This is a genomic window from Bradyrhizobium sp. GCM10028915, assembly GCF_042666195.1.
Taxonomy (GTDB): Bacteria; Pseudomonadota; Alphaproteobacteria; order Rhizobiales; family Xanthobacteraceae; genus Bradyrhizobium; species Bradyrhizobium canariense_D.
On sequence record NZ_JBHTFN010000044.1, the window covers coordinates 937,098 to 1,046,399 of the forward strand.

Here is a 109,302-nt window from a genome sequence, read left to right on the forward strand (position 1 = left end):
ATCGACCACGTCCCGAAGTGATGGACTCACGAGTCCCAACTTCAGGTAGTTGAATCAACTGGGCTGCCGGGCGTCTCGGCGAACTTGCCGTTTGAGCCCTCGCCGCCCGAGCGCTAGGATGAGCCTTTTACGGAGGCTCATTTGAAACAGTTCATGATCATCACCGCCATTGCACTCGCCGTGACGGCTCCCGCCCGCTCGCAGGCTCTCGTCGATCCCAACAAGGTTGCTCCCGAATATCGCGAGGCGGCCGAGAAGCGGCGGGCCGAGCAGATGCGGCAGCGCGAATGCGCGCTGAAGGCGGATCTCGAGAAGGTGCTGCCCAGGGATCGCACCGTCTATCTCAACCATTGCCTGGACACGATGGCGGCCAAGCAATAGCGCCTGATCGAGCGGCTTGAAGTCGCCGACGCGTTCAAGCTTTCTTCAGACATTTGGGATCACCTGACGATCCATTTTCATCAGTCATTGTCGATCGACCGCGCATGAGTTTCGTCCAGATTCAGTGCACGCGCTGCAAGACCGTATTCCGCGACCGCGCGGGACGGTTGCAGGACGGCTATTCCAGGCAATGTCCGAGCTGCGAGGTGGTGCTGTTCTTCGCGGAGGATTCACCGAACCCTCAGGTCAAGCAGGCCATGAAGCGCGCGCGCAAGGCTCGCAAGGAGCAGCGCGAAGCCGAAATGGCCAGAATGTCCGCGCCGCAAGTGCGCGGCAATTTTTCGCGGGCCCACACCGGACGGATACAGCTCTCGTCGGAGGACGACGAGGAGGCCTAGCTCACCCGCGCTTCCGCGGAAACAGGCGGTCGCGGATATAGCGCGAGGTCGGCGTTAGGCGGATGCCGCGCGGCTTCTGCCAGACGGCGCGGTCGATCTCGTGCTTGTCGCCGATCGCGAGCCTGCCCTTGGCGCCCTTGGCGATGAAGATCGCGTCGCTCATCTTGCGGCCGGAACGCTTGTTCCTGGCCGTCACTTCCTTCCAGAGGCTGATCCGGCCGAGCTTCAGCTTGGGCAGCTCTTCCTTGATCTCCCGCCGCAGGCAGTCCTTGTCGGACTCGCGCGCGCGCTTGCGGCCGCCCGGAAACATCCACAGGCCGTCCGACCGGCGTCTGACCAACAATACCTTGCCGCGCTTGGCGGCAACCAGTTTGGAAGACTTCGCCATGTCCGCCGTAATCGAAAATAGAATCGAGCCCATGGTAACTTGTCTAGTCGGATAGACAAGTTCCGGATGGATCTTGATCACCCGGGCCAAGGCCGTCAGATCTGATTAAACCCGGCAGGCCGATCCCGCCGTTCGAGGCGCCAGATCAGCCCTCGCCCGCCGCTGTGCCCGCCCTTGCCCCCGCCTCTGCCCGGTCCTCCGTCCTGATCCAGGCCATCATCATCTCCCAGGCCACCGACAGGATGATCGGGCCGATGAACAGGCCGACGATGCCGTGGGCGAGCGTGCCACCGATCACGCCGACGAAGATGACGATGGTCGGCGTGGTCAGGCCGCGCCCCATCACCAGCGGCTTCAACATGGTGTCGAGGAAACCGACGAGGACGAGAAACACGGTGAGCAGCAGCGCGGTGGTGACGTCCTTGGCGGTCCAGATCCAGATGATCACCGGCAGCAGCACCAGGAAGGCGCCGATCTGCACGATCGAGAGCAGCAGCACAATGAAGGCGAGCAGGCCGGCGCTCGGCACCGCGGCAAGCTTGAAGCCGATGCCGGCGAGCAATGCCTGCACGATCGCGACGCCGATCACGCCTTGCGCCACGGCGCGGATGGTCGCGCCCGCGAGCCCCAGGAAATGCTCGCTCTGTTCGGGCACGATGCGAAACAGGAAACCGCGGCCGGCCGCAACCAGCCGCGGCCCGTGCGGAAACAGGAAGCCGGCCACGAACACCGAGACCAGGAACTGGAGCGTGCCGACGCCGGCATCGCCCGCGAGCGACAAGAGCGGTCCCGCCAGCGGCTGGAGATACGGCGCCACCTCGCGGAGCACTGCGCGGATGTTGTTGTAGGCCTGCTCCCAGAGGTCGAATAACCAGGGGCCAACGACCGGCCACGACTTGAGCTGCTCCGGCGCCGATTGAAGCGCGAGGTCGCCGGTGCCGAGCTGGTGCGCCAGCTCGCGCACGCCGTCCACTGCGCTGATACCGAGCCAGGTCGCAGGACCGATGACGATGCCGAGCGTGATCAGGGTCAGGATCGCCGCTGCGGTCTTGGGCCGGCCGCCGAGGATCTTGGCGACCCAGCTGAAGGCCGGGTAGAACGCGACCGCGAGCACGCCGCTCCAGGCAAGGATCGGCACGAAGGGGCGGATGATCAGCAAGGTCCAGATGATCAGCAGGCCGAGCAGGCCGACGCGGATCACGAGCTGGATGATGTCCTCGCCCGTCAGGAGCTGACGCAGACTTTTCACGGGCACGGCTTTCCTTGCGGCATTGACGCGGGTTCCGGCACTTGCGCGGCCCCGCGTTATTGCCAGCCGCGCACCCGGCGTCAAGACGACCGGGCCGGCACGAGCCGGCGATTAGGAACGCATCGGGCCATTCTGCATTCCGAGACGATGGCACGCCGCCCCAGAGAGCCCGTCGCACACGCGGGAATTCACCGCGGCATCCGCTTTTCGCTGAAGCCAAACGGCGCACCGGGCTATTGGCGCTACGCCTATGCCGTCGGCGACAGGGCCCGCACCGGGCGCGTGCAAGGCAGGCTGCCGTTGCTCGCCATCAGGCGCGTTCAGATGTGCATCGACCGGGACATGCGAAGCATCCGGACCGGCGATTGATCTTGCGGCGGCGCCGTGGGCGAGCGCCGGCAAGGTGCGCGACGTGATGCCGGCTTGGCTAACGGTGATTAACCGGATTTCGGCCGACCGGTTTACGTCGATGCAAAGGCGTGCACCTACGCTTCCATCGAGGTCCCTCAAACCACTTCGGTGCAATGGCCAATACCATCTGGACGATCGAAGAATTCACCTGCGCGGGTTGCAGCATGAACTACACGGCGACAAGGGAGGAGCACGCCGAAGCGCATTCCGGCACCTTCAAGTGCAGCATCTGCAGCGGCGTGGTGCACACATGGTCCGGCAAACATCATTTCTTCGGCTGGGAAGCGGTGAAAACCAAGCCACCCGTGTTCGGAAGGCGTTGGGCCGGAGCCGGCGGGTAGACTGCTTCCACCGGACCCAGACCAGCTACTCCCGTCAACGCCCCCTGCCCGAACTGCGGCTTCTGCTACTCTGCGGCAACGGTTAAACTCTCCGCCCCGCAACTGAAGCCGACACGCAATGACCTCACCCTTCGTTCCCCAGATCGCCCTTTACCGCACCTGGCTCGCCGAGAAGCGCGGCCTCAACTTCGACAGCTACGAGGAGATGCGGCAATGGTCGGTGCGCGATCTCGACGGGTTCTGGCACGCCATCTGGGACTATTACGATCTGCAATCGCCGACGCCGTTTGCCGCCGTGATCACCGAGCGCAAGATGCCCGGCGCGCTCTGGTTTCCCGGCGCGCAGGTCAACTATGCCCGGCAGGTGTTCCGCCACGTGGACGCGGCTGACGCCGCCGGCCTGCCCGCAATCGTCAGCTGTGGCGAGGACGGCAGGCTTTGCGAGACGAGCTGGCCGGAGCTGCGGCGCAAGGCGGCTGCGCTCGCGCTGCATCTGAAAGAAAAAGGCATCAAGCCCGGCGACCGCGTCGCCGCCTATCTGCCCAACATCCCCGAGACCATCATCGCATTCCTGGCGAGCGCCAGCATCGGCGCGATCTGGAGCCTGTGCGCGCCCGACATGGCCGCGCCCGCCGTGATCGACCGCTTCAAGCAGATCGAACCGAAAGTACTGATTGCCTGCGACGCCGTCACCTATGCCGGCCGCCGGCACGATCGCAAAGACGTCCTCGCCGAGCTGCGGCGGTCGCTGCCGACGGTCGAGCACGTCATCCTGCACAGCGAGGCCGCCGCGCCCGCAGCGGCCGACGCCCTGCTCTCCGAAATTATCGCAACAACCGGCGCGGAGATCGACGCGTTCGAGCCGGCCTGGCTGCCGTTCGATCATCCGCTCTGGATCGTCTATTCCAGCGGTACCACCGGCCTGCCGAAGCCAATCGTGCACGGCCATGGCGGTATCATCATCGTGGTGCTGGCGCTGCTCGGCCTGCACAACGATCTTGGCTGCTCCTACCACGAGAACTCGTTCGGCGAGCGCTATCACTGGTACTCTTCGACGGGCTGGATCATGTGGAACAGCCAGGTCGGCGGCCTGCTCAGCGGCACCACCTGCTGCATCTTCGACGGCAGCCCCGGCGGCGCCAGGGACAAACCAGACTGGACCACGCTGTGGCGCTTCGTCGCGCAGTCGAAAGCGACCTTCTTCGGCGCGGGCGCCGCGTTCTTCGCCAACTGCGCCAAGGCCGAGGTCGACCTCGTCGCCGCCGGTGATCTCTCACAGCTTCGATGTCTCGGCTCGACCGGCTCTCCGCTGAGCGCCGACACCCAAGCCTGGTTCAACAACCGCTTCGCTGGCTTGTCGAAGACCAACGGCAGCAAGGCGCAGGCCGATATCTGGTGGGCCAATATCTCCGGCGGCACCGATTTCGCCGGCGCGTTCATTGGCGGCAATCGCGAACTGCCGCAGACGCCGGGCGCGATGCAGTGCCGTCTGCTGGGTGCTGCCGTGGAAGCCTTTGACGAACAGGGCCGCGCCGTCATCGGCGAGGTCGGCGAGCTCGTCTGCACCGAGCCGATGCCGTCGATGCCGCTCTATTTCTGGAACGACAGGGGCGGTGCGCGCTATCGCGCGAGCTATTTCGAGACCTATCCGGACAATTTCGACGGCACCGGCCGTGGGCCGGTGTGGCGGCATGGCGACTGGCTCAAGGTCGACCCGGACGGCTCCTGCATCATCTATGGCCGCAGCGATGCCACCATCAACCGGCATGGCCTGCGCATGGGCACGAGCGAACTCTATTCCGCGATCGAGGCCTTGCCGGAGGTGCTGGATTCCCTCGTCGTCGATCTCGAATATCTCGGCCGTGACAGCTACATGCCCCTGTTCGTGGTGCTGCGCGAAGGCGTCGCCTTCGACGGCGCGATGCAGGCGAAGATCAACAAGGCGATCGAGGCCGGCCTCTCGCGCCGATTCCTGCCCAACGAGATTTTTGCGGTCGCCGAAATTCCCCGCACGCTCTCGGGCAAGAAGCAGGAGCTGCCGATCAAGAAGCTGCTGCTCGGCCAGCCCGTCGAGAAGGTCATCAACCGGGAGGCGATGGCCAATCCCGCCTGCCTCGACTGGTATCTCGCCTTCGCACGCGACTATCTGGCGCGGAGCGAGACTTGAGGGAGATCGCCGCAATTGCGCCGATGCCGTTTGGACTCCGTTCACCGATCGCCGCTAGAGCAGGATGCATCTTCCGCAACGAACGCGCGCCATGGCCGACCTCAACGCCGTCCTCTCCAGGCTGAACGACCGTCTGCTCCGCCTCGAGGGCGAGCTGTTCGTGCTGCGCTCGCTGGCCCGCGCGACGCTGACGGCGGGCGATGACCACGCGGCGCGAATGCGCAAGCTGGTCGAGGCCGCCAAGGTCGCGCTCGACGACGAGGCCACGCGTCCCCTCGACAAGCCGACGCGCAAATATGTCGATGCGGCGGCCGCGCTGGTGGAGGAATTGCTGGTCGAGCCGACCCAGGCGCGGCCGTTGTTCACCGTCATCGACGGTGGCCGGCGCGACTGAACGTCAAACTGGCCGTCCGTCGTCCGTCGCGGCGATATCGCCCGACTTGAGCCGGCTGAGGCCGGCTTCGATGATCGCGATCTCCTCGTCGATCTGGCCGATCGGCAGGCTGAAGTCGTAGCCGGACCTGCTCTTCAGATCGACTGCAAGCCGTTGCCTGTGCATCATCAGCTCGTCGAGGCCGCGCCGGTTCTTCAGCCGGACATAGACGTCGACGATCTGCTCAATCGCGCTCGGCATGAAATAGGTCCCGGCGAAAAAGCCCGCACGGCGCACCCGCGCCGGCGCGACAATCTCGGTGTCGCGGTACGCAATACAAATCCGCGACGGATTCGTCGATACGCCAAGCTGGTTGAGATCACGTTACCGTCAGATGATTTCGTGATGGCCGAGCATGAAAAAGCCGCTGGCGATCACGCCAGCGGCCAAATCCGGGTTCGAAAACGGATGCGGGTTGAAATGTCGCCAGCCCCGGTCGGTCCACGTTCTAACGGCAAATCCCTGGGTCTCTCTGTTAAAAACGAAACACAGGAACCGGCCGTCGGCACTCGCCGCACCACCGTGGCGGCGCGGCAACGCTAGTCTGTGACGCAGAAATATTTGCGCGGCAGCCTGCGGTAGGCGCTGTAGCGGTAATGCGGCCGGTACGCGTAGCCGCGATAGAGCGCCGGCGGCTCCTGGCCGTAATAGGCGCCGTGATAAAAATTGGTGACCGGCCCTTCCGCGCAGCGATAGGTGTCCCAGGTCGGGCCGATGAAGGGCGCCACCCCGACCTCGGGCGGAACCACGGGATAGGGCGGTCCGCCAGCGCGCGCCGAAGTGGTTGCAACCAAGGCCGCGAGAAGGACAAACCACGCGCTCCGCATGCGTTCACTCCGAGCCGATGCCATGCGCATGGAAGCACCGGACCGGCCGACACCGCAATCGCGGAATTCATCGCGCAGCCTCGCCCGGCGCGTTGTTGATAACCGGCGCAAACCCAGCGCGGGTGGTGACAGGACGTCCGGACGTGTTATCGGGAGATGACGCAGTTGCGAGACGGATCGGACACCCATGCGCATTACTCTTGTCGGCTCCCGCCATTTCGGCGTGACCACCCTGAACATGCTCCGGGAGCATGGTGTCTCGATCGTGCGCGTCGTGGTGGCCGACGCCGAGGATCGTCTCGCCGCAACAGCCAAGGCGGCGGGCATCGACGTCGTGGTCCAGGCCAATCCCAAACTGGTGGTGGCCTCCGAGATCGCCCCCGACACCGATCTGATCGTCACCGCGCACAGCCACGCCCGGATCGGCAAGGACGCGCTTGAGGCAGCGAAGCTGGGCGGGATCGGCTATCATCCCTCGCTGCTGCCGCGTCACCGCGGCAAGGCGGCCGTGGAATGGACCATCAAGGAAGGCGATCCGATCGCCGGCGGCACGATCTATCACCTCGCCGACCGCATGGACGCTGGCGCCATCGCGGCCCAGGAGTGGTGCTTCGTCAAGAAGGGCGAGGCGGCGCGGGAACTGTGGGAGCGCGCGCTCGCCCCGCTCGGGCTCAAATTGCTGGCCGACGTGATCGACTATGCCAAGGTCCACAAGGCGCTGCCGTCCAAGACTCAAGACGAGCAGTTCGCGACTTCAGCGCCAAGTCTTTCCTGAGGCCCTTTTCCTGAGTCGATCTCCTGACGTTTACCCTTAACGTGACGGCGCATTGATTTTGCTTCAAGAATCCCAGCCTGAAACCCAAATAAACCATTGTTCCCACAGGAACAATTTTCGATTTGGCACTGCACCAAATTTCCGTCACATTTGGCCCGAATAAGGGTCAGCATATCAGACGAATTCAAGGACGGATTTTATGCGTTTTGCTCGCATTGCGGCGTTCTGTGCCGCCTCAGTTACCACCCTCGCCGCGCCCGCCTTTGCCCAGACCCCCTATGACGGCAACTGGCACGTCACCATCGTCACCAAGAGCGGCACCTGCGAGCCGACCGCGAGCTCCTTGCTGACGGTCGCCGACGGCAAGATCACCGCGCCCGGCGCTAACGTTTCCGGCACCATCGGCAGCGGGGGACTTGTGAAAGTTTCGATCAATGGTGCATATGCCAACGGTCAACTCAGCGGCAACGCCGGATCGGGGAAGTGGAATGGAGCATCTGCAGGCATACCGTGCAGCGGGCGGTGGGAAGCATCGCGCCAATAGAAAAATCGTGACGAGCGGTGTGGGCCGGCGGCTGCTGATCGCGGCCGCCGTTATGTTTGCCGCCGGAATTGCCAACTCCGAGAGCAAGGCCCAGTCCGGCCCGTTCGCCCCGCTGGCCGGCAGCTGGAGCGGCTCAGGCACGGTCACCCTGGATGACGGCTCGACCGAACGGATCCGCTGCCGGGCGAAATACGCTCCGATCGGACCGACCATGGAGTTGTCTCTGACCTGCGCCAGCGACGCCTACAAGTTCAACCTCGGTGCCAACGTCAAGGCTGAAGGCAGCGCCATCGCGGGCAGCTGGTCCGAGGCCAGCCGCAATATCAGCGGCTCCCTTTCGGGTCGCGGCGCCGGCGGAAACTATGAACTGCTCGCCTCCACTGCCGGCTTCAACGCCAACATCTCGCTGAAGACGTCCGGCAACAAGCAGAACGTCACGATGCGCGCTGACAGCCAGTTCCGCGGCGCCAACATCTCGCTGTCGCGCTAAGCCGATACGAGTAGATTGACAATCGACCCGGCGATCTCGCCGGGTCGATTTTTATGTGCCCGGCACGAACGCCGTGACCTCGATCTCGACCTTGGCCCGGTCGTCCACGAGGCCGCCGATGTAGAGCAAGGTCGAGGGCGGGAAATTGCGCCCCAGCGTTTCCTTCCAGGCCGCGCCGATGCCGGCCCCGGCTGCCTCATATTCGCTGCGGCTGGTCAGGTACCAGGTCAGGCGGACGATATGCTCGGGGCTGGCGCCGGCCTCGCCCAGGAGCATGATGATCCGCTTCAGCGCGGTCCCGACCTGCGCTGCCATGTCAGGCGCGTAATTGCCGGTCTCGTCGCCGCCCGTCTGCCCGGCCAGCACCACCCAGCGGCCCGGCCCCTCGACCACGACACCATGGGAAAAGCCGCGCGGTTTTTTCCACTCGGCCGGCTGCAAGATGTGCATGAGCGAAGATCTCCCGATTGTTCTCGTTGTTCACTGATGCCTTAGCACGGCGCCCTGCATCGCTGCACCGGCAGATTTGACCGTTGCAAACGGCGAGGATGTCGCCGATACCGGCCTTTCCTCAAGACCTCGCCTCTCACACCCGCGCCGATGAACACGACACCGTCCAAAACGATGGCTGCCCTGTGGATGGCCGGCTGGCTGTCGCTGATGCTGGTCATGGCGGTCGCCGGACGCGAGACCACGCGCGAGCTGAATGTATTTCAGATCATGGAAGTGCGTTCGCTGCTAGGATTCCTGTTGCTTTCGCCGTTCATCTATCGGGCCGGCGGCTTCAAAGTGCTCAGGACGTCGCGCCTGCCGCAGCACATCGGGCGCAATTTGGTGCACTATGTTGCGCAGCTCGGCTGGTTCTTCGCGCTGACGCTGATCCCGATCGGCCAGGTGGTGGCAATCGAGTTCACCATGCCAATCTGGACGGCGCTGCTCGCAGCGAGCCTTCTCTCCGAGCGCATGACGCCGTGGAAGATCGCCGCCATCGCGCTTGGCCTTTTCGGTGTGATCGTCATCGTCCGACCCGCCACCGGCGAGATCAATCCCGGTCAACTCATCGCACTCGGCGCCGCCATGGGCTTTGGCGTGTCCATGGTGCTCGTCAAATCGCTGACCCGCACCGAAAGCGCGCTGTCGATCCTGTTCTGGATGCTGGTGGTGCAATCGGTCGCAGGCTTCATTCCGACGCTGTTCGTCTGGACGTGGCCCTCCGCCTACGTCTGGGCGTGGGTCGGCGTGATCGGCGTCTGCGGCACGTTTTCGCACTACTGCCTCGCCAGCGCGATGCGCTATGCGGATGCGACCATCGTTGTTCCCATGGACTTCCTGCGAGTTCCATTGACCGCGACCGCTGGCTGGCTGCTGTATTCGGAGCGGCTTGACACCTGGACGGTGGTCGGCGCCGCGCTGATCCTGTTCGGCAATCTCCTGAATCTAAAGCCAGCTCCGGCAGATCCTGCTCCCGCGCGCTGAACCTCGCGCCGCCTCGCGCGACAAAACCAAGTGGCCGTGTGATTTGGATCACGTTGGAAGGATATTCCATCGTGCACATTCTGCCACACAGCAGCGGGTTGAACGCGACGAACTGCCGTTTTGGTGGCGCCGAGGCGGGCACTTCATGTAAGTTCGTGCCAATTCGTTGCTGCCTGCAATTTCGATTCTGTTGGGGATTCCAGATGCGCACTCTCACCCTCCTCGCGTCGCTGATGTGCATGGCACTGTCGGTCAGTGCCGCGAAGGCCGACCGCCGCGTTGCTTTCGTCGTCGGCAACGGCACCTACAAGAACGTCGCACAATTGCCGAACCCGCCGATCGACGCCAAGGCGATGGCGGCAACGCTGCGCAATGTCGGCTTCGAGGTGATCGAAGGTTCGAACCTCTCGCGCGACCAGATGACGGAGAAGCTGCTGGACTTCGGCCGCAAGGCGCAGGGCTCCGACGTCGCAGTGTTCTATTATGCCGGTCACGGCATCGCGGTCGGCGGCTCCAATTATCTTCTGCCTGTCGACGCCGACATCAAGTCGGAGATGGACGTCAAGCTCGGTGCCGCCATCAACATCGATCTGACGCTCGAGCAGACCATGGGCGACGCCAAGGTCAAGCTGGTGTTCCTTGACGCCTGCCGCGACAATCCGTTTGCCGCCAAGATCAAATCGAACTCCGCGACCCGCAGCGTCAACGTGCAGAGCGGTCTTGCCGAGATGAAATCCGGCGAAGGCACGCTGATCGCGTTCGCCACCGGCCCGGGCCAGACCGCGCTCGACGGCCAAGAGGGCAACAACAGCCCGTTCACCCGTGCGCTCATCGACAACATCACCAAGCCTGGTGTCGAGATCCAGCAGGCGATGACGTCGGTCCGCGCCCAGGTCAACGAGGAGACCCACAAGGGGCAGCTGCCCTGGGGCCACACCAATTTGACCGGCGCGGTCTATCTCAACCAGGCTCCGACGACGCAGGTCGCCAATGCGGCACCGACGGCTGCTGGCAGCGTGCCAATGGCGACGGGCGGCAGCTCGGACCGTGTCGAGCTCGAATACTGGCGTTCGGTCAAGGAGAGCAATAAGTCGGAAGAGCTCAACGCTTACCTCTCCGCCTACCCGAACGGTCAGTTCAAGGCGCTTGCGCTGGCACGCCTCGCGGCCATCAAGAGCGGCCCCTCGACCGCGACGCGCACCCTCACCGCTGGCGTCGATCCCGCGACCTTCACCGAAGAGGCCACCCAGCTTACCGAGGACCAAATCGGCCTCGACAAGAACCAGCGCCGCGACGTTCAGCGTCGCCTGGGCGGGCTCGGCTTCGACAACAAACAGACAGGCGTCTTCGGCGACGAGACCCGGTCGGTGCTCAAGCGCTGGCAGGCGGCGCGCGGCTATCCCGCGTCTGGCTACCTGAACAAGCTCCAGCACAAGGCTCTGCTTTCGGAAGTCGTGGCCGGCCCGCCGACCGCGAGCGACAACAGCCAGAAGGCAGCCCGCCGGGCCGCCGCCCCCGCGGCCAGCAGCGCGCCCGCACCGGCTCCCCATCGCAGCAGCGGCGGCGATCCTGCCGGCGCAGCCTTCGTCGGCGGTGTCGTCGGCGGCATGATGGGCGGCATGTTCCGCCGCTGAGGCGAGGCCAATCGCAGATACAAAAGCCCGGCTCGCGCCGGGCTTTTTCGTTACGAATAACCAAAGCTTTGGCGTCTACTTCCCGGCGGCCTTTCGCAGCGCCTCGTTGATGCGGTCCTGCCAGCCGGGCCCGCCGGACTGGAAATGCTCCAGCACGTCCTGGTCGATCCGCAGCGTGACCTGCTCCTTGACCCCCGGCGCCACGTTCTGCTTTGGCGGCGCCGCAGCGACCTTCGCCGTCACCTTCTTGAACGCCGCCTCGGCCTCCGTCCTGGCGTCGCCCAACGTCCGCGGCCGCCTCGGTGGTTGATCCGCCATGTCCTAGATTCCCTCAAACAGAGCCGTCGAAAGATACCGCTCGGAGAAGGACGGCACTATAGCCAGGATGGTCTTTCCCGCAGCTTCGGGTCGCTTGCCGATCTCGACGGCCGCGGCAATCGCGGCGCCCGAGGAGATGCCGCCCGGAATGCCCTCATGCCGCGCCAGTGCCCGCGAGGTCTCGATCGCCGTCGTCGAGTTGACCTTGACGATCTCGTCGATCACCGAGCGATCGAGAATGTCAGGGACGAAGCCCGCACCGATGCCCTGGATCTTGTGCGGCGTGTGCTGGCCACCCGACAGCACCGGGCTCTCCTCCGGCTCGACCGCAACCACGCGCAGCGAGGGCTTGCGCGGCTTCAGCACCTGGCCGACGCCGGTGATGGTGCCCCCGGTGCCGACGCCGGCGACGAAGAAGTCGATGTTGCCGGCGGTGTCATTCCAGATCTCCTCCGCGGTGGTGCGGCGGTGCACCTCGGGATTGGCGAGATTCTTGAACTGCTGCGGCATCACCGAATTCGGCGTCGTCTTCAACAGCTCTTCGGCCGTCGCGATCGCGCCCTTCATGCCTTGCGCGGCCGGTGTCAGCACCAGCTCCGCGCCCAGAAAGGCCAGCATCTTGCGGCGTTCGATCGACATCGACTCCGGCATGACCAGCTTGAGCCTATAGCCGCGCGACGCCGCGACGAAGGCCAGCGCGATGCCGGTATTGCCGGAGGTCGGTTCGATCAGCACGGTGTCGGGCTTGACGATTCCGGCCTTCTCCATGGCGATGATCATGGCCGCGCCGATGCGATCCTTCACGCTTGCGGCGGGATTGAAATATTCAAGCTTTGCCAAAATGGTCGCGTTCACGCCATGCATGCCCGGCAGCCGGCGCAAGCGCACGATCGGCGTGTCGCCAAAAGCATCGACGATCGAGTCATAGATCCGGCCGCGGCCGGGTTGGTGCGCTGCACCCGTGGTGGACGATGCGTCCATGATGAACTCCCTGTGGCGACGATTGTGCTTCTAGACAGCCTGCGGCGACACGCAAGCGAGATTGCGTTACATGTTAAATACGCTGCATCGCAAAATCGCGTGAGCAATAATTATCAGAAAACCAACGCATTTGTGTTGCGACCTCGTCAACTGATTCTGCTTATGTTAGACTTAGGTCTCAAGCTGGGAGGTCACCACGATGTCAGCAGTCGCTGAAGTGTTGTCGACCGTCGCACCGAACCGCGCTCCGCGTTGCAGTGAGTTGCCGGCCTGTCCCGTCTGCGCCGACTCCATGATCGCCGCCGAAGGTTCTGCGTATTTGTCGGAACACGTGATCAGCTATCTCTGGACCTGCGACAATTGCGGCTACGGCTTCGTGACCAAGCACTCCGTCAAGCAGCGCCTCGTCTGCAACTGACGTTTTGCACTTGACCTAGCGCGGGGCGATGTCGCCCCTCCCCCAGTCTTCGCGCGTACGCCGATAGAACTCCTCGAACGTTCCCTGTGCGATCGCGTCCCTGATGCCCTGCATCAGGAACTGGTAATAAGCGATATTGATCTCGGACAGCAGCATCGCACCCAGCGTCTCGCCCGCCTTGACGAGATGGTGCAAATAGGCGCGCGCGTAGCTGCGCGCCGACGGCCAGGAGCTCTCTTCGTCGAGCGGACGGGGATCGTCGGCGTGGCGCGCGTTGCGCAAATTCACCTGGCCGAAGCGTGTGAAGGCAACGCCATGCCGGCCATTGCGCGTCGGCATCACGCAGTCGAACATGTCGATGCCGCGCTTGACCGCCTCGAGGATGTCGTCGGGTGTGCCGACGCCCATCAGGTAGCGCGGCCGCTCTCTCGGCAGCAGCGGCGCTGTCTCGTCGATGATCGCCAGCATCACCGCCTGCGGCTCACCGACGGCGAGGCCGCCAATGGCATAACCATGGAAACCGATCTCGATGAGGCCTTGCGCGCTGGCATGGCGAAGCTGGGGTATGTCGCCGCCCTGCACGATGCCGAACAGCATGTAGCCGTCGGGCGCGCTCTCGAAGGCGCGCTTGCTTCGCTCGGCCCAGCGCAGCGACAATTGCATCGCGCGGTCGATGTCGGCGCGCTCGGCGGGCAGTCGCACGCATTCGTCCATCTGCATGGCGATATCGGAGCCGAGCAAACGCTGCACCTCGATCGAGCGCTCCGGCGACAGCTCGACCTTGGCGCCGTCGATATGCGAACGGAAGGTCACGGCCTGCTCGCTGACCTTGCGCAGATCCGCCAGCGACATCACCTGGAAGCCGCCGGAATCCGTCAGCATCGGCCCGTTCCAGCCGGTGAATGTCTGCAAGCCGCCAAGCGCCGCGATCCGCTCGGCGCCGGGACGCAGCATCAGATGATAGGTGTTGCCGAGCACGATGTCGGCACCGGCCTCACGCACCTCGCGCCAGTGCATGCCCTTCATCGCGCCGGCGGTACCGACCGGCATGAAGGCGGGCGTGCGCACCACGCCGTGCGGCGTGGTCAGGCGCCCGGTGCGCGCGGCGCCATCGGTGGCGAGCAGTTCGAAATGATTGGGCAGACCGGTGTCAGGACGATTCATGACGGTGCTTATTGCGTGTCGGAGCAGGCCGATCAACCCGCTCGGGCGATGCCTCGGCCGGCTTATGCATCAGACTGGGACAATGGGTTCAAATATTGGGGGACACGGAATTGTGCGCCTGCGACGCTTGTTAAACAAAACGACACAGTGTAGTTTTACCTTGGGCTGGACGAGATGCCGCGGCGATGTTGCCGGCGGCGGTAGATGCGTGATCGCCAGCCACCGCAATGCCCCTCCCTTCAAGTTCGACTGACCCAGCCGGCCGTTCGCATGGCTGGACGAGGTGGACCGGCGCCCGCCTGTTCGGATTGCTGGTCCTGACGTGCAGCTTGGCGCTCGGCGCCTGCACCTCCCTGCCCCGCACGCCCTATACGGCCACCGAAGCCAGCACATCGCGCGTGCTCGATATTGATGGCCTGCGGCGCTACGCCGACGAACCCATCACGAAATTCAATTTCGAGAAGGACACCAGCACCGCGACGAAGTCCTACCTGGCGCTGTCAGGCGGCGGCGCAGATGGCGCCTACGGCGTCGGTGTGCTCAACGGCTGGACCGCGGCCAAAACCCGTCCCACCTTCTCGGTGGTCTCGGGCGTGAGCACCGGCGGCCTGATTGCGCCCTTTGCGTTTCTCGGCTCGCGATATGACGACACGTTGAAGGAGGTCTACACCAGCGGTGTCGCGGAGAGCCTGTTGAGTGATCCTAGCATCATGCGCGTGCTGTTCGGGTCCGGCCTGTTCGGCAACACGCGGCTGCGCGAGCTCGTCGCCCGCTATGTCGGCCCCGAAATCATGGCGCAAGTCGCTCGTGAAAACGCCAAGGGCCGAAGGCTGCTGGTGGTGACGACCGATCTCGACACCCAGCGCACCGCGATCTGGGACATGGGCAAGATCGCCGCGGTCGGCACGTCCGAGGCGCTCAAGCTGTTTCGCGACGTGATGGCGGCCTCCGCCAGCATCCCGCTGGTGTTTCCGCCGATCATGATCGACGCCGAAGGCGAGGGCCGCAGATTTCAGGAGATGCATGTCGACGGCGGTGTGACGGCCCCGGTGCTGACGCTGCCGGAAGCCTTGCTTTTCCAGGGCAGTCGCCTTCCCGGCCCTGCGAAGCTGGACATCTACATCCTCGTCAACAAGAAGATCGAACGCAATTTCGAGCTCGTCTCCAACAGCACCATCGACGTTGCCTCCCGCAGCCTGTCGTCGATCACCCAGTCGCAGACCCGCTCGATCATCTTCTCGACTTATGATTTTGCGAAGCGCAACCGCCTGGGCTTCCATCTCTCCTATATCGCGCGCGATTATCCGGCCGCCCCCTCGGAAGGGTTCGACACCGCTTATATGCGGGCGCTGTATCAGTACGGATATGAGAAGGCGGCTTCGGGCGAGGCCTGGACTTCGACGCTTCCGTGAGCGCTCGGTGAGGAACGGGGCCGTGCCGAGACGGTTGACGATGCGGTCATTCGGCCAGATTAGCCATGACGCACTCGTTGCCGCGCGTTATAGAGCAATGACTGATGTCACGACCGCGCAGGAATCATTGGGCATGGGATTGACTGCGACCAGGACAAGACCGGCGGCGCCGCGGCGCGAGGTGCCGAAATCGCGCGGCGGCCGGCCGACGAAAAGCGCCGCGATCGAGCGCGATCAGCGGCTGATCGAGGTCGCCACCCGCCTGTTCCTGGATCGCGGCTTTGATGCGACCTCGCTCGATGCGGTCGCGGAAGCCGCGCGAGTGAGCAAGCCCACCGTCTATGCCCGTTACGGCGACAAGCGCGGCCTGTTTGCAGCCGTGCTGAGACGCGAGATCGCGCGATGGCTGGCACCGCTGTCCGCGGCCGCCGAGACGCAGCTCGGCAGCGCCTCGGATATCTCGGTCGAGCAACGGCTGGTCGAGATCGGGCGCGAGATGCTGACATTCACCTGCGGACCCGATGCCGTCGCCTTCAGCCGCATGATGACGTCGCAGGCCATCAACTTTCCCGACATCGCCAAGCTCGGCAAGGAGGAAGGCTGGCTCAAGGCCGTCGCCACCACGGCACGCTTCTTCGACCATCTGGTGGCGCAAGGCGCGCTCGACGTCGACGACACCACCATCGCGGCGGAAGTGTTTCTCGACGTCGTCGTCGGTCATAACCATCGTCTGGCGACGTTTGGAACGCCGCCGGAGATGAAGGCCGCGGAAAAGCGCATGCGCGCTGCGATCAAGCTGTTCCTGGCAGGCGCGCTGGGATCAGCGGACGGCAGCCAGAGTGCCGCCAAGGGCACCCAGCGGCGGCGCCCATCGCGCTGACAATTCCGTGAGCTTGCGAACTTCCCGGGAGATCTCGTGGCCGCGCCGTTGACCGAAACAAAACGATACGGTATGGTTTAATTATAGGGCGATGCGGATCGCTTTTTCACCAGCCCCAAGAGGTCCGCACCGCTTCGATCGTCCCGGCGGTACAGCCCGTCGCGACGCTCAGCGGCCGACCGATGCCCAAGGTCGGCCGCAAATTCTTGACGATCATCCGGCATACTCGCTGGCCGAGGGTTCGAGCATGACGACGGCCAAACGACGGATCTCGGGACTGCTCGCGATCGCCCTGTCCGCACTCCTCCTCGCAGCGCCGGCGCGGGCGATCGTGAGCACGGGCACGCCGACCACCCTTCACAGCGACACAGATGGTGACGCCGAGGCCGACCGCCAAGCGGTCAGCCGCGAGATCGAGCGCTTCCGCAGCTCGTCGATCTCGATCAACCAGGCCATGGCGATCGCGGAAGCCCGCCACGTCGGTGCCACCACGGCGGATGTGAGTTTCGACGGAGCCTCCGGCGTGCCGGTCTACCGGGTGAAGACCCTGCACAACGACCGGATCTGGCGCCACACCATCAATGCCGCGACCGGCGAGCTCGTCGGCGGGGAAGCCGCCCTCCCTCTCGCCGAGCTCGACCTCGACGATCGCAGCAATCTCGCAGCGCTCGGTGCCATCAAGCACCGACTTGCGGATGCCGTCCACGTCGCCGAACGCGCGGCCTCCGGCAAAGCCATCAGCGGCGGACTGGTGCGCGAACGCGGCCGGCTGAATTTCGCGATCGTCGTCATCAGTGGCGACAACCTCAAGGAGGTCATCCTTGAACCGCCGGGCGCCCGGATCAAATAGCGGCAGCCCCAATCCCGCCGAAAAGCGATTGACGGGCGCAAAACTCTCCCGCATAAGCTCTCGCCATGTTCACGACCACCAAACGCACGACTAAAACCACCACGGCCTTCGGGGCCCGGGGAGGCGTGCGCGTGTAGTCGTCGACTAGAACGCAATCCACTCTACCGAAGCCCCGCCCATGATGGTCCGGGGCTTTTTTGTTGTCTGAATTCTCAAATCAATGGAGGACAAAGTGAGTAACGATCCCGTCGTCGCGATTGTCGGCGTCACCGGTGCGGTGGGCGCCGAATTCATCGCCACCATGGACAAGCGCGGCTTTCGCGTCGGCAAGCTCAAGGCGCTGGCCAGCGCCCGCTCGGCCGGCAAGACGGTGTCGTTCCGTGGGCAAGACGTCGTCATCGAGGAGCTGACCGAACGCGCCTTCGAAGGCGTCGACATCGCCCTGTTCTCCGCCGGCGGCAGCATCTCAAAGAAGTTCGCGCCGATCGCAGTCAAGGCGGGCGCCGTCGTCGTCGACAACTCCTCCGCCTTCCGCATGGACCCGAACGTGCCGCTGGTGATCCCCGAGATCAACGCGAACCGCATCCGCGACCACAAGGGCATCATCGCCAACCCGAACTGCGCCGCCATCACGGCGCTGGTGCCGCTGTGGCCGATCCACCAGAGCAACCGCATCAAGCGGGTGATCATCTCGACCTACCAGGCGGCCTCCGGCGCCGGCGCTGCCGCGATGGAGGAGCTGGTCGAGTCCACCCGCGCCAATCTCAACGGGCAGGTTTATACGCCGAAGGTGATGCCGCATCCCTACGCTTTCAACCTCTTCAACCACAACACCCCGATCGACCCTGACACCGGCTACAACGACGAAGAGACCAAGGTCATCAACGAAACCCGCAAGATCTTCGAGGACGACAAGATCGCGATCGGCGTCACCTGCGTGCGCGTGCCGGTGCTGCGGGCTCATTGCGAGGCCATCACCTTCGAATGCGAGAAGCCGATCAGCGAGGACCAGGTCCGCGCCATCATGGCACGAGCGCCCGGCGTCAAGGTCGTCGACGACCGTGCCAGGAACTACTTCCCGATGCCGATCGATGCCTCGGGCCAGGACGACGTCCTGGTCGGCCGCATCCGCAAGGACCTCAGCGACCCCTCCGGACATTCGATCTCGATGTTCGTGGCGGCGGACCAGCTGCTCAAGGGCGCTGCACTCAACGCGGTGCAGATCGCGGAGCTCCTGCCGCAGCGGATGATGGCGTAACGGAAGATGCGTAAGGTGGGCAAAGGCGCGCAAGCGCCGTGCCCACCACTTCGCATCAAGAAAGTTGGTCGGCACGCTTCGCTTTGCCCACCCTACAATGGCAAACAGCGGGTCAGGTCAACGCGGGGAGAATGTCTGTCTTAGCAAAGTGGGCTCCCTTGAAGAGCAGCGGTTGCGAACGCGCTTTCGCCAAGCGTAGACCGCACAATCGACGATGTTGAGCTGCGCCGGATGTCCCCCGACCCTTGCCGAAGCGTTGAAATGCCTCGAACGCGCCTTTCGCCATGTCTGCGTCGAACGGCACTACGACAATCCCGGCAGTCTCCAGCAATTCGTCGAAGAACTTCACGGCCGATGCTCCGAAGCGAGCAGAGAGAACGATCTTGGTTTCCAGGATTGCTACTGCTGACATCGACAGGCTGGCAGCATCCAGCATGGCTTTCCGATAGCGCTGCCCATCTGGCTCGTTGGTGACGGTCGCGACGATCGCAGACGTATCCAGCACCATCAGGACGGCAGCCCGAAACGGTCATAGCCGAGGATTTCGTCTGCAGGCCGAGAATCGAGAACGGGCAAGCCAGCGGTTCGCTCGAAGAACGACGTCAGGGCGGCCCTCCTATCGACCGCCGGCGATGCCACGCGAGACAAGCGTTCCTCGATGGCGCGTTCGAGCGCCGTCTCGATATCTTCCCCCGTCAGGCGGGCGAGGCGCTGGGCAAGCTCATCTACTTTCGCGGAACGGATGTTCATCGGCCACTCGATCCATGCAAAACGTATGAGCAGTATAGCACGAGAACGCCGCCCGCGTCACTCCCGCGCCGGAAACAGCAAACAGGCATCCCCGTACGAATAGAACCGGTAGCCGGTCGCGATCGCGTGTGCATAGGCTTGCTGCATCGCCTCCAGCCCGGAGAACGCCGACACCAGCATGAACAGTGTCGACTTCGGCAAATGGAAATTGGTCAGCAGAACATCGACGGCGCGGAAGCGATAGCCGGGGGTGATGAAGATCGACGTCTCGGCGGCGAACGGCTCAATGGTGCCGTCCTCGCTGGCTGCGCTTTCGAGCAGGCGCAACGACGTGGTGCCAACCGCGATGATACGGCCGCCGTTCTTGCGCGCAGTGTTGAGCCGCTCCGCCGTTTCGGCCGACAGCGTGCCCCACTCGGCATGCATCTTGTGGCCTTCGGTGTCGTCCACCTTCACCGGCAGGAAGGTCCCTGCCCCGACATGCAGCGTGACGCGATTGATGCCGACGCCGCGCGCGTGCATCGCCCGCTCCAGCGCCGGGGTGAAATGCAGGCCTGCTGTCGGCGCGGCAACGGCGCCTTCGTTCACAGCGAACATGGTCTGGTAGTCGGCGAGATCCTGATCATCAGGCGTGCGTTTCGAGGCGATGTAGGGCGGCAGCGGCGGGCTGCCGAGATCGGCGATGGCTTGATCCAGCGTCGGGCCGTGAAACGAAAATGACAGCGTCACCTCGCCTTCCCCGCCCTTCGCCTCGACCTCGGCGTCGAGATGGCCGAGCAGGCAGACCTTGCCCTCATTGCCGAAGCGGATGCGGTCGCCGGCGATGAGTTTCTTGGCAGGCTTCACCAACGCCTGCCAGCGCGAGCCGTCGAGGCGCTTGATCAGCGTTGCCTCGATCTTCGGCTCGTTCTCGCGACCGATGCGACGGCCTTTTAATTGCGCCGCGATCACCTTGGTGTCGTTGACGACGAGCTGGTCGCCCGGCTTCAGCCATTGCGGCAGGTCAGCCACGACCTGGTCGCGCAGCGTGCCGTGATCGACAACCAGCATCTTCGCGGAGTCGCGCGGGCTCGCCGGGCGCAATGCGATGCGCTCGGCGGGCAGGTCGAAATCGAAGAGATCGGTGCGCATCTCGGACTCAGGGCCGCACAGTCACTCCTCATCCTGAGGGGTGCGGAACGCGCGTCTCGACGGATGAAGGCCCCGCTGCTGCAGCTCGGCCTTCATGGTTCGAGACGGCGCTACGCGCCTCCTCACCATGAGGGTTGAACGCCTACGCCGCGTCAGCCGCCATCCGCGCCTTGACGATCTTGTCGGGGTTCTGCACGGGCTCGCCACGCTTGATCTTGTCGACGTTCTCCATGCCCTCGGTGACCTTGCCCCACACCGTGTACTGGTTGTCGAGGAAGCGGGCATCGTCGAAGCAGATGAAGAACTGGCTATCGCCGGAATCCGGGCTGGCGGCGCGCGCCATCGAGGTGGTGCCGCGCACATGCGGCTCCTTGTTGAACTCGGCCTTCAGCTTCTGGCCGGAGCCGCCGGTGCCGGTGCCCTGGGGGCAGCCGGTCTGCGCCATGAAGCCGTCGATCACGCGATGGAACACGATGCCGTCGTAGAAGCCTTCGCGCACGAGTTCCTTGATGCGTGCGACGTGGCCGGGCGCCAGATCAGGCCGCATCTCGATGGTGACGGGGCCCTGCGTGGTCTCGAGGATCAGTGTGTTTTCGGTGGCGCTCATGCTCGTCTCTCTTGGGTTGGGGGTGAAGTCCTGTCAGGTGAAGACTTGCGGTTGCGAAACTGGATCGCGAACGGACGCCCCGCAGCGGCGCCGGCCATCGCATCGGTAAATGGCATCGGCGTGCAGCGTTGCAATGCCTCCATCACCGCGACCCGGTATTGCAGCCGGTCATTGTCGGAAGCCTCCGCGGATTCATAGGTAATCCTCGGATGGCCCAGAATGTTTCCAGCCCGGTTGAAGCTCACCACGACGGTGATGTCGATCGGGCGGGCCCTGGCGGCGGGCGGCGGCTTCCAGCAGGTGCGCAAATGCCGGAAGATGTCCTGGATGGTGTTGACCTGTGCGTCCTCGGCGACCGCGCCCGGGACGCCGAGCAGCAGCACCGCGGCAACCAGCAGGAGCTTGCCACCGCAGCGCGCCATCGCCGCTCCTACTTGATGTCGGAAGCGACCTGCACCTTCACCATCTTGTCGGGGTCGGTGACGGTGCCGCCGCTCGATCCGGGAGGCGCCTTCTTCAGCTTGTCGACGACGTCCATGCCCTGCACGACCTCGCCGATCACGGTGTACTGGTTGTCGAGGCTGCCGCCGTCGGCAAACATGATGAAGAACTGCGAATTGGCGGTGTCGACGCTGTCGCCGCGCCGGGCCATGCCGACGATGCCGCGCGCAAAATGCACCTTCGAGAATTCCTGCTTCAGGTTCGGATATTTCGAGCCGCCGGTGCCATTGAAGTTCTGACCGTCGCCGGTCTGCGCCATGAAGCCATCCATGACGCGGTGGAACGGCACGTTGTTGTAAAAACCCTCGCGCGCGAGCTGCTTGATGCGCTCGGCGTGCTGGGGCGCAAGGTCCGGCCGGAGCTTGATGACGATGCGGCCCTTGGTGGAGTCGATGACGATGGCGTTGGCCTTGTCGAGGCCGGCCGGCAAGGCTTGCGCGAAGGCCGGCACCGCGAACAGAACCGCGGCAAGAACTGCGAGAATTCGGATCATGACAACTCCGGATCAGAGATGAGAAAGGAAACGCGCCGTTATCAGGCGAATTTTGCCTTGAGCTGGGCCGCAACCAGCGGCGGAACGAAGGCCGAGACATCCCCGCCCATGGCAGCGATCTGGCGCACCAAAGTGGCGGTGATCGGGCGGACTATGGGAGAGGCCGGCAGGAAGATCGTATGCACCTCGGGCGCCATGGCCTCGTTCATGCCGGCGAGCTGCATCTCGTAGTCGAGGTCGGTGCCGTCGCGCAGGCCCCGAATCATGATCGTGGCACCGTGCTTGCGCGCCGAGGTCACCGACAGATCGTCAAACGTCACGGCCTCGAGCACGCAGCCGGCCTGGGCGGCCACCGGCCCGCAGACGTCATGGAGCATCTTCAGCCGCTCCTCGGTCGAGAACAGAGGCTTCTTGCCGGGGTGCACCCCGATCGCGACAACAAGCCTGTCGCACAGCGACACGCTGTGCCGGACCACGTCCAGATGGCCGTTGGTGATGGGGTCGAAGGAACCTGGATAGAAGGCAATGCGCGGCATGGCCACGTCCTACCGCGCCCTGCCCGGCCCGGCAAGCCGGTCAGGTTCCCTGGCGGTTTTTCCGCAGAAGCGTGTCGGAATGCGCCGAATTGTTTCGTCCTGAGGGCGGCCACGACACAAAACGGAGCGCGAACGAAACCATTTCCCGCGTTCGCGAAGACGTCCGGAAACTGGCCATGGTTACTAATCCAGCCAACGAACGACGGGCCGCACACTGGGCGTACCGGCCGCATCACAGGGGACTGTCATGATCAAGGCTCTTTCGGCGATCGCCATTTCTGCGTGTGTTGCTGCCACCCTCACGCTCCTGCCCGGCTTCGCCCCCACCGTCGAGGCGAGCGTGCCGCAGCCGCTTGCCAAGAGCGACCGGCTCGATATCCGCACCGTCGGCAAGGACTGCTCGCAGCAGGCCTGGCCGAATTTCGAAGCGTCCTGCCTCCGCCAGGCCGGCACCAAAGCCAACATCCGCGAGGCTCGCCTTGTGACTGCCAACCGTACTCCGTAGTGGGGGTCTGTCAGTTTCGCGTCAGCTAACTCTCAAGATAAACCCCAAAGATATACCCCATGGATATTTGCGACGTCCCGTCGCACACTGCCTGATGCTCGCGCCCGTCGGAATGACCCGTCGGGCGCGATCCCATCGGGGGGTCGCCATTGTCCAGTACGCCTGCAGTCGCATCCGGCCATCAACCTGATCCACTGCCGATTGCCATGACCATGGGCGCCCTCGGGGTGGTCTATGGCGATATCGGCACCAGCCCCCTCTACGCCCTGAAGGAAGCCGCCAAGGCCGCCGCCCACGGCGGCACTTTGACGAACGATGCCGTTCTGGGCGTCGCCTCGCTGATCCTCTGGGCGCTGTTGCTGATCATCTCACTGAAATATGCGCTGTTGATTCTGCGTGCGGATAACCGCGGCGAAGGCGGCATCGTCGCGCTGCTGGCCTTGCTGCATGCCCGCAACGCTCAACCCGGTACCTGGCGCGCGCATTTGCTGGTCGTCGGCCTCATCGGCGCCGCGCTACTGTACGGGGACGGCGCGATCACGCCGGCCATCTCCGTGCTCTCAGCCATCGAAGGTCTGAAGGTCGACGCACCCTCGCTCGCGCCGGCGGTTGTGCCCGTGACCGTCGTCATCCTGATCGGACTGTTCATGATGCAGAAGCAGGGCACCGGCTTCATCGGCCGCATCTTCGGACCGGTGATGCTGGCCTGGTTCTTCGTGCTGGCAGCGCTCGGCATCCACGGCATCGTCAAGGCGCCGGCGGTGCTGGCGGCGCTCAGCCCGCTCTATGCGTTCGACTTCCTGATCCATCAGGATTTTCATGTCTCCTTCGCGATCCTGGGGGCCGCCTTCCTCGCGGTGACCGGCGGCGAAGCCATGTACGCCGACATGGGGCATTTCGGCCGCCTGCCGATCCGGCTGGCCTGGTTCGCGATCTGCCTGCCTGCGCTCGTGCTGAACTATTTCGGCCAGGCCGCGCTGCTGATCACCGATCCCACCATGATCGAAAATCCGTTCTTCCAGCTCTGCCCTGACGCCCTGCATTATCCGCTGGTCGCGTTCTCGGCGGTCGCGACCGTGATCGCCTCGCAAGCCATCATCTCCGGCGTGTTCTCGTTGACGCAGCAGTCGATCCAGCTCGGCTTCCTGCCGCGCATGCAGATCCGTCACACCACGAGCGACGCGATCGGCCAGATCTACGTGCCGTTGGTGAACTGGCTGCTCGCCGCCGCAACGCTCGGCGCCGTGCTGAGTTTCGGCAGCTCGGAGGCGCTGGCCGGCGCCTACGGCATCGCGGTGTCGCTATTGATGGCGATCACCACGCTGCTCGCCGCCCTGGTCGCGATCCAGTGGGGCTATTCACCGTGGCTCGTGGTTGCCGTGAACGGCTTCTTCTTCGTGATCGATTTGATCTTCTTCTCGGCCAATTCGATCAAGCTGTTCGAGGGCGGCTGGTTTCCGCTGATGCTGGCGGGCTTCGTCGCCTTCCTGATGCTGACCTGGCGCAGCGGCGTGAAGCTCGTCGAAGCCGCACGCGCGAAGCTGCGCCAGCCCGAGGAGGATCTGATCGAGACCGCGGTCAACCAGTGCAGCGCCAGACTCCCCGGCACCGCCGTGTTCCTGGCCTCGGCGCCGCGCGGCGTGCCGCTGGCACTGACCCAGTTCGTCAAGCACAACCACGTGCTGCACGAGCGCATCGTCCTGGTCACCGTGCTGATCGAGGAGCTTCCTCACATCGCCGACGAAGACCGCATCGAGGTGATCGAGATCATTCCCGGCATTACCCGCGTCGTTCTGCATTACGGCTTCATGCAGAACCCGACGATTTACGAAGGGCTGACCTTCGCCTGCCGCCACGGCAAGCTGCCCGGCATCGACCTCTCCGACATCACCTATTACGTCGGCCGCGAGACAATCATCCCGCGCGAGGACGTGCCGGGCATGTGGGTCTGGCGCGAAACCGTGTTCGCCTTCCTGCAACGCAACGCCGAACGCTCCGCCGCGTTCTTCGGCGTACCTACCAAGCAGGTGGTGGAATTCGGCACGGAGCTGGAGATTTAGCTGGTCAGTGCAGTATCCGGATCGAGCACAACTCAATCCGGGACAGCCGTCCGAATGAAGAACCCGGATTTCGCTTGCGCTCCATCCGGGCTACGGGGTGACGCATCACTCCCCGTTCGACTCCCCATTCGCCCCGTTTCCGCTCTCGGCCTCTTCCGTGATGTGCTCGACCGAGACGACGTGTTCGTCCTCCGCGGTGTCGAACACGATCACGCCCTGGGTCGAGCGGCCGGCGACGCGGATGCCTTCGACCGGGCAGCGGATCAGCTGACCCTTGTCGGTAACCAGCATGATTTGATCAGCATCCTCCACGGGGAACGACGCTACGAGGTTGCCGTTGCGGTTGTTGACGCTCATGGCGACGATGCCTTTGCCGCCGCGGCCCGTGGTGCGGTACTCGTAGGACGACGTCCGCTTGCCGTAACCGTTGACGGACACGGTCAGCACGACCTGCTCCTGCGCTGACATCTCGACGTAACGCTCCTGGGCGAGTTGGAAGCTGCCGGAGGTCTCCTCGGTCTCGGCGTCCGCCGCCGGCTCCTCGGCCGCAGCTTCGCCGGCGACCGCACGACGCATCTTCAGGTACGCCGAGCGCTCGTCGGACGTCGTCTCGACGTGGCGCAGGATCGCCAGCGAGATCACCTTGTCGCCCTCGGCAAGCGCAATGCCGCGCACGCCCATCGAGGTGCGGCCGGTGAACACCCGCACGTCGGTCACGGGGAAGCGGATGCACTGGCCGCCGGCGCCGGTCAAAAGCACGTCGTCGTGCTCAGTGCAGATCTGCACGTCGACGATCGCTTCATTGTCGTCGAGCTTCATCGCGATGATGCCGGAGCGGCGGACATCCACGAAGTCGGACAGCTTGTTGCGCCGGACGTTGCCGCCTGTCGTGGCAAACATCACGTCGAGATTGCCCCAGGTGGACTCGTCCTCCGGCAGCGGCATGATGGTGGTGATGCGCTCGCCCTGCTCCAGCGGCAGGATGTTGATCAGCGCCTTGCCGCGCGCATTCGGCGCGGCCATCGGCAGGCGCCAGACTTTGATCTTGTAGACCTGTCCGCGCGAGGAGAAGAACAGCATCGGAGTATGCGTGGACGCCACGAACAGCCGGCTGACAAAATCCTCATCGCGGGTCTGCATGCCGGCGCGGCCCTTGCCGCCGCGGCGCTGGGCCCGGTAGGCCGACAGCGGCACGCGCTTGACGTAGCCGGCGTGCGAGACGGTGACGACCATGTCCTCGCGCTGGATCAGGTCCTCGTCCTCGACCTCACCTTCCTGCTCGATGATGACGGTGCGGCGCAGGGTTGCGAACTCGGCCTTCACTTCGGCGAGCTCGGACTTGATGATGCCCAGCACGCGGTCGCGCGAGCGCAGGATGTCGAGATAGTCGGCGATCTCGCCGGCGAGCTTGTCGAGCTCCTCGCGGATTTCGTCGCGGCCGAGTGCGGTGAGGCGTTGCAGGCGCAGATCGAGAATGGCCCTCGCCTGCTCCATCGACAGCCGGATCGTGCCGTTCTCGCTGATGCGGTGGCGCGGATCGTCGATCAGCGTCAGCATGTCCTCGACGTCCCGGGCCGGCCAGTCGCGCGACATCAGGGTGTCGCGGGCGGTGGTCGGGTCGGGCGAGGTCCGGATGACGCGGATCATCTCGTCGATATTGGCGACTGCGATGGCGAGACCGACCAAAACATGGGCGCGATCTCGGGCCTTGGCGAGCAGGAACTTGGTGCGCCGCGTGACGACCCGCTCGCGGAAGTCGACGAAGATCGCCAGCAGGTCCTTCAGGTGCATGACCCGTGGACGGCCGCTGTCGAGCGCCACCATGTTGACGCCGAAGCTCGTCTGCAGCGGCGTGAACCTGTAGAGCTGATTGAGCACCACATCCGGCACGGCGTCGCGCTTCAATTCGATGACGACGCGGTAGCCGTCGCGATCGGATTCATCGCGCAGGTCGCCGATGCCTTCGATCTTCTTTTCCTTGACCAGCTCGGCGATGCGCTCGACCATCGTCGCCTTGTTCACCTGGTAGGGAATCTCGGTGATGATGATCGCCTCGCGCTCCTTGCGGATGGTCTCGATCGCGACCTTGCCGCGCATCATGACCGAGCCGCGGCCGAGGTGATAGGCGGCGCGGATGCCCTGCCGTCCGAGGATGACGCCGCCGGTCGGGAAGTCCGGTCCCGGCACGATGTTGATGAGCTCGTCGATGGTGAGCGCGGGGTTGTCGATCAGCGCGACGCAGGCGTCGATGACCTCGCCGAGATTGTGCGGCGGGATGTTGGTCGCCATGCCGACCGCGATGCCGCCGGCGCCGTTGACGAGAAGGTTCGGGAACTTGGCTGGCAAGACCGACGGTTCGGTCTCGTTGTTGTCGTAGTTCGGCTGGAAGTCGACCGTGTCCTTGTCGATGTCGGCCAGCAGAGCCAGCGCCGCCTTCGTCAATCGGGCTTCGGTATAACGATAGGCAGCCGGGGGATCGCCGTCGACCGAGCCGAAATTGCCCTGGCCGTCGATCAGCGGCACGCGCATGGAGAAGTCCTGCGCCATCCGGACCATGGCGTCGTAGATCGACTGGTCGCCATGCGGATGATATTTACCGATGACGTCACCGACCACGCGGGCGGACTTGACGTACTTCTTGTCCGGCGTGTGCCCCTGCTCGTTCATCGAGTACAGGATGCGGCGATGCACCGGCTTCAGGCCATCGCGGGCGTCAGGCAGCGCCCGCGCCACGATCACGCTCATGGCGTAGTCGAGATAGGACTTCTTCATCTCCTCGAAGATGGAGACGGGGCGAATATCCGAGGGTTGCGCCGGCTGGTCGCCGGGCTTGTCGTCGTCGTCAGCCAAGGGGAAATCCGGTGAGGTTTTATCTGGGAATCATATAGCGCATCGAGCCTCTGATAACCACCCTCGCGGCGTTCTGGGAAGCGCTTTTTCCGCCTATTTTTCCAACAACTTAAGCCCTTGCGAGCGGTGTCTCGGACAGCACTCGCATCGGCCTTGCAAAATCGCCGCTCACGCGTGGAAAACCGCGCGGTGAGCTTGCCGCGTCGACGCGTTTGCCAAGCCGCAATCCGAGCTCACCCCAAACATGAAGCGGGCCCGGAAATGCCGAGCCCGTCCTGTCGATTAGTGGGATGTTCTGACATGAGATGAGAAGCGCCGCCCATCCGGCCGGCGCGTCCGCATCAGGCGCCGCGTTCTTGGAGCGGAATCGCTCAGAACGGGATATCGTCGTCCATGTCGCTGTTGCGGCCACCGCCGCCGGCGGCAACAGGGCGCCGCGGCGCGCTGCTGACCGGACCGGAGGAGCCGAAATCGCCGCCCGGCTCGTCGCCGAAGCTGCCGCCTCCGCCACCGCCGCTACGACCGTCCAGCATCGTCAAGGTCGAGTTGAACCCCTGGAGCACGACTTCGGTCGAGTACTTTTCGACACCGCTCTGGTCGGTCCATTTGCGGGTCTGGAGCGCACCCTCGACGTAAATCTTGGCGCCCTTCTTCAGATACTGTTCGGCGACCTTGCAGAGCCCTTCATTGAAGATCACGACGCGGTGCCACTCGGTCTTTTCCTTGCGCTCGCCAGTCGCCTTGTCGCGCCACGTCTCCGAGGTCGCGACGCTCAGATTGGCGATCGGCCGCCCGTCCTGGGTGCGGCGGATTTCAGGATCCTTGCCGAGATTTCCAACCAGAATGACCTTGTTGACGCTTCCCGCCATCTCCGCTCTCCGCTCCGAATGCCACTGAATTCAAGAAGGCCGGTCCGCTCCCGCGTTCCGCCGTGCCTGTTGAGGCGACCCTATACGCTCGCCGAACACTTGCGGACGACGATCAGGCCGTCACCCCTCCGGTTATCCCCACATATAGCATCGACCTCCGGTTCGTTCCAGATTTGTTCTTGGCGAAGACAGATCTGAAGGCGTGGGATCGATCGGCCACATGTGTTGCGGAAAGGCACACGTCGATTGGAACCTTTGTAGGTTCCCGAAAATGGAAGAAAGAACTTAACATTCAGCAAGTTATGGGTACTCGCACTGCCCCGGTCTTGTTGCATTTGGGAGACGGACTCTGCCGCTCCGTAGAGCTACGGTTGCCTCGGACTTAGTTCATATGGGCCCTCGCGCCTGATCAGCCGCTTCGGGGAAATAAGAAGCGGACGAAACCTGGGGAGACTGGCAATGAATAAGCTTCTTATTTGTGCAATCGGTGCAGTGGCGATGGGCTTGTCGGCTCCCGCAAGCGCGGCGGACATGGCCGCGCGTCCCTACACCAAAGCCCCGCCGCCGGCGGTTGCCGCCATCTACGACTGGAGCGGCTTCTACATCGGCATCAACGGCGGCGGTGGCTCCAGCCACAAGTGCTGGGACTTCGTCACGCCCGCGACCGGCGTTCTCGTCGGCGAAGGCTGTCACAATGCAACAGGGGGCACCGTCGGCGGCCAGATCGGCTATCGCTGGCAGTCCGCCAATTGGGTGTTCGGTCTGGAAGGCCAGGGCAACTGGGCTGACTTCCGGGGCGACAACGTGAGCACCCTCTTCCCTGGTACCGCTTTGGTGACGGGTGATCGCAACCGTTCCCGCATCGACGCTTTCGGTCTCATCACCGGTCAGGTCGGTTACGCCTGGAACAACGTGCTGCTTTACGTGAAGGGCGGCGCCGCCGTCGTCGGTGACAAGTACGACATCTACGCTGCTGCGGGTACGCCCGGCGCGGGCGCGCTGCTGGCTTCGGCCCGGGAGACTCGCTGGGGTGGCACGGTCGGGGCCGGTCTGGAATTCGGCTTCGCCCCGAACTGGTCGCTGGGCTTTGAGTACGACCACATCTTCCTTGGCGATCGCACGATCGGCTTCACAACGCCCGCGGGTGCGGTATTCGGCAGCGACCGGATTCGCCAGGACGTAGACATGGGCCTGGTGCGCTTGAACTATCGCTGGGGCGGTCCGGCCATCGCAAGGTACTGATCGCGCTGGACATATCGCACTTCGAAGGCCGGCCTTGCGCCGGCCTTTTGCTGTGCAGTCCTCCGATATTAATCGGTCAATAACCGTTCCGTTTTCCGACCGTTGTTGCTTTTGAGTGACACAACTTGCGGCTTCACTGGTGTAAGTACGGCATCAGTTGGGCAAGTGAGTCCGATGCCCTCCCTATCGTGGAAGGCACAATCAGAAACTGGGACTGGGATTAGTTGAAAATGAAAAAGGTTTTGTTGGCTTCGGCCTGTTTGTTCGCTCTCGCCGCCCCGGCTTCGGCCGCTGATCTCGCGGCGCGCCCCTACACCAAGGCCCCGGTGGCCATGGCTTCGGTCTACAACTGGACCGGCTTCTACCTCGGTATCGTCGGTGGCGGCGCTTGGGAAAATTCCTCGACCGACCCGAAGATGAAGGGCGGCTTCGTCGGCGGTACTGCCGGCTACAACTGGCAGACCGGCAATGTCGTGCTCGGCGTCGAGGCCGATGGTTCCTGGGCTGATGTCAGCGCGTCGGTCACCGGCCCCGTTGCCGTCCCCGGCTTCGGCCTCGTCAGCACCACCCTCAGCTCCAAAACCGATGCGATGGGAACCGTGCGCGGCCGCATCGGCTACGCCGTCAACAACGTCCTGTTCTACGGCACCGGTGGTTACGCCTGGATCGACAACAAGCTCAGCGTCAGCGCGCTCGGCGTGACCGTTTCCGACAGCAAGTGGCACTCCGGCTGGACCGTCGGTGCGGGCGTCGAAGCGTTCTTCGCTCCGCAGTGGTCGGTCAAGGGCGAGTACCTCTTTCGCAGCCTCGGCGGCGAGACCTACTTCTCGGGCGCCCTGCCCTCCGGCACGCTCGAGTTTCACACCGTGCAGGTCGGCGTGAACTATCACTTCGGGGGCCCGGTGGTCGCCAAGTACTGAGTTCAGTACTTAGCCCCAACGCCATCCGCGTTACGAAAGGCCGGCCTTGTGCCGGCCTTTTTGTTTTGTCGGGCACGTTGCCGCGCAGTTCCACCCTGCTCCTGCCAGATGCCGCCAGTGCGCCAACAATCCGTTGACGATTCGCAAGTCCCACTGGAAATCCGTCTCCGTTCTTCCTACGTTCGCTGACAACCCCATCGGCGCCGATCCCGGTTCCGGGCGAAGCGCGCCTTTTTTGTTGGCGCGATCGCGCGCCTTTGGGATTCCTTGAGGGCAACCCGGATGGATGAAGTGATCAAGGCGAAGCGCCAACAGCAGAACGTGGGATCAAACCTGCGCGCAATTACCATCCGTGGCGCGCGCGAGCACAATCTCAAGAACGTCGATGTCGAGATTCCCCGCGACAAGCTGGTGGTGTTCACGGGGCTGTCGGGCTCCGGCAAATCCTCGCTCGCGTTCGACACCATCTACGCCGAAGGCCAGCGCCGCTACGTCGAATCGCTGTCTGCCTACGCCCGCCAGTTCCTGGAGATGATGCAGAAGCCCGACGTCGACCAGATCGACGGCCTGTCGCCGGCGATCTCGATCGAGCAGAAGACGACGTCGAAGAACCCGCGCTCCACCGTCGGCACGGTGACCGAAATCTACGATTACATGCGCCTGCTGTGGGCGCGCGTCGGCGTGCCCTATTCGCCCGCCACCGGCCTGCCGATCGAGAGCCAGATCGTCTCGCAGATGGTCGATCGCGTGCTGGCGCTGCCCGAGGGCTCGCGCCTCTATCTGCTCGCGCCGGTCGTGCGCGGCCGCAAGGGCGAGTACCGTAAAGAGCTTGCCGAATGGCTCAAGAAGGGCTTTCAGCGCGTCAAGATCGACGGCACCTTCCACGAGCTCGCCGAAGCCCCTGTTCTCGACAAGAAATTCCCGCACGACATCGACGTCGTCGTCGATCGCATCGTGGTGCGCCCCGACATCGGCCAGCGCCTCGCCGAAAGTTTCGAGACCGCGCTGAAACTTGCCGAGGGCCTCGCCGTCATCGAATTCGCGGATGCGCCGGCTGCGGCAGCACCCGCGGAAGAGAGGAAGAAGACCGCAAAGATCCACGACAAGAGCGGACCCGAGCGCATGCTGTTCTCGGAAAAGTTCGCCTGCCCGGTGTCCGGCTTCACCATCCCCGAGATCGAGCCCCGGCTGTTCTCGTTCAACAACCCCTATGGCGCCTGTCCCGCGTGCGGCGGCCTCGGCGTCGAGCAGCATGTCGACGAAGACCTCGTCATTCCCGACAAGGAGCTCGCCATTGGCAAGGGCGCGATCGCGCCCTGGGCCAAGTCTTCGTCGCCCTATTACATTCAGACGCTGACTGCGCTCGGCAAGCACTACAAGTTCACGCTGACCACCAAATGGAAGGATCTGCCCAAGAAGACGCAGAACGCGATCCTCCATGGCTCCGGCGAGGACGAGATCAAGTTCTCCTACGAGGACGGCGTCCGCTCCTACGACACCAAGAAGCCGTTCGAGGGCGTCATCACCAACATCAACCGCCGCTATCGCGAGACCGAGAGCGAGTGGGCGCGCGAGGAGCTGGCGAAGTATTTCCACGACGTACCCTGCGAGGCGTGCCACGGTTTTCGGCTCAAGCCCGAGGCGCTCTGCGTCAAGATCGGCGGCAAGCATATCGGCGACATCTCCGAGATGTCGGTGAACGGCGCCGGCGCGTGGTTCGAGACCGTGCCGGAGGCGCTGAACACTCAGCAGAACGAGATCGCCGGCCGCATCCTCAAGGAGATCCGCGAGCGCCTTACCTTCCTGCTCGATGTCGGCCTCAACTACCTCACACTCTCCCGCTCCTCCGGCACGCTGTCAGGCGGCGAGAGCCAGCGCATCCGGCTGGCTTCGCAGATCGGCTCGGGCCTGACAGGCGTGCTCTACGTGCTCGACGAGCCCTCGATCGGCTTGCACCAGCGCGACAACGCGCGCCTGCTCGACACGCTCAAGAGACTTCGTGACCTCGGCAACACCGTGATCGTGGTCGAGCACGACGAGGACGCGATCCTGCTCGCCGACCACGTGCTCGACATCGGCCCCGGCGCCGGCATGCATGGCGGCAACATCATCGCCGAAGGCACGCCCGCCGAGATCATGCGCAACCCCAACTCGCTGACGGGCAAATATCTCACCGGCGAGCTCGAGGTCGAGGTGCCCGAGCGGCGCCCGCCGAACCATCGCCGCACCATCAAGGTGGTCAACGCGCGCGGCAATAACCTCAAGAACGTTACGGCCGAAATTCCGCTCGGCCTGTTCACCTGCGTCACCGGCGTCTCCGGCGGCGGCAAGTCGACGCTGCTGATCGACACGCTCTACAAGGCGATCGCCCGCAAGCTGAACAATGCCAGCGAAGGCGCCGCGCCGCACGACCGCATCGAGGGCCTCGAGCACATCGACAAGATCATCGACATCGACCAGTCGCCGATCGGTCGCACGCCGCGCTCCAACCCTGCGACCTATACCGGTGCCTTCACGCCGATCCGCGAATGGTTCGCCGGCCTGCCCGAGTCGAAAGCGCGCGGCTACGAGCCCGGCCGGTTCTCCTTCAACGTCAAGGGCGGCCGCTGCGAGGCCTGCCAGGGCGACGGCGTCATCAAGATCGAGATGCACTTCTTGCCCGACGTCTACGTCACCTGCGACGTCTGCAAGGGCAAGCGCTACAACCGCGAGACGCTGGAGGTCCTATTCAAGGGCAAGAGCATCGCCGACGTGCTCGACATGACCGTCGAGGAAGCGGCCGAGTTCTTCAAGGCGGTCCCACGTGTACGCGAGACGTTCCAGACGCTGCATCGCGTCGGCCTCGACTACATCCATGTCGGCCAGCAGGCCACGACGCTCTCGGGCGGCGAAGCCCAGCGCGTCAAGCTCGCAAAAGAGCTGTCAAAGCGCGCCACCGGCCGCACGCTCTACATCCTGGACGAGCCGACCACCGGGTTGCATTTCCACGACGTCAAGAAGCTGTTGGAGGTGCTGCACGAGCTGGTCGCGCAGGGCAACACGGTCGTCGTCATCGAGCACAATCTCGAAGTGATCAAGACCGCCGACTGGGTCATAGACCTCGGCCCCGAAGGCGGCGATGGCGGCGGCGAGATCGTCGCCTGGGGCCCGCCAGAGGACATCGCAAAAGCGCCGCGGAGCTATACGGGGAAGTTCCTGGCGCCGGTGCTGGCGAAGGCTCGGAAGCCGAAGCGGAGACGCGCGGCGAGCGAGGCGGCCGAGTAGGTTACGCCGCGGGAGCGGCCGACACATTGTCTGAGGGAGACTGAGTTTGCCTGCCGGACTTGTGCAAACCTATCGTGCGTTCGCCCACAATAATGCTTGGGCAAACCACCGGCTGCTCACCGCTTGCGCGGCGCTGTCTCAGGCCGACTTCGAAGCCGAGCGGACCGGCTTCTTTCCGAGCCTGCAACGCACGCTGAACCACATCCATGTCATCGACCTCTTCTATGTCGATGCACTGGAGGGCGGATGGCTAGGACCGGCGGCTTGGAAGAACGAGGTGCCGCACCCCTCCCTTGCCGCGTTGAAGGCTGCGCAGGCCGCGATCGACAAGCGCTTGATTGCCGTCTGCGATGGACTGACGCCCGAGATTCTCAACGGCATTGTGCGGATCAACCGCGACACGCGGGTCCAGACCGAACGCCGCGACCGACTGCTCATGCATCTGTTCCAGCATCAAATTCATCACCGCGGACAAGCGCACGCCATGCTGTCCGAAACGAGCGTCGCGCCGCCTCAGCTTGACGAGTTCTTCGCCGAGGGAGAGGCGCCGCTCAGGGCCACCGAATTCGACCAACTCGGATGGACCGAGGAAACCGTGTGGAAAGCCTAGCGGTGTAGCTTCGTCTCCATGCCCTACTCCCTCGCCATCTTTGATCTCGACGGCACGCTGGCCGACAGCTTTCCGTGGTTCCTGCGCACCATCAACGACGTCGCCGATCGCTTCGGCTTCCGCCGCGTCGCGGACGAGGATATCGAGGGGCTGCGGCATGCTTCTTCGCGGGAGATTCTGAGCCGGCTCGAGGTGCCGCTGTGGAAGCTGCCGGCGATCGCGCGGCATGCGCGGCGACTGAAGGCGGAGGCTGCAGCGGAGATTTCGCTGTTTGCGGGGGTCGAGACAATGCTGCGGACGCTGGCGGAGGGTGGCGTGCAGCTCGCGATGGTGACGTCGGACAGCGAAGCCAATGCGCGCGAGAAGCTCGGCGATTGCGCGACGCTGTTCGCCCATTTCGATTGCGCGGCCTCGCTTTTCGGCAAGCCCGCGAAGTTCCGACGGGTCATCCGCCGCGCCGGCGTGGAGCCGGGCAAGGTCATCTCGATCGGCGACGAAGTGCGCGACATCGAGGCGGCGCGGACAGTGGGAATTGCCTGCGGAGCGGTGGGCTGGGGTTATGCGGCGCCGGCGGCGCTGCGGGCGATGGCGCCGGATCACATGTTTGATCAGATGGATGAGATTGTATGGACGCTGTGCCCCGGTGCCGTAGCCCGGATGAGCGAAGCGATATCCGGGAACGCCGGTGGATGAGGAGAGCCCCGTCCCGCATGTCGCTCCGCTCACGCGGGCTACACGCCCCTACTCCGTCCTGCGCAAGAATGCCCCAAACGCGCGCGGGCCGTCGCCGGTCTTGACCTCGCCGATCAGCTTCAGCTCGACCGCATCGATGATATCGAGCGTGTTGCTTTCCCAGCAGGCGACGATAATGCGCTTGCCGTCGGCAGTCGCGGCAATGCCTTCGGGATAATCGCCGACGTTGATGCGCTTGAGCGGCTTCAAGGTCGCCAGATCGAACACGCTGACAGTGCCGCCATACTGATCGGTGACGAAGCCGCGGCCCTGCGCCAGCGCCACCGCATAAGGGCGCATCCCGACCTGCACGCGGCCGGTCTCAGCCCCAGTGGCGATGTCGATCACGGAGACGTCGTTGGAGCCGACATTGGCGGTGTAGGCGCGCTTGCCCTCGGCATCGATGGTGACGCCGAACGGACGGGTGCCGACCTTGATGGTCGTCGTGCGCTGGCGCGTCGCGGTGTCGACCACCGACACACTGTCGTCGTCGCGGTCGGCCGAGAGCAGCAGCTTGCCATCCGGCGTTACCGCGAGCCCCGATGGCGAGGCGCCGACCGCAATGCTGGCCGTGACGCTGCGCGAGGCCGCGTCGATCACCCGCACCGCCGCCGCATACCAGTCCGCGACATAGACGGTGCGGCCATCCGGCGCGACGGCAATGCCGAGCGGCCCGCCGCCGACCTCGATCCGCGCCGCAACCTGCCGCGTTGCTGCGTCCACCACCGTCACGGCTTTGGCATCCGGGCTCGTGACATAGGCAAAACGTCCGTCCGCGCTGACGGCGACGCCGGCCGGCTTGCCGCCGATCGGGATGGTCGCGACGCTGCGCGCCGTGGCGAGGTCCACGACCATCAGATCGTCGCTGAGCTGGTTGGTGACGAATGCCTCTTCGGCGAACACATGCGCGATGCCGGCCAGGCAAAAGCTGGCGGCGAGCGCCGCCAGGACCAGCGCCCGCACCGTCAGCTTCCGCTCTCGATCTTCTTCTTGAGTGCCTCGAGGCCCGCCTGGTACAGCCCCTTCACCGCCTTGACCGCGGCCTCGTCACTCAGCTCCGGCGGCGGCTCGTTGTTGGGAAAGCCACGATAGAACGCGCCGGCCCATTCCAGCGTCGAGCCCTTGCCGTCAGCGCTCGGCGTCACCGTCAATGTCGAGGAATAATTGGTGACCGGCAGCACCTTCACGTCCACATTGGTGATCCGGTAGGAATAGCTCATCGCGGCGGCGTCAAACTTGTAGAGCTCCTCGTCGACGGTCGCGCCTCCCGTCAGCGTCAGCTTCCGCGTCGCGCCGATCTCGTTGCCCTTCTCGCCCTCGGTCTTGGTGACAGGTGGCAGCCAGCTCATGTCCTGGAAATTGCCCATTGCGGCCCACACCTTGGCCGGGGCGGCGTTGATCTCGATGGATTCGCGCACCTTCTGACGGGTCGGCCCGTGGGCCCAGGCCGATGTCGAAACCGGGCCAAACGCCGCCGTCAAAGCCACCGCGCCCGCGGCAATCAGCACCGCGGCCAGGACCGTGCGCCGTCCAATCGTCACCCTCATCTCGTTTCCTCATACGTGTCGTTGATCATGCGCGACTTGAAGCGCGCTGGAATCATGGTAGCGCATTTTGCGGCCGCGGGGAGACCCGTTCGTGGCCGCGTTGCGGCGGGGCCCGCGCGCCCCACAACCCCTTGCCGCCCCGGCGGGCAAAACACCAATAAGCGGGTCAATCACGGCGCTTAAAAATATTTCTCTTTATCCGCATTTCGGATTATCATATAATGAGCCATCCCAACCCGGCCGAGGGGCGGATCGCGATCGTCACGAACGCGGGATGGGACGTGGTGGACGTGGGCCACACCGGCGCAAAGGCTTCGCAGGGCGGGCAACCGTGAGCGAAAGTGTCGCGCACACGACCGGTGCAGCCTGCGTACGGCAAAATCGTGTGGTCCTGGCGCCCGGGGTCTGTGCGCCAAGTCTTGCGGTGATGCGTGCGGGCCGACCGGGCCGCAGCGTCAGCCATCCGCAAGGCGACGGGGGCAATAGTGCATCGCTCCCCGGGGAGATCACGACATAAGCCGTAAAACCACTGCGCAGGGAAGGCCGTGTGTTGGGCTTCACCTGTATGCCGCTGTGCAGCCTCTCGTAGCGCAACCTTCGCACAGTGGACCGTGGGTGCCAGCCGGCACCCGGCCTTCCCTGCGCCCTCGGCATTTTGGGGGCAAAGAATGCCGCAAAGCTCGGGCCGCACAGGCCGCGAGAATGCGAAACCGCGCGTATCACGTGAATAGCAATGCCAGATGACTTCGGGCTCTCGTGCCCCGGACGCGGCGCAGCGCCCCTTCCGCGATGCGCCGCAGAGCCGTGCCCCATCCTGCGGCAGAATGCACGGCTTCTGGATCCCGGCTTAACGCCACACCGCCGTAAGCGCGTTTACGAGCGTCTTCGACGCGCTATGGCGCTGCGTCGCGTTCGGGACGAGAGCCATTCCGATCGATCTCTTGATCGGGACATATCCGGAACGCAACCCTCACGAAAGCTGTATCTGAGAAACATGCAGCAACAAAACCCGATATGCCTCGCGAGGGCAAACTTGAATCTGGGATCGCGGTCCGAAATGGCCTTGGAGAACCTGGCTCTGAGACAGTTTGCCGGCATGAGGCCAGCCCCACCTCGCGAGCCCGCAATGATTGACGGACGTCCGGGACCGTAGGAGTGCGCGATGGTATCAACGTATTTCAGTTACAGCTACATCACGCGCAATCTCAAGCAGTCCCTGACGCGGGTCGAACAGCAACAGGACGTAGCGCGAGAGGCCGCCTATTACAAAGCCCACATCGGCAAGGTGAAGTCCGTCGACGACTTCATGAAAGACTATCGCCTTTATCATTATGCAACGAAGGCGTATGGCCTGGAAGACATGGCCTACGCCAAGGCCTTCATGAAAAAGGTGCTGGAGAGCGACCTCTCCGACGCAAACAGCTTTGTCAACAAGCTGGTCGACAAGCGTTACCGTGAGTTCGCCGCCGCGTTTTCCTTCAATGGCAGTGCCACGCCGGTGGCGCAATCGGAGAACCAGACCGACGAGATGATTGGTCTGTACACGGCGACCAGGAAAAGCCAGGTCGATGCACTTGCCGGCCATTCGAATTACTACAGCGCCGAAATCGGTAACATCAGCAGTGCAGACCAGCTCCTGAACAACGACCGCCTTCGCAACTATGTCTATTCGGCGTACGGGATCGATCAAAGCAAGTGGTCGCGTGACACCATAAGCCAGGTCTTGCGCAGCGATCCATCCGATCCCAACAGCTACGTCAACACCACTTTCGCTTCTCAGCTAAGTGGCCTCAACGCCGACCTTGCTCAGGCCCGATCGGATGTCACCGCGGCCAATTCAAGGATCGCCGACTACACCGCCCAACTATCGCAACCGGGCGCGAACGTGGCCCAGTTGAACGTCCAGATTCTGGTCGAAAAGCATCATTTGGAGTCATATGCGAGCAGCATTTCCAGCCTTAGCGAGCAGATAGGGACGATTGGCGGGTTCGTCGACCTGGCCGGTGCGTTCGAGTTTTCCTCCGACGGGTCGCTTCCGTCAGGTGTGTCGGCGCAGACTGCTGCAAATGTCACGATCACGAAACAGAAGTTCGACGACAGCAAGTCCGCCGTCTATTCGGCGGCGAGCCCGTTGAACGAAGCTTTTGCAATCAGGCAATTTAGAACTGCCATCCTCAAGATCAATTCAGTCCAGGCGTTCGTATCGACACCGGGCGTGTATGAATTTGCGCTGGGAGCTGTCGGCCTCGAGCCCGCGAACGTCTCGCCGGCGACTGTCAAGGCCGTGCTCGAAAGCGACATCAACGACCCCCAAAGCTACGTCTATACCCTCAAGGACAATCGATATTTGGAGCTGGCACGCGCCTTCAACTTCGACGCAAAAGGCAATCTGACCACCCCCTTGGTGGCTCAGGACTCGGCTGAAGTCCTCCAGATCGCCAAGGACTACGTCATTGGAGCGGTGAAGAGCGCCAGCACGGCGACTCCCCAGCAGCAGGCCGCAGTTCGGGCACAGGCCACGAAGGATGCGTCGGAATATCAGCAGGCCATCGCCGGCATCGACAGTGTTTCCGATCTTCTCGCAAACAGGCCGATGGTCGATTTCATTCTCTTGGCCAAGGGTCTGGATCCCAGGAAGGTCAGCACCGAATTTCTCAAGAAGATCTTCAGCTCTGACCTGAACGATCCAAAGAGCTTCGCGAACACCGAGAGCGATCCTCGCTTTGCCGAAATCGTGGCGTCGTTCAATTTCGACAGTAAAGGCAACGTCGCGCGTCTTCCGATGATGGGTCCGCAAAAGCGGGATCAGTTTCGGGAAACACAAGCGAACTATGTCGAGCAAAGCCTGGAGCAGCAGCAGGGCGATGCCAATCCCGGCGTGCGCCTTGCGCTCTATTTCCAGCGAAAGGCGGGGGACATCACGTCCGCATACGACATCCTTGCCGACAAGGCTCTTTCGGAGGTGTTCAGGACCACTTTCGATTTGCCTGACTCGATGGCGGCGATGCCGATCGATCAGCAGGCCAAGTTCGTAGACAGATTCATGAAGATCAAGGATCTGTCCGATCCCGCGAAGGTGACAAAGCTGTTGAGCCGTTTCTCCGCCATGTATGACATCAGAAACAGCCAGAGCACCGGCCAGGGTCAATTCCCCCTGCTCAACCTGTTTCAGGGATCCAGTTCGGGGATCAGTGACTCCACATACTTGGCCATCGCCAAGCTGCGCACCCGCTGATGATCGCTCGCCGATACTAGCCCAACACCTCGAGCACCAGCTCCATGGTCATCAGCACGGGATTGTCGCCACGGATCAGACGGCCCTCCGCTATGCCGCCAGTGTAGTCGATCAGGGCGACATCGAGTGCGGCTTCGAGGGCGCCGGAGGAGCCGGCCGCAATCGCGCCGCCGGTTACCGCAAGCTCGGTCGCGAAGGGCTCAGTCACGCCGCCATGGGTGAAGCGCGCCCCAATGGTCGAGCCGACACCGCCATGGATCCTCGCGCGCGCGATGCCTTGCGCGCGGCAGAAGTCTTCGAGACAGCCCGCGAAATCCTGATTGGGGCGCAGCCGCAGCGCGAAAGCGCGGCTGGTCGTGCGTGCGCCGGTGCTCGCAGCCGCCACGGGCCCGAACAGCTTGAAATTGGTCTCGGGATCTGGCTCTGCGGCGAACATCGCACCATCGATGCCGAAGGCCTCGACCTCGAACGGCTCGGCGACATCGGTCACGTCCGGCAGCATGTGGCCACCACCGGCGCGCCCATCGGCCTCCGTCCACAGCCCATGGCAATGAAAGAACGGGGCGCCATCGCGCATGCCCAGCGTCATGCTGCCGAGCCTGGTGCGCGTCACGCCGCTTGGCCGGAATGTGTCGCTATAAAACGCGGCGTTCTCGCTGGTCTTCGACAGCGCCGGCATGACATAGCCGAACGGCCCGAGCGCGCCGCGCCCGAAGCTGAGCACGCCGCCGGCGAATCCCTCCGCGGCGAAACCGCGGCGCGCCGCCTCCAGCAGCGGCAGACCTGCTTGAAGCGTGAAGGAGAAAGCGCGTCCCCTCGCCTCCGCCCATTGGATGCGCTCGGCGACCGGCGCGCCGGGCTGCTTGATGCTGCGCATGACCTTCGCTCAGCCCGCCCGTGTCTTGTCGAGATCGAGCAGCCCGCGCGCCTCGAGCTCGTCGCGAACCATCCGTTTGGGAACCTTGCCGTAGCCGGATTTCGGCAAGGCCTCCCAAAAGAAGAACCGCTTCGGCATCTTGTAGCGGGGGACCTTGGGGCCGAGGAATGCCGCCATCTCCGCTTCGCTCACCGGCTTCGCGCCTTCCCGGGCGACGCAGACGGCAACGCCGACCTCGCCCCAGGTAGCATCGGGTACGCCGAGCACCGCGACCTCGCCGACGCAAGGATGGGTCAGAATCTTCTCCTCGATTTCGCGCGGATAGATGTTGGAGCCGCCGGAGATGTACATGTCGGAGGCTCGTCCCGTGATGTAGACGAACCCCTCCTCGTCCATGTGGCCGAGATCGCCAGTGCGGAACCAGCCGTTGCGGAACGCCTTCGCATTGGCTTCGGGATTGTCATAGTAGCCGGCCAGCACCGCGGGGCCGATTACGCAGATCTCGCCGCTCTGGTTGGCGCCGAGTTCACGGCCCTCGTCGTCCTGGATCGAGACCTGCATGCCGGTACGCTCGAAGCCACAGGTGCCGATCTTCGCGTGCGGCCCGTCCTCGGGGTCATGCAGCGCTGCCGGCAGCACGGTGATGTTGCCGGTCACCTCGCCGAGGCCGAAATACTGCACGATCACCTTGCCGAGCTTCCTCAGCGCAGCCTTCTGGTCCTCGCGATACATCGGCGCACCCGCATAGATCACATGGCGCAGCGAGGAATGATCGTATTTGTCGGCGGCGGGATGCTCGACCATCATCTTCAGAATGGTCGGCACCACGAAGAGATTGCTGACGCGATGCGCCTCGATCAGGCGGAACGCCTCGTCAATGTCGAACTTCTCCGTCGGCAGCAGCACGGTGCACACGCCGCGCGCGGTCTGCACCAGCTGATGCACGCCGGCGCCATGCGACAGCGGCGCCACCACCAGCGAGGCATCTGCTTCGGTGACGCCGGGCGTGAGATCGGCGAGATGGTTGGTGACGACAAAACCCATCTGACCGTGGGTGAGCACCGCAGCCTTGGAGCGGCCGGTGGTGCCCGATGTAAAGAAGAACCAGCAGGGATCGTCGTGCTCGACTGCGACGTTCTCGACCACCGTGCCGGCGCGCGACGCGACGGCATCCGCAACCGACGTCTCGGCAAACGGCGCCCGACCGTCGATGCTCCAGGTGAATTCCAGCGCGCCACCGCTTACGGCCGCGGCGTGCTCGGGAAAATCGACATGGCACAGAAACGCCTTCGCGCCGGAGGCCTGCGCGAGATAGGCGACCTCGTCCGGCATCAGGCGGAAATTGGTGGGTACCCAGACCGCGCCAAGCCGGAACGCGGCGAACATCGAGAAGAACATCTCATCGCCGTTCTTGGAATGAACGAGGATGCGGTCGCCCTTCGCGATCCCGCGCGCCGCGAGAGCGGCTGCCAGTGCCGAGACCTGCGCATCGATCTCGCGCCAGGTCCAGGATCTGTCGCCCCAGACGAAACCGGGACGCGCCCCATGCCGCCGCGCATTCTGGGTCAGCATGTGAGCGAGATTCATGACGCGGCGGGACATGCGCAGGGGCTGCATCGGGCTTCCTCTTCGGCGGCGGACGGCACGCGAGCCGCCCGCTCATTGCAGACCATTTATCGCCATCGCCAGGAGCTCTGCAAGGTTGCCGGGCGCAGCGCAGCCCATCCAACCGTTCAGGAAATTTTAAACATGATCGGCGCAACCTCGCTCAGTTCTCGCGTACAGAGTGCCGCATCATGGTCAAAGCGCCCGCCCTCCTCATGTTATCGCTGGCGCTTGCCGGATGTGCCGTGGGCCCACAAGCGCACCTCGCCTCCGATCCCGCCTTCAAGCCCGCGCGCTATGCCTGGGACGGCGCCGGCGAAAATCCCAATCACCCGCGCTCTGCTTCAGAACCAGTGCGCGCGGCCCGATCCGAGCGCAACAGGTCGCAAGCCGCGCTTCAGCCCTATTCAAAGGAATGGTGGCAGGCGAAGGATGGCATCGAGGAGGAACGGGACGCCATGGTCAACCGTTCCCTCGTCATCTGCCAGGGATGCCTGCGCCCGCAGGCGCAGCCGGAGGATTCCAGGCTCGCCAAGGCGACCGATTGAAGCATCCGGGCGATCAGGCCTAGGAAGAGATCCAACGCCGGCGTTGCGAGAAGCGGCGGGGGGCTACAACGCCCCGAGCTTCCATACGACTCCTGCGCCGTCGGCAAGCCCGGCTTCAATTCCAGGCTGAGCGGGACACGCAGTTTCCGGATATCTCCCCTGCGGCAACCACTCTTGCTCGCACCTTGGCAAGGACCGGTTGAGGCGCCTAGATCAGAGGCAAGCAGCATGTCGGAAGGATTTTTGCATGGCGCCGTCGGTACGGGATAACAAGGACAGAAGCCGCTTCGAGCTCGATGTCGGCAGCGAAATCGCCTTCGCCAATTACCGGCTGACGCCGGCGGCGGTGATCATCACCCACACCGAGACGCCGCGCGCGCTGCGCGGCCGCGGCATCGGCTCCGAGCTGGTCAAGGGCGCGCTGGAATTGATCCGGCGCGACGGCAGGAAGGTGATTGCCGGTTGCGGTTTCGTCGTCGATTATCTCGACAGGCATCCGGAAGATGCGGATCTCGTCGCCTGAATGCAAAAGGGCCCGCGCGATCGCGAGCCCTTGGATTGCGACCGGGCGATCGGTCAGTGCTTGATCTCCGGCGGCAGCTTGCCGCCATTGGCGGCGAGCTTGGACATCACCTGCTTGTGCAGCCAGACGTTCATGGTCGCGGAATCGTTAGTGTCGCCGCTGTAGCCGAGCTCCTTGGCGAGGTCCTTGCGCGCAGCGAGGCTGGAATCGATGTCGAGCGCCTTCATCAGATCGACGATCGAGGTGCGCCATTCCAGCTTTTCGCCCTTGTGCGCAGCGGCCGCCGCGTCGACGATCGAGGCAACGTCCACCGTCGCCGCGGATCCGCTCGGCGCGGCCCCTGCGGGCGCGCTGCCCGACGGTGCGCTGCCTGCGGGCGCGGCGGAAGCTGGCTGGCTACCGAAGATCGCGCCCATAATTTTCCCGAAAATGCTCATGTCTGCTCCCCGAAAAGGACCCGCTGGAAGGGCCTTGAGTGGCACTTATAGACCAAGTTGCGTCGTTGCGCCCGCCAAAGTTCCGCGAACAAGCACGCAGCATCAGCTTATCTGCGGCGAAATAACGACCGAATGACACTGTAGAGATTGCACCGCGGCATCGAATCTCACCCAAGCGTGAGGGACAGGACTCGCAAATGGGCGTACGGTTGACGTTCAGTTCGCGATGCTATCCGGAATTCGCGTCTGGTTGGGGATCGCGAAACTCAGAATAGCGGCCGCTTGCGCCGTTGCTGGCGCCAGATGCGGCCGCATGGCAAGGGAGCTAGCGACCATGGCCACACTCTACCCGGGCAATGTCCCGTCCATGGCCCAGACCGCCGAAGCGGCTGGACCGGTGATCCGAACCATCCAACTCTCCGATCTGCAGGATGCGCTCAAGCGCGGCTGGGACGATTTCAAGGCGGTGCCGAGCCACGCCATCATCCTCTGCGTGATCTATCCTGTGCTGGGCCTTGTGCTCGCCCGCGTGGTGATGGGCTATTCAGTGTTGCCGTTGTTGTTCCCACTGGCCGCAGGCTTCGCGCTAATCGGCCCGTTCGCCGCTCTCGGTCTCTACGAGCTCTCCAGCCGGCGCGAGCGCCATGAGGAGGCCAGCGCCTGGGATGCCATGGAGGTGCTGCGTTCGCCCTCGTTCGGCGCCATGCTCGGTCTCGGCGCGCTGCTGCTGGCCCTGTTCGTGACCTGGGTTGCGACCGCGCAGGCAATTTATGTCGCCGCTTTCGGCTATGAAGGCGCATCCGGGATCTCGGATTTTCTGACGCGCGTGCTCACGAGCCGGCAAGGCTGGTGGCTGATCGTGGTCGGCTGCGGCACCGGCTTCCTGTTCGCCCTTGCCGCGCTGTGCATCAGCGCCGTGTCGTTCCCGCTGATGCTTGACCGCCATGCCGGCGCGTTCGAGGCCATGGTGACGTCACTGCGCGTCGTCGCGAAGAACCCGGTGCCGATGGCGGCCTGGGGCCTGATCGTGGCCGTCCTGCTGGCGCTGGGCACCATTCCGGCCTTCCTCGGCCTTGCCGTGGTGGTCCCCGTGCTCGGCCATGCCACCTGGCATCTCTACCGCAAGGTGATCGCGGCCGATCCGGGCGCGCGTCCGGTGCCGCCTCCGCCGCATCGTGCACGCAAGCCGGCCGCCGACTTCCCCGCCAACCTCTTCCCCTGGCGCAATCGGACCGACGCCTGACGATATCGTGACATGCGATCCTGCCCCGGTGCGGGCAGGATCGCGCACTGTCATACGCCTTGCTTTGGCCGCGGTTTCCATCGAGATTGCGCGCGCCGTTCAGATCACTTCACGGAATTTATTTGCTCGAATGACCCCGACGATTTCTCGTCTCGCCCTCGCAGCCTTAGCCATCACCGCGTCCATCCTATCCGCTCAGCCAACGCTCGCCGCTGTTGCCTGCGGTTCAGGCAATTTCGACGCGTGGCTTGCAGACTTCAAAACGGACGCCGCGGCCAAGGGCGTCTCGCAACAGGCCATTTCCGCCGGGCTCGCCGGTGTGACGCTCGATCAGAACGTGCTCAACCGCGACCGCTCGCAGAAGGTCTTCAGCCAGACCTTCGAGGAGTTTTCCGGCCGCATGGTGCCGCCGCGCCTGACGCGCGGCTCCAACATGATGAAGCAATACGGCTCGGTGCTGTCGCGTATCGAGCAGACCTACGGCGTGCCTGGCGAGGTGCTGGTCGCGATCTGGGGTCTCGAGACCGATTTCGGCGTCAATACCGGCAAGTTCGCGACCATCCGCTCACTGGCGACGCTGGCCTATGACTGCCGGCGCTCCGAGCAGTTTCGCGCCGAGCTGTTGGATGCGCTCCGCATTGTCCAGCGCGGCGACCTCGCACCGGCCGACATGAAGGGCGCCTGGGCCGGCGAGCTCGGACAGACCCAGTTCATGCCGTCGTCATGGATGAAATACGCCGTCGATTTCGACGGCAATGGTAAGCGCGATCTCCTGCACAACGCCCCTGACGTGCTCGCCTCCACCGCGAACTATCTTGCCGGTTATGGCTGGCAGAAGGGTAAGGATTGGCAGCCGGGCAGTCCGAATTTCGCGGTGCTGCAGCAGTGGAACAAGAGCGAGGTCTACTCGAAGACCGTCGCCTATTTCGCCACCCAGCTCGCGCGCGCCCCTTAGATGAGATGCTTGCAGGACAAAAGCGTAGGGCCGATCGCTCGGCGACCGGCCCTCTCCTAATGCGTTCCTGAAGTTCCTATTTGCCCATGGTGGCGTGCATCGCTTTGTTCAGATGCGCGCCGCACGCACCCATTTTGCCGTTGAGCAGCGAGTCCTGCGCGGCCGCGATCTCCTTCTGCGCGACGAACTTGCCGTCACCATCGGCCATGTTTTCGATCGCGGTCTCTGTCTTCTCCAGATTGGCCGAGCTGCAGCCGCCGGCGGCGTGCTTGGCGGCCTGGGCCGGCGTGACGGCGAACGCAACGGCGGCAATTGCGACAACCCCGAGTAACTTCGTCATGACGTTACCTTCCTTCTCTTGTTCTTGGGCCAGAGCCAGCGACATTGCCGGAATCTGCGACATCACCTTCCTCCGGGCGCGGCAACTTGACGCAATGAATTCCCCGCGAGAATTGCGTGATGTTGCGCGGCGCGCAGAGCTGCATGCAAAATTTCTGATTTTCATTACGCGCTTGTAATCAACGCCACACGTTCAGCCTGTGTGCACTGCGAGCGGGGACGGTTGTGGCTAACCAAGCGGGATAGTCCTGACTCGCCGCCCTTCGTCATGTGGATCCGCTGCAACCAGGCGAATCGCTGGCGAGAGTTGGCAAAAGGGTACGCACGCGCCAAGTAATGAGTATCAATTCATTAAATCATGCGATTCTCGCATGTGAGACTTGGTTATAGAAGCTAGTCGATCCGCTTGCGGACAGAGCAAAGCGACTTATTTCGCTCCGAACGGAACCCACTAGCCCATAGCAAATCCGTGAATTCACGGGACTTCAGACCTGTGCTCCCTGTTCCGCCTACCCTTTGGGCGGGAGTGCTTTCGGGTTAATCGTCCGTTACCAGCGCCATGCACTCAGCGCTTAGCTGCATCGCAGCATCGGAACTTTCGCACTGCACCACTCTCACCTATATTCATTTCAACGATGAGGCTCGGGCAAGAGCTGAATCGAACTACAGGAGATTACCAATGCTGCTCTCGCTCATCCGCATGATCCAAGCTTTCCGGGACTATCAGCGCAATGTTGCCGAGCTGTCCCAGCTCAGCGATCGCGAGCTTTCCGATATCGGCCTCGATCGCTCGGACATCCCGCGCGTTGCCGCCGGTCAGTATCAGGGCTGATATCGTTCAGCCCTGAACCGGACGGACCGATAGCGCCCGCCTCGTGCGGGCGTTGTCGCATCCGGAGGCAGAAAACTCGATCTCGGCGATTCCACTGATCGCCGAAAAGCGCTACCTGTCCGCCCCATGACAGGACCCCAATCAAATACCGTGCACGTGATCGGCGCAGGCCTTGCCGGCTCCGAAGCCGCCTGGCAGGTGGCCAAATCCGGCGTGCCCGTGGTGCTGCACGAGATGCGGCCGACCCGCATGACCGAGGCACACCGCACCGATGGGCTTGCCGAGCTCGTCTGCTCCAATTCGTTCCGCTCGGACGATGCCGCCAACAACGCCGTCGGCCTGCTGCATGCCGAGATGCGCCGCCTCGATTCGCTGATCATGCGCGCAGCCGACGCCAACCAGGTACCCGCCGGCGGCGCGCTGGCGGTGGACCGCGACGGCTTCTCGGCGGCCGTCACCAAGGCGCTGAACGATCATCCGCTGATCGAGATCGCCCGCGGTGAGGTCGCAGGCCTGCCGCCGGCCGAGTGGAGCAACGTCATCGTTGCGACCGGCCCCCTCACTTCGGCGCCGCTGGCCGATGCGATCCGCGAGTTGACCGACGAGAACGCCCTCGCCTTCTTCGACGCGATCGCGCCGATCGTGTACCGCGAATCCATCGACATGTCGGTGGCCTGGTTTCAGTCACGCTACGACAAGGTCGGTCCCGGCGGCACCGGCGCCGACTACATCAACTGCCCGATGACAAAGGAGCAGTATGACGGCTTCGTCGCAGCGCTGGTCGCCGGCGAGAAGACCGAGTTCAAGGAATGGGAGACCAACACGCCCTATTTCGACGGCTGTCTGCCAATCGAGGTCATGGCGGAACGCGGCCCCGAGACTCTCCGCCATGGACCGATGAAGCCGGTCGGCCTCACCAATCCGCACGATCCCACCACCAAGGCCTACGCGATCGTGCAGCTGCGCCAGGACAACAAGCTCGGCACGCTCTACAACATCGTCGGCTTCCAGACGAAACTGAAATACGGCGAGCAGCAGCGCATCTTCCGCACCATTCCGGGGCTGGAGAAGGCCGAATTTGCTCGCCTCGGCGGCCTGCATCGCAACACCTTTCTCAACTCGCCAAAGCTGCTCGACGGCCAATTGCGCCTGCGCGCGCAGCCGCGGCTGCGCTTTGCCGGCCAGATGACGGGCTGCGAGGGCTATGTGGAATCCGCCAGCGTCGGCCTGATTGCCGGTCTCTATGCGGCAGCGGAGGTGCGCGGCGAGACGCTTGCGAGTCCGCCGGTCACGACGGCGCTCGGATCCCTGCTCGGCCACATCACCGGCGGCCATATCGAGACCATCGAGCCCGGCACGCGCTCGTTCCAGCCGATGAACATCAATTTCGGCCTGTTCCCGCCGCTCGCCAGCGCACCGACGAAGAAGCCCGACGGAAGCCGGCTGCGCGGGAACGAGAAGACGGTGGCCAAAAAGCAGGCGATGAGCGCGCTGGCGCTCGCCGATCTCGATCGCTGGATCGCCGATCACCTGCGCATTGCCGCCGCGGCGTGAGTTTTCGATGAACCTTTCCAAAGACGACGCCGCAACACTCTCGGCGCGCTGGACCGAGGGCGTGCTGCTCAAGCGCGACGTGTTCTCGACCGTCGAGCGCGGCCGATTCCGCGACGATGACGGCGAGGTCGACGCGGTGCTGCGCCGCCTCGACGAGGTGCCGTGGTGGTCATTCCTTTTGGCGCGCCACCTGTTCGCCCGCGAGACGCATGCGCTGGCACTCGCCAAGGGACTCGATGTCGGCCCGGAGCTGCTGTGGGCCGGACGCCGCGCGCTGGTGCGCAGCTTCGTCGATGGTGTCGCACTGCATCTGGCGAAACCGCATGGCGACCTCGCCTATTTTCGCTCGGCGAAGGCCGCGCTGCGACGGCTGCGCCGCGCCGGAATCTGCCACAACGATCTTGCCAAGGAACAGAACTGGCTGGTCGGCCGCGACGGTCGCGCCTATGTGACCGACTTCCAGCTCGCCGCCTGCTTCGACCGTCGCGGCCGGCTTTACCGGATTCTGGCCTATGAAGATCTCCGGCATCTGCTCAAGCACAAGCGATCCTACGCGCCCGAGGCGCTGACGCCGCGCGAGCGCAAGATCCTGGCGAAGAAGTCGTTCGCCGCCAGCCTCTGGCTCGCCACCGGCAAGAAGGTCTATCGGGCGATCACCCGCGGCCTGTTCAACTTCACCGACCGTGAAGGCGGCGGCCGAAGGCTCGTCAACGACGCGCCGGTGCTGGCAGAATTGATCCGCAAGAACCCCGCCGTGCGCGACACCGCCATCGTCGCCTTTGCCGACCGCCGCTCCGGTGTCGGCCTCTATGCCTTCGTCGAAGCCGATCAGGCCGCGCTCGAAGGCCAATTGCGCAACGAGCTCACCGCTGCCAAGGGGCCAAAGCCGCCGGAACACATCCAGGTCGTCCACGCACTGCCACGCAATCCGGACGGCAAGCCGCGCACGGAGATCCTGCAACTGGTCGCCATGAACCAGCTCGACCTGATCGAGCCGATGATGAAGAACGACCAGGACCGTGCTTTCCTCAAGGACATCCTGGAGCAGCGCAAGAACCTGCGCGACCGCTTCAATTTCGAGGCCGACCTGCCGGCGAGCTAACGTGGATCACGCCTTGAAGCGTCCACATTGGCGATAGAGAAGCGATCCGATAATTCGAACTTGGTGGGGGGACTTGGCGGGGTCATGGGCACTCGGGGGTACATGATGCATCGTGTGGTTGGCGGCCTGATCGCTAGCCTTCTGCTGCTCGCCACCACGTCCGCAATGGCCGAGTCCCCCGCCGAGCTGATCTCGAGCTTCCGCCTCAAGCATGGTGAGGTCCGCGTCGTCCGCGATTCGACCCTCGACCGCATCGCCATGGACCAGGCGCGCGCGATGGCGACGAAGGACGACCTCAGTCACGACGCCCTCGGCCCGTTCAACCGCCGGGTCGCACCGGCCGGCGCAGGCCGCGCCGCCGAGAACATCGCCTACGGCTACGACAATTTCGAGAAGACCCTCGGACAGTGGATCGACTCGTCGGGACACCGCAAGAATCTGCTGCTGCACAACGCTTCCCGCGTCGGGATCGCGAGCGCGAAAAACGCCAGCGGCAAGCGCACCTATTGGGCAATGGTGATCGCCGGCGACTACGAGGCGAAGGGCAAAGGCAAAGGCAAGAAAGACGGGGAGCCGCTGGTTGCGGTGAAGCGCGAGGCTGCGCCCGCCAGCAAGCCAAAATCCAGCGGCTGCCACATCAAGCTGCTCGGCCTTTGCATCTGAGACCAAGCTTGGCCATCTTGTCCGCATCCCTCGACGCGTTTAATCCATGCACGAGGATCGCGAGACGCGGAGGCATGGATGATGGATATCGACCGAATTCGTCGCGACACGCCGGCTGCCTCTCGGCTCGCCTATCTCCACAACGCGGGCGCAGCGCTGATGCCGGCGCCGGTTGTTGCGGCGATGAAGGAACACATCGATCTGGAGAGCGAGATCGGAGGCTATGCCGCCGCCGACCGCGAGGGCGCCGACTTGAATCCGTTTACGGCTCGGTCGCCCGCCTCCTGAACGCCGCGCCCGATGAGATCGCCCTCATGGAGAACGCGACGGTTGCCTGGCAGATGGCTTTCTACGCGCTTCCATTCAGCAAGGGCGACCGGATCCTGACCGCCGAGGCGGAGTACGCGGCCAACTATGTCGCCTTTCTTCAGGTCGCCAAGCGAACAGGCGTTGCGATCGACGTCGTGCCGAGCGATGCCAGCGGCGAGTTCGACCTCGACGCGCTCGAACGCATGATCGATGAGCGCGTGAAGCTGATTGCGATCACCTGGGTTCCGACCAATGGCGGACTGGTCAATCCGGCTGCAGCCGTCGGCAAGATCGCGCGAGCGCACGGCATCCCCTATCTGCTGGACGCCTGCCAGGCAGTCGGACAGATGGTGGTCGACGTCGAGACCATCGGCTGCGATATGTTGTCGGCAACCGGGCGCAAATTCCTCCGCGGCCCGCGCGGCACCGGCTTTCTCTACGTCCGCCAGGCAATGCTGCAGCGGCTCGAACCGCCAATGATCGACCACTTCGCCGCACCCTGGGTCTCGCGGGACACTTATCGGCTGCGTGATGATGCGCGCCGTTTCGAGACCTGGGAGAACAACTACGCCGCCCGGCTTGGGCTCGGCGCGGCTGTCGATTATGCCCTTGATATCGGGATCGGCCCGATCGAGCGGCGTTGCCGCTTGCTGGCGGACCGCCTCAGGGGCCGCCTTGCGTCCATTCGCGGCATCAGAATTCGCGACCTCGGACGCACTCCGGGAGCCATCGTCAGCTTCACCGTGGAAGGGTACGAGGCGGACACGATTGTGAGCGGCGCGGCCGTAGCCGGCATCACGATCGGTGCCTCAGATCCGGCGAGCACGCGCATCGATGCCGAAATTCGCTCGCTGCCGCCGGTGGTGCGCGCCTCCCCGCATTACTACAATACGGAAGCCGAGATCGATCGGCTGATCGCGCATTTGGCGGGTTTGACGCCGCGATAGCGGCGATCATGCATCTCTCAGGTACAGCGCGCACTCAATCCGGATGCGCCAAGCTTCGCCATGACCTCGTCGAGATGGGCGCTGTCGCGGGTCTCGATCACCAATTGCAGCAAGGTCGCCTTGGCCGGAAGATCCGAGAATGTGCGCTGGTGCGAGACTTCGATGATGTTGGCGCCAGCCTCGGCCAGCAGTGCCGCGACCGCAGCCAGTTGGCCGGGCCTGTCGGGGATGTCGAGCGACAATTGGGTGAGCCGCCCCTCGCGCGCCAACTCGCGGGTCAGGACCGATGCGATCAGCCGTGTGTCAATATTGCCGCCGCTCAGCACCAGCCCAACCTTCTCGCCGGCAAAACGGGACGGGTCGGACATCAGCGCGGCGAGGCCAGCGGCACCGGCGCCTTCCACGACCGTCTTCTCGATCGAGATCAGGGTCGCCACCGCGCGCTCGAGCTCGGCTTCGTTGACGAGCGCAATGTCGTCGACGAGTCGGCGAACGATTTCGGCCGTAATCTTGCCAGGCGATTTCACCGCGATGCCTTCCGCGAGCGTGTCGCCACGTGCGGGCAGATTGCCATCATGGATGGCGTTGTACATCGAGGGGTAGAGCCAGGCCTCGACGCCGAGGATCCGCAGCGACGGCTTGATCGATTTCGCGGCAATGGCGATCCCGCTGATCAGGCCACCGCCGCCGATCGGGACGACCAGCGTATCGAGCTCCGGCACGGCCTCGAGTATTTCCAGCCCGACCGTGCCCTGCCCTGCGATGACAAGCGGATCGTCATAGGGATGGACGAAGATCATGCCATGGACTTCGCCGTGGCTGCGCGCATACGCGGCCGCCTCCTCCAGCGTGGCGCCCGTCACCACCACCTCGGCGCCGTGATGCCTGGTGTTCTCGACCTTCACCATGGGCGTGCCGACCGGCATGACGATAGTGGCGGGAATGCCGAGCCGCTTGGCGTGATAGGCGACGCCCTGCGCGTGGTTACCCGCCGACATCGCGACGACGCCCCGCGCGCGCTCCTCCGGCGTCAGCGCCTTGAGGCGGTTGAGCGCGCCGCGCTCCTTGAACGAGGACGTGAACTGGAGGTTCTCGAATTTCAGCCAGATGTCGCAGCCGCAGATATTGCTCAGCGTGCGGCTGTAGCTACAGGGCGTCTCGACGACGGCGCCGCGGATCGTCTCGGCGGCGGCATGGATGTCGGCCGGTACGACCGGAAGGCCGCCCAGATCGGAAGATATGGTTTGGGACAACTCAGCCATAGGACAGCATAGAGCATTTGCCCGGCTCCGGCGATAAGCCAACCGCTATTTGGTAAATTCCCGCGAACGTGAAGCCCGCCACAGCGTCCACAGCGTACGCAGCCGCGATGACGGTTGCGGCGTAAATGGATTGCGCCCGGGTTGCGACAGGCGCTTGAGGTCGGCCCGCGCTTGTCCGAGCGGAAGGAACGCTGGACGCACTGATGCCGGCACCTCCACCAGCAGCGACAAGGCCGTCGTCAAATGTTGCTGCGCCTCGCCCGAGAGTTGGCCCAGCGCGGCGCGCAAGTTTGGCGTCTCCTTTCCGGCGAACACGTCTTCCACGTCGCAATCGTGGCTCGCCAGCACCTGCTGCGGCAGGAACAATTGCCGGCGCGCCGCATCGCGCGGCAGATTGGCGATGACCTGTACGATGCCCTGCGCCAGCCCGGCATGGCGGGCGAGATGCTCGGCCGCCGCCGACGGTGGTCCCATGATCCGGGCGGCGAGATCGAACAGCGCCGATGAGGTCGCCGCGAGGTAGCCCTCCAGCGCCGCCATTGTTGGCATTGGGTCGTTGTAGAGATCGAATTGATGCTCGTCGGCGAGCAGCGACAGCGGCTCGACCGGCAGGTCGAAATCACGGATTGCGCGGAGCAGCTCCGCCGCCACCGGATTGCGCTCGGCACTGCCATGGACTTGGCCCGACAGCATGTCGGTCCACCATTGCAGGCGGATTTCACCGGGCAAGGGCTGGCTCACCTGATCGCGGACGCGGACGATCTCGACATTGAAGGCATAGAGCGCCAGCAGCCCGCGGCGCTCGGCAGCGGGCGCGAACAGGGTCGCGGCATAGTGCCGAAAGTCGTGGCTGCGCACGAGGTCAGCACAGAACGCAACAGAATCCGGCGGCGGCGCGGAGCCACTCATGGCACGGCGATCAGCGCGGCCGCGACGCGCCGCCGTTCGCCCATCATGATGTTGTAGGTACGCACGGCGGGACCGGTCTGCATCGCATCCAGCACCACCCTCGCCGCTTTGAGCGCCTGGCGCAGTTCCGGCGGCGGCAGCCAGACCCCGGTTCCGGTGCCGACCAGGAGCGTGTCGATGCTGTTGGCAGACTTGAAGACTCGATCCAGCGAATAGCGGTCGATCTTTGCAGGGTCCGTTATGTCCCAGGCCCAGATCGCGTCGGGCAGGCAAAGCAGCGATCCCCGATGCGACATGCCGGCAAAGGCAAAGCCGCCCTTGCCATAGGCTTCGATCGGCGCCGAGCGGGGGAAATGCGGTGCGTTGGGATCGCCGGCCATGAGCTTCGTCCGAATGAGCTTACTGCCCTCCCAAACTCCTGCGAGGGCATGCGGTTCGGATCATGCCTTGCTTTTCTTCGCCGGCGTAGCCTTATCGACCGCATCCTCGCGATGCTCGCCGACGCCGAGATAGATCAGGATCGGGGCCGCAATGAAGATCGAGGTATAGGTGCCGACCAGCACCACGCCGAACATCATGACCGCGGTGAAGCTGTGGATGGCATGGCCGCCGAACAGCAGCAGGGCCAGCAGCGCCAGCGTCACAGTGAAATGGGTGATGATCGAGCGCGACAGCGTCGAGTTGATTGATTCGTTGAGGAGCTGCGGCATCGGCATCTTCTTGTAGCGCCGCAGCATTTCACGGATGCGGTCGTAGATGACGACGGTGTCGTTGAGCGAATAGCCCAAAATCGTCAGAAGCGCCGCGATGCTGGTCAGGTCGAAATCGACCTGACTGATCGACATGAACCCGATCGTGAGCACGATGTCGTGCACGTTGGCGATCATGGCGCCAAGCGCGAACTGCCACTCGAATCGGAACCAGAGGTAGATCAGGATCGAGACGATCGCCAGCATCAGGCCGAGCATGCCGTAGGCGAGCAATTCGCCCGATACGCGCGGTCCCACCACCTCGACGCGGCGATAGTCGACGGAATCGCCAAGCGCGGTGCGGACCTTCTGCACGGCCTCCTGCTGGGCGGCGTCGCCGCCCGGCTGCTCCGCGACACGGATCAGGACATCGGCGGGGCCGCCGAATTGCTGCAACTGGACTTCGCCCAGACGCAGGGCATCCAACGTCGTACGCATCGCCGCAATATCGGCGGTGCCGGACTTGGCCTGCACCTCCAGTAGGGTGCCGCCGCGGAAGTCGATGCCGAAATTCAGTCCATGGGTGAAGAACAGCGTGATCGCGACGATCGACAACGCCGCCGAGATCGGGAAGCTGATCCGGCGAAAACGCGTGAAGTCGAAATGGGTATCGTCGGGGACGATGCGCAGCGACGGCAGCCAGCCGAATGCCGCAACCACGGTGAGAATGGCAATGAGGACGCCGAGCCCGATGAGAACAGTGTGATTCACGATCAGGCTCCTAGATCGGCACGCTCTGCGGCCGCTTCCACCGCACCCACCAGGCCACGATCAGCCGGGTCAGGGTGAAAGCGGTGAACACCGTGGTGATGATGCCGATTCCGAGCGTCACGGCGAAGCCGCGCACCGGACCGGTACCGATGTAGAACAGCACCGCGGCGGCAATAAAAGTGGTGATGTTGGAATCGAGGATGGTCGCAAGCGCCCGCTTGAAGCCGGCGTCGATCGCCGAGATCGCGTTGCGGCCGCCACGCAACTCCTCGCGGATGCGCTCGTAGATCAGCACGTTGGAATCGACCGCGATACCGACGGTGAGCACGATGCCCGCGATGCCGGGCAACGTCAGCGTGGCGTTGAGAAGCGACAACAGGCCGAAGATCATGGCGACGTTGATGGCCACCGCGATGTTGGCGAACACGCCGAACAGCCGGTAGGTCAAGAGCATGAAGATGATGACCAGGATCGAGCCGACATAGGCGGCGAGCTCGCCCTTTTCGATCGAGTCCTGGCCGAGGCCCGGACCGACGGTGCGCTCCTCGACCACCGTGAGCGGTGCCGGCAGCGCGCCGGCGCGCAGCAGGATCGCGAGATCGTTGGCCGATTGCACCGTGAAACTGCCCGAGATCTGGCCTTGTCCGCCTGTGATGGGCTCGCGGATCACGGGAGCCGAGATGACCTTGTTGTCGAGCACGATCGCAAAAGGCAGCCCGACGTTCTCTTGCGTGGCCTGCGAGAACTTGCGCGCGCCCGACGTATTGAACTTGAAACTCACGACGGGTTCGCTGGTGCGCTGGTCGAAGCTCGCTTGGGCATCGGTCAGGTCGCCGCCGGCGACCAGCACCTGCTTCTTGACCACATAGGGTGTGGGCGGCGGTGACGCGCTCATCAGAAGCTCGGATTCCGGCGGCAAACGTCCTTGCTGCGCCTGATCGGGCGGCACCGACGTATCGACCATGCGGAATTCCATCTTCGCGGTCTTGCCCAGCAATTCCTTCAGCCGGGTCGGATCCTGCAGGCCGGGGACCTGCACCAAAATGCGATCGTTGCCCTGGCGCTGGATGACGGGCTCGACGGTGCCGAGCTCGTTGACGCGGCGTTCGACGATCTGGATCGACTGCTCGATGGTCTTGCGCATGCGGTCGAGCATCGCGGCCTGCGGGATGGTAAGGCGGATCACGCCACCGCCGGCGTCAGTCACATCCAGGTCGCGCTGACCGCTGGATCCGACCAGTCCGCCCAGCGGCTGGGACAGCTCGCGCAGCTTGGCGAGCGCAGGCTGCAGGTCCGATTCCTTGGTGATCCTAACCTCGGCCGCGTCGTTGCGCACGGTGACGCCGCCGGTGAAGCCGATCTTGGCATCGCGCAGCGTCCGGCGAACGTCGTCGCGGACCTGGTCGAGCCGCTCCTTCTTCACATAGTTGCCGTCGACCTCGAGCAGCAGATAGGAGCCGCCTTGAAGATCGAGGCCGAGCACGAGCCGACGCTGCGCCCAGGCGGGCCAGGTCTTGACCTGCGCTTCGGGGAAGAAGTTCGGGACCGCGCAGAGGCACACGATCAGCGCCGTCAGGATAATCCCGAGCGCCTTCCACCGCGTGAAATACAACATCGACTGGACCTGTCAGATCAGGAGATTTGCAGGAAAACTTGAGAGACTCGCGGAAGCACTCACTTCGACGCGGCGTCTTCCTTGGCGCTTTCCTTGGATTCCTTGGCCGGCTCGCCCTTGGCGCGCACGCCGGAGACCATCGAGCGCATCTGCCGCACGCGCACGCCATCGGCGATCTCGAACTCGATCTGGTCGTCGTCGACAACCTTGGTGACCTTGCCGACGAGACCGCCCGAGGTCACGACGGTGTCGCCGCGGCGGATGTTCTTCACCAGGTCGGCGTGGTCACGGACCTTCTTCTGCTGCGGACGCAGAATCAGGAAGTACATGATCACGAAGATCAGGGCGAACGGCAGCAGAGACATCAGCATGCCGCTGGTGTCGCCGGCGCCCGCAGCCTGGGCATACGCAGGGGTAATCAGCATTCGGACGATCCTCGTGAGAACGGGGGAAAACCGGTCAGGCCCAAATGGCGACCGGTTCGGTCAAATTCGCGCGGACTATAGCGGCCATTGCCCCAATTGCAACGCTGCCAGACCGCCCTTTTAGCCACCTTGCGGCGCGCGCACAGGCCCGATAAGGCTGCATTCTCAGGAACTTCGGACATGCCCCAAAAACCAAGCAAAAGCCCGGCCGGCAAAGGCCCTCGCACCCCTGCCGCGAAGGCAGCCGGCGTCGCGGCAAAACGTCCCAAGGTGGCCCTCAAGGCGGCTTCCAAGACGATTTCCAAGACGACGTCCAAGACGAACCAAAACGTCTCCCAGCAGCGCATCGTTCGCGCGCTGGAGACGATTGCGGCGCACCTCTCCGCGCAAGGCAAGCCCGCCGCCGAACGCGAGTCGTTCAAGCAGGCGGATGCTTTCGTCTGGCACCCGGACGGCCGCCTTGCGGCGGTGCCGCGGGTCAGCCGCGTCGAAATGTTCCTGCTCAAGGGCGTCGACCGGATGCGCGACATCCTGATGGAGAACACCGAGCGTTTCGCCAACGGATTGCCCGCCAACAACGCGCTGCTCTGGGGCGCGCGCGGCATGGGCAAGTCGTCGCTGGTGAAGGCGGCGCATGCCAGCATCAACGCGGAGCGCAAACCGGCCGACAGACTGAAGCTGATCGAGATTCATCGCGAGGACATTGAGAGCCTGCCCGCCCTCATGGAACAGCTTCGCGCCTCATCCTTCCGTTTCATCGTGTTCTGTGACGACCTCTCGTTCGACGGCAATGATGCGTCCTACAAATCGCTCAAGGCGGTGCTCGAAGGCGGCATCGAGGGGCGGCCGGAGAACGTCATCCTCTACGCCACCTCCAACCGCCGCCATCTGCTGGCGCGCGAGATGATCGAGAACGAGCGCTCGACCGCGATCAATCCCGGCGAAGCCGTCGAGGAGAAGGTCTCGCTGTCGGATCGCTTCGGTCTCTGGCTCGGCTTCCACCGGTGCAGCCAGGACGAATATCTCGCCATGGTGCGGGGCTATTGCAGCCATTTCGGCGTGAAGATCGACGATGACGCCCTGGAACGCGAGGCACTTGAATGGTCGACGACGCGCGGCTCGCGCTCGGGCCGTGTCGCCTGGCAGTTCGTCCAGGAGCTTGCGGGACGGCTCGGCGTCAAGCTGGCGGCGACGTAGCCACAGTCATAGCCCAACCCAAAACTGTCATCGCCCGCGAAAGCGGGAGATCCAGTATTCCAGAGACGGTTGTGATCGATCGAGAGGCCGCGGCGTACTGGGTCGCCCGGTTAAGCCGGGCGACGACAGCTTCAGTTGGGAGACAATGTAGGCCTCATCACGCCCCGTTCAGGAATTGAAGCGGATCAACCGGGCTCGATCCCTTGCGGATCTCGAAGTGGAGCTGCGGCGACGCCACCTCCCCGGATTGACCCGACTTGGCAATGACCTGGCCGCGCTTGATGGTATCGCCGCGCTTCACCATCAGCTCACTCGCATGGGCATATGCGGTGACGTAGCCGTTGGAGTGCCGAACCAGGACCAGATTGCCGTAACCTTTCAGCTCGTTGCCGGAATAGGCAACGACACCGTCTTCGGCCGCCTTGACCGGCGTGCCCTCGGGCACCGCGAGATTGATGCCGTCGTTGGATTTGCCATTGGTCTTGGCGCCGTAGCTCGTGACCACCTTGCCGCGCACCGGCCAGCGGAAAGTCGGCAGCGCGCTGGTGGTCTCCGCAGCTTTCGCGGGAGTGTCCGCGGCCTTGTCTTCGACGTTGGCGGTGGCCTGGGCCAGGCGCGCGCTCTGCACCGGCGCGGCGACGGCGGCCATCTTGGTGGCGGGCGCAGGCGCGGCAGCAACCGGCTGCAGCGTCCCCGCGACGGGAGCGGCTCCGACCGGAGCCGCGGCAAGCGGTGCTGCGACAGCGGCGGTCTTGGCCCCGGGCACGGCCAGCCTGGCGCCGAGCTTGAGTTTTGCAGAGGGATCGAGGCCGTTGGCGCGGGCCAATTCGGCCGCCGAGATATGGTTCTTGCGGGCAATGCTGGCGAGCGTGTCGCCGTGGTTCACGAAGTGCGTGCTTGACGGCGCGGCAACGGCCGCAACCGGCTTCGCAGCGGGCGCTGGGGCAGCGGCAAGGGGAGCCATAAGCGGCGCGGGCGCAGCCGCCGTAGCTTGGTGCGGAATGATCAGTTGCTGGCCGGGCGAGAGCGCGCGCGGCCCCTTATAGCCGTTGGCGGCGAGGATCGCCTGCGGCGTGACGCGATAGCGTTTGGCAAGCAGGTCGAGCGTATCGCTGGTGCCGACGATGATCTTGGTTCCGCCGACCGGCTGGGCGGCTGCAACCGAGCGTGGCGGCACGGTGGCCGTGGTCTCGAGATGCGGCTGCGCCGGGGGTGCGTAGGAGCCCACGCCGCGTCCGCCTCCGGACACACCGCCTGCTGCAACGGGGTAGGATTGCGGCGTGGATACCGCCGGCGGCAAAGGCTGCGACTGATAATAACCGGACTGCGTCTGCGGCCGCGAATATTGCGGCAGCTCACGCTGCGGCGGCGGGGCCTGCTGCACTGAACCGGTCGATTCCTGCGCGAAGGGATTGGAGAAGTTCGACTGGGACATGCGCGACGACATGTCGGCGCTGCACCCTGCGAAGCTGAAGGAGATCAGCGCCAGCACCGCGACCTGCGGCACACGGCGCGAGTAAAGCAACTCGGCGGCAACGGACATGGTTACTCACTCGTACGCAACAGAACTGGTGTTTTAAGTAAACACGCGCCGAGTAAATAACGGCTTAACCCTCCCAATAAGATGTTGGCAGCGCAGCCAATCCGGAATTCTACAGCTCCCGCGCCACGCCGGGCAGCGCCGGCACGAAGCGGACCTCGACGAGTTCCTTGCGCTCGATCCCGGCTTCGGTCCGGCTCAGCCGGATCAGCGTCTGCACCCCCTGATGCGGGCCGACGGGCGCGATCAGGATGCCACCCACCTCCAGCCGCTCGACCAGGTTCTCCGGGAGCTGCTCCATCGCGGCCGTGACGATGATGCGATCGAACGGGCCAATATTGGGGGGCAGATTGAGTCCGTCGCCCAGCATCACCTCGACGTTGTGATAGTTGAGTTTTTCAAGCCTGATACGTGCGGCATCCGCAAGCTTGCGGTAGCGCTCGACCGTCAACACCTGGCCGGCGAGCCGCGACAGCACCGCCGCCTGGTAGCCCGAGCCGGCGCCGATCTCGAGGACGCGGTGCTTCTTCTGAAGCTGGAGCTGCTCGGTCATGTAGGCGACGACAAAGGGCTGGCTGATGGTCTGCCCGCAGGCGATCGGGAGCGCGCTGTCGCGATATGCGCCGTCCCGATCGGCGTCGTCGACGAATTGATCGCGCGGCACCTCCTCCATGGCCCTCAGGACCGCCTGGTCGCTGATGCCCCGACGCCTCAGCGTGAGCTGAAACATCATCTTTTCCGGCGGGTGCTGATGGGGGGGCATTGCCTGCTTGTGCTGTGTTTGCGGTCCGGGACGCCCAACCTGGGCGCGAGATTCCTGTTCCGGCTCAGGGAACCCATGATAGGCTTCGGATGGCGTAGTTGACCATAAATTGGCTTGCAACGGGCGAGCCGCGATGGCCATTTTCAGGCATCCGTTCGTCGAAACGCGCATTGCGTCGATTCATGTTATCTGCGAACGTTTTTGGCAATGGGCAAGGACTCGACCATGACCGCGACGGGGCTTACTGGCCGCTCTGTATTCCTCGTCGAAGACGAGGTGATGATCAGGATGATGGTCGCGGACATGCTCGAAGAGCTTGGCTACAAGATCGCAGCCGAGGCGGGCGACATCACCGAAGCCATGCGGCTCGCCCAGGCAACCGAGTTCGACATCGCCATTCTCGACGTCAACGTCAACGGCAAGGTCATCTCGCCGGTCGCCGATGTCATCAAGGCGAAGGGCTGCCCGTTCATCTTCGCCACCGGATACGGTTCCTCGGGCCTGCCCGAGCAGTACCGCGATCGGCCGGCGCTTCAGAAGCCATTTCAGCTCGACGCCCTCGGCAAGACCATCGAAGCCGCGCTTCGCGGCGGCTAGGCCCCATTCCAGGTCGGATTACTTCAGCGTCGGACTTACTTCAGCGTCGCACTCAGCGCCTCGGAAAACGCCTCGTTGGTCCGGTCGAGCCTGAGCGGCGTGACGGAGACGTAGCGTTCGCGGAGCGCCGCGAGATCGGTGCCGTCGGCCGGCGTATCCATCATCGCGGTGCGCTCGAAGCCGATCCAGAAATACGGATTGCCACGGCCGTCCCTGCGCTCGTCGATCCTAAGGAAGCCGAGATTGCGCTTGCCTTGCCGCGTCACGCGGATGCCCAGCACATCCTCCGGCGCGCAGGCCGGGAAGTTGACGTTGATGACGGTGTCCTTCGGGATGCCGGCGGCGATCACCTTGCGCAGGATGTCGGGCCCGAATTTGCGGGCCGTGTCCCACAGCGGCCGGTCGCGGGTCTCCACGCTGAACTCCTGCGACAGGGCGAAGGACGGCAGCCCCAGGATGGTGCCCTCCAGCGCACCGGCGATGGTGCCGGAATAGACCACGTCCTCGGCGACGTTGCGGCCCTTGTTGACGCCGGACAGCACGACATCGGGCAGCTTGGCGCCGAGGATGTGGCGCGCGCCCATGATGACGCAGTCGGTCGGCGTGCCGCGCACCGCGAAATGCCGCGGACCGACCTCGCGCAGGCGCAGCGGATCGTTGAGCGACAGCGAATGCGACACGCCGGACTGGTCGAGCTCAGGCGCGACCACCCAGACGTCATCGGACAATGCGCGCGCGATCTCCTCCAGGACCTTGAGGCCGGGGGCGTGGATGCCGTCGTCATTGGTGCAGAGAATGCGCATGGGAAAGGTCGATTCCTGAAGCGGGTCTGAGCCGTCTTATCCGGCCGGGGCCGATCAGGCAAACCGGCCGACCGGGCGGCACCTGGTCGCCGGCTTGGCGGTTATCGGCGAACTCGCCATTGCGGCAGAAAGCGCGCAAGCCGGCCCTCCGCGTGCAATCTCATCGCCGGCACGACCGGGCTCACCATCGGCGCCTCAATCACGCCGAGCGCCTCCAGCTGCGCGACGAATGGGTCCGGCACCGGCGCCTGTGGAAAGCGGTCACGTGCCAGCGTTAGCGCCTGGTCGAAATCGGCTGCATTCACACCGGGCTTGGCCCGCCGGCTCTGAACCAGATCGTCGTCCCAGAGCCGCGTGATCGCGATGTCGAGCACGCCACGCAGCCGCTGATCGACGGCCTGGATACCGGCACCCGTCACCGCCCATTGTCTGCCGACCCAGAAGATATCGCGGTGCAAGGCCATGAACGATCGGTTCGCGTTGTCGGGTGGCCGGCAGGATAACCGGCCGCCCGATCTTCGCAACCAAACGTTTCTCCGTTTCAGATTGGCGGCACGCCTAGTCGCGTGCGACCACCTTCAGCCCGCCCATATAGGGCTGGAGCACGCTGGGGACCGCAATCGAGCCGTCCTCTTGCTGATAGGTCTCCATCACGGCGATCAACGCGCGGCCTAGCGCTGTGCCGGAGCCGTTGAGCGTGTGCACGAACCGCGGCTTGCCATCGGGGCCGCGCGAGCGCGCGTCCATCCGGCGGGCCTGGAAATCGCCGCAAACCGAGCAGCTTGAGATCTCGCGGAATGCCCCGCCGTCGCCCTGACCCGGCATCCAGACCTCGATGTCATAGGTTTTTTGCGACGAGAAACCCATATCCCCGGTGCACAGCGTCATCACGCGGTAATGCAGCTCGAGCCGTCGCAGCACTTCCTCGGCACAGGCGAGCATGCGCTCGTGCTCGTCCTTGCTCGTCTCCGGCGTCGTGATCGAGACCAGTTCGACCTTGGTGAACTGGTGCTGCCGGATCATGCCGCGGGTGTCGCGCCCTGCGGCGCCCGCCTCCGCGCGAAAACACGGCGTCAGCGCAGTCAGCCGCATCGGCAGCTGCTTTTCGTCGAGGATGGATTCTCGGACGAGATTGGTGAGCGCCACCTCCGCGGTCGGAATGATCCCGAGACGCTCGGTCCGGAGCCGCTCATGGTCGGGCGCGGCGAGCAATTCGCCCTTGATCGCCCAGAACTGGTCGTCCTCGAACTTCGGCAATTGTCCGGTGCCGAACATGATCTCGTTGCGCACGAGCAGCGGCGGATTGATCTCGGTATAGCCGTGCTCGTCAACGTGTAGATTCAGCATGAACTGGCCGAGCGCGCGTTCGAGCCGCGCCAGTCCCTTCTTCAACACGACGAAGCGCGCGCCGGAGAGCTTCGCTGCGGTCTCGAAATCCATGTCACCGAGCGCGGCGCCGAGATCGTCATGGGGTTTTGGCACGAACGCGTAGTTGCGCCTGTTGCCGAAGACATGGCGCTGCACATTGCCGTGCTCGTCGACACCATCGGGCACCTCGCCGAGCGGCAGATTGGGGATCGCCGCCAGCTCCTTGGCGAGCTCCTCGTCGGCAGCCTTCGCGGTCGCCTCGAGCTCCGGCATGGTGGTCTTGAGCTCGGCGACCTCCGCCATCAGCTTCGCCGCGCGCGCCTCGTCCTTCGTCTTCTTGGCATCGCCGATTTCCTTTGAGGCCGCATTGCGCCGCGCCTGCGCCTGCTCGGAAGCCAGGATCGCCGCACGCCGGGTCTCGTCGATCGCAAGCAGCGACGCCGACATCGGCTTCAGGCCGCGTCGTGCGAGGCCGGCGTCGAAGGCTTGCGGGTTGTCGCGGATCGATTTGATGTCGTGCATGGCCGTGGTCCTGGGGCTTGTTGCAACCCTGCAAATCCTGGATTTGCATTTATGCAAATGGCTGCTTCCCCTAGCACGGCTGTCATCGCCCGCGAAAGCGGGCGATCCAGTATTCCAGAAACATCACTGATTCCCCATAGGCCGCGGCGTACTGGATTCCCCGCTTTCGCGGGGAATGACACCGGAGTATGGGGCGCCCTACTCTGCCGGATTGGCCGGCGTCGATACGTCGGTGCCGCTAGAGGCTTGCGAAGCTGCAGCCTTCTTCTCCACAATTCCCACCGCGATGATCGAGCCCTCGTAGAGCGCGAGCAAGGGAATCGCGAGCGAGCACTGGCTGAGCACATCGGGCGGGGTCAGAACGGCCGCGATGACGAAGGCAACGACGATGAAATAGCGGCGCTTCTCGCGCAGCATTTTAGAAGTGACGATGCCGATGCGCCCCAGCAGCGTCAGGATCACCGGAAGCTGGAAGGCGATGCCGAAGGCGAAGATCAGCGACATCATCAGCGACAGATATTCGCCGACCTTGGGCAGCAGCTGGATCTGCGCGGTCTCGTCACTGCCGGCCTGCTGCATGCCGAGCGAGAAGCGGACCAGCATGGGCAGCACGACGAAATAGACCAGTGCTGCGCCCAGCACGAAGAAGAACGGGGTCGCGACCAGATACGGCAGGAAGGCCTGCTTCTCGTGCTTGTAGAGTCCGGGAGCGACGAACTTATAGATTTGTGTCGCGACGATCGGGAACGAGATGAAGCCGGCGCCGAACAGCGCGAGCTTGAGCTGGGTGATGAAATATTCCAGCAGCGCGGTGTAGATGAATTTCGAGTTCTCGGGACCCGCGATCCACACGAACGGCCAGACCAGCACGTTGTAGATCTGCTTGGCGAAGAAGAAGCAGAAGATGAAGGCAATGCCGAAGCCGAGCAGCGCTTTGATCAGCCGCGAACGCAGCTCGATCAAATGGTCCATCAGGGGAGCTTTGCTGGCCTCGATATCGGCGGCGCTCATGACGCTTTGGCGTCCTTAATCGCCTCGGCCGGCGCAGTGTCCTGGGTGACGGAATCTTGCGTGCCCGAACCTTGAGCGACCTGCGCCTGCTCGACCTCACGGGTGATGGCGAGCGGCTCGTTCACGGCCGCATGTGCCTCGGCTTCCACGAAGGTCTCCGGCGTCGGCGCTTCCGGCGTGGTGGGCGTCGTCAGCGCTTCGCTTGAAGTCGCCGACGGTTCGACAGCGGTGGAGATCGAGGTCTCGGCGGGCTTGTCCAGCGCATCGACGCGGAGCGCGTCGCTGACGTCTTTCTGGAGCGAGGTCATCAAATTGTTGCCGGCGAAGCCGGAAGCCGCTTCCTTGACCTCGTCGAAGCTCTTCTTGAGGTCGGCCATTTCGGCCTCGCGCATCGCTTCCTGGAATTGGCCCTGGAATTCGGCGGCCATCTTGCGCGCCTTGCCCATCCACTGCCCGACCATGCGCAGCACGCCCGGCAGCTCTTTCGGGCCGATGGCGATCAGGGCCACGACCCCGATCAGGACCAGTTCACTCCACCCGATGTCGAACATGAGGTCTTCCGTTCACGCCAGCCGCAGCCGGCCCAATCCCTCGCGCGCAGGATCGGGTCCGCTACCCGCGTCTCGCGTGCTCTCTGGCTCAGACGGCCTTGCTGCCGACGTCCGACCGTGCCGCGGTCGGCGCGGCATTGTTGTGCTCGATGGACTTGGCCGGCTCGGGCTTGTCGGCGACCTTGTCGTCGTCCTGCATGCCCTTCTTGAACGCCTTGATGCCCTGCGCCACGTCGCCCATCAGATCCGAGATCTTGCCGCGACCGAACAGCAGCAGGACCACTGCGATCACCAGGACCCAGTGCCAAATGCTGAGTGAACCCATCCTGCAACCCTCCAAACGCGCATGGCCGGGGACCGGCCGATCTTCACCGAAACCTAGGCTTGGCAGGTGTCAAAAACAAGGACCAAGGCAGCGCCAATTCGCTGTTGGCGCTACGTAATTTTGCTAGTGTTAACTGGTCGCAGGCGGCCGGTAAAAGGCCGGGACGTCAGTCCTCGCTGCCACCCTCGCCCCCCTCATGGCCGCCTTCCGGCGGCGTCTCGGGCTCGACCGCGGGCGCCAGCGCCAGATCAAGGTCCTCGCCCGGCTCCAGCGGATCCTCGTCTTCCCGCAAAGTCGGGTCATCCGACGGCGTCGGCACGCTGAATCCGGTCGGCAGGCGCGAATCCAGCAGGCCCGTGCCCTTCAGCTCCTCCAGGCCCGGCAAATCGCCGAGCTGTTCCAGAGTAAACTGCGACAGGAAGTCCTCGGTGGTTCCGAAGGTCAAGGGACGGCCCGGCGTCTTGCGACGACCGCGCGGCTTGATCCAGCCGGTTTCCAGCAGCACGTCCAGCGTGCCCTTCGAGGTGACGACGCCGCGGATCTCCTCGATCTCGGCGCGCGTCACCGGCTGGTGATAGGCGATGATCGCCAGCACCTCGATCGCGGCGCGCGACAGGCGGCGGGTTTCGGTGCTCTCGCGGGTCATCAGCCAGGCGAGATCGCCCGCGGTGCGGAAGGTCCATTTGTTAGCGACCCGCACGAGATTCACGCCGCGCAGGGAGTAGTCGGCCTGCAACTGCTCGAGCGCGGCCTTCACGTCGACGCCCTCGGGCATGCGCTTGGCCAGCGTCGCGGTATCCAGCGGTTCATTCGAAGCGAACAGCAGCGCTTCCAGCAGCCGCAATTCTTCGGGACGTGCCTGGGACTCGTTCTCCATCGGCTCGGCCTCTTCTACCCGCACTTCAGCCAGGCTTGCCATGGCAGATTCTCCTTGTTGCACTTAAGCGACCGGCGCATCGGGCGCAGGAGCTGCGTCCATGACCGGCTTGGGGCGCCCCTTCCGGAAATAGATGGGCGCAAACGCCTCTTTCTGATTCAGCTCGAGCTGACCTTCGCGCACCAGCTCGAGCGCAGCCGCGAAACTCGAGGCGAGCACCGTCGCGCGCTGCGTCGGATCGGCGACATGCTGAAGCAGAAAATCGTCGAGAACGCCCCAATCGTCTTGCTCGCTGATGCTGCCGACCAGCCGCTCCAGCGTGGCGCGCGCCTCGGCGAGCGACCACACCGTGCGCTTGGCCAGATGCACGCTCGCCAGCACGCGCGACTGGCGCTGCGCGGCATAGGCGGTGAGCAGGTCATAGAGCGTCGCGGTATATTTCGGATGCCTGATCTCGGCGATCTGCTCGGGCTCGCCGCGCGGGAAAATGTCGCGCAGCAATTGCTGCCGGTTCATCAGCCGGTTGGCGGCTTCACGAATGGCCTCCAGCCGGCGCAGCCGATTGGCGAGCGCCGTTGCCATCTGCTCGGCGCTCGGGCCTTCCGCACTCGGCGGCTCCGGCAGCAGCAGACGCGATTTCAAGAAGGCGAGCCATGCCGCCATCACGAGATAGTCGGCGGCGAGCTCGAGGCGGATCTTTCGCGCGGCTTCGATGAAGTGGAGATACTGGTCGGCGAGCGCCAGGATCGAGATCTTGGCGAGATCTACCTTCTGCTGCCGCGCCAGTGCGAGCAGCAGGTCGAGCGGACCTTCATAACCCTCGACGTCCACCACCAACGCCGGCTCACCCTCGGCGAGCTCTGCGGGCCGCCCGGTTTCAAACGATAGGATTTCTGCGGTCATGCCGATGCCGTGTTTGCCCGTGCGATCAATGCCTCCAGTTCGGCGCGCGCGGCCGCGCGATCGAACGGTTGCGGTCCTTTACGCGCAGCGAGCGCGGCGTTCGCCCGCTCCAGCGCCCTGCCCGCCAGTTCGGGTGTCTGGCCGGCGACCTCACGCATTTCCTCGATGTTGCCGTTGCAATGCAGGGCCATGTCGCAGCCGGCCGCAAAAATGGCGCGGATCCGTTCGGCGATGTTGCCCGACAGCGCGTTCATCGACACGTCATCACTCATTAACAAACCCTGGAACCCGATTGCGCCGCGAATCACCTCAGCGATCATTGTCGCAGATGTCGTCGCCGGATGGGCGGGGTCGACCGCGCTAAACACAACATGTGCAGTCATGGCCATCGGCAAATCCGCCAAAGGCTTGAATGCCGCGAAGTCGGTGCGATCCAGTTCGTCGCGCGACGTGTCGACCGTCGGCAGATTGAAATGGGTATCGGCCGTAGCTCGGCCATGGCCGGGGATGTGCTTGAGCACCGGCAACACGCCACCCTGTTCCAGGCCCTCGGTGACCGCGCGGGCGATCGCGGCGACCTTTCCCGGTTCGGTGCCGTAAGCCCTGTTCCCGATGACGGCGTTGGCGCCAGCCACCGGCACGTCGGCCAGCGGCAAGCAATCCACGGTAATGCCGAGATCTGCGAGATCGCACGCGATCAGCCGGGCGCTGAGGCGCGCCGCGGTCAGCCCGAGCGCCGAATCAGTATCGTAGAGGCCTGCGAAAATAGCGCCCGGCGGATAGACCGGCCAATGCGGCGGCGCCAGGCGTTGCACCCGCCCACCCTCCTGATCGATCAGGACAGGGGCATCAGCGAAACCCGCAACCGCCCGCAATTCCGCAACGAGTGCAGCAACTTGAGCCGGCGTCTCGACATTGCGCTTGAAGAGGATGAAGCCCCACGGGCGTTCGCTGCGGATAAACTCCCGCTCGGCGGCGGTTAGTTCCGTTCCGGAAACGCCGGTAATGAAGGCCCGCGTGCTCATACGGCCGATTAACCCTGACCCGCGAGAGGGTCAAGGAAACGGCCGTTAATTCCTCTGGACGAAGCAGGCAGACAGGCCAGCGGATTTCAAACTGTTGCAGGCCTGGTTCGCCTCTTCGAGCGATCCGTACGGCCCAGCGAAGGCGCGGTAGACGATTCCCTTGCCCTTGTCGGTCAGGTCGACCCGCTTGACCACGGGTGCGCGGGAGCCAAGCACGCTGCCGTACTTGCTCTGAAGCACCCGGTAGGAGGCGTGGGCGCTATCCTCGGTCTGCTGCGAGGAGACCTGCACGACGTAGCCGCCGCCACCGCTGCTCGCGGGCGCAATTTGCGTCGGATTGGTCGCAGCCATCCGCTGCGGTGGCTCCGCGGCCGGCGCCGATTGCGGCGCCAGCGAGAGCGGCTGATTGGCACTGGCATTGGCCGAGGTCGGCGGCGTGCGTGGTGCAGCTGGTGCCGCAACGGGCTTCGGGAGAGCTGTCGGCTTCGCGGCCGTGGCCGCTTGCGACGCGGTGGCGTCGGTCTGATCGCCCTTCACGGCCACGGTCCTGATCGCGCGCGGCGAATTGTTCGGCAGCGTGCCGTTGCTCGGATTCGGGCCCGCACTCGACAGCGGAATGCTGGACGGCGACACGCTCGCGACTGGCGGCGGGTTCGCGTTCTGGTTCAGCGCCGGGAACACCACGCGGGGACCTCCCGCCTTGGCGTTGACGTCGACAGGCGCCTCCTCGCGCGGCACGATCTTCTCGGCTCCATCTCCGGTGACCATGCGGTCCGGTACCTTGGCTGAGGAGTCCGACGGCGCCGGCACGATTTTGGTCGGCGTGTTGTCGGCCTTGATGATCGGCGGCTCGCCGCTGCGGGGCGAGCCCACATAGGTCTTGTAAGCGAACGCAGCGCCGGTCCCGACCACGGCAAGGGCCAGGATCGCCGCGACGGTCATCATGCCGCCGCGCTGCTTCTTCGGCTCGTCGAGATCGGCCTCGGGATAGTCGCTCTGGAACGCGTAAGGATCGTCGGGATAGGCGGGATCGCGCTGATAGTCCTGCTCGCCCGCCTCCAGCCGTCCGTAGAGCGCCTCGTCGTAGCGCGCCGGATCGGGCTGCTGGTGGGCTTGCTCCTGGTAAGCCTGATCGGGCTGCTGATATGCCTGATCCTGATAGGCCTGCCCCTGATGGGTGCGAGCTTGATAGGCCTGATCCGGATAGGCCTGCGGCTGACGATAATCAGGTTCAGGCTCGGGCGCAGTCGGCTGGGCTGAATAACGATGCAGTGGATGAACCGGGTTTACGGAAGCGGGATGGGCAGGCTCAGCTGGCACCGTCTGCGGCTGCACATTGGCGCGCCGCATCCATGAGGGTGGCCCGGGCGGCGGCGGGGCCTGCTCGGCATAGTCCTGCTGGCCATCGTCCTGGCGATAGTCGTCGTCCTGATAGCTCTGGGCAGGCGCAGGTGCTGCAGGCGGGTGCACGCCCGGCCGCCCTTGCGCTGCGAACGGATCGGTCTGCCCGATCAGGCGGGCAAGTTCGGCCAAGGGATCACCGCTCTCCGCCCTCCCATGCTGATCGCCACCGCGATAGTCATCGGAAGGAAACGGTCTGTCCTGATATCGTTCGGCCATCGTGATGATGCGTCCCTTCGGGAAAGCCGCGCGCCCCTCGACCAAGGCGCGGCTTTCGACCCACAAGGCTTTCAACCAAGTCTAAGCGATCCGGCTTCTGCCGGTTACCCCCGAAATCCCTTAAGTAGTTCGCCCCAAACTACCGCATCTCGTCCGGAGCATGGACGCCGAGGATGGCGAGGCCCGATGCCAGGACAGAGACGACGCCCTGGACCATGGCCAGCCGCGCCTTCGTTAGATCTGCATCATTATTGATAATGAAGCGTAAATAGGGCAAATCGCGCCCCTTCGTCCAAAGTGCATGAAATTCGCTGGCTAAATCATAGAGATAGAAGGCAATTCGGTGCGGCTCGTGGGCGGTTGCGGCCGCTTCCAGCATGCGCGGAAATATTGCGAGCCGCTTAAGAAGGTCGAGTTCAGCCGGGTCCGACAGCCGTTCCACCGCCGACTCACCCAGCCAGGCGATGCGCTTTTCCGTTTCCTCCGGGAGTTCCGGGAACACCTCGGCCCGGGCGTTGCGGAAGATCGAGTGGCCGCGGGCGTGGCCGTACTGCACGTAGAACACCGGGTTGTCGCGCGACTGTTCCATGACCTTGGCGAGGTCGAAGTCGAGCACCGCGTCGTTCTTGCGGTAGAGCATCATGAAGCGGACGGCGTCCTGGCCGACTTCATCCACCACCTCACGCAAGGTGACGAAGTCCCCGCTCCGCTTGGACATTTTCACCGGCTCGCCGTTGCGCAGCAACTTCACCAGCTGGACGATCTTGACGTCGAGCGCCCCCTTGCCGGAGGTGGTCGCCTTCACCGCCGCCTGCATGCGCTTGATGTAGCCGCCATGGTCGGCGCCCCAGACGTCGATCATCTCCGCGAAACCACGATCGAACTTGTTCTTGTGGTAGGCGATGTCGGCGGCGAAGTAGGTGTAGGAATTATCCGACTTGATCAGCGGGCGATCGACGTCGTCGTCATAGTCGGTCGCCTTGAACAGCAACTGCTCGCGATCTTCCCAATCCTCGGTCGGAGCCCCCTTTGGGGGCGGCAGACGGCCCTGGTAGACGTCGCCCTTGGCGCGCAGGAAATCGATGGTCTCGGCGACCTTGTTGTTGCCGGCGTTCTGTAGCGAGCGCTCGGAGAAGAACACGTCGTGGCGGATGTTGAGCGCGGCGAGATCATCCTTGATCTCGTCCATCATCATCGCGATCGCCTTGGCGCGCACCGTCGGTAGCCACGCGCCCTCGCTCACGGCGAGGAGCTTGTCGCCGTGCTCCTGCGCCAGCGCCTGCCCGACCGGCTTCAGATAGTCGCCGGGATAGAGGCCTTCCGGCATCGCGCCGATGTCTTCGCCGAGCGCCTCGCGATACCGGAGGAACGCGGAGCGGGCGAGCACGTCGACCTGCGCGCCGGCGTCGTTGATGTAATATTCGCGCGTGACGTCACGGCCTGCGAATTCAAGCAGGCTCGCCAGCGCATCGCCGAACACGGCGCCGCGGCAATGGCCGACATGCATCGGTCCGGTGGGGTTGGCGGAGACATATTCGACGTTGACCTTGGAGCCGCCGCGGACGCGGCCGTAATCGGCGCCCTCGCGCAGCACGGTCCGTAGCGCCTCGGCCCATGCGGCCGGCTCCAGCGTCAGGTTGATGAAGCCTGGACCTGCGACGTCGACCTTGGCGATCAACGGGTCCGCGCGCAGCCGTTCGGCGATCTGCTCGGCGAGGTCGCGCGGCTTTGCCTTTGCCTCTTTCGCAAGCACCATCGCTGCGTTGGTCGCCATGTCGCCATGGGAAGCATCGCGCGGCGGCTCGACCACCACGCGCGAGAAATCGATGCCCTCGGGCCAGTTGGCTTCCGCCGCGAGCGCGCGGCAGACCGCGTGCACGCGTGCGAGCACGTCGGCGAACAGGTGCAGTGCTGAGGATGTGTCGGGCATGGGCGCCGCCTAACGCAAATCCGGGGTCGAGTCAAAGAGCCGCTGGTGCTCGGTCAGGGCGAAACGGTCGGTCATTCCGGCAATGAAATTCCCGATCCGGCGGGCCCGGTCGCCCTCATTGTCCGCCTCCGCCCCGACCAGCCATTCCGGCGGCAACTCGCCGGGCGAGGTGAGGTATTTTGCGAACAGGTCGAACAGGATCTGTTCCGCCTCGCCCATCACCCGCATGACCCGCTTGTGGCGGTACATGTGCTGATAGAGAAAGCGCTTGATGGCGGCCTCCTCCTCGGCGACCGCGGCGGGGAATGCGATCAATGCCCGGCTCTGCTGGCGCACGTCCTGTGCGGATTGCGGTTTCACGGCGGCAAGGTTTATCTGGGCCTCGGCGAACACGGCACCGATCAAGTGTGAGATCAGCTCGCGCACCAGCTCGGCGCCGCGCCTGACGTCTTCGAGATCGGGGTAATGCGCAGAAGTCTCGGCGATAATCTCCGCGGTCAGCGGCATCACCTTGAGGTCGTCGAGGTGAAACAGGCCGGCGCGCAGACCGTCGTCGATATCGTGGGCATCATAGGCGATGTCGTCCGCGATCGCGGCGACCTGTGCCTCCAGCGAGGCGAAACTCCACAATTCGAGATCATAGATCTTGATGTAGTCGGCGATGCCGACGGGAACGCCGCGCTCGCGATAACGCCCGGCCGGCGCACCGCTGCGATCGGTCAGCGGGCCGTTGTGCTTGACGATGCCCTCCAGCGCTTCCCAGGTCAGGTTGAGCCCGTCGAATTCGGGATAGCGCTGTTCCAGGGCCGCAACGACGCGGAGCGTCTGGGCGTTGTGATCGAAGCCGCCAAAATCCTTCAGGCAGGCGTCCAGCGCCCGCTCGCCGGCGTGCCCGAACGGCGGATGGCCGAGATCGTGGGCGAGCGCCAGGGTTTCCGTGAGGTCCTCGTCCAGCCCGAGCTGCCGGGCCAGCGCGCGGGCGATCTGCGCCACCTCCAGCGAATGGGTCAGCCGGGTGCGGTAGTGGTCGCCCTCGTGGAACACGAACACCTGGGTCTTGTATTTCAGCCGGCGGAACGCGGTGGAATGGATCACCCGGTCGCAATCCCGTCGAAACGGGCTGCGGGTCCGGCTTGGCGGTTCCGCGACCAATCGGCCGCGACTGCGCTCGGGATCGCAGGCATAGGGCGCGTGGGGGGCAGCCATTCCGACGGACACGGCGAATTTAGTCTCTATCCATTTGATTCTGCGTATGGTGGCACTTAACTATGCCGGACGCGGGATACCAACTGAATAGGGCACGTGACCTTCAGGTGACCTTGGTGTGACCGCGGGCCTATCGGAGACGAACGATGACGACTGACGTGACCATCAGTGACAAGGCCGCACGCCGGATTGGGGAGATCCTCAAGGGCGAAGGGTCTGGCGCGATGCTGCGGATCTCGGTCGAGGGCGGAGGCTGTTCCGGCTTCCAGTACAAGTTCGACATTGACCGTGCCCGCACTGACGACGATCTCGTGATCGAGCAGGACAATGCGGTGGTGCTGGTCGATTCCGCCTCGCAGCCGTTCCTGGCGGGGTCGCAGGTCGATTTCGTCGACGATCTGATCGGCGCCTCGTTCCGCGTCAACAATCCGAACGCCACGGCGTCCTGCGGCTGCGGGACCAGCTTCTCGATCTGACGTCGCCGGCTAGGCGCCGGTCATCTGCCTTTCCTCGTCCGTCCACTCCACGTCGACCGACATGAGCTCCGGCTGAAGTGGTGCGTCTCCCGCCATCACATGTCCATCGAGCGCGCGCAGCAGCGCCGCCAGCAGCGCGGGTTTGCGTAGCGGCTTGGCCAGGAAGTCCGACATGCCGGCCTCGCGGCAGATCTTGACGTCCTCGGGGAAGGCATTGGCGGTGAGCGCGATGATCGGCAAGGATTCGAATCGGCCACCTTGCGCACGGATCGCCCGGGTTGCGGCAAGGCCGTCCATGTCGGGCATCCGCACGTCCATCAGCACGATATCGTATTCGCCTTGGGACATGGCCGCGACGGCGTCAACACCGTCGGTCACGACGCGCAACTCGACATCGAAGGCGCCAAGCATCTTGCTCACGACCATGCGGTTGACGGCGTCGTCCTCGGCGACCAGCACCCTCAGCGGTCGGTCGAGACTCGCGATACGCGCCTTGAGGTCGTCGGCTTCGTCGCGGTCGGCAATGTAGTCGGATGCCTGCTCCTGGCTCCAGGGCAGCACCAGCGTGAAGCTGAATGTCGAGCCCTCGCCCGGCGTCGAGGTGACGCCGATGGTGCCGCCCATCTGTTCGATGATGCGCCGGGAGATCGCAAGCCCAAGCCCGGTCCCGCCGAAGCGGCGGCTGATCGAGGCGTCGGCCTGCGCGAAGTCGGAGAAGAGCTGGCCAAGCTTCTCGGGGGCGATGCCGATACCGCTGTCGGTCACGCTCCATTCGACGGTGGCGAGCAGATCGCGGCGGGCCTGACAGACGGCTGCGATCGTGACTTCGCCTTGGTCGGTGAACTTCACCGCGTTGGATGCGAGGTTGTGCAGGACCTGGCGGATACGCGCGACATCGCCGCGCAGCGTCGGCGGCAGGTTCGGATCGAGCTTGACCTTGACCGCGAGCCCCTTGCTCTTGGCACTCGCGCGCACGACGGTCGCCAATGTCTCTACCAGCGCCTGCGGCGCGAAGTCGATCACCTCGAATGCGAAGCGTCCGGCCTCGAGCTTGGAGAGGTCCAGGATGTCGTTGAGGATGCGCTGGAGATTGTCGCCGGACTCGCGGATCGTGGTGACGGCCTCGTGCTGCTCCGGATCGAGTTTTGTCTCCAGAAGCATGCTGGCAAGCCCGAGCACGCCGTTCATCGGCGTGCGGATCTCGTGGCTCATCACCGCGAGGAAATCCGATTTGGCGCGGCTCTCGGCCTCGGCCTTTTCCGCGCGCCAGCGCTCGGTCACGTCGCGGCCGAAGCCGCGATAGCCGAGGAATTGACCGTCGCGGTCGTAGGCCGGCTTCGCGGTGAGCGACCACAGCCGCGCCTCGCCGCCGGCGACGACCTTGAGGTTCATCTCGTGCAGCGGTTCGGCGTGCTCCATCAGGCCGACGACATTGTAGGCCGCGCTCTTGTCTTCGGGGCACAGCATGTCGAGCACGTCGGCGAAATGCGAGCCCTTCAGCAAGGCCAGTGGCAGCTGTGCGACCGCGGCGAAGCGCTCGGGCACGTCGACCAAATGCCCTTCGGCGTCGGTCTGCCACAGCCAGTCGCTGGCGTTCTCCTGAAAATCTTTCAGCAATAGTGAGATGATCTCGGTCTTGCGCTCGAGCTCAAGCTGGGCCTTGAGATTGCCAAGGAACAGATTGCCTTGCGAGACGATGTTGCGCGCCATGAAGAACGCGAACAGCAGCAGGAACACCGCGGTCACGAGGTAAGGCCCGGCGCCGCACAACAGCAACGCCCCGGCGCAGGCGATCGTGGTCGTCGCGAGATAGACGAGGCCCGCGCGCGGGAAGGTCGAGAGCGTGAAGGCACCGCCGGACATCATGCCGACCATCAGGCAGGCGAGAATGAGCTGGCTGGTCGGCTCGATTCGGCTGAAGAGCGCGACCGGCAGCGTGCCCCAGATTGCGGCGAGGAAAAACGCCTGCCGCAACATCTGCCGCACGGCACGGGGCGAGACTTCTTGCGCCGGGCTCTGGTGGGAGCGCCGCCACGCGCGCACCGCGAGCGAGGCGGCGGTCGCGAGGGTCATGCCCCAGATCGCGAGAAAGTCGTTCCAGCCACGCCCCCAGAACAAAATCAGCACAACGGCGACGTTGAGCATGGTGACGGCCATCGTCACCGGGATCAGGCGTATCACCGCGTCGATCTGCTTGGCACGGATGCGGCTCAGCTCGCGCTCGCTGAGACCGGCGGTCAGGCCGTCCTCGATCTCGTAGCCGCCGAGCCAGTACAGGAACGCGCCGATCAACCCGTCGCGGGGCTCGGTTCGCTTCATGGCTTTGTTCGGCCGTCCCATTCGAAAAACCTTTTCACGATCAATGGCCCAGGCCCGACTTAAGCCGGGTTAATTTTGTGGGAGATTTCGCAGCGTCCTTGACGGGCGCGTTTGCATTTTGTTCTAACCATGGCCCCTGCCCGGAGCCGCCAAGATGCCCATCAGAATAGCCACCTGGAACGTGAACTCGGTCCGGCAGCGCATCGATCTCCTCCTGACCTGGCTGAAGGAGTGCCAGCCGGACATCGTCTGCCTCCAGGAGATCAAATGCGTCGACGAGGCCTTCCCGCGGCTGGAGATCGAGGCGCTCGGCTACAACGTGGTCACCCACGGCCAGAAGACGTTCAACGGTGTCGCTCTGCTCTCGAAGCTCCGGTTCGACGAGACCAAGTCGGGGCTGGCCGGCGACGACGAGGACGCCCATGCTCGCTTCCTCGAAGGCGTGGTGACGCTCAAGTCCGGCGTGCTGCGCATCGCCTGCCTCTATCTGCCCAATGGCAATCCGGTCGGCACCGAGAAATATCCCTACAAGCTCAAATGGATGTCGCGGCTTCTTGAGTATTCGAAGGAGCGCCTCAAGACCGAGGAGCCGCTGATCCTCGCAGGCGACTTCAACGTCATCCCGCATGCCCGGGACGTCCATAATCCCGCCGCCTGGACCGAGGACGCCCTGTTCAAGGCCGAGACGCGGGAGAGTTTTCAGTCCCTGCTCGGCCTCGGCCTGACCGATGGGCTTCGGGCCGTCACCGACGAGCCCGGGCTCTACACTTTCTGGGACTACCAGGCCGGCGCCTGGCAGAAGAACCATGGCCTGCGGATCGACCACCTTCTGCTGTCGCCACAGGCCAGCGACCGGCTCGCCAATGTCGGCATCGACAGCTATGTGCGCAGCTGGGAGAAGCCGTCGGACCACGTGCCGGTGTGGGCGGATCTCGATCTTGAGGCGGCGTGAGGCCGCCTCAACCCATCACTCCCGTCGACCCTGCACCCATTGCTCCAGCATCTGCAGGCACATGGCGCGATCGTCGTCGGAGGCCTTTGCGAAGGCGCGGTTGTAGTTTTCCTTGATCCAGGTCTCGTCGCTGCCTGCGCTGTCGCGCGCCAGCGTCAGCCACATCAGGCCGCGGGCGGCCTGCCGCGGCAGGCGGTCGCCGTTGAACAGCATCTGGCCGAGCAGCGCCTGGGCCTCGTGCTGACCCTTCTGCGCGGCGAGCCCAAGCCAGCGCGCGCCGTAGCGGAAATCCTCGCGCGAAGCGTCCGGCGTCTTCAGGTACAGGCGGGCGAGATCGTATTGCGCATCCGCATTGCCGAAATAGGACGCGGCATAGGAAAACATCTCCCGCGCCCGCTCCTGGTCCGGCTTGACCTTCGAATTCGGGATGCCGCTGAGATAATAGCGGCCGAGCGCCACAAAGGCGTTGGCGACGATCTGCGCCTGCGGCGCGGACGGGCTGTCTTCGGCGTGCGCGTTGGCGATGCGGGTGAAATACTCGAACGCACGCACATCGTCCTGGGCGACGCCGTCGCCATTGGCGTACATGCGGCCGAGCTTCCACTGCGCGATGGGGTGGCCACCCTCCGCGGCATATTGCAGGGCGCTGAGCGAGGTTTCCTGGGGCACGACTGGCGGTACATTGCGCACCTTGCCTGCTGCGCCCGGCAAGGTCGTGACCACCGGGATGGTCGCATCCTTCTGGCTGACGGGTGCGCCGTCAAAGGCGAGCGCCGGCGCGGCCAGCGCAGTAGCCCCCAACACAAATGCAACGATGGTACGCCTAGATGTCCGCATAGCACTGTTTCTCGTGCGCGCCGCCCGGATGGGTCACTGCCCCACCGAGCGCTGGTCCAACCTGCTGAGCATATTTCCAGAGCGCGCCCGTCGTGTGGTTAGTCGCGCGAGCGGTCCATTTGGTCTTGCGTTTGGCAAGCTCCTGGTCGCTCAATTTTACGTTAAGGGTACCGGCGACCGCGTCGATTTCGATGATATCGCCGTCCTCCAGCAACCCGATCGGGCCGCCGATGGCGGCTTCCGGCCCGACATGGCCGATGCAGAAGCCGCGGGTGGCGCCGGAGAAGCGGCCGTCGGTGATGAGCGCGATCTTGCCGCCCATGCCCTGGCCGGTCAGCGCCGCGGTGGTCTGGAGCATTTCCCGCATGCCGGGACCGCCCTTCGGCCCCTCGTAGCGGATCACGATGACTTCGCCTTCGCGGTAGGTGCGCTTCTGGACGGCCTCGAAAGCATCCTCCTCACGGTCGAAGCACCTGGCCGGACCGGTGAACCTGAGGTTGGACATTCCCGCGACTTTCACGATCGCACCTTCTGGCGCCAGATTGCCCTTCAGACCGACCACACCGCCGGTGACGGTGATGGGCTTGTCTGCCGGGTGCACCACGTCCTGGTGCGGATTCCACTTCACGCTTTTGAGGTTTTCGGCGATCGTTCGACCGGTGACGGTCATGCAGTCACCGTGGAGAAATCCGTTGTCGAGCAGCGTCTTCATCAGAAGCGGTATGCCACCTACTTCAAACATGTCTTTGGCGACATAACGGCCGCCTGGCTTCAAATCCGCGACGTACGGTGTCTTTTTGAAGATTTCGGCGACGTCGAACAGGTCGAACTTGATGCCGCACTCGTGCGCGATTGCCGGCAGGTGCAGTGCAGCATTAGTCGAGCCACCGGACGCGGCGACCACGGCGGCGGCATTCTCCAGCGCCTTGAGGGTGACGATGTCGCGTGGCCGGATGTTTTGGGCGATCAGCTCCATGACCTGCTCGCCCGCGGTCATGCAGAAGGCGTCGCGAATTTCATAGGGTGCCGGAGCACCGGCCGAGTACGGCAAGGCCAGCCCGATCGCCTCGGAGACGGTCGCCATCGTGTTGGCGGTGAACTGCGCGCCGCAGGCACCCGCCGAGGGGCACGCCACGCGCTCGATCTCGTCGAGGTCCTCGTCCGACATTGCGCCGACCGAGTGCTTGCCGACGGCTTCGAACATGTCCTGCACGGTCACCTGCTGGCCCCGGAAATTGCCGGGCAGGATCGAGCCGCCATAGATGAAGATCGAGGGCACGTTGAGACGGACCATCGCCATCATCATGCCCGGCAGCGACTTGTCGCAGCCGGCCAGGCCAACGAGAGCGTCATAGGCGTGGCCGCGGATCGTCAGTTCGACGGAATCGGCGATGCATTCGCGCGACGGCAGCGAGGAGCGCATGCCGTCATGCCCCATCGCGATGCCGTCGGTCACGGTGATGGTGCAGAACTCGCGCGGCGTGCCGCCGGCGGCTGCGACGCCCTTCTTCACCGCCTGCGCCTGGCGCATCAGGGAGATGTTGCAGGGCGCGGCCTCGTTCCAGCACGAGGCGACGCCGACGAAGGGCTGGTGGATCTGGTCGGTGGTCAGACCCATGGCGTAGAGGTAGGAGCGATGGGGCGCGCGCGCAGGACCTTCCGTCACGTGACGGCTCGGCAGCCTCTGCTTGATGTTGCTCTTCGCGTCCATCGCAAACCAGTTTCCCCGGCCAACCCTTTCAGACCCGAAAAATCAGAGCCAAGACTTTAATCGACCTTTTGAATCGACCTTGGGGATTTCCGTCGTCTTCCAGGATCACCGCTGCCGCTAAAATATTCGAGTGATTTTATTCATGTTCGGGTGTGGCCAAAAAGCGGCGTCGATGCGAACGGACAGAGAAGATGGTTAAATCCGTGACGGGTGTTGCACGGACGGCACAATCGTGGCCGTGAGGACACGATCGAGCTTACTGCGATACCCCCGGCGGGAGGACAATCCACTTCAAGTTTCCGGTGCGTGCCTGCGTTGCAACTTCGGCGCGACCACGAGGCGCAGCCAAGGTGAGTCGGCGCCTTCATCTCCCCGCCTGTCCGGACGCGCTGCAAGGGCGCTGCGTCCAGGCCACAGATCGAAGTGTTGTGCACACTCTCTCCACATCGTCTTTGCGAGCGGAGCGACTTGTCCGCCGAAGCTTTAGCGAAGGCGGAAGCAATCCAGAATCCTCCGCGGAAAGACTCTGGATCGCTTCGCTGCGCTCGCAATGACGGAGCAAGGGGCAGCAATCGCCATCCGCCAATGCAGATTCAACTTGCAGACACGCTTCGCGTTCTCGCGGCTGATTCCGCCCGAGCTTTGCTTCGTCGCTTCACCCTCTTGTCCAAGAGGGCGCAGGGTACCCGCTGTCGTGCTCGCCAGCGTGGGCAGCCTGATCGCGGTGCTCGACCATGCGCACGGGCTGATGACGAAACTGTCCATCGCCGTCGTGGTCTGCGCCTGGGTCTGGATCGTCTGTCGATCGCGGACGCGCGGCTTGAAAATCCGATCGTCCGTGCTGGCTGCAATGTGCGCCGCGACCGTTCTGACCGCGACGGCCGCGCTGTGGCCGGTGATGGGGCCCGCCGTCTTCCACACCCTCGGTGTCGCCAAGAAGCCGAAGCCTCCGGCCGGCTGATGCACGCAATCACAATCTTCGGACTGCTGTCGGTCAGTGCGATGCTGCTGTTTTACGCGCTCGAGCCGCGCGGACCGCATTTCGTGCTGGCCTTCGCGGCAGCCTGCGCGCTCAGCGGGGTCTATGGCTTTCTCCAGGGCGCCTGGCCGTTCGGGTTTGTCGAGACGGTTTGGACAGCGGTCGCCTTGCAGCGCTGGGCAAAGGTCCGGTTATCGGCATGACCGGACTTCAGTGCCTTGGTTGGCGCTCAGGCGTTCCGCATCGCGCGCCCGAACGGATCGGCCAGACGGACGATCTCACAGGCGGCGACGAGGCCGGCGAGCCAGATGGCGCTGGTCAGCCCGATCCGGGTCACGATGGCGGCGGTGAAGGCGCCCTCGCCGCCCAGGACCGGCGTCGCGGCAAGCAGCGCGAACTCATAGACCGCGTAGGCGGCAACGAATGCAATCGCAAGCAGCAGCGGCGTGCGGCCTTGCGGCAGCCTACGGAGGACCGTCGATGCTGCTGCGGTCGATAGCAGCGCAGCAGCGCCGATGACGAAGCCCCAGGCGATAGTGCTGGGGTCGATCGGATAGTGCAGCGCGCCGAAGCCGATGCCCTGGTTCACCAGCCAGGCGCCCGTGACGACGAGCAGCGCCGGACGCAGCGGCAGCATGGCGGCGGCGACAACCGCGCAAGCCGCAAACAGCGTGGCACAGGCCAATGCAAAGCTTCCCAGCGCGCATGACACGATCAGCAGCGCGAAGCCGAACAGCGGCGCAAGGCGCACCGCGACCGGGTTAAGGCGGAAACGGTCGCCGAGGGGCGGCAGGATTGGACGGGGCATGGATGAACTCATGCCGACGATCCTAGCACATTTGCACCTGCTTGGATCACCTCCCGCGGCAGTTCCAACTGCCTCATCAGAGGTCCCGACGGATGGTGACGCGAGCCCTCTTGCCCTCAGCTGGCTGCGCTCGGCCTCTTCTCCTTAAACGGCGGGCTACGCTCGCCCTCTTGGGCGCTGGGCCTGAGCCCAGGCCGCGGTGACGTCGCGCGGCGGGACGTCGACGCGCCGGATCGGCGTCAACTCGCCGGAGGCGGAGATGATCGCGGTCTCCTCGCGGCGGCAGCGCGGGCAAACGAAGCGGACCTCGTTCGGCGAAGCCGACCAGCTCGAACGTCTTACATTGGCGGCCATCGGCCAGGCTGCGCAGTGAGAGCATGAGACCAGGAACCGACCGGGATCGAGCATACCCATTCCAAAGGACTCCGCGTCCTGCCATCCCTTCAATGATTGATCCATGTGAATCGTTCCGGTGCCAAAACACCGTCGAGACACCGTCGGCCCCGAACCAGGGGCGGAGCCGCTCAGCGGGCGCCCTTGAGCGTGCACGACGTGCTGCAGGTGACCGTGTTGCCGTGGTCGCACGCCTTGCAGGCGGCAACGCACTGGGTCATGTCGCGGGGATTGAAGGAGGTAAAGTTCCGCATCGCGCACACCGGGGTCGAGCCGGTGATCTCCTGCTCCTGGTTGCAGGCTGCCGTCATGAGTCCAAACATGATGACCGCAAGGAGGCGCATGGGATCGCCCTGTGAGGCACGACAAAACAATCTCGCGAGGCGCGCTGCACCGCAGCGGGCGCCGGCATTTCCACTGCGGAAAATCGCCGCAGGCGTCCCCGCATCTGCATTGAGGATGCGCGCCAAGTGTTAAGAACGGATTGCCGGCGTCAGGCCGCAGCTTGGCTCGCTATGGCCTGCCGCATGTCCACCGCCAGCTGGCGATACCGCTCCGAGAGCTTCAGATAAAACTCACGCTTGGTGCTGTCGGTGGCGAGCCTGGCGATCAGCTCGCATTCGGCGGTGAGCGTCTCGAACCGTTCGAGCCTGTTCTCAAGTTCTGTCATCGGCGTGTCCCCATCAAACGCCTCAAGGACACCAAACCTAAGCCCGGGAAATAGGTCACTGCGAACATCGTTATCGAGTAGAATCAATTTTTCCCGCGCGGCCGACTATTTCTGCTCCAACCGCCAGGCGCCGTCCCAGCCCTCGTCCGGCGGATGGGCCTCGAACCGCGTGATACGAGCAAGCATTGCCCGCGAGGGGCCGTCGCCTGGGACGGCTTCAAGTGCCGCGTTGAAGCCGGCGCGGGCCTCGTCGAAGCGGCGGGCGCGATAGGCGGCGAGGCCTTCGGCGTAGTGAGAACGCAGGCTCTCATGCGCGGCCGTGAGTGCGCCTGCCCGGCCCATCACCTCGAAGATCGTTTGCGGCGCGCTCTGGCCGGCGACCGCAAGACGGTCGACCTCGCGCAATCCGAGGTGCGAGCCGATCGCGTCCGCCGTCGCCTGCGAGATCAGGATACGGGTGCCATAGGTCTTGTTGACGGCCTCCAGTCGTGAGGCGAGGTTCACGGCGTCGCCCATCACGGTGAAGCTCATCATCAGCTCGGAGCCGATGCTGCCGGTCAGGACCTCGCCGGTGGCGATGCCGATCCGCAGATCGCAAAGCCCGGGCATGGCGCGGATGCCGAGCAGATCCGGCAATTGCTTCTGCAGCGCGGGCACCTGATCGGCCATTTCGATCGCAGCAAGGCCTGCGAGCAGCGCCGGCTCTTCCTCCTCGATGAAGGGAGGGCCCCAATAGGCCATGATGGCGTCGCCGATATATTTGTCGATGATGCCGCGGTTGCTCCTGATCGGACCGGACATGACGGTAAAATAGTGGTTCATCACCTTGACCAAGCCGCGCGGGGTCATGCCCTCGCTCATCGCGGTGAAGCCGCTCATGTCGCAGAACATGATGGTCATCACCCGGCGCTGGCCGTCGACGGCGACCTCCGGCCGGTCAATCAGCCCCTGCACCACCTTGGGATCGATGTAGCGGCCAAAGGTCTCGCGGATGCGCTCGTTCTGGCGCAATTGCTCGACCATGCGATTGAAGGCGGAGGCGAGTTCGCCAATCTCGTCCTGCGTCGAGACACTGATGGTCTTGTCGAAGCGGCCCGCCTCGACTTCGCGGGTGCCGGCCAGCAAGAGCCGGACCGGTCGCGTGATCCCGGTGGAGACCATGATCGCAAAGGCAAGTCCGACGATCGCCGCGAGGATGGTCACGATGCCCGAGACGATGATCGCCTGGCGCTGATGGCGGATCACCTGCGCGGTGCTCACGAACACCTGCGAGAGCATCTCGGCGCGGATCGCATCGATCCGCTGGGTGAAGAGATCGCGGAGCGCGTCCACATGGACGAGCACGTCGCGCGTGGCCGCAAAGTCCTTGGCATCGAGCAGCCGGAGCAGCTTGGCGTCCTCCTCGTCGAGTTCGCGGCGAAGCTCCTTGACTGCATTCTCGATGCGCGTCTCGATCCGGGCGAGTGCCGCGTTGTCCGACGGTGTGCTCTCATCGTCGATGATCGCGTTGATCAGCTTTCGCGCGGCTTCGGCCTCCTGCTCGACCTGGGCGTCCGTTTCCCTGAAGATCTTCAGCCGCGCCGCAAAGCCCTCCTCGTCCGGCGGCGTTTGCATTTTGGCGATCACCATGCGCCGCATCGCCAGCGCCCGCTCCAGCGAACGCACATTGGACCGCGCCAGGTGGCCGTAAGCCGGAATATACCGCGCGGTCAGCTCATCCAGAAGATGGCCGACGCGGCTGGACATCACCATCGACAGGATCGCGGTGACGACCATCAGGATGATGAGGCCGAGCGCAATCCCGACGATCTTGCGCCGGATCGACTGGTTGAAAATCGGCATGGGCGCGGGACAATGGGCTGAAGGGGAAAGGCTTTGGAACCCAATACAACGGATTTGCCGCCGGGAATACGCGCAATTTGGCCGCTTCGAGGCGTCCTGAACCGCCGCAACCGTCGCGCGAGCCGTATTCGTTAATGAAGGTTAAGAGACCCGCTCGCCCCGCCGTTGCACAGGTTCCCTGGCTCCATCCGTATTTCGCCGCATTGTTGGAACAGCTTCAGGATGCGAAACGACGTCGTGTCACCATTTTGACGCCGTTTTGATTCTCGAGCCGCATCTCGTCGCGGACTTTGGTTTGTACTGGTTTCGCAGGGGGACCACGGAATGAACCAGTGCCTACGCTCGCTCGCGTGTGTCGTTGCCGTGGCCGCTTTGGCCTTCATCCCTACAGAGCTGGCAGCGAAGAGCGGTCACAAATCGTCCGCGCCGAAGAAGACGCATGAGGCGAAAACCGGCAAGCAGCGCCACGCCTCCGCCGGCAAGGCGCGGCACGGCAAGCATGCCGAGGCCAAGCGCAAGTCGAAGAAGCAGGACGACGCGCCCTCGGACAAGCCGGCAGCCCCGCCGCTGACTGGCGATCTCGCCGCGCTGAAGGATGCCATCGATCTCGCGCGGAAGGGCAAGACCGAGGACGCCAGCGCGGCGCGCGACCGCATTGCCGACCCGGCCGGACAGAAACTCGCCGACTGGTTTATGCTGCGCCATTCCGAAAGCACGGCGAATTTCAAGCGCTACGCCGCCTTCCTCGCCGCCAATCCGGACTGGCCGAGCAGCGCGCTGCTCCGCCGCCGCGCCGAGGCGCGGCTGTGGCAGGAGAAGGCCAACGCGGCGACCGTGCACAAATTCACGATGGACCGGCCGACCAGCGCCAAGGGCAAGTTCGCGCTCGCCCGCGTGCTGATGACCGAGGGCGACAGCGACAGGGCCGCGCGTCTCGTGCGCGATGCCTGGCGCACGGACGAATTGTCCGAGCGCAGTGAGGAGGATTCCTACCAAGCGTTCCGCGATCTCCTGACCGCCGAGGATCATCGCGCCCGCATGGACAAGCGGCTCGGCGCCAAGGACTATGCGGGGGCGCGGCGCGCAGCCAAGCGGCTCGGCGAGGATGCGCTCGCGATCGTCAAGGCCTGCGCCGCAGTCACCGGCAAGGCCAGCAAGGCCAAGGATTACCTGGAGGACATTTCGGCCGAGGCGCGCCGCGACCTCGGCTATGTGCTGTGCCGCGCGCAATGGCATCTCCAGAATGACCGCATCGACGACGCGGCCGAGGTGATCCTGGCCGCCGCGCCCGATACGATGGCGGCGCAAGACACCGACGCCTGGTGGCGCGAGCGCCGCCTGCTCGCGCGAAAGCTGCTCGACCAGGGCAAGTTCAAAACCGCCTATGATTTGGTGCGCTCGGCAGCCGTGCCCGCGATGGAGGTCTATCGCGCCGACTATCACTTCATGTGCGGCTGGATCGCGCTGCGCTATCTCGATGATCCCAAGGCGGCGATGACGCATTTCGCCGCGATCGACGAAGGCTCCGCCAATCCGATCGCGCTGTCGCGCGCGCATTATTGGCGCGGCCGCGCGGCCGAGGCAATGAACGCACCGGCCGATGCGCGCCTGAGCTATCAGGCGGCGGCGCGCTATCCGACCGCCTATTACGGCCAGCTCGCCCGCGCCAGGCTCGGTCTCGACCGCATCGAGCTGCGTGCGCCCTCGCCCGTGCTGGCAGCAGTCGACGCGCCGCCCGCGGACGAGCGCGTGCGCGCCGCCGACATGCTCTACGGCGTCGGTGAGCGCGACATGGTGTTTTACTTCGCCGAGGATTTTGCCAAGGAGAGCACCGACGTCGCCGCACTCGAAGCGCTCGGCGAGCTCGCCGGCCGGCGCAACGATGCGCGCGTGATGCTGGAGGTCGGCAAGTCGGCGCTGGCGCGCGGGCTCGCGCTCGATCACTACGCCTTCCCGACCATCGGCATCCCTGAACATAAGCAGGTGGCGCCCGCGATCGATCCCAGCGTGATCTATTCGGTGGCGCGCACCGAAAGCTCGTTCGACCAGCGCGACAAATCGGCCGCCAACGCAGTCGGGCTGATGCAGGTGACGCCGGAAGCGGGCCGCGACACCGCAAAGCGCTTCGGCCTGACCTATGACTGGGACAAGATGGTCTCCGATCCCGTCTACAACACGCAGATGGGCGCGGCCGAGCTCAGTGCGCTCATGTCGGAATATCGCGGCAACCAGATCATGACCTTCGCCGGCTACAATGCCGGCCGGGGCCGCGTGCGCGAATGGGTGCAGGCGCGCGGCGACCCCAGGGATCCCAAGGTCGATCCGGTCGACTGGGTCGAGCGCATCCCGCTGTCGGAGACGCGCAACTACGTCCAGCGCGTGATCGAGAACGTGCTGGTCTATCGTGCGAGGTTTGAGGCCAGCAGCGTCGTCGCGGGGAAGTCCGAGCAGCGCGTTACGACGCCGAACAGGGGCGCGATGCCGACGGCATCGGCCGCAGCCGCCGCGCCCTAGCTTCGCGACGCCGGGGCTGGACGCGGCGTGAAGCTGGATGCAGTGACTGCGACCGACCTCTCTGCGCGGGTCCGCATCGTTTGGCGAGCCGTCACCTCCTTCCGTGGTCAGAGGGTTCGTACGCGCGCAGAAATGCTTCCGTCAGCGAGCGCGAGAGCGCGCCCGTCTGCAGTATCCAGTTCCAGCTCGACACCGTGATCGCTTCGAGCGAACTGCGGTAAGGCCAGAGCATTTCCACAGCCGTCTGCTGATATCGACGGTAGCAATCATAGTCGCAGTACCGCCGCTCAGCGGGCACATGGCGGACGTAACTCGCGCCCAGCGGCTGCGCGCACGCGCTGCAGGTACCGCCGTGGCGAGGCCCTTCCTGATTGACGAACATGAATCTCATCGCGATGTCCTCTCGCCCGGACGGCAAATCCACCGCCCGTTTCGCCCTCCTATCCGCTCAAGACGCCGCTCGTGTGCGCCCCTCGATCAGCGGCGCAGCTTCGCCATGAAGCGCGTAACACTCGTAGCCGCAGTAGGGCAGCAGCGTCTTCGCATCGCGCAGATAGCCGCCGCTGATCTCCTCGCAGCACCAGAGGCAGGACGTTTTGCGAAAAGGGGTCCTGCCGTTCACCAATATGAACCTCATGTGGCACCTCCGAGCGCAAAGCAGTAGACCGTGTCGACGAGAGAGGCGGACGGCGGCGGCGCGCAAAGATGGTTGCGGCCGTCGGGATTATCCCTGTTTCGCTCGACCTTCTGAGGCGGAATGAGGATGTATTTCCCGTCTTCCCGGCGCAGCGCGTAGATGCTCCCCTCGACCCGCCGTATCTCGGTCGGGTAGCAGTCGGCGTTGTTGCAGCAAGTCAGCACCGGATTGTCCCGCATGTGCCAACTCGAATAGAACTGCTCGTGGAGGAGCAGATCCCGAGGCGGATGACGATGTGCGCCATCCTGTCCAGCCTCGTCCGCCTCCGCTCCAGTCATCAACGAAAGCGGCAGCGTGATCGCCAAGAGGAGCTTGCAACAACGGTTCAACGCGCAGCCTCCCGATACAGAATTGCCGAACGCAGCGGATCCGGTGACTGGTGCTTACGCCGCCTGAGACCGAAACAGCCATCGGCGATCGCGTTCGCGGCGCGCTCTGAAGCGATCGAGACATTTCCGGGAGCAAAGCGGCGCTCGCCAGGAATAATACCGGATCAGGCCGAACTTCCCGCTGCAGACGGCGCAGCTTTTTGCGGCGGAAGGGCGCTCGGAGTGTTCGGGCTTATCGCACATGATCCTCTCCTCCTGGCCTCTGATGGGCGCCTCTGACGGTCGAGGATCCCCACGGGCGCTGATGCACAATCATCACGTTCGTCAACGAAATGCGGCTTCTCAATCGTGACCAGATCATCGGCAAGTCAGCGCCGGCGGAGGCGAAGCTGGCCTCTTGAGTGCACGACCCCGCGCTACTCAACTGTTCAAGCGTTGCGATCGACACCACTGGATTGCCGGTGAGACTAGTCCCCATGTGACGGGCCGCTCAATTGTACGGAGGTAAATGCAGCGTATGACTAGGATTGCGCGACCTATACATAGGTTTGTCCGGTGATTTACCGGAGTTTCGTCCGCTCGCAACGAGACGGCGCAACGCTGGCAAGCTGCACGGAGCCCGCGAACTTTCGATGCGGAATCCTGCTTTGATCAGGGAATTGCCCCTGCTGTCGCAAAGTGCTCTACTCTCCCTGCCCCACGCGGGCCGGGACGCTTGCGATGATGCCTGGCCAGATCGCAAAACTAGGGAATTCGGCCGCGCAATTCCTGCTCGGCGGCCTTGCGGCGCTTCGATCTCTCGGCAATGCGGGGAAAGGCGAGCCCGCGACTGGGGATGGCTGGCGGCAGGACAATGCCGACCTGCGCGACGCCGTGAAGCAATGGCGACAAGTGTTCGAGCACAATCCGGTCATGTATTTCATGGTCGATCCGGCCGGAACGGTGCTCAACGTAAATACATTTGGCGCCGCGCAACTGGGCTACACGGCGGCCGAGTTGACCGGCCAATCTGTGCTGAACGTCTTTTTCGAAGAGGACCGCGATTTCGTCCGTCGCTGTGTCGGGCTGTGCCTGGAAACCGTGGACCAGTCGCACACCTGGGAGATTCGCAAGATCCGGAAGGACGGCTCGGTTCTCTGGGTCCGTGAGAACGCCAAGGCCATGCGACGCGGCGACGGCACGCCGATCGTGCTGGTCGCCTGCGAAAACATCACCCAGCGCAAGGAGGCGGAGGATGCGCTGCGGCAGAGCGAGGCCTACCTTGCCCAAGCGCAGGAGTTGAGCCGCACCGGCAGCTTCGGCCTGAGCCTGGCAACCCGCGAGGCCGTCTGGTCCAGGGAGACCTTTCGCATCTTCCAATGTGACCCGCAGGTCAAACCGACGCTCGATTTCGTTTTCCAGCGCATTCATCCGGAAGATCGCAATGCGGTCAGCAAGACCCTTGATCGGGCCTTCCGTGAGGTCGGCGATTTCGACCATGAATATCGCCTGCTGATGCCCGATGGAACCATCAAATATCTCCATTCCGTGGCACGCGTGGTGAGACATGGATCCGGCCACATCGAGTTTGTCGGAGCGGTCACTGACGTCACTACGGCAAAGGAAACCGAACAGCGGCTGCGTCGCAGCGAAGCCTATCTGACCGAAGCCCAGCGCCTCAGCCACACGAGCAGCTGGGCCTGGAACGTGCGCAGTCAGGAGTTTGCCTACCGATCGGCCGAACTCTATCGCCTGTTCGGATTCAACCCGGACCAGATCGATCTGTCGGCGCAGGCTTTCCAACAACGGATCCTCGCCGAAGACTTTCGCCGGATCGTCGATGTGGAACGTCAGGCAATCCGGCAAAAGCAGCCTTTCGAAGTTGATTTTCGGATTTTGCGTCCGGACGGTTCCGTACGACACGTCCATACGGAGGGGCATCCCGTCGTCGGCGGGGACGGCGATGTCACGGAAATCATCGGCACCCACGTCGATGTCACCGAGCAGTTTGCCGCCAGACAAGCGCTGCAAAAAGCCTTTGACGAGCTCAAGCTGTCCGAGCAGCGATTTCGCGACTATGCCGAAACCGCCTCGGACTGGTTTTGGGAGAGCGGGCCGGACCACCGTATCACACGGATTTCGGAACATGCCGACACGGCCGGTCCCGTGCCCACGGGCGTGATCGGCCTCGCCCGTTGGGACATTCCACCCGATGCCGAGCTCGAGCCCGAGAAGTGGGAGCGGCATCGCGCGACGCTCGATGCCCACCTTCCGTTTCGCGACCTGGTCTACCGAAGCAAGGATCGCAACGGATCTCCGATCTACGTGCGCACCAGCGGCAAGCCCTTGCACGACGCGAACGGCAACTTTCTCGGTTATCGTGGCGTCAGCAGCGACGTGACGGCGGCCATCCGCGCCGAGCAGGCCGAAGAAGCGCTGCGCAAGGCGCAAGCCGAACTAGCTCACGTGACGCGTGTCACGATGCTCGGCGAACTCACGGCCTCGATCGCCCACGAGATCAATCAGCCCTTGGCCGCCGTGATCTCCAATGCGGATGCCTGTATCGGATGGCTCGGCCGCGAACCAGCCCAACTGAATGCCGCACGCCGTTCCGTGGAATGGATCGTCGAGGACGCCAATCGCGCCAGCGAGGTGATCCGCCGGATCAGAACGCTTGCGAAGAAGACCGAGATCGAGATGGCTCCGGTCGACATGAACCAGCTCGTCAGGGAGACGGTGGCGCTCGTCCGCCGCGAGCTTGCCACCCATGCCGTGTCGGTACGAATGGAGCTGGCGTCCGCTCTACCCAGCGTTTGCGGCGACCGGATCCAGCTGCAGCAGGTGCTGATCAACCTGGTCATGAACGGGATTGAAGCCATGCACGCCAATGTGGACCGTCCGCGCGAGCTTGCGATCCGCTCCAGCCAGGCGAGCGAGCACGGCGAAGGCCGCATGCTCCTGATCGTGACAGACAGCGGGGTCGGCCTCGGCGACGGCGCGACGGAGCGCATCTTCACACCTTTCTTCACGACAAAGCCGAGCGGCCTGGGGATGGGACTGTCGATCTGCCGATCGATCATCGAGGCTCATGCGGGCCGGCTCTCGGCCTTCCCCAATGACGGAAGCGGAGCAACATTCCAGATTGCCCTGCCCTTGCCGATCGAGGACACGTCGTGACCGACCTTCCCAAGGTGGCGACGGTGCAGACGAGTTCCGACGATCCGATCGTCTTGATCGTCGACGACGATCCATCGATGCGCCGTGCGCTCACCAACCTCTTTCAATCCGTCGGCCTCAAGGTCGAGGCTTTCGGCTCCGCGGCGGAGATCATGGAAGCCAAGCCACCGGCGGTCCCCAGCTGCCTTGTGCTCGACATCCGCCTGCCGGGCTCAAGCGGCTTTGACCTGCAGTCGGACCTAGCGAAGGCGAACATTCACACGCCCATTATCTTCATCACCGGTCATGGTGATATTCCGATGACCGTCAGGGCCATGAAGAGCGGCGCCATCGATTTTCTGACCAAGCCGGTGCGCGACCAGGACATGCTGGATGCGGTTCAGGCCGCGATCGAACGGGATCGCAAGCGACGCAATGCCGAGGAGTCGGTCGCGGGAGTGCGGTCCCGATTCGAGGGTTTGAGCGCGCGCCAGCGCGACATCCTCGCCCTGGTGGCGTCCGGCCTGATGAACAAGCAAGTCGCTGCCGAGCTCGGATTGGCTGAGATTACCGTCAAGATCTACCGCGGGCAGATCATGCGGAAAATGGGCGCCAAGTCGTTGGCCGATCTCGTCAGAATGGTGGAGGCGCTCGGAATCTCACGCCCGGGCGGAAAGGTGCAAACCTAAGTATGCTTTTCAAGCTCGCTCCAAGGGCTCACTTTCGTCAAGTGCGGCACCGTGATCGGCGGCTCCCCGATCAGGAGCGATCATCTTGTCAATCCCCTCGGCCATTTCCGTCATCGACGATGATCGATCAGTCCGCCTTGCGACCAATAATCTGCTGACGTCGCGGGGATACACGGTCAACATCTTTCGCTCCGCTGACGAATTTCTTCAATCGGCCGAACTGAAGACGACGTCCTGCGTGATCGCGGATGTGCAGATGTCGTTGATGGGCGGCCTTGAGCTCTTGACGCACATGCGCAGCCTTGGTCACCACACGCCCTTCATTTTCATGACGGCTTTTCCCGACGATGCCGTGCGCGACCGCGCGCTGAAAGCGGGCGCTATCTGCTTTCTGGCGAAGCCGTTCTCCACGCCCGCTCTGCTTGAATGTCTGCGGATGGCCCTGTCCGGCTCCGATCAAACCGAGACGTGATACGCTGGCGCCGAGCCCTGGCGACACGGCGCTCACTCCACCTTGATGTTCGCCGCCTTGATCATTGGCCACCACTTCGCGATCTCCGCCTTCTGGCGGGCGCCCAGGGCCTCGGGCGTGAGCTGATCCTGGGGTGTCATCTCAAGCCCCTGACTTTCGAGCTGCTTCTTCACGCCGGGATCGTTCAGCGCTTCCACGGCAGCGGCATTGAGCTTGGCGACGATCGCCTTTGGCGTGCCCTTCGGCACCCACATGCCGGACCAGAGCGTCATGTTGAAGCCCTTCAGGCCCGCCTCCTCCGCCGTCGGGATGTCGGGCGCCGACGACAGGCGCCTGTCATCGGTGATGGCGTAGGCGCGAATGGTGCCGGCGCGGACCTGGTTGATGGAGTTCGAGGTCTGGTCGACGATGACGTCGATCTGGCCGGCAATGAGATCGTTCAGGGCGGGCGCGGTGCCGCGATACGGTACGTATTGCAGCTTGATGCCGCTGACGCTCTCGAAATAGACCCCGGCGATGTGGCTACCCGAGCCCGCGCCGGCGGTGCCGGCGGTCGGCGGCGACGGTCGCGACTTCAGCCAGTCCAGCAGCTCCTTCAGCGAGGTCGCGGGCACCGCGTTCTTGCTGACGACGATCATCGGATTGCTCGGCAGCAGCACCACCGGCTCCAGGTCCGCGACCAGGTCGTAATTGAGCTTGTAGACGGCGCCGTTGGCAACGTGGGTGCCGAGATGGCCGAACGAGATCGTGTAGCCGTCGGGGGCCGAATGCACGGCGCGGCCGACGCCGATCGAGCCGCCCGCGCCGGTGACGTTCTCGATCACCAGCGGCTGCCCAAGCGATGTCCGCATCCGCTCGGCAAGCACTCGCGCCATCGCATCCGACGGACCGCCGGCGGCGAAGGGAACGATGATGGTGATGGGACGCGAGGGATAGTCGTCGGCGCGCGCGGCGCCTGCAACAGCGAGAATAGCAATCAGCGCAGCCCAGGCGGCCTTCATTGTCTTCTCCCAGCAATGTCATTGTTGTTTTAGTCTCTTCCCGCGTACGGGAAGAGGGATCGTTCCTGAAGGGACGAAATGCCGCGCTAGAACTGCGAATAGTCGATCGGCTTGTGGCGATCGAGCGTGCGGGTGACCGGCGGCAGCGGGTATTTCAGGCCGGTGGCGCAGTTGAACAGCATCACGCGGTCGGACTTGCTGACGCGGCCGTCGGCGAGGCTGTCCTTGTAGGCGGCGTAGGTGGCAGCACCTTCGGGGCAGAGCAACAGCCCCTCCTCGCGCGCGACCTCGCTGAGCGCCGATGAGATCTTATCGTCGTCGACGGCAATGGCAAAACCGTTGCTCTGCCGCACCGCGCGCAAAATGAGAAAGTCGCCGATCGCCTGCGGCACGCGAATGCCTGACGCGATGGTGTGAGCGTCCTCCCAGCGCGTCGCATGCTCGGTGCCGGCCTCATAGGCGCGCACCATGGGGGCGCAGCCGGAGGCTTGCACCGCGACCATGCGCGGGCGCTTGCTGCCGATGAAGCCGATCTTCTCTAGTTCGTCGAACGCCTTCCACATGCCGATCAGGCCGGTGCCGCCGCCGGTCGGATAGAAGATCACGTCGGGCACGTCCCAGCCGAGCTGCTCGGCGAGTTCGAGCCCCATCGTCTTCTTGCCTTCGATGCGGTACGGCTCCTTCAAGGTCGAGGTGTCGAACCAGCCGACTTTCGCCTTGCCCTCGCCGACGATCTTGCCGCAATCGTCGATATAGCCGTTGACGCGGTAGACGGTGGCGCCCTGCAGCTCGATCTCGCTGACGTTCACCTCCGGCGTATCGGCCGGGCAGAAGATCGTGGTCTTGATGCCGCAGGAGGTCGCATAAGCCGCGAGCGCCGCGCCGGCATTGCCGTTGGTCGGCATCGCCATATGCTTGATGCCGAGCGCCTTGCCCATCGACACCGCCATCACGAGGCCGCGCGCCTTGAACGAGCCGGTCGGCAAGCGCCCCTCGTCCTTGACGATGATCTCGCCGCCGCCGAGTTTTGCACCGAGCTTGGGCAGCCGGATCAGCGGCGTCGTGACCTCGCCGAGCGAGACGATATCCTGACATTTACGCACCGGCAAAAGCTCGCGGTAGCGCCACATGTCGGCGGGGCGCTGGGCGAGCGCGTCTTTCGTCAGCGCCGTCTTCACACCGGCAAGGTCGTAGCGCACCAGCAGCGGCTTGCCGGCCTTGGAGAGGTTGTGGACCCGGTCGGCGGCGTAATGATCGCCCTCCATCGCGCATTCGAGATGGGTGACGAAGGTCGGGCGTTCGATGGTGAGGTTGTCGTTGTCTTGCATGGGGTGATTTCCTTCTTGTTTTGCAAACAGATCCCTCCGCTCGTCATTGCGAGCGCAGCGGAGCAATCCAGAGTCTTTCCGCGGAGGCAGTCTGGATTGCTTCGCTTCGCTCGCAATGACGGTGGTGGGCGGCGATGCGCGCCCGTCAAATATTCAGCACCCGTCCATACGCATCCAGCACGGCTTCCTTCATCATCTCCGACAGGGTCGGATGCGGGAACACCGTGTGCATCAGCTCCTCTTCCGTGGTCTCAAGGTTCATGGCGACGACGTAGCCCTGGATCAGCTCGGTGACCTCCGCGCCGATCATGTGGGCGCCAAGCAGCTGGCCGGTCTTCTTGTCGAAGATCACCTTGACCAAGCCCTGGTCCTCGCCGAGCGCGATGGCCTTGCCGTTGCCGACGAAGGGGAAGCGGCCGACGCGGATCTCGCGGCCGTTCTCCTTGGCCTTGGCTTCGGTGAGGCCGACGGAGGCCACCTGCGGCTGACAATAGGTGCAGCCCGGGATCAGGTTCTTGTCCATGGCGTGCGGATGCAGGCCCTTGATCGCCTCGACGCAAATCACGCCTTCATGTTCGGCCTTGTGAGCCAGCATCGGCGGCCCCGCGACATCGCCGATGGCATAGATGCCGGGGATGTTGGTCTTGCCGTAGCCGTCGATCACGATGACGCCGCGATCCGTTTTCACGCCGAGCTTCTCGAGTCCAAGGTTCTCGATGTTGCCGACGACGCCGACCGCCGAGATCACACGCTCGAACTCGGTCGTCACAGGCTTGCCCTTGCCGTCGTCAATGGTAGCGACGACGCTGTCGGCCTTCTTCTCGAGCTTGGTGACCTTGGTCGAGGACAGGATCTTGATGCCCTGCTTCTCGAAACGCTTGCGGGCCAGGCCGGCGATCTCGGCGTCCTCCACCGGCAGGATCTGCGGCAGCACTTCGACCACGGTGACGTCCGAGCCCATGGTGTGGAAGAAGGAGGCGAACTCGATGCCGATCGCGCCGGAGCCGACGACCAGCAGCGATTTCGGCATCCGCTCCGGCACCATCGCCTCGAAATAAGTCCAGATCAGCTTCTTGTCGGGTTCGAGGCCCGGCAGCACCCGCGGCCGCGCGCCGGTCGCGACGATAATGTGTTTGGCCTGATACGTTCCCTCGCCCAGCGCACCCTTGGGGCCCTCGACGTCCGACTTCTTCACGGTGACTTTGCCGGGCGCGTCGATCGAGGCCGCGCCCCAGATCACGCTGACCTTGTTCTTCTTCATCAGGAAGCCAACGCCATCGTTCAGCCGCTTCGAGACACCGCGCGAGCGCTGCACCACCGCCTTCGGGTCGAACGAGACGTTTTCGGCGGACAGGCCGTAATCCTTGGCGTGCTGCATGTAGTGGTAGATCTCGGCCGAGCGCAGCAGCGCCTTGGTCGGGATGCAGCCCCAGTTGAGGCAGATGCCGCCGAGATAGGATTTCTCGACGATCGCGACCTTGAAGCCGAGCTGGGCGGCGCGGATTGCGGTGACATAGCCGCCCGGACCGGAGCCGATGATGATGATGTCGAAGGATGTGTCGGCCATGGCGGCTCCCATTCAACTCAAGAGGCGCCGCGGGCGCGGCGCTTGATCAGAAAAGACCTCACCAGCCATTCGAGCATCGTCGCCAAAGCCATTACGGCCAAGGCGATCAGCACGACCGGCTGGGCGATGTTCCGTGCCAGTTGTTCACCGGCAAAGAACGCGGAGTAAAGAAGATCGAGCCCAATCGGGTTGAGCGCGACGACTGCTCCAAGCAGCAGCGACATCCATGGCCAGCGGGTACGGACATGCAACGGTGCCCCCTCTACCGCGCGTCAGACCATCATCATGACGGGATTTTCGATCAGCTGCTTGAAGGCGCCGATCAGTTCCGCGCCGAGCGCGCCGTCGATGGCGCGGTGATCGCAGGACAGGGTCACGCTCATCATGTTCGCGATCTCGATCTTGCCGCCGCGGACTACAGGCCGCTCCTCGCTGGTGCCGACCGCGAGGATGGTCGCATGCGGCGGATTGATCACGGCAGTGAAGTGGCTGATGCCGAACATGCCGAGGTTCGAGACGGCCGTCGTGCCGCCCTGGTACTCTTCGGGCTTCAGCTTGCGCGAGCGCGCGCGTGCCGCAAAATCCTTCATCTCGTTGGAGATGGTCGACAGCGTCTTGGTCTCGGCCTTGCGGATGATCGGCGTGATCAGGCCGCCCGGCATCGCCACGGCGACGCCGACGTCGGAATGGTGATGCTTGACCATGCCGGATTCGGTCCAGCTCACATTGCAATTCGGGATCTTCTGCAGCGCCACCGCCATCGCCTTGATGACGAAGTCGTTGACCGAGATCTTGTAGAGCGGCTTCTTCTCCTTATCCTTGGGAGCAGCCGCATTGATCTCCTCGCGCGCGGCGAGCAGCTTGCCGATGTCGCAGTCGATGGTGAGATAGAAGTGCGGGACGTTCTGGATCGACGCGGTCAGACGCTGCGCAATCGTGCGGCGCATGCCGTCATGCGGGACCACCTCGTAGGAGCCCGGCTCGAACAGCGCCAGGATCTGCTTGTCCGACATGGTCGGCGCGCCCGAGGGTGCACCTGACGGCGCCGCCGCGGGAGCCTTGAGGCCCTTGCCGGACTTGGCCTGCTCCACGTCGCGCGCGACCACGCGGCCGTGCGGGCCGGTGCCGGTCACCATCGCAACATCGACGCCAGCTTCCTTGGCGAGCCGGCGCGCCAGCGGCGAGGAGAACACGCGGCCGGCATGGCCGTTGCTCTGCGCAGCCGGTGCTGCGGCCTGCGGTGCAGGTGCTGCGGCGGGCGCCGGCGCGGCCTTGGGCGCAGCAGGCGCAGGAGCCGGCGCAGCAGCGCGAGCTTCAGCAGCTTTCGGAGGTGCGGCCGAAGCGCTCGGTTTGGCGGCACCTGCCGCCTTCACGTCCTCGCCCTCGCCGGCCAGCACCGCGATCACGTCGTTGACCGGGACGTCCTGCGTGCCCTCGGGCACGAGGATCCTGGCGATCGTGCCCTCGTCGATGGCCTCGACCTCCATGGTCGCCTTGTCGGTCTCGATCTCGGCGATGATGTCGCCGGATTTGACCTTGTCGCCTTCCTTCTTCAGCCACTTGGCGAGGTTGCCCTTCTCCATCGTCGGCGAAAGAGCGGGCATCAGGATGTTGATGGGCATGCTGACCTCAAGAAGAACTTTGCAAAAATCCGTCTCCGGACCGAAGACGAACAGACCACGTTAGTTGCCGATGTCGCCCTGCCACAGGCGCTCATTGGCAGGGATGGAACGCCAATTCTTCATCATGGTGATGGAGCGGTCGTCGGCAAGGTCGATCCACGGGATGCCGAACTTGTCGAGAATGTCCTTGGAGCCCTCGAAGGTAACGGACTCTCCAATCACCACGAGCTTCACCTTGAACAGTGCGAGCGCACCGGCACACATCGCGCATGGCGACAGCGTGGTGTACATGACGGTATCGTGGAACGAAATCGCACCCGCCTCGCGCAGGCAACTCATCTCGCCGTGCAGGATCGGGTTGTTTTCCTGCACGCGGTTGTTGTGGCCGCGGGCAATGACCTTGTTGTCGCGGGTCAGCACGGCGCCGATCGGCAGGCCGCCTTGCACGATCGAGGCTTCCGCCTCGCGGATCGCCTCCAGCATGAAATCGAAATGATAGGCTTCGATCGCCACGGTCAGTGCCCCTTCCCGCGCGGCGTCGTGGTGCCGGTGTCGGTGGGACGCTCGATCTCGGCCTGGAACATCTCGATGATCCGGTTCAGCGCGTCCTCCTCGGTGTATTCGCTCTCGCGCGCATAGGCGCGCGCGGCGTGACGGGCGAGATCGACGAGCAGCAGGCCCCACATGTCGGGCTCGTCGAAGGCCCGCTGGAACGCCATCGACAGCCCGCCGTCCAGCACGAACACGCGCAGGATCTCGACCGCATCATCGCGGACGAGGACGTCGGGTGGCAATGGCTGCTCCTTCGGACCCGCCATGGTCTACCTGTAGCAGACGGCTTTGGCGGCCTCGACCACTTCGGCAGCCGAAGGCAGCGCGAGCTTTTCCAGGTTCGCGGCATACGGCATCGGCACGTCCTTGCCGGAGACCCGGGTTACAGGCGCATCCAGATAGTCGAAGGCATGCTCCATGATCCGCGCGGCGATCTCGGCGCCGACACCGCTCTGGGCCCAGCCCTCTTCCACCGTGACGGCACGTCCCGTCTTTTTGACGGAGTTGACGATGGTGTCGGTGTCCATCGGACGCAGCGTGCGCAGGTCGATCACTTCGGCCTCGATGCCGTCCTTGGCGAGTTCGTCGGCGGCCTTCAGCGCGTAGCTCATGCCGTTCGACCACGAGATGATCGTGACATGGCTGCCGGAGCGCACGATGCGCGCCTTGCCGATCGGAATCACGAAATCGTCGAGCTTCGGCACCTCGCCAGTGTGGCCGTAGAGCATCTCGTTCTCGAGGAAGATCACCGGATTGGGATCGCGGATCGCAGCCTTGAGCAGGCCCTTGTAATCAGCGGCCGAGAACGGCGCGACGACCTTGAGGCCCGGGACGTTGGAATACCAGGACGAATAATCCTGGCTGTGCTGGGCGGCCACGCGGGAAGCGGCGCCGTTGGGCCCGCGGAATACGATGGAGCAGCCCATCTGGCCGCCGGACATATAGAGCGTCTTGGCCGCGGAGTTGATGATCTGGTCGATCGCCTGCATAGCGAAGTTGAAGGTCATGAACTCGACAATCGGCTTCAACCCGGTCATCGCGGCGCCGACGCCGATGCCGGCAAAGCCGTGTTCCGTGATTGGCGTGTCGATGACGCGCTTGGCGCCGAATTCCTGAAGCAGCCCTTGCGTCACCTTGTAGGCGCCTTGGTATTCGGCAACCTCTTCGCCCATCACGAAGACGTCGGCGTCGCGGCGCATCTCTTCGGCCATAGCATCGCGCAGGGCTTCGCGGATGGTCTGCGTCACCATCTCGGTGCCGGCGGGCACTTCCGGGTCGGGTTCTGCGACGGCCTGCGGCGCCGGCGCAGCCTTGGGAGCTGGAGCCTCGGTCTTCGCGGCGGCAGGGGCTACGGATTCGGCAGCCTTCTGCTGCTGGGCAGGCGCGGGCGCCTTGGCGAGATCGGCGGCACTTTCGCCATCGGCCAGAATTGTCGCGATCGGTGTGTTCACGGCCACGTCGGCGGTGCCCTCGGGGATCAGGATCTTGCCGAGCGTACCTTCATCGGTCGCCTCGACCTCCATGGTCGCCTTGTCGGTCTCGATCTCGGCGATGACGTCGCCGGACTTGATCGTCTCACCCTCTTTTTTCAGCCATTTGGAAAGGTTGCCCTTCTCCATCGTGGGCGACAACGCGGGCATCAGCACTTGAATTGGCATATCGGCTCCAAAAGAAAGCTTGCGCGCGTTCAGCGGTAAATATCGGTCCAGAGCTCGGCGGCATCCGGCTCGGGATCATGCTGGGCGAAATCGGCGGACGCGTTGACGATGTCGCGCACCTCGGCGTCGATCGCCTTCAGATCCTGCTCGCTGACCTTGGCGGCCAACAGGCGGTTGCGCACCTGCTCGATCGGATCCTGGTCGTGGCGGACTTTTTCGACCTCCTCGCGCGTTCTGTACTTTGCGGGATCGGACATCGAGTGGCCGCGATAACGGTAGGTCTGCATCTCCAGGATGAAGGGTCCCTTGCCGGCGCGGCACCAGGCCGCCGCCTCGTCGCCGGCGGCCTTCACGGCGCGGACGTCCATGCCGTCGACCTGCTGGCCGGGAATGTTGAAGGAGGCGCCGCGCTTGGAGAAATCCTGCTGCGCCGAGGCGCGTGAGACCGAAGTGCCCATGGCGTAGCGGTTGTTCTCGATGACGTAGATCACCGGCAGCTTCCAGAGCTCCGCCATGTTGAAGCTCTCATAGACCTGGCCCTGGTTGGCCGCGCCGTCGCCGAAATAGGTGACGCTGACATTGTCGTTGTCGCGATAGTGATTGGCGAAAGCGAGCCCCGTGCCGAGCGAGACCTGTGCGCCGACGATGCCGTGGCCGCCGTAAAAGTGCTTCTCCTTGCTGAACATATGCATGGAGCCGCCCTTGCCCTTGGAATAGCCGCCGCGACGGCCGGTGAGCTCGGCCATGACGCCTTTGGCCTCCATGCCGGTGGCGAGCATATGGCCGTGATCGCGATAGCCGGTGATGACCTGATCGCCCGGCTTCAGGGCCATCTGCATCCCGACCACCACGGCCTCCTGGCCGATATAAAGGTGGCAGAAGCCGCCGATCGCGCCCATGCCGTAGAGCTGGCCGGCCTTTTCCTCGAACCGCCGGATCAGGAGCATGTCGCGGAGCGCCTTGAGCTCCTGCTCTCTGGTGAATTCCGGGGGCGAACCGCCGTCGGTCTTGTCCTGTGCAGTGCTTGCGGCGGCTTTCTTGGGTGCGGCCATGGGAATTCCGGGTCAGAGAAAACTTCAGCCCTGTCTAACCCAAGTCAAACGCCCTTGGAAAGCACCGCGGCGGCATGGCACGACTTTCATTATGCCGCACTGCAACGTGATCGTAATATTGCAAAATCTTTGACGCGGATCGGGCAACATTTAGCTCCCTGACTCCCGCATCGTGTGTGGATACCGATCGCAGACCCGCTCACGTCAGCCGCAGGAAGCAACGGGCTGCTTGCATATCGCAATCGCGCTGGCTCGATGGAGTCAGCGGCAGACCGCAAACCCCGCAAATGGCGCTTGTGCCGCTCGCGTGTCAGTTCGCCGGGATCGTCCGGACGAGATCGCGCGGATTGACGTAGTCGAGCTGGAAGCGCGCCCGCTCGTCCAGCATGTCGGGGTCGATCTTCGCGGAGCGCAGCAGCGAAACGCGCTGCTCGCTCCTGGCGCGCTCCCGCTTGAGCTGCGCCAGTTCGCTGGTCAGCGCCACGATCTCCTGGTCGAGCTCCTGGCGGGCGTTGAGGCCGTATTTGCCGGTATAGGCGTTGACGCCGAAATAGCCGACGATGGCGGCCGCCATCGCATAGAGGGCAAGACCGGTCAGGATCGATTTCAGGCGCGCGCGGGAGACCATCCTGGGAAGATGGGACAGGTTGGTTAAGGGCGTGCTAATTGCCCGCCCGCTTGGCGTTCCAATGCCTGGCTCAGCCGTCATGCCCGGCCTTGTGCCGGGCATCCACGTTCTTCGTCAATTCGGCAAAGACGTGGATGGCCGGGACATCTAGCGCGAAGACGCGCTTCGCGCTTTTGCCCGGCCATGACGGAGACCCGGGGTTCGCGGCCTCAGCCGTGATGCTTCGCGACGTGCACCGCAAACGCGTCGATATAGGCCTGGAGCACCGGCTTCAGGGACTCCTTGGTCAGGTTGCCGTCGGCATCGAACGCGTCGCCCACCCCGTTCAGATAGGCCTCCGGCTGCTGCATGATCGGGCCGGAAATGCCCGGCAGGATGTTCTGGAGCGTCTTGGCGGCACTGACGCCGCCGAGCGGGCCCGGCGAGTTCGCGATGATGCCCACCGGCTTGTCGTTGAACGAGCTCTTGCCATAGGGCCGCGAGGCGACGTCGATGGCGTTCTTCAGCACCCCCGGGATCGCGCGATTGTATTCCGGCGTGACGAAGATGACGCCGTCCGATTTCTGGATTTTTTCGCGGAAAGACAGCCAATCCGCCGGCGGCGCTCCCTCGAGGTCCTGGTTGAAGAACGAGATGCCGGCCGGCGTGATGACCTCGAGCTTGAGCGAGGCCGGCGCGAGCTTGGCGAGCGCATTGGCGATCTTGAGCGAAAAGCTGTCCTTGCGCAGGCTGCCGGCGATCGTGACGATATTGTAGGCCATGGAGTGTCCTCGAAATCTTCAGCGGGAGTGCCGGGTCGGCACTTAAGCGATCTCGACCGATAGATGCAAGTGCATGGACCGGTCGGATTTGGAAACGCTGGGTTTCTGAACGGTTGCCCAAACAATCAGGCCGCCAAGTGGCGGCCCGATCCCTGGTACAAATCTGCAAATCGGCTCAGATCGTCGGATTCCACGCCGACGGGATCAGGCGATATTTGGCGCCGTCCTTCTCGACATGGCCGACCGAGGGGAAGGTGAAGTGGAAGCCGATCACGGTCGCCTTCTCGGCCGCCGCCATGTCGTAGAATTTGTGGCGGGTTTCCTGCGCCAGCGCTGCATCGGTGTCGAACACCACATGCCAGTCCGGATTGCGCAGGAAGAACTCCGGGATGTTGGTGACGTCGGACTGGATCAGCACCTTGGAATCGCCTGAGGCGACCGCGAACGAGGTGTGCCCCGGGGTGTGACCGGGCGTCGCGATCGAGGTGATGCCCGGTGCGACCTCCTTGCCCCACTCGTACTTCGTCACCTTGGATTCGAGGCCGGCAAAGGTCTTCTTCACGTTGGCGAAGTAGTTCTTCATCATCGCGTTGGACTCGGCCTTGGCGGCGTTGTCCTCGCTGGTCCAGAACTCCCAGTCCTTGCCTGGCACCATGATCTCCGCATTGGGGAAGGCAAGCGCGCCGTCGGCGAGACGAATGCCGTTGGTGTGGTCGGGATGCAGATGCGAGAGCAGCACGACGTCGATGCTCTTGGGGTCGACACCGGCGGCCTGGAGGTTCTGCAGCGTGCGGCCGACCGCGCCCTTGCTGGGCTCGAGATTGGCGACACCGTTGCCGGTATCGATCAGCACGAGCTTGGAGCCGGTGTTGATGAGCTGCGGGTTGAACGGCACCGTGACCATGCCCTTCGGCATGTAGGCCGCCTCGCCAGCGGCCAGCGCTTCCTCCTTCGGCGCGTTGACGACGAACTTGTCCGGCATCGGGAAAGTGCGCGCACCGTCATTGATGGAGGTGCACTCGTAGCTGCCGACCTTGTAGCGGTAGAAGCCCGGCGCCTGCGTGCCGGCTTGCGGTACTGAGGCATTGGCGGCGGTCGGCCCAAAGCCGGTCACGGCAGCCGCACCGAAGGTGGCGGCGCCTGCAAGCAAATGGCGGCGATTAAGATCGGTCATGAGGTCCCCTTCTGAGCGCCCCGCGGTTTTCCCGCGTGCAAATGGCGGCGGAATAATCCCCGGCTTCGCTCAGAAGGCAAGACCTTCTTTCGGTGACGTGCCGTCGCACGTCCCGATTATTTGTTCGGGTTGATGAGGAATTTTTCGCCAGTGGCGCGTTTGGCGTACACCGCGATGTTGGCGGGATCGAGCGCCTCGGAAAGCGACACCACCTTGGTGTAGTGGCTGGCAAACGTGGTCTTCAGTTCGTCGACGACGCGCTGGCGCAGCCTGGCCCCGTCCGCCTGCCCGATCTTCATCAGGAACGGAAACAGCAGCCAGCCGCCGACGCCCCAAGCCATGCCGAAGCCGCGCGGCAGCTCAATCGGGCGGACATCGAGCGCGCCATAGACATAGACCTGCTTGTGCACGTTGGAGCCGTAGCGGCTGTATTCCTTCGCGGTCTTGTTGATCGCGACTTCCATGCAGTTGAGGATGTCGCCGGCGAGCTTCCCGCCGCCGATGGCGTCGAAGGCGATGGTGGCGCCGGTCTCGACCAGCGCATTGGTGAGATCGCCGAGGAAGCTCGGTGCGGTGGAATCGACGACATATTTGGCGCCGATCTTGTGCAGGATGTCGGCCTGCTCCTTGCTGCGCACAATGTTGACCAGCGGGATGCCGTCCTTGATGCAGATCTTGTTCAGCATCTGCCCGAGATTGGATGCGGCCGCAGTGTGCACCAGCGCCTTGTGACCCTCGCGCCGCATGGTCTCGGTCATGCCGAGCGCGGTCAGCGGATTGACGAAGCAGGAGGCTCCTTCGGCCGGCGTGGTGCCTTCCGGCAACGGCAGGCACTCGCGCACTTTCAACGTGCGATACTGCGTGTACATCGCGCCGCCGATCATGGCGACGGTCTTGCCCATCAGCGCCTTCGCGGCATCCGAGGAGCCGGTCCTGATCACGACTCCCGCGCCTTCGTTACCGACCGGCATGGATTCGTCGAGCCGGCCTGCCATCGCCCGCATCGCGCCTTCCGGCACTTTCGCGGTGATGACGGGAGCTTCTTTGGTGCCCGAAGCCTTTGCCGTGCTCATGTCGGCCGCGCCGATCAAGAGCCCGAGGTCGGACGGGTTGATCGGCGCGGCCTCGACGCGGACGACAACCTCGTCCGCGGCGGGTTCGGGGGTCGGCACGTCGAGCAGCGAGATTTCGAGCTCACCGCTCTTCTTGATCAGCGAACGCAGTTGCAGGCCGTTCTTGCCGTCGCTCATGTCGATCCTCCCCTGTTCTTGTCCGACCGCTGGCTTATGCCAGCGCCTTCAGTGCCGCCTTGCCGCCGTAGAGCGCCTGCTTGCCGAGCTGCTGCTCGATGCGCAGGAGCTGGTTGTATTTGGCGGTGCGATCGGAGCGCGCAAGGGAGCCGGTCTTGATCTGACCGCAATTGGTGGCGACCGCGAGGTCGGCGATGGTAGAATCCTCGGTCTCGCCGGAGCGGTGCGACATCACCGAGGTGTAGCCGGCCTTGTGCGCCATCTCGACGGCGGCGAGCGTCTCGGTCAGCGTGCCGATCTGGTTGACCTTGATCAGGATCGAATTGGCCCGTCCGGCCTTGATGCCTTCGGCGAGGCGCTTGACGTTGGTGACGAAGAGATCGTCACCGACGAGCTGGCACTTCTTGCCGACGAGGTCGGTCAGCTCCTTCCAGCCGTCCATGTCGTCTTCCGACATGCCGTCCTCGATGGTCACGATCGGATAGCGCGAGACGAGATCAGCAAGGTACTTGGCCTGCTCGGAGATCGAGCGGGTCTTGCCCTCGCCCTCGTAGACGTATTTGCCGTCCTTGAAGAACTCGGTCGAGGCGCAGTCGAGGCCAATGACGATGTCGGAGCCCGCCTTGTAGCCGGCCTTGCCGATCGCGTTCATGACGAATTCGAGCGCGGCGTCCGCCGACGGCAGGTTCGGGGCAAAGCCGCCCTCATCGCCGACATTGGTGTTGTGGCCGGCCTTCTTCAATTCGGACTTCAGGGTGTGGAAGACCTCCGCGCCATAGCGCAAGCCCTCGGCAAAGGAGGACGCGCCAACCGGTAGGATCATGAACTCCTGGAAGTCGATCGGATTGTCGGCGTGCATGCCGCCATTGATGATGTTCATCATCGGCACCGGCAGCAGCCGCGCCGAGGTGCCGCCAACGTAACGATAGAGCGGCATGTCGAGCGAGTTCGCGGCCGCCTTGGCGCAGGCGAGCGACACGCCGAGGATGGCGTTGGCGCCCAGCCGGCTCTTGTTCGGCGTACCGTCGAGGTCGATCATGATCTGGTCGAGCTGGGCCTGCTGCTCGACATCGAGGCCGCTCAGGGCCTCGAAGATTTCGCCGTTGACGGCGCCGACCGCCTTGGTGACGCCCTTGCCGAGATAGCGAGTCTTGTCACCGTCGCGTAGTTCCACCGCCTCATGGGCGCCGGTGGAGGCGCCGGACGGCACGGCAGCACGGCCAAGCGCGCCATCTTCCAGCACGACGTCGACCTCGACGGTGGGATTGCCACGGCTATCGAGAATTTCGCGGCCGATGATGTCGATGATGGCGGTCATGATGTGCACTTCCGTTCGTTAGGGCTGATCGGTGCCGCGGGTCTTACACGGACCGCAAGCAAATGTGAACGCTTGGAGGGTGGGCTTCGACTGACGCGTGAAGCGGCTCGGACTAAGGTTGACCGCATCTGGTCTGCCGCAAAACCTCAATCTGAAACGGTCGGGGTAACGCCATGAATCGCCGCCAGTTTCTTGCCTCGAGCATCGCCCTCCTCGCGACGCGCCCGAGTTTTGCGCAGGAAGGCCCGTTCCGGACAAAATACTACCCCATTAGCTCCGGCATCGGTCTGCACGACCTCGCTCCCGCTCCCGATGGCACGGTCTGGTTTACGGCCCAGGGCAAGGGCCTGCTCGGCAGGCTCGATCCGAAGGATGGCAGCCATAAGACGGTCAGCCTCGGCCAGGGCGCCGCCCCGCACGGCGTGACCATCGGCCCCGACGGCGCGCCCTGGATCACCGAGGGCGGCCAGAATGCGATCGCCCGCGTCGATCCTTCCGACCTCAAGGTCACCCTGTTCCGCCTGCCCGAGAAGTTCGCCTACGCCAATCTCAACACCGGCGTGTTCGACAAGGACGGCACCTATTGGTTCACCGGCCAGTCCGGCTATTACGGCCGCCTCAAGCCGAACGCGGGCGGGATGGACGTGTTCAGGGCGCCCAAGGGCGTCGGCCCCTACGGAATCACCGTCACGCCCAAGGGCGACGTCTGGTATGCCTCGCTTGCCGGCAGCTATATTGCCAGGATCGATCCGGCGACGGGCAGCGCCAGTGTGGTCGAGCCGCCGACGCCGAGCCAAGGTTCGCGACGGGTTTGGTCGGATTCGAAAAGCCGGATCTGGGTCAGCGAGTGGAACAGTGGCCACGTCTCGGTGCACGATCCCGCGGAAGCCTCCTGGAAGACCTGGAAGCTGCCCGGCGAGCGTCCCCGCACCTACGCGGTCTATGTCGATGACAAGGACAAAGTCTGGCTGACCGATTTCTCCGCCAACGCCATCGTCCGCTTCGATCCCGCCACCGAGCGCTTCAACGTGTTCGCCAGCGACAAGGCTAACGCCAATGTGCGCCAGCTCGACGGGAGGCCGGGCGAGCTCTGGGGCTGCGAATCCGGCAACGACCGGATCGTCATGATCCAGACGGTCGCCGCCGGTTGACGACAGCGGCATTTGCGTCCATCCCGGCACGCGGAACAGGATGTGACGACAATGGCGAAGAAATCCCTTCAGCTGGGCCGCGCGGTCGAATGGCCGCACACACCGGAAGAAGCGCAGCTCGACCGCGTGCCGAACCCGCAAAAGGGCACGGACTATCTGGTACGCTTCACCGTGCCGGAATTCACCTCGCTCTGCCCGGTCACGGGACAACCGGATTTCGCACATCTGATGATCGACTACGCCCCCGGCCAATGGTTGCTGGAGTCGAAGTCGCTCAAGCTCTACATCGCGAGCTTCCGCAATCACGGCGCCTTCCACGAGGACTGCACCGTGATGATCGGCAAGCGCATCGCGAGCGAGATCAAGCCGAAGTTCCTGCGCATCGGGGGCTATTGGTATCCGCGCGGCGGCATTCCAATCGACGTGTTCTGGCAGACGGGCCGCGCGCCGAAGGGATTGTGGGTGCCCGAGCAGGGCGTCGCGCCCTATCGCGGCCGGGGCTGAGCTTGAAGAGACCGTTTCTGACTCACCGCGTTCGGTCTCGACCGCGAAGATTTGCTCGCTCGGGGGACGAGGTATAGCGGCTAACAACCATGCCGCTCGAATAAGCCTTGGCCTCGAGTAATTTTAGCTTCCTGAACCCCGACGCCGCGAAGATCCTGACGCCGTCACCCAATACCGCCGGGTTGACGTAGAATTGAAACTCGTCAACGAGACCTTGTTCGATCAGCGCCGCGGCAAACCCCGCGCCACCGAACACGCCAATGTCGCGCCCTCGTTGGCTCTTTAAGGCGCCGACCACCTCGTGCAAATCTCCGCTGACAAGCGTGGTTCGTTCCCACGCCGGCTCCGTTGGCTTATTCGTCGGAACCATTTTGCTCATTTCTGTGATACGCTTAGCGAACGCGTAGAATGGCTCAGTTGGGT

The 109,302-nt window shown here is 64.2% G+C and carries 115 protein-coding genes and 1 pseudogene (2 of these 116 running past the window's edge); 48 read left to right on the forward strand and 68 right to left on the reverse strand.

Going from position 1 to position 109,302, the window contains the following annotated elements; genetic code table 11:
- From ACFQX9_RS24645 to ACFQX9_RS24655, 3 genes are all read left to right on the forward strand, one after another.
- Positions 1–21, forward strand: partial view of a hypothetical protein gene (locus ACFQX9_RS24645; RefSeq protein ID WP_026233467.1) — the 3' end only. It extends 222 nt beyond the left edge of the window; only the last 21 of its 243 coding nucleotides appear in the window; the start codon falls outside the window, past its left edge; the stop codon is at positions 19–21.
- A 132-nt stretch (positions 22–153) separates the two neighbouring features.
- Entirely contained in the window at positions 154–381 is a 228-nt protein-coding gene (locus ACFQX9_RS24650; RefSeq protein ID WP_018457959.1) for a hypothetical protein, read from the forward strand.
- Positions 382–485: 104 nt separating this feature from the next.
- Positions 486–779 carry a hypothetical protein gene (locus tag ACFQX9_RS24655; RefSeq protein WP_085384042.1) on the forward strand — a complete coding sequence of 98 codons (294 nt, stop codon included), beginning with the start codon at positions 486–488 and terminating at the stop codon, positions 777–779.
- Between the two features lies 1 nt (position 780).
- Here ACFQX9_RS24655 and ACFQX9_RS24660 read toward each other — a convergent pair whose 3' ends face one another.
- Complete coding sequence (locus ACFQX9_RS24660) at positions 781–1,167, reverse strand: NUDIX hydrolase (RefSeq protein WP_026233469.1); 387 nt, start codon at positions 1,165–1,167, stop codon at positions 781–783.
- A 145-nt stretch (positions 1,168–1,312) separates the two neighbouring features.
- A complete protein-coding gene (locus ACFQX9_RS24665) occupies positions 1,313–2,422 on the reverse strand; it encodes an AI-2E family transporter (protein WP_026233470.1) in 1,110 nt (369 codons plus the stop codon).
- 141 nt (positions 2,423–2,563) lie between these two features.
- Between ACFQX9_RS24665 and ACFQX9_RS24670 the strand changes: the two genes are divergently transcribed.
- The 4 genes from ACFQX9_RS24670 (at position 2,564) to ACFQX9_RS24685 (ending at position 5,729) form a co-directional block, all read left to right on the forward strand.
- Entirely contained in the window at positions 2,564–2,785 is a 222-nt protein-coding gene (locus ACFQX9_RS24670; protein WP_018457963.1) for a hypothetical protein, read from the forward strand.
- A gap of 155 nt (positions 2,786–2,940) precedes the next feature.
- Positions 2,941–3,168 carry a hypothetical protein gene (locus ACFQX9_RS24675; protein WP_018457964.1) on the forward strand — a complete coding sequence of 76 codons (228 nt, stop codon included), beginning with the start codon at positions 2,941–2,943 and terminating at the stop codon, positions 3,166–3,168.
- 118 nt (positions 3,169–3,286) lie between these two features.
- Positions 3,287–5,335 (forward strand): acetoacetate--CoA ligase, encoded by a 2,049-nt coding sequence (locus tag ACFQX9_RS24680; RefSeq protein ID WP_377790947.1) that lies wholly within the window; start codon positions 3,287–3,289, stop codon positions 5,333–5,335.
- Positions 5,336–5,426: 91 nt separating this feature from the next.
- On the forward strand, positions 5,427–5,729 hold the full coding sequence (locus ACFQX9_RS24685) for a hypothetical protein (protein WP_026233471.1): 303 nt from the start codon (positions 5,427–5,429) through the stop codon (positions 5,727–5,729).
- A 3-nt stretch (positions 5,730–5,732) separates the two neighbouring features.
- Here ACFQX9_RS24685 and ACFQX9_RS24690 read toward each other — a convergent pair whose 3' ends face one another.
- On the reverse strand, positions 5,733–5,969 hold the full coding sequence (locus ACFQX9_RS24690) for a hypothetical protein (RefSeq protein WP_026233472.1): 237 nt from the start codon (positions 5,967–5,969) through the stop codon (positions 5,733–5,735).
- A 144-nt stretch (positions 5,970–6,113) separates the two neighbouring features.
- On the opposite strand from ACFQX9_RS24690, the gene ACFQX9_RS24695 reads away from it, so the two are divergent.
- The gene (locus ACFQX9_RS24695) at positions 6,114–6,311 is read left to right on the forward strand and encodes a hypothetical protein (RefSeq protein ID WP_143273395.1); all 198 of its coding nucleotides are present in this window, start codon (positions 6,114–6,116) and stop codon (positions 6,309–6,311) included.
- Here the strand turns inward: ACFQX9_RS24695 and ACFQX9_RS24700 are convergent.
- Positions 6,308–6,595 (reverse strand): hypothetical protein, encoded by a 288-nt coding sequence (locus ACFQX9_RS24700; protein ID WP_247296650.1) that lies wholly within the window; start codon positions 6,593–6,595, stop codon positions 6,308–6,310. The genes ACFQX9_RS24695 and ACFQX9_RS24700 overlap by 4 nt on opposite strands.
- Positions 6,596–6,782: 187 nt before the next feature.
- Between ACFQX9_RS24700 and ACFQX9_RS24705 the strand changes: the two genes are divergently transcribed.
- From ACFQX9_RS24705 to ACFQX9_RS24715, 3 genes are all read left to right on the forward strand, one after another.
- Complete coding sequence (locus tag ACFQX9_RS24705) at positions 6,783–7,370, forward strand: formyltransferase family protein (protein ID WP_377790950.1); 588 nt, start codon at positions 6,783–6,785, stop codon at positions 7,368–7,370.
- Between the two features lie 199 nt (positions 7,371–7,569).
- Complete coding sequence (locus ACFQX9_RS24710) at positions 7,570–7,914, forward strand: hypothetical protein (RefSeq protein ID WP_018457970.1); 345 nt, start codon at positions 7,570–7,572, stop codon at positions 7,912–7,914.
- Entirely contained in the window at positions 7,859–8,404 is a 546-nt protein-coding gene (locus ACFQX9_RS24715; protein ID WP_026233473.1) for a hypothetical protein, read from the forward strand. The genes ACFQX9_RS24710 and ACFQX9_RS24715 overlap by 56 nt, the downstream gene beginning before the upstream one ends.
- 51 nt (positions 8,405–8,455) lie before the next feature.
- On the opposite strand, the gene ACFQX9_RS24720 is transcribed toward ACFQX9_RS24715, so the two are convergent.
- Entirely contained in the window at positions 8,456–8,854 is a 399-nt protein-coding gene (locus ACFQX9_RS24720; protein ID WP_085384038.1) for a RidA family protein, read from the reverse strand.
- Positions 8,855–9,004: 150 nt separating this feature from the next.
- Here ACFQX9_RS24720 and ACFQX9_RS24725 point away from each other — a divergent pair, with 150 nt between their 5' ends.
- The gene (locus ACFQX9_RS24725; RefSeq protein WP_085353150.1) at positions 9,005–9,880 is read left to right on the forward strand and encodes a DMT family transporter; all 876 of its coding nucleotides are present in this window, start codon (positions 9,005–9,007) and stop codon (positions 9,878–9,880) included.
- A gap of 203 nt (positions 9,881–10,083) precedes the next feature.
- Positions 10,084–11,514, forward strand: a complete 1,431-nt coding sequence (locus ACFQX9_RS24730) for a caspase family protein (RefSeq protein ID WP_377790954.1) — start codon at positions 10,084–10,086, stop codon at positions 11,512–11,514.
- A gap of 75 nt (positions 11,515–11,589) precedes the next feature.
- Here ACFQX9_RS24730 and ACFQX9_RS24735 read toward each other — a convergent pair whose 3' ends face one another.
- Positions 11,590–11,832: a BrnA antitoxin family protein gene (locus ACFQX9_RS24735; protein WP_007610629.1), complete on the reverse strand. Its 243-nt coding sequence runs from the start codon at positions 11,830–11,832 to the stop codon at positions 11,590–11,592.
- A gap of 3 nt (positions 11,833–11,835) precedes the next feature.
- Positions 11,836–12,813 carry a cysteine synthase A gene (gene cysK, locus ACFQX9_RS24740; protein ID WP_018457976.1) on the reverse strand — a complete coding sequence of 326 codons (978 nt, stop codon included), beginning with the start codon at positions 12,811–12,813 and terminating at the stop codon, positions 11,836–11,838.
- A 199-nt stretch (positions 12,814–13,012) separates the two neighbouring features.
- Between cysK and ACFQX9_RS24745 the strand changes: the two genes are divergently transcribed.
- Positions 13,013–13,231, forward strand: a complete 219-nt coding sequence (locus ACFQX9_RS24745; protein WP_026233474.1) for a hypothetical protein — start codon at positions 13,013–13,015, stop codon at positions 13,229–13,231.
- Positions 13,232–13,246: 15 nt separating this feature from the next.
- Here ACFQX9_RS24745 and tgt read toward each other — a convergent pair whose 3' ends face one another.
- Positions 13,247–14,395: a tRNA guanosine(34) transglycosylase Tgt gene (gene tgt, locus ACFQX9_RS24750; protein ID WP_377790957.1), complete on the reverse strand. Its 1,149-nt coding sequence runs from the start codon at positions 14,393–14,395 to the stop codon at positions 13,247–13,249.
- A gap of 227 nt (positions 14,396–14,622) precedes the next feature.
- On the opposite strand from tgt, the gene ACFQX9_RS24755 reads away from it, so the two are divergent.
- The 4 genes from ACFQX9_RS24755 (at position 14,623) to ACFQX9_RS24770 (ending at position 18,795) form a co-directional block, all read left to right on the forward strand.
- Entirely contained in the window at positions 14,623–15,807 is a 1,185-nt protein-coding gene (locus ACFQX9_RS24755) for a patatin-like phospholipase family protein (protein WP_085384037.1), read from the forward strand.
- Positions 15,808–15,940: 133 nt separating this feature from the next.
- A complete protein-coding gene (locus ACFQX9_RS24760; protein WP_018457980.1) occupies positions 15,941–16,687 on the forward strand; it encodes a TetR/AcrR family transcriptional regulator in 747 nt (248 codons plus the stop codon).
- 247 nt (positions 16,688–16,934) lie between these two features.
- Entirely contained in the window at positions 16,935–17,537 is a 603-nt protein-coding gene (locus ACFQX9_RS24765) for a PepSY domain-containing protein (RefSeq protein ID WP_377790960.1), read from the forward strand.
- Positions 17,538–17,757: 220 nt separating this feature from the next.
- On the forward strand, positions 17,758–18,795 hold the full coding sequence (locus ACFQX9_RS24770) for an aspartate-semialdehyde dehydrogenase (protein WP_377790962.1): 1,038 nt from the start codon (positions 17,758–17,760) through the stop codon (positions 18,793–18,795).
- Positions 18,796–18,907: 112 nt separating this feature from the next.
- Here ACFQX9_RS24770 and ACFQX9_RS24775 read toward each other — a convergent pair whose 3' ends face one another.
- From ACFQX9_RS24775 to coaD, 7 genes are all read right to left on the reverse strand, one after another.
- The gene (locus tag ACFQX9_RS24775; RefSeq protein ID WP_085384631.1) at positions 18,908–19,303 is read right to left on the reverse strand and encodes a type II toxin-antitoxin system VapC family toxin; all 396 of its coding nucleotides are present in this window, start codon (positions 19,301–19,303) and stop codon (positions 18,908–18,910) included.
- On the reverse strand, positions 19,303–19,545 hold the full coding sequence (locus tag ACFQX9_RS24780; RefSeq protein ID WP_085353162.1) for a type II toxin-antitoxin system VapB family antitoxin: 243 nt from the start codon (positions 19,543–19,545) through the stop codon (positions 19,303–19,305). Before ACFQX9_RS24780 ends, ACFQX9_RS24775 begins: the two co-directional genes overlap by 1 nt.
- 57 nt (positions 19,546–19,602) lie before the next feature.
- Positions 19,603–20,676, reverse strand: coding sequence for a tRNA preQ1(34) S-adenosylmethionine ribosyltransferase-isomerase QueA (gene queA / locus ACFQX9_RS24785; RefSeq protein ID WP_377790965.1), 1,074 nt, complete (start codon positions 20,674–20,676; stop codon positions 19,603–19,605).
- Positions 20,677–20,818: 142 nt separating this feature from the next.
- Positions 20,819–21,283, reverse strand: a complete 465-nt coding sequence (locus ACFQX9_RS24790) for a peptidylprolyl isomerase (protein ID WP_018457987.1) — start codon at positions 21,281–21,283, stop codon at positions 20,819–20,821.
- On the reverse strand, positions 21,280–21,705 hold the full coding sequence (locus ACFQX9_RS24795) for a hypothetical protein (RefSeq protein WP_018457988.1): 426 nt from the start codon (positions 21,703–21,705) through the stop codon (positions 21,280–21,282). The genes ACFQX9_RS24790 and ACFQX9_RS24795 overlap by 4 nt, the downstream gene beginning before the upstream one ends.
- 8 nt (positions 21,706–21,713) lie before the next feature.
- A complete protein-coding gene (locus ACFQX9_RS24800) occupies positions 21,714–22,277 on the reverse strand; it encodes a peptidylprolyl isomerase (RefSeq protein ID WP_018457989.1) in 564 nt (187 codons plus the stop codon).
- A gap of 41 nt (positions 22,278–22,318) precedes the next feature.
- Positions 22,319–22,813: a pantetheine-phosphate adenylyltransferase gene (gene coaD, locus ACFQX9_RS24805; RefSeq protein ID WP_247370332.1), complete on the reverse strand. Its 495-nt coding sequence runs from the start codon at positions 22,811–22,813 to the stop codon at positions 22,319–22,321.
- Positions 22,814–23,060: 247 nt separating this feature from the next.
- Between coaD and ACFQX9_RS24810 the strand changes: the two genes are divergently transcribed.
- Both ACFQX9_RS24810 and ACFQX9_RS24815 read left to right on the forward strand, forming a co-directional pair.
- The gene (locus ACFQX9_RS24810) at positions 23,061–23,318 is read left to right on the forward strand and encodes a hypothetical protein (RefSeq protein ID WP_018457991.1); all 258 of its coding nucleotides are present in this window, start codon (positions 23,061–23,063) and stop codon (positions 23,316–23,318) included.
- Between the two features lie 206 nt (positions 23,319–23,524).
- Entirely contained in the window at positions 23,525–25,378 is a 1,854-nt protein-coding gene (locus ACFQX9_RS24815) for a potassium transporter Kup (protein ID WP_018457992.1), read from the forward strand.
- 105 nt (positions 25,379–25,483) lie between these two features.
- Here the strand turns inward: ACFQX9_RS24815 and gyrA are convergent, their stop codons facing one another.
- Together gyrA and ACFQX9_RS24825 are read right to left on the reverse strand one after the other, a co-directional pair.
- Entirely contained in the window at positions 25,484–28,228 is a 2,745-nt protein-coding gene (gene gyrA, locus ACFQX9_RS24820; protein WP_377790971.1) for a DNA gyrase subunit A, read from the reverse strand.
- A gap of 371 nt (positions 28,229–28,599) precedes the next feature.
- On the reverse strand, positions 28,600–29,097 hold the full coding sequence (locus tag ACFQX9_RS24825; RefSeq protein WP_007590726.1) for a single-stranded DNA-binding protein: 498 nt from the start codon (positions 29,095–29,097) through the stop codon (positions 28,600–28,602).
- A gap of 459 nt (positions 29,098–29,556) precedes the next feature.
- Here ACFQX9_RS24825 and ACFQX9_RS24830 point away from each other — a divergent pair, with 459 nt between their 5' ends.
- The 5 genes from ACFQX9_RS24830 to ACFQX9_RS24850 all read left to right on the forward strand — a co-directional run bounded on the left by ACFQX9_RS24830 (position 29,557) and on the right by ACFQX9_RS24850 (position 35,826).
- Positions 29,557–30,339, forward strand: coding sequence for an outer membrane protein (locus ACFQX9_RS24830; RefSeq protein ID WP_026233477.1), 783 nt, complete (start codon positions 29,557–29,559; stop codon positions 30,337–30,339).
- 230 nt (positions 30,340–30,569) lie between these two features.
- The gene (locus ACFQX9_RS24835) at positions 30,570–31,259 is read left to right on the forward strand and encodes an outer membrane protein (RefSeq protein WP_018457996.1); all 690 of its coding nucleotides are present in this window, start codon (positions 30,570–30,572) and stop codon (positions 31,257–31,259) included.
- 282 nt (positions 31,260–31,541) lie between these two features.
- Positions 31,542–34,523, forward strand: coding sequence for an excinuclease ABC subunit UvrA (gene uvrA / locus ACFQX9_RS24840; protein WP_377790972.1), 2,982 nt, complete (start codon positions 31,542–31,544; stop codon positions 34,521–34,523).
- Between the two features lie 46 nt (positions 34,524–34,569).
- The gene (locus ACFQX9_RS24845) at positions 34,570–35,133 is read left to right on the forward strand and encodes a DinB family protein (protein ID WP_085353170.1); all 564 of its coding nucleotides are present in this window, start codon (positions 34,570–34,572) and stop codon (positions 35,131–35,133) included.
- 18 nt (positions 35,134–35,151) lie between these two features.
- Positions 35,152–35,826 carry an HAD-IA family hydrolase gene (locus tag ACFQX9_RS24850; RefSeq protein ID WP_377790973.1) on the forward strand — a complete coding sequence of 225 codons (675 nt, stop codon included), beginning with the start codon at positions 35,152–35,154 and terminating at the stop codon, positions 35,824–35,826.
- Positions 35,827–35,874: 48 nt separating this feature from the next.
- Here ACFQX9_RS24850 and ACFQX9_RS24855 read toward each other — a convergent pair whose 3' ends face one another.
- Together ACFQX9_RS24855 and ACFQX9_RS24860 are read right to left on the reverse strand one after the other, a co-directional pair.
- Complete coding sequence (locus ACFQX9_RS24855; protein WP_085353173.1) at positions 35,875–36,828, reverse strand: cytochrome D1 domain-containing protein; 954 nt, start codon at positions 36,826–36,828, stop codon at positions 35,875–35,877.
- Positions 36,829–36,830: 2 nt separating this feature from the next.
- Positions 36,831–37,412, reverse strand: a complete 582-nt coding sequence (locus ACFQX9_RS24860; protein WP_018458001.1) for an SRPBCC family protein — start codon at positions 37,410–37,412, stop codon at positions 36,831–36,833.
- Positions 37,413–38,574: 1,162 nt separating this feature from the next.
- Between ACFQX9_RS24860 and ACFQX9_RS24865 the strand changes: the two genes are divergently transcribed.
- Complete coding sequence (locus ACFQX9_RS24865) at positions 38,575–40,647, forward strand: DUF1217 domain-containing protein (RefSeq protein ID WP_377790974.1); 2,073 nt, start codon at positions 38,575–38,577, stop codon at positions 40,645–40,647.
- 16 nt (positions 40,648–40,663) lie between these two features.
- Here the strand turns inward: ACFQX9_RS24865 and ACFQX9_RS24870 are convergent, their stop codons facing one another.
- Positions 40,664–41,524 (reverse strand): PCC domain-containing protein, encoded by an 861-nt coding sequence (locus ACFQX9_RS24870; protein WP_247401917.1) that lies wholly within the window; start codon positions 41,522–41,524, stop codon positions 40,664–40,666.
- 9 nt (positions 41,525–41,533) lie between these two features.
- A complete protein-coding gene (locus tag ACFQX9_RS24875; RefSeq protein ID WP_247336735.1) occupies positions 41,534–43,141 on the reverse strand; it encodes an acyl-CoA synthetase in 1,608 nt (535 codons plus the stop codon).
- Between the two features lie 179 nt (positions 43,142–43,320).
- Between ACFQX9_RS24875 and ACFQX9_RS24880 the strand changes: the two genes are divergently transcribed.
- Entirely contained in the window at positions 43,321–43,677 is a 357-nt protein-coding gene (locus tag ACFQX9_RS24880) for a hypothetical protein (RefSeq protein ID WP_377790975.1), read from the forward strand.
- A 247-nt stretch (positions 43,678–43,924) separates the two neighbouring features.
- Positions 43,925–44,200, forward strand: coding sequence for a GNAT family N-acetyltransferase (locus ACFQX9_RS24885; protein ID WP_007590707.1), 276 nt, complete (start codon positions 43,925–43,927; stop codon positions 44,198–44,200).
- Between the two features lie 53 nt (positions 44,201–44,253).
- Here the strand turns inward: ACFQX9_RS24885 and ACFQX9_RS24890 are convergent, their stop codons facing one another.
- Positions 44,254–44,637 (reverse strand): DUF3597 domain-containing protein, encoded by a 384-nt coding sequence (locus ACFQX9_RS24890; protein WP_085384623.1) that lies wholly within the window; start codon positions 44,635–44,637, stop codon positions 44,254–44,256.
- Between the two features lie 334 nt (positions 44,638–44,971).
- Between ACFQX9_RS24890 and ACFQX9_RS24895 the strand changes: the two genes are divergently transcribed.
- Positions 44,972–45,880 carry a DUF2189 domain-containing protein gene (locus tag ACFQX9_RS24895; RefSeq protein WP_026233481.1) on the forward strand — a complete coding sequence of 303 codons (909 nt, stop codon included), beginning with the start codon at positions 44,972–44,974 and terminating at the stop codon, positions 45,878–45,880.
- Between the two features lie 130 nt (positions 45,881–46,010).
- Positions 46,011–46,835, forward strand: a complete 825-nt coding sequence (locus tag ACFQX9_RS24900; protein ID WP_377790976.1) for a lytic murein transglycosylase — start codon at positions 46,011–46,013, stop codon at positions 46,833–46,835.
- 76 nt (positions 46,836–46,911) lie between these two features.
- Here the strand turns inward: ACFQX9_RS24900 and ACFQX9_RS24905 are convergent, their stop codons facing one another.
- On the reverse strand, positions 46,912–47,238 hold the full coding sequence (locus ACFQX9_RS24905) for a hypothetical protein (protein WP_247410389.1): 327 nt from the start codon (positions 47,236–47,238) through the stop codon (positions 46,912–46,914).
- Between the two features lie 615 nt (positions 47,239–47,853).
- Between ACFQX9_RS24905 and ACFQX9_RS24910 the strand changes: the two genes are divergently transcribed.
- From ACFQX9_RS24910 to ACFQX9_RS24930, 5 genes and pseudogenes are all read left to right on the forward strand, one after another.
- Entirely contained in the window at positions 47,854–48,006 is a 153-nt protein-coding gene (locus ACFQX9_RS24910) for a DUF1127 domain-containing protein (RefSeq protein WP_018458011.1), read from the forward strand.
- Between the two features lie 126 nt (positions 48,007–48,132).
- Positions 48,133–49,560, forward strand: coding sequence for a methylenetetrahydrofolate--tRNA-(uracil(54)-C(5))-methyltransferase (FADH(2)-oxidizing) TrmFO (gene trmFO / locus ACFQX9_RS24915; protein ID WP_377790977.1), 1,428 nt, complete (start codon positions 48,133–48,135; stop codon positions 49,558–49,560).
- Positions 49,561–49,567: 7 nt separating this feature from the next.
- Positions 49,568–50,662: a serine/threonine protein kinase gene (locus tag ACFQX9_RS24920; protein WP_377790978.1), complete on the forward strand. Its 1,095-nt coding sequence runs from the start codon at positions 49,568–49,570 to the stop codon at positions 50,660–50,662.
- An 84-nt stretch (positions 50,663–50,746) separates the two neighbouring features.
- Positions 50,747–51,325 carry a CAP domain-containing protein gene (locus tag ACFQX9_RS24925; RefSeq protein WP_247392817.1) on the forward strand — a complete coding sequence of 193 codons (579 nt, stop codon included), beginning with the start codon at positions 50,747–50,749 and terminating at the stop codon, positions 51,323–51,325.
- A 78-nt stretch (positions 51,326–51,403) separates the two neighbouring features.
- Positions 51,404–52,581: pseudogene (locus ACFQX9_RS24930) on the forward strand (aminotransferase class V-fold PLP-dependent enzyme).
- Positions 52,582–52,598: 17 nt separating this feature from the next.
- Here ACFQX9_RS24930 and ACFQX9_RS24935 read toward each other — a convergent pair.
- Genes ACFQX9_RS24935 through yajC form a run of 6 tightly spaced genes read right to left on the reverse strand, consistent with a single transcriptional unit; the run spans position 52,599 to position 58,252 of the window.
- Positions 52,599–53,843, reverse strand: a complete 1,245-nt coding sequence (locus ACFQX9_RS24935; protein ID WP_377790979.1) for a threonine ammonia-lyase — start codon at positions 53,841–53,843, stop codon at positions 52,599–52,601.
- A gap of 45 nt (positions 53,844–53,888) precedes the next feature.
- Complete coding sequence (locus ACFQX9_RS24940) at positions 53,889–54,752, reverse strand: phytoene/squalene synthase family protein (RefSeq protein ID WP_368508004.1); 864 nt, start codon at positions 54,750–54,752, stop codon at positions 53,889–53,891.
- The gene (locus ACFQX9_RS24945; RefSeq protein WP_018458018.1) at positions 54,749–55,132 is read right to left on the reverse strand and encodes an Mth938-like domain-containing protein; all 384 of its coding nucleotides are present in this window, start codon (positions 55,130–55,132) and stop codon (positions 54,749–54,751) included. The genes ACFQX9_RS24940 and ACFQX9_RS24945 overlap by 4 nt, the downstream gene beginning before the upstream one ends.
- Before the next feature lie 60 nt (positions 55,133–55,192).
- Positions 55,193–56,212, reverse strand: coding sequence for a protein translocase subunit SecF (secF, locus tag ACFQX9_RS24950; RefSeq protein ID WP_018458019.1), 1,020 nt, complete (start codon positions 56,210–56,212; stop codon positions 55,193–55,195).
- A 10-nt stretch (positions 56,213–56,222) separates the two neighbouring features.
- A complete protein-coding gene (secD, locus tag ACFQX9_RS24955; RefSeq protein WP_018458020.1) occupies positions 56,223–57,827 on the reverse strand; it encodes a protein translocase subunit SecD in 1,605 nt (534 codons plus the stop codon).
- A gap of 59 nt (positions 57,828–57,886) precedes the next feature.
- Positions 57,887–58,252 (reverse strand): preprotein translocase subunit YajC, encoded by a 366-nt coding sequence (gene yajC, locus ACFQX9_RS24960; RefSeq protein WP_007610701.1) that lies wholly within the window; start codon positions 58,250–58,252, stop codon positions 57,887–57,889.
- Positions 58,253–58,432: 180 nt separating this feature from the next.
- On the opposite strand from yajC, the gene ACFQX9_RS24965 reads away from it, so the two are divergent.
- A complete protein-coding gene (locus tag ACFQX9_RS24965; protein ID WP_018458021.1) occupies positions 58,433–59,449 on the forward strand; it encodes an ATP-binding protein in 1,017 nt (338 codons plus the stop codon).
- A gap of 157 nt (positions 59,450–59,606) precedes the next feature.
- Here the strand turns inward: ACFQX9_RS24965 and ACFQX9_RS24970 are convergent, their stop codons facing one another.
- Positions 59,607–60,992: a LysM peptidoglycan-binding domain-containing M23 family metallopeptidase gene (locus ACFQX9_RS24970; protein ID WP_247548107.1), complete on the reverse strand. Its 1,386-nt coding sequence runs from the start codon at positions 60,990–60,992 to the stop codon at positions 59,607–59,609.
- A 109-nt stretch (positions 60,993–61,101) separates the two neighbouring features.
- Positions 61,102–61,752, reverse strand: coding sequence for a protein-L-isoaspartate(D-aspartate) O-methyltransferase (locus ACFQX9_RS24975; RefSeq protein ID WP_377791059.1), 651 nt, complete (start codon positions 61,750–61,752; stop codon positions 61,102–61,104).
- A 225-nt stretch (positions 61,753–61,977) separates the two neighbouring features.
- On the opposite strand from ACFQX9_RS24975, the gene ACFQX9_RS24980 reads away from it, so the two are divergent.
- Positions 61,978–62,349 carry a response regulator gene (locus tag ACFQX9_RS24980; protein ID WP_007590670.1) on the forward strand — a complete coding sequence of 124 codons (372 nt, stop codon included), beginning with the start codon at positions 61,978–61,980 and terminating at the stop codon, positions 62,347–62,349.
- Positions 62,350–62,384: 35 nt separating this feature from the next.
- Here ACFQX9_RS24980 and surE read toward each other — a convergent pair whose 3' ends face one another.
- From surE to ACFQX9_RS25040, 12 genes are all read right to left on the reverse strand, one after another.
- Positions 62,385–63,152: a 5'/3'-nucleotidase SurE gene (gene surE, locus ACFQX9_RS24985; RefSeq protein WP_085353192.1), complete on the reverse strand. Its 768-nt coding sequence runs from the start codon at positions 63,150–63,152 to the stop codon at positions 62,385–62,387.
- 101 nt (positions 63,153–63,253) lie between these two features.
- A complete protein-coding gene (locus ACFQX9_RS24990; RefSeq protein WP_085353194.1) occupies positions 63,254–63,616 on the reverse strand; it encodes a hypothetical protein in 363 nt (120 codons plus the stop codon).
- A gap of 94 nt (positions 63,617–63,710) precedes the next feature.
- The gene (serS, locus tag ACFQX9_RS24995; protein ID WP_018458027.1) at positions 63,711–65,042 is read right to left on the reverse strand and encodes a serine--tRNA ligase; all 1,332 of its coding nucleotides are present in this window, start codon (positions 65,040–65,042) and stop codon (positions 63,711–63,713) included.
- Positions 65,043–65,240: 198 nt separating this feature from the next.
- Positions 65,241–66,053 (reverse strand): twin-arginine translocase subunit TatC, encoded by an 813-nt coding sequence (gene tatC / locus ACFQX9_RS25000; protein ID WP_018458028.1) that lies wholly within the window; start codon positions 66,051–66,053, stop codon positions 65,241–65,243.
- Positions 66,050–66,604, reverse strand: a complete 555-nt coding sequence (tatB, locus tag ACFQX9_RS25005; RefSeq protein ID WP_085353196.1) for a Sec-independent protein translocase protein TatB — start codon at positions 66,602–66,604, stop codon at positions 66,050–66,052. The genes tatC and tatB overlap by 4 nt, the downstream gene beginning before the upstream one ends.
- Before the next feature lie 88 nt (positions 66,605–66,692).
- A complete protein-coding gene (locus ACFQX9_RS25010) occupies positions 66,693–66,929 on the reverse strand; it encodes a twin-arginine translocase TatA/TatE family subunit (RefSeq protein WP_007610722.1) in 237 nt (78 codons plus the stop codon).
- Between the two features lie 166 nt (positions 66,930–67,095).
- Complete coding sequence (scpB, locus tag ACFQX9_RS25015; RefSeq protein WP_027567087.1) at positions 67,096–67,848, reverse strand: SMC-Scp complex subunit ScpB; 753 nt, start codon at positions 67,846–67,848, stop codon at positions 67,096–67,098.
- A 21-nt stretch (positions 67,849–67,869) separates the two neighbouring features.
- Complete coding sequence (locus ACFQX9_RS25020) at positions 67,870–68,709, reverse strand: ScpA family protein (protein ID WP_027518127.1); 840 nt, start codon at positions 68,707–68,709, stop codon at positions 67,870–67,872.
- Positions 68,706–69,734 carry a beta-N-acetylhexosaminidase gene (nagZ, locus tag ACFQX9_RS25025; protein ID WP_377790980.1) on the reverse strand — a complete coding sequence of 343 codons (1,029 nt, stop codon included), beginning with the start codon at positions 69,732–69,734 and terminating at the stop codon, positions 68,706–68,708. Before nagZ ends, ACFQX9_RS25020 begins: the two co-directional genes overlap by 4 nt.
- Positions 69,735–69,779: 45 nt before the next feature.
- Complete coding sequence (locus ACFQX9_RS25030; RefSeq protein ID WP_247370417.1) at positions 69,780–71,354, reverse strand: SPOR domain-containing protein; 1,575 nt, start codon at positions 71,352–71,354, stop codon at positions 69,780–69,782.
- A 139-nt stretch (positions 71,355–71,493) separates the two neighbouring features.
- Positions 71,494–73,284: an arginine--tRNA ligase gene (gene argS, locus ACFQX9_RS25035; RefSeq protein WP_377790981.1), complete on the reverse strand. Its 1,791-nt coding sequence runs from the start codon at positions 73,282–73,284 to the stop codon at positions 71,494–71,496.
- Positions 73,285–73,293: 9 nt separating this feature from the next.
- Positions 73,294–74,502: a deoxyguanosinetriphosphate triphosphohydrolase gene (locus ACFQX9_RS25040; protein ID WP_026233487.1), complete on the reverse strand. Its 1,209-nt coding sequence runs from the start codon at positions 74,500–74,502 to the stop codon at positions 73,294–73,296.
- Between the two features lie 134 nt (positions 74,503–74,636).
- Between ACFQX9_RS25040 and erpA the strand changes: the two genes are divergently transcribed.
- Complete coding sequence (erpA, locus tag ACFQX9_RS25045; RefSeq protein ID WP_007610737.1) at positions 74,637–74,966, forward strand: iron-sulfur cluster insertion protein ErpA; 330 nt, start codon at positions 74,637–74,639, stop codon at positions 74,964–74,966.
- A gap of 9 nt (positions 74,967–74,975) precedes the next feature.
- Here the strand turns inward: erpA and ACFQX9_RS25050 are convergent, their stop codons facing one another.
- On the reverse strand, positions 74,976–77,306 hold the full coding sequence (locus ACFQX9_RS25050; protein WP_377790984.1) for an ATP-binding protein: 2,331 nt from the start codon (positions 77,304–77,306) through the stop codon (positions 74,976–74,978).
- 133 nt (positions 77,307–77,439) lie between these two features.
- On the opposite strand from ACFQX9_RS25050, the gene xth reads away from it, so the two are divergent.
- Positions 77,440–78,237 carry an exodeoxyribonuclease III gene (gene xth, locus ACFQX9_RS25055; RefSeq protein ID WP_377790986.1) on the forward strand — a complete coding sequence of 266 codons (798 nt, stop codon included), beginning with the start codon at positions 77,440–77,442 and terminating at the stop codon, positions 78,235–78,237.
- A gap of 15 nt (positions 78,238–78,252) precedes the next feature.
- On the opposite strand, the gene ACFQX9_RS25060 is transcribed toward xth, so the two are convergent.
- On the reverse strand, positions 78,253–79,074 hold the full coding sequence (locus ACFQX9_RS25060; RefSeq protein ID WP_007590646.1) for a tetratricopeptide repeat protein: 822 nt from the start codon (positions 79,072–79,074) through the stop codon (positions 78,253–78,255).
- Positions 79,061–80,785, reverse strand: a complete 1,725-nt coding sequence (gene ilvD, locus ACFQX9_RS25065; protein WP_377790987.1) for a dihydroxy-acid dehydratase — start codon at positions 80,783–80,785, stop codon at positions 79,061–79,063. The genes ACFQX9_RS25060 and ilvD overlap by 14 nt, the downstream gene beginning before the upstream one ends.
- A gap of 694 nt (positions 80,786–81,479) precedes the next feature.
- Between ilvD and ACFQX9_RS25070 the strand changes: the two genes are divergently transcribed.
- Together ACFQX9_RS25070 and ACFQX9_RS25075 are read left to right on the forward strand one after the other, a co-directional pair.
- Entirely contained in the window at positions 81,480–81,746 is a 267-nt protein-coding gene (locus ACFQX9_RS25070) for a hypothetical protein (protein ID WP_377790988.1), read from the forward strand.
- Positions 81,746–81,967 carry a hypothetical protein gene (locus tag ACFQX9_RS25075; RefSeq protein WP_317246436.1) on the forward strand — a complete coding sequence of 74 codons (222 nt, stop codon included), beginning with the start codon at positions 81,746–81,748 and terminating at the stop codon, positions 81,965–81,967. Before ACFQX9_RS25070 ends, ACFQX9_RS25075 begins: the two co-directional genes overlap by 1 nt.
- Positions 81,968–81,993: 26 nt before the next feature.
- Here ACFQX9_RS25075 and ACFQX9_RS25080 read toward each other — a convergent pair whose 3' ends face one another.
- Positions 81,994–82,572: a hypothetical protein gene (locus ACFQX9_RS25080; protein WP_377790989.1), complete on the reverse strand. Its 579-nt coding sequence runs from the start codon at positions 82,570–82,572 to the stop codon at positions 81,994–81,996.
- Between the two features lie 199 nt (positions 82,573–82,771).
- On the opposite strand from ACFQX9_RS25080, the gene ACFQX9_RS25085 reads away from it, so the two are divergent.
- Positions 82,772–82,945, forward strand: coding sequence for a hypothetical protein (locus tag ACFQX9_RS25085; RefSeq protein WP_018458042.1), 174 nt, complete (start codon positions 82,772–82,774; stop codon positions 82,943–82,945).
- A 151-nt stretch (positions 82,946–83,096) separates the two neighbouring features.
- On the opposite strand, the gene ACFQX9_RS25090 is transcribed toward ACFQX9_RS25085, so the two are convergent.
- From ACFQX9_RS25090 to ACFQX9_RS25100, 3 genes are all read right to left on the reverse strand, one after another.
- Positions 83,097–83,309, reverse strand: a complete 213-nt coding sequence (locus ACFQX9_RS25090; protein ID WP_085353209.1) for a hypothetical protein — start codon at positions 83,307–83,309, stop codon at positions 83,097–83,099.
- Positions 83,310–83,458: 149 nt separating this feature from the next.
- A complete protein-coding gene (locus ACFQX9_RS25095) occupies positions 83,459–83,635 on the reverse strand; it encodes a hypothetical protein (RefSeq protein ID WP_018458044.1) in 177 nt (58 codons plus the stop codon).
- 105 nt (positions 83,636–83,740) lie between these two features.
- Positions 83,741–85,477: an adenylate/guanylate cyclase domain-containing protein gene (locus tag ACFQX9_RS25100; RefSeq protein ID WP_018458045.1), complete on the reverse strand. Its 1,737-nt coding sequence runs from the start codon at positions 85,475–85,477 to the stop codon at positions 83,741–83,743.
- Between the two features lie 324 nt (positions 85,478–85,801).
- On the opposite strand from ACFQX9_RS25100, the gene ACFQX9_RS25105 reads away from it, so the two are divergent.
- Positions 85,802–87,991 (forward strand): lytic transglycosylase domain-containing protein, encoded by a 2,190-nt coding sequence (locus ACFQX9_RS25105; protein WP_018458046.1) that lies wholly within the window; start codon positions 85,802–85,804, stop codon positions 87,989–87,991.
- Positions 87,992–88,082: 91 nt separating this feature from the next.
- Here ACFQX9_RS25105 and ACFQX9_RS25110 read toward each other — a convergent pair whose 3' ends face one another.
- The 3 genes from ACFQX9_RS25110 to ACFQX9_RS25120 all read right to left on the reverse strand — a co-directional run bounded on the left by ACFQX9_RS25110 (position 88,083) and on the right by ACFQX9_RS25120 (position 88,993).
- Positions 88,083–88,373, reverse strand: coding sequence for a hypothetical protein (locus ACFQX9_RS25110; protein ID WP_231188451.1), 291 nt, complete (start codon positions 88,371–88,373; stop codon positions 88,083–88,085).
- 66 nt (positions 88,374–88,439) lie between these two features.
- Positions 88,440–88,628 (reverse strand): hypothetical protein, encoded by a 189-nt coding sequence (locus ACFQX9_RS25115; protein ID WP_039800268.1) that lies wholly within the window; start codon positions 88,626–88,628, stop codon positions 88,440–88,442.
- Entirely contained in the window at positions 88,625–88,993 is a 369-nt protein-coding gene (locus ACFQX9_RS25120) for a hypothetical protein (RefSeq protein WP_377790990.1), read from the reverse strand. Before ACFQX9_RS25120 ends, ACFQX9_RS25115 begins: the two co-directional genes overlap by 4 nt.
- A gap of 744 nt (positions 88,994–89,737) precedes the next feature.
- On the opposite strand from ACFQX9_RS25120, the gene ACFQX9_RS25125 reads away from it, so the two are divergent.
- The 3 genes from ACFQX9_RS25125 to ACFQX9_RS25135 all read left to right on the forward strand — a co-directional run bounded on the left by ACFQX9_RS25125 (position 89,738) and on the right by ACFQX9_RS25135 (position 93,313).
- Positions 89,738–92,173: a PAS domain-containing sensor histidine kinase gene (locus ACFQX9_RS25125; protein ID WP_085384619.1), complete on the forward strand. Its 2,436-nt coding sequence runs from the start codon at positions 89,738–89,740 to the stop codon at positions 92,171–92,173.
- Positions 92,170–92,841, forward strand: coding sequence for a response regulator transcription factor (locus ACFQX9_RS25130; protein ID WP_018458051.1), 672 nt, complete (start codon positions 92,170–92,172; stop codon positions 92,839–92,841). Before ACFQX9_RS25125 ends, ACFQX9_RS25130 begins: the two co-directional genes overlap by 4 nt.
- 85 nt (positions 92,842–92,926) lie before the next feature.
- Positions 92,927–93,313: a response regulator transcription factor gene (locus ACFQX9_RS25135; RefSeq protein ID WP_018458052.1), complete on the forward strand. Its 387-nt coding sequence runs from the start codon at positions 92,927–92,929 to the stop codon at positions 93,311–93,313.
- 32 nt (positions 93,314–93,345) lie between these two features.
- Here the strand turns inward: ACFQX9_RS25135 and ACFQX9_RS25140 are convergent, their stop codons facing one another.
- The 14 genes from ACFQX9_RS25140 to eno form a co-directional block, all read right to left on the reverse strand.
- Positions 93,346–94,314: a tripartite tricarboxylate transporter substrate binding protein BugD gene (locus tag ACFQX9_RS25140; protein WP_085353215.1), complete on the reverse strand. Its 969-nt coding sequence runs from the start codon at positions 94,312–94,314 to the stop codon at positions 93,346–93,348.
- Between the two features lie 86 nt (positions 94,315–94,400).
- On the reverse strand, positions 94,401–95,642 hold the full coding sequence (locus ACFQX9_RS25145; protein WP_085353217.1) for a threonine synthase: 1,242 nt from the start codon (positions 95,640–95,642) through the stop codon (positions 94,401–94,403).
- A 145-nt stretch (positions 95,643–95,787) separates the two neighbouring features.
- Positions 95,788–97,209, reverse strand: a complete 1,422-nt coding sequence (gene lpdA / locus ACFQX9_RS25150; RefSeq protein ID WP_085395056.1) for a dihydrolipoyl dehydrogenase — start codon at positions 97,207–97,209, stop codon at positions 95,788–95,790.
- A 17-nt stretch (positions 97,210–97,226) separates the two neighbouring features.
- Positions 97,227–97,433: a hypothetical protein gene (locus ACFQX9_RS25155; protein WP_018458056.1), complete on the reverse strand. Its 207-nt coding sequence runs from the start codon at positions 97,431–97,433 to the stop codon at positions 97,227–97,229.
- 48 nt (positions 97,434–97,481) lie between these two features.
- Complete coding sequence (locus tag ACFQX9_RS25160) at positions 97,482–98,831, reverse strand: pyruvate dehydrogenase complex dihydrolipoamide acetyltransferase (RefSeq protein ID WP_377790991.1); 1,350 nt, start codon at positions 98,829–98,831, stop codon at positions 97,482–97,484.
- A 60-nt stretch (positions 98,832–98,891) separates the two neighbouring features.
- Complete coding sequence (locus ACFQX9_RS25165; protein WP_085353221.1) at positions 98,892–99,344, reverse strand: nucleoside deaminase; 453 nt, start codon at positions 99,342–99,344, stop codon at positions 98,892–98,894.
- Between the two features lie 2 nt (positions 99,345–99,346).
- Positions 99,347–99,649, reverse strand: a complete 303-nt coding sequence (locus ACFQX9_RS25170) for a DUF5076 domain-containing protein (RefSeq protein WP_007590623.1) — start codon at positions 99,647–99,649, stop codon at positions 99,347–99,349.
- Between the two features lie 3 nt (positions 99,650–99,652).
- Entirely contained in the window at positions 99,653–101,041 is a 1,389-nt protein-coding gene (locus ACFQX9_RS25175; protein ID WP_026233491.1) for a pyruvate dehydrogenase complex E1 component subunit beta, read from the reverse strand.
- Positions 101,042–101,070: 29 nt separating this feature from the next.
- A complete protein-coding gene (gene pdhA, locus ACFQX9_RS25180) occupies positions 101,071–102,093 on the reverse strand; it encodes a pyruvate dehydrogenase (acetyl-transferring) E1 component subunit alpha (RefSeq protein WP_085353223.1) in 1,023 nt (340 codons plus the stop codon).
- A gap of 310 nt (positions 102,094–102,403) precedes the next feature.
- Positions 102,404–102,721: a septum formation initiator family protein gene (locus ACFQX9_RS25185; protein WP_007590617.1), complete on the reverse strand. Its 318-nt coding sequence runs from the start codon at positions 102,719–102,721 to the stop codon at positions 102,404–102,406.
- Between the two features lie 209 nt (positions 102,722–102,930).
- Positions 102,931–103,482, reverse strand: coding sequence for an NADPH-dependent FMN reductase (locus ACFQX9_RS25190; protein ID WP_085353225.1), 552 nt, complete (start codon positions 103,480–103,482; stop codon positions 102,931–102,933).
- Positions 103,483–103,657: 175 nt separating this feature from the next.
- Positions 103,658–104,656 (reverse strand): MBL fold metallo-hydrolase, encoded by a 999-nt coding sequence (locus ACFQX9_RS25195; RefSeq protein WP_247397137.1) that lies wholly within the window; start codon positions 104,654–104,656, stop codon positions 103,658–103,660.
- A 116-nt stretch (positions 104,657–104,772) separates the two neighbouring features.
- Positions 104,773–105,906 (reverse strand): zinc-binding dehydrogenase, encoded by a 1,134-nt coding sequence (locus ACFQX9_RS25200; RefSeq protein WP_018458063.1) that lies wholly within the window; start codon positions 105,904–105,906, stop codon positions 104,773–104,775.
- 34 nt (positions 105,907–105,940) lie between these two features.
- Positions 105,941–107,224 (reverse strand): phosphopyruvate hydratase, encoded by a 1,284-nt coding sequence (gene eno / locus ACFQX9_RS25205; RefSeq protein WP_018458064.1) that lies wholly within the window; start codon positions 107,222–107,224, stop codon positions 105,941–105,943.
- Positions 107,225–107,397: 173 nt separating this feature from the next.
- On the opposite strand from eno, the gene ACFQX9_RS25210 reads away from it, so the two are divergent.
- Both ACFQX9_RS25210 and queF read left to right on the forward strand, forming a co-directional pair.
- The gene (locus ACFQX9_RS25210) at positions 107,398–108,375 is read left to right on the forward strand and encodes a lyase (protein ID WP_085395046.1); all 978 of its coding nucleotides are present in this window, start codon (positions 107,398–107,400) and stop codon (positions 108,373–108,375) included.
- Between the two features lie 51 nt (positions 108,376–108,426).
- Positions 108,427–108,879, forward strand: coding sequence for a preQ(1) synthase (gene queF / locus ACFQX9_RS25215; protein WP_018458066.1), 453 nt, complete (start codon positions 108,427–108,429; stop codon positions 108,877–108,879).
- Between the two features lie 22 nt (positions 108,880–108,901).
- On the opposite strand, the gene ACFQX9_RS25220 is transcribed toward queF, so the two are convergent.
- Positions 108,902–109,302: the 3' portion of a dihydrofolate reductase family protein gene (locus ACFQX9_RS25220; protein ID WP_085395044.1), read on the reverse strand. Its footprint extends 223 nt past the window's final position; 401 of the gene's 624 nt are visible here — the last part of the coding sequence; its start codon lies beyond the right edge, outside the window; the stop codon is at positions 108,902–108,904.

Excerpts from the sequence above, each read along its gene's own strand:
- ACFQX9_RS25140 (WP_085353215.1), bottom strand. The coding sequence starts at position 94,314 with ATGAAGGCCGCCTGGGCTGCGCTGATTGCTATTCTCGCTGTTGCAGGC.
- ACFQX9_RS24850 (WP_377790973.1), top strand. The coding sequence starts at position 35,152 with ATGCCCTACTCCCTCGCCATCTTTGATCTCGACGGCACGCTGGCCGAC.
- ACFQX9_RS25030 (WP_247370417.1), bottom strand. The coding sequence starts at position 71,354 with ATGGCCGAACGATATCAGGACAGACCGTTTCCTTCCGATGACTATCGC.
- ACFQX9_RS24705 (WP_377790950.1), top strand. The coding sequence starts at position 6,783 with ATGCGCATTACTCTTGTCGGCTCCCGCCATTTCGGCGTGACCACCCTG.
- ACFQX9_RS24690 (WP_026233472.1), bottom strand. The coding sequence starts at position 5,969 with ATGCCGAGCGCGATTGAGCAGATCGTCGACGTCTATGTCCGGCTGAAG.
- ACFQX9_RS25010 (WP_007610722.1), bottom strand. The coding sequence starts at position 66,929 with ATGGGTTCACTCAGCATTTGGCACTGGGTCCTGGTGATCGCAGTGGTC.
- ACFQX9_RS25160 (WP_377790991.1), bottom strand. The coding sequence starts at position 98,831 with ATGCCCATCAACATCCTGATGCCCGCTCTTTCGCCGACGATGGAGAAG.
- trmFO (WP_377790977.1), top strand. The coding sequence starts at position 48,133 with ATGACAGGACCCCAATCAAATACCGTGCACGTGATCGGCGCAGGCCTT.
- ACFQX9_RS24730 (WP_377790954.1), top strand. The coding sequence starts at position 10,084 with ATGCGCACTCTCACCCTCCTCGCGTCGCTGATGTGCATGGCACTGTCG.
- ACFQX9_RS24725 (WP_085353150.1), top strand. The coding sequence starts at position 9,005 with ATGAACACGACACCGTCCAAAACGATGGCTGCCCTGTGGATGGCCGGC.
- ACFQX9_RS25125 (WP_085384619.1), top strand. The coding sequence starts at position 89,738 with ATGATGCCTGGCCAGATCGCAAAACTAGGGAATTCGGCCGCGCAATTC.
- ACFQX9_RS25080 (WP_377790989.1), bottom strand. The coding sequence starts at position 82,572 with ATGCCCCGTCCAATCCTGCCGCCCCTCGGCGACCGTTTCCGCCTTAAC.
- ACFQX9_RS24825 (WP_007590726.1), bottom strand. The coding sequence starts at position 29,097 with ATGGCGGGAAGCGTCAACAAGGTCATTCTGGTTGGAAATCTCGGCAAG.
- ACFQX9_RS24830 (WP_026233477.1), top strand. The coding sequence starts at position 29,557 with ATGAATAAGCTTCTTATTTGTGCAATCGGTGCAGTGGCGATGGGCTTG.
- lpdA (WP_085395056.1), bottom strand. The coding sequence starts at position 97,209 with ATGGCCGACACATCCTTCGACATCATCATCATCGGCTCCGGTCCGGGC.
- eno (WP_018458064.1), bottom strand. The coding sequence starts at position 107,224 with ATGACCGCCATCATCGACATCATCGGCCGCGAAATTCTCGATAGCCGT.
- nagZ (WP_377790980.1), bottom strand. The coding sequence starts at position 69,734 with ATGAGCACGCGGGCCTTCATTACCGGCGTTTCCGGAACGGAACTAACC.
- ACFQX9_RS24870 (WP_247401917.1), bottom strand. The coding sequence starts at position 41,524 with ATGCGCAGCATCAAGCAGCCCGGCGCGCCGGTCGCCGAGCGCATCCAA.
- ACFQX9_RS24650 (WP_018457959.1), top strand. The coding sequence starts at position 154 with ATGATCATCACCGCCATTGCACTCGCCGTGACGGCTCCCGCCCGCTCG.
- yajC (WP_007610701.1), bottom strand. The coding sequence starts at position 58,252 with ATGCTGATTACCCCTGCGTATGCCCAGGCTGCGGGCGCCGGCGACACC.
- pdhA (WP_085353223.1), bottom strand. The coding sequence starts at position 102,093 with ATGGCCGCACCCAAGAAAGCCGCCGCAAGCACTGCACAGGACAAGACC.
- ACFQX9_RS25050 (WP_377790984.1), bottom strand. The coding sequence starts at position 77,306 with ATGGGACGGCCGAACAAAGCCATGAAGCGAACCGAGCCCCGCGACGGG.
- ACFQX9_RS24800 (WP_018457989.1), bottom strand. The coding sequence starts at position 22,277 with ATGATCCGAATTCTCGCAGTTCTTGCCGCGGTTCTGTTCGCGGTGCCG.
- coaD (WP_247370332.1), bottom strand. The coding sequence starts at position 22,813 with ATGCCGCGCATTGCCTTCTATCCAGGTTCCTTCGACCCCATCACCAAC.
- ACFQX9_RS25095 (WP_018458044.1), bottom strand. The coding sequence starts at position 83,635 with ATGACAGAACTTGAGAACAGGCTCGAACGGTTCGAGACGCTCACCGCC.
- ACFQX9_RS24965 (WP_018458021.1), top strand. The coding sequence starts at position 58,433 with ATGCCCCAAAAACCAAGCAAAAGCCCGGCCGGCAAAGGCCCTCGCACC.
- ACFQX9_RS24905 (WP_247410389.1), bottom strand. The coding sequence starts at position 47,238 with ATGTCGCAGATTCCGGCAATGTCGCTGGCTCTGGCCCAAGAACAAGAG.
- ACFQX9_RS25185 (WP_007590617.1), bottom strand. The coding sequence starts at position 102,721 with ATGGTCTCCCGCGCGCGCCTGAAATCGATCCTGACCGGTCTTGCCCTC.
- scpB (WP_027567087.1), bottom strand. The coding sequence starts at position 67,848 with ATGGCAAGCCTGGCTGAAGTGCGGGTAGAAGAGGCCGAGCCGATGGAG.
- ACFQX9_RS24815 (WP_018457992.1), top strand. The coding sequence starts at position 23,525 with ATGACCATGGGCGCCCTCGGGGTGGTCTATGGCGATATCGGCACCAGC.
- secD (WP_018458020.1), bottom strand. The coding sequence starts at position 57,827 with ATGTTGTATTTCACGCGGTGGAAGGCGCTCGGGATTATCCTGACGGCG.
- ACFQX9_RS24970 (WP_247548107.1), bottom strand. The coding sequence starts at position 60,992 with ATGTCCGTTGCCGCCGAGTTGCTTTACTCGCGCCGTGTGCCGCAGGTC.
- ACFQX9_RS24860 (WP_018458001.1), bottom strand. The coding sequence starts at position 37,412 with ATGAGGGTGACGATTGGACGGCGCACGGTCCTGGCCGCGGTGCTGATT.
- ACFQX9_RS25090 (WP_085353209.1), bottom strand. The coding sequence starts at position 83,309 with ATGCGCCTCCTTGCGGTCATCATGTTTGGACTCATGACGGCAGCCTGC.
- ilvD (WP_377790987.1), bottom strand. The coding sequence starts at position 80,785 with ATGGACGCGAAGAGCAACATCAAGCAGAGGCTGCCGAGCCGTCACGTG.
- ACFQX9_RS24920 (WP_377790978.1), top strand. The coding sequence starts at position 49,568 with ATGAACCTTTCCAAAGACGACGCCGCAACACTCTCGGCGCGCTGGACC.
- ACFQX9_RS24940 (WP_368508004.1), bottom strand. The coding sequence starts at position 54,752 with ATGAGTGGCTCCGCGCCGCCGCCGGATTCTGTTGCGTTCTGTGCTGAC.
- ACFQX9_RS24910 (WP_018458011.1), top strand. The coding sequence starts at position 47,854 with ATGCTGCTCTCGCTCATCCGCATGATCCAAGCTTTCCGGGACTATCAG.
- ACFQX9_RS24790 (WP_018457987.1), bottom strand. The coding sequence starts at position 21,283 with ATGAGCGCCACCGAAAACACACTGATCCTCGAGACCACGCAGGGCCCC.
- tatB (WP_085353196.1), bottom strand. The coding sequence starts at position 66,604 with ATGTTCGACATCGGGTGGAGTGAACTGGTCCTGATCGGGGTCGTGGCC.
- ACFQX9_RS25110 (WP_231188451.1), bottom strand. The coding sequence starts at position 88,373 with ATGTTCGTCAATCAGGAAGGGCCTCGCCACGGCGGTACCTGCAGCGCG.
- tgt (WP_377790957.1), bottom strand. The coding sequence starts at position 14,395 with ATGAATCGTCCTGACACCGGTCTGCCCAATCATTTCGAACTGCTCGCC.
- ACFQX9_RS24760 (WP_018457980.1), top strand. The coding sequence starts at position 15,941 with ATGGGATTGACTGCGACCAGGACAAGACCGGCGGCGCCGCGGCGCGAG.
- ACFQX9_RS25190 (WP_085353225.1), bottom strand. The coding sequence starts at position 103,482 with ATGGCCTACAATATCGTCACGATCGCCGGCAGCCTGCGCAAGGACAGC.
- ACFQX9_RS24875 (WP_247336735.1), bottom strand. The coding sequence starts at position 43,141 with ATGCAGCCCCTGCGCATGTCCCGCCGCGTCATGAATCTCGCTCACATG.
- ACFQX9_RS24945 (WP_018458018.1), bottom strand. The coding sequence starts at position 55,132 with ATGGCCGGCGATCCCAACGCACCGCATTTCCCCCGCTCGGCGCCGATC.
- ACFQX9_RS25075 (WP_317246436.1), top strand. The coding sequence starts at position 81,746 with ATGCACGCAATCACAATCTTCGGACTGCTGTCGGTCAGTGCGATGCTG.
- ACFQX9_RS24780 (WP_085353162.1), bottom strand. The coding sequence starts at position 19,545 with ATGAACATCCGTTCCGCGAAAGTAGATGAGCTTGCCCAGCGCCTCGCC.
- ACFQX9_RS24895 (WP_026233481.1), top strand. The coding sequence starts at position 44,972 with ATGGCCACACTCTACCCGGGCAATGTCCCGTCCATGGCCCAGACCGCC.
- ACFQX9_RS25100 (WP_018458045.1), bottom strand. The coding sequence starts at position 85,477 with ATGCCGATTTTCAACCAGTCGATCCGGCGCAAGATCGTCGGGATTGCG.
- ACFQX9_RS24745 (WP_026233474.1), top strand. The coding sequence starts at position 13,013 with ATGTCAGCAGTCGCTGAAGTGTTGTCGACCGTCGCACCGAACCGCGCT.
- ACFQX9_RS24795 (WP_018457988.1), bottom strand. The coding sequence starts at position 21,705 with ATGGCGCGCTGCGGTGGCAAGCTCCTGCTGGTTGCCGCGGTGCTGCTG.
- ACFQX9_RS24765 (WP_377790960.1), top strand. The coding sequence starts at position 16,935 with ATGACGACGGCCAAACGACGGATCTCGGGACTGCTCGCGATCGCCCTG.
- ACFQX9_RS24670 (WP_018457963.1), top strand. The coding sequence starts at position 2,564 with ATGGCACGCCGCCCCAGAGAGCCCGTCGCACACGCGGGAATTCACCGC.
- ACFQX9_RS24735 (WP_007610629.1), bottom strand. The coding sequence starts at position 11,832 with ATGGCGGATCAACCACCGAGGCGGCCGCGGACGTTGGGCGACGCCAGG.
- ACFQX9_RS24975 (WP_377791059.1), bottom strand. The coding sequence starts at position 61,752 with ATGCCCCCCCATCAGCACCCGCCGGAAAAGATGATGTTTCAGCTCACG.
- ACFQX9_RS24675 (WP_018457964.1), top strand. The coding sequence starts at position 2,941 with ATGGCCAATACCATCTGGACGATCGAAGAATTCACCTGCGCGGGTTGC.
- ACFQX9_RS24835 (WP_018457996.1), top strand. The coding sequence starts at position 30,570 with ATGAAAAAGGTTTTGTTGGCTTCGGCCTGTTTGTTCGCTCTCGCCGCC.
- ACFQX9_RS25155 (WP_018458056.1), bottom strand. The coding sequence starts at position 97,433 with ATGTCGCTGCTGCTTGGAGCAGTCGTCGCGCTCAACCCGATTGGGCTC.
- ACFQX9_RS24755 (WP_085384037.1), top strand. The coding sequence starts at position 14,623 with ATGCCCCTCCCTTCAAGTTCGACTGACCCAGCCGGCCGTTCGCATGGC.
- argS (WP_377790981.1), bottom strand. The coding sequence starts at position 73,284 with ATGCCCGACACATCCTCAGCACTGCACCTGTTCGCCGACGTGCTCGCA.
- ACFQX9_RS24770 (WP_377790962.1), top strand. The coding sequence starts at position 17,758 with ATGGAGGACAAAGTGAGTAACGATCCCGTCGTCGCGATTGTCGGCGTC.
- ACFQX9_RS24720 (WP_085384038.1), bottom strand. The coding sequence starts at position 8,854 with ATGCACATCTTGCAGCCGGCCGAGTGGAAAAAACCGCGCGGCTTTTCC.
- ACFQX9_RS24695 (WP_143273395.1), top strand. The coding sequence starts at position 6,114 with ATGGCCGAGCATGAAAAAGCCGCTGGCGATCACGCCAGCGGCCAAATC.
- ACFQX9_RS24890 (WP_085384623.1), bottom strand. The coding sequence starts at position 44,637 with ATGAGCATTTTCGGGAAAATTATGGGCGCGATCTTCGGTAGCCAGCCA.
- ACFQX9_RS24685 (WP_026233471.1), top strand. The coding sequence starts at position 5,427 with ATGGCCGACCTCAACGCCGTCCTCTCCAGGCTGAACGACCGTCTGCTC.
- ACFQX9_RS24935 (WP_377790979.1), bottom strand. The coding sequence starts at position 53,843 with ATGGCTGAGTTGTCCCAAACCATATCTTCCGATCTGGGCGGCCTTCCG.
- ACFQX9_RS24660 (WP_026233469.1), bottom strand. The coding sequence starts at position 1,167 with ATGGCGAAGTCTTCCAAACTGGTTGCCGCCAAGCGCGGCAAGGTATTG.
- ACFQX9_RS25170 (WP_007590623.1), bottom strand. The coding sequence starts at position 99,649 with ATGGCGGGTCCGAAGGAGCAGCCATTGCCACCCGACGTCCTCGTCCGC.
- ACFQX9_RS24655 (WP_085384042.1), top strand. The coding sequence starts at position 486 with ATGAGTTTCGTCCAGATTCAGTGCACGCGCTGCAAGACCGTATTCCGC.
- ACFQX9_RS24710 (WP_018457970.1), top strand. The coding sequence starts at position 7,570 with ATGCGTTTTGCTCGCATTGCGGCGTTCTGTGCCGCCTCAGTTACCACC.
- ACFQX9_RS25195 (WP_247397137.1), bottom strand. The coding sequence starts at position 104,656 with ATGACCGATCTTAATCGCCGCCATTTGCTTGCAGGCGCCGCCACCTTC.
- uvrA (WP_377790972.1), top strand. The coding sequence starts at position 31,542 with ATGGATGAAGTGATCAAGGCGAAGCGCCAACAGCAGAACGTGGGATCA.
- ACFQX9_RS24775 (WP_085384631.1), bottom strand. The coding sequence starts at position 19,303 with ATGGTGCTGGATACGTCTGCGATCGTCGCGACCGTCACCAACGAGCCA.
- ACFQX9_RS25200 (WP_018458063.1), bottom strand. The coding sequence starts at position 105,906 with ATGAGCGACGGCAAGAACGGCCTGCAACTGCGTTCGCTGATCAAGAAG.
- ACFQX9_RS25060 (WP_007590646.1), bottom strand. The coding sequence starts at position 79,074 with ATGCGGACATCTAGGCGTACCATCGTTGCATTTGTGTTGGGGGCTACT.
- ACFQX9_RS25020 (WP_027518127.1), bottom strand. The coding sequence starts at position 68,709 with ATGACCGCAGAAATCCTATCGTTTGAAACCGGGCGGCCCGCAGAGCTC.
- surE (WP_085353192.1), bottom strand. The coding sequence starts at position 63,152 with ATGCGCATTCTCTGCACCAATGACGACGGCATCCACGCCCCCGGCCTC.
- ACFQX9_RS24980 (WP_007590670.1), top strand. The coding sequence starts at position 61,978 with ATGACCGCGACGGGGCTTACTGGCCGCTCTGTATTCCTCGTCGAAGAC.
- serS (WP_018458027.1), bottom strand. The coding sequence starts at position 65,042 with ATGCACGACATCAAATCGATCCGCGACAACCCGCAAGCCTTCGACGCC.
- ACFQX9_RS24680 (WP_377790947.1), top strand. The coding sequence starts at position 3,287 with ATGACCTCACCCTTCGTTCCCCAGATCGCCCTTTACCGCACCTGGCTC.
- erpA (WP_007610737.1), top strand. The coding sequence starts at position 74,637 with ATGACGACTGACGTGACCATCAGTGACAAGGCCGCACGCCGGATTGGG.
- queA (WP_377790965.1), bottom strand. The coding sequence starts at position 20,676 with ATGCGCACCGATCTCTTCGATTTCGACCTGCCCGCCGAGCGCATCGCA.
- ACFQX9_RS24925 (WP_247392817.1), top strand. The coding sequence starts at position 50,747 with ATGGGCACTCGGGGGTACATGATGCATCGTGTGGTTGGCGGCCTGATC.
- ACFQX9_RS24885 (WP_007590707.1), top strand. The coding sequence starts at position 43,925 with ATGGCGCCGTCGGTACGGGATAACAAGGACAGAAGCCGCTTCGAGCTC.
- ACFQX9_RS24810 (WP_018457991.1), top strand. The coding sequence starts at position 23,061 with ATGATCAAGGCTCTTTCGGCGATCGCCATTTCTGCGTGTGTTGCTGCC.
- ACFQX9_RS25115 (WP_039800268.1), bottom strand. The coding sequence starts at position 88,628 with ATGAGGTTCATATTGGTGAACGGCAGGACCCCTTTTCGCAAAACGTCC.
- ACFQX9_RS25175 (WP_026233491.1), bottom strand. The coding sequence starts at position 101,041 with ATGCCAATTCAAGTGCTGATGCCCGCGTTGTCGCCCACGATGGAGAAG.
- ACFQX9_RS24865 (WP_377790974.1), top strand. The coding sequence starts at position 38,575 with ATGGTATCAACGTATTTCAGTTACAGCTACATCACGCGCAATCTCAAG.
- tatC (WP_018458028.1), bottom strand. The coding sequence starts at position 66,053 with ATGAGCGCCGCCGATATCGAGGCCAGCAAAGCTCCCCTGATGGACCAT.
- ACFQX9_RS24990 (WP_085353194.1), bottom strand. The coding sequence starts at position 63,616 with ATGGCCTTGCACCGCGATATCTTCTGGGTCGGCAGACAATGGGCGGTG.
- queF (WP_018458066.1), top strand. The coding sequence starts at position 108,427 with ATGGCGAAGAAATCCCTTCAGCTGGGCCGCGCGGTCGAATGGCCGCAC.
- ACFQX9_RS24900 (WP_377790976.1), top strand. The coding sequence starts at position 46,011 with ATGACCCCGACGATTTCTCGTCTCGCCCTCGCAGCCTTAGCCATCACC.
- cysK (WP_018457976.1), bottom strand. The coding sequence starts at position 12,813 with ATGGACGCATCGTCCACCACGGGTGCAGCGCACCAACCCGGCCGCGGC.
- ACFQX9_RS24700 (WP_247296650.1), bottom strand. The coding sequence starts at position 6,595 with ATGCGGAGCGCGTGGTTTGTCCTTCTCGCGGCCTTGGTTGCAACCACT.
- xth (WP_377790986.1), top strand. The coding sequence starts at position 77,440 with ATGCCCATCAGAATAGCCACCTGGAACGTGAACTCGGTCCGGCAGCGC.
- ACFQX9_RS25105 (WP_018458046.1), top strand. The coding sequence starts at position 85,802 with ATGAACCAGTGCCTACGCTCGCTCGCGTGTGTCGTTGCCGTGGCCGCT.
- ACFQX9_RS24880 (WP_377790975.1), top strand. The coding sequence starts at position 43,321 with ATGGTCAAAGCGCCCGCCCTCCTCATGTTATCGCTGGCGCTTGCCGGA.
- ACFQX9_RS25145 (WP_085353217.1), bottom strand. The coding sequence starts at position 95,642 with ATGCAAGACAACGACAACCTCACCATCGAACGCCCGACCTTCGTCACC.
- ACFQX9_RS25210 (WP_085395046.1), top strand. The coding sequence starts at position 107,398 with ATGAATCGCCGCCAGTTTCTTGCCTCGAGCATCGCCCTCCTCGCGACG.
- ACFQX9_RS24715 (WP_026233473.1), top strand. The coding sequence starts at position 7,859 with ATGGAGCATCTGCAGGCATACCGTGCAGCGGGCGGTGGGAAGCATCGC.